Genomic DNA, 115,343 nt, shown 5'->3' with positions numbered 1-115,343 from the left:
ACGTCGTCGCGGAACTTGTCGTTCCATTCGCGGAAGGGGTGCGGGAAACCGCCGACTTGATAACCACCCTCGCCGATATCCCAAGGCTCGGCGATCAGCTTGACGCCCGACAGGATCGGATCCTGGCGGATGGCGCCGAAGAAGCCGCCCTGGCGGTCGAATTCCAGATCCTGCCTGCCGAGCGTGCTGGCAAGATCGAAGCGGAAGCCGTCGATATGCATGACGCCAACCCAGTAGCGCAGGCTGTCGAGCACCATGCGCATCACCATCGGATGGGCAACATTCAGTGTATTGCCGGTGCCCGTCGTATCGAAGGTGTGGCGGGGATCGTCGGGGGAGAGGATGTAATAGCTCGCATTGTCGAGCCCGCGGAAGGACAGCGTCGGGCCTTTCTCGCTGCCCTCTGCGGTGTGGTTATAGACCACATCCATGATGACCTCGATCCCGGCCGCATGGAACTTCCGCACCATGGTCTTGATCTCGGTGATCTTGTCTCCGGACATGTAGCGCGATTGCGGCGCGAAGAAGCCGAGCGTCTGGTAGCCCCAATAATTGTTCAGGTTCTTTTCCAGGAGGTAACGATCGTCGAGGAAATACTGGATTGGCAAGAGTTCGATCGCCGAGATCCCGAGCTTTACGAGATGTTCGATGATCGGGTCGCTGCACATGCCGAGAAAGGTGCCGCGCAGCCGGTCGGGCACCTTCGGATGCGTCATCGTCAGGCCGCGCACATGCGCCTCGTAGATGATGGTGTCGGGCCAGGGGCGGCGGATTGCCTGTTCACCCGCCCAATCGAAGTCCGGGTCCTGCACCACGCCCTTGACCGTGAACGGCGCGCTGTCGCGGTCGTCGAATGAAAGGTCGTCCTCGCCGATCTGGTAACCGAACAGCGCATCATGCCACTTCAGTTCACCCGTCACCTGTTTGGCATAGGGGTCGAGCAGCAGCTTGTTTGCGTTGAAGCGATGGCCGGCGGCGGGATCGTAAGGACCGTGGGCGCGATAGCCATAGACGGTTCCCGGTCCGACGCCGGCGATATAGCCCGACCAGATGTCGCCCTCGCGTTTTGGCAGCGGCAGCCGGGCGATTTCGTCTTTTCCGTCAGGTGAAAAGAGGCAGAGCTCTATCTGTTCCGCATGGGCTGAGAACACAGCGAAATGCGTCCCGGAACCCGTATACTCCGCCCCCAGCTCCGGCTTGAGGAAGTCGAGTTCCGAAAATGAAAAGCTCATGATGCCCCGCTTGATGAAAAGACCAAGCGGAAAACGTCACGGGGGTTCGAAAGTTCCCTCATCAGGGGGAAAAGGCAAAGCCCGCTCGCGCCGGCAAGCGGCTACGGCATCAGCTGGCCGCCATTGACCTCGATGATCTGGCCGGTGATGTAGCCCGATAGCGTCGGCGAGGCGAGGAAGAGATAGGCGCCAACGCAATCCTCCGATGTGCCGACGAAACCCATTGGGATCGACTTGCGCTGCAGCTCCATCTGCTCGTCGTCGGTATAGCGCTCGTGGAAGGGCGTTGCGATGACGCCAGGGGCCACTGCATTGACGCGGATCCTGTCGGCGACGAATTCCTTGGCGTGACCGCGGGTGATCGTCGAAACGAAGCCCTTGGATGCCGCATAGAGGATCGCACCATTGCCGCCGCCGTTGCGGGCGGCAATCGAGGTGGTGTTGATGATGAAGCCGCCCTGCTTCTTCAGCCAGGGATGGGCCGCACGCGTTGCCGCCAGCACCGAGCGGGCGTTGAGATCCATGACCGCGGCATAATGCGCATCGGTATATTCCGAGGTCGGCTTTCGCCCCAGCATGCCGCCGGCATTGTTGATGAGCCCGTCGAGATGGCCGAAAGTCTTCGCCGTCTCCTCGACGACACGCTCCGTCTCGCCTTCCCGCGACACGTCGCCCTGGATCAGATGCACCGCGCCGCCGGCAGCCCTTATCTCCTCGGCCAGCGCCTCCGCCGGCTCGCGGCTGGCATTGTAATGGACGCCGACCTTGGCGCCTTGGGCGGCAAAGGCGCGAGCGAGCGCCGCGCCGATGCCTGTGGAGGCGCCGGTGATCAGCACCGCCTTGCCGGCAAGATCCGGCAGTTTGATCGATGCGAGCGATTGAGCAAGTTCCGCCATAGCTAAGACAGCCTCCCGAAAACCAAGGACATAGGTGATGAAACAGACAGGGGAAGTCTATCAGCCGAAATCGGCGAAGGGCAATGCACGAAAGGGCGATTTCGGAATAACGACGTGCGTAGAAACAAAAGGGCTGAAACGCGTCGCATGAATCATGCGACGCGCTTTGGCAGGCAACCCCACAAATGCACGGCCGCAGGTCGAAAAATTCTAGTCGCAGGTTTCTGCAATTTTCTTCAGTTCGACAGCCGGCTCCAGAGTGACGGCGTCCTTCTTTCCGACGAAGCGGTAGGTCCCGCGCCACAGGCCGTCCGCAGCTTCCGAAATGCGCAGCCGATGATCGCCGTCCTTGCAGCTCGCATCATAAGCCAAGTCACCCATGTCGGTAAAATCCAGTTTGCATTTGGCCGCCTGCGCTTTGGGTAGCACCGGGTATGTGGCTCTTCACGGTCATAGCAAATCTGGAAGACCTGCTCATCGTTCTTCAGTTCGGGCGTCGGAACAGGCGTAAAGATCCTTACCTGCCAAAGTCCCGTCGGAAGGCCGGTCTGCTCGGCGAAAGCCGCGGCCGGAGTCAGGACGAATGCGGCGGCAAGAACACAGCGTATCATGGTTTTCGCTCTCCTCATTGGCACTCGCCGACCCGCTTGACCCGAACGTCGGTTGTCGGCTGCGGCATGTCGTCGCCGCCTTCATAGACCTCGTTATAGGAGATCTGGCCGGTGAAGCTTTCACCGCCATTCCCCGGCTGGAGATAGGGTCCCCATGAAGTCCCGATGCCGCCGTGGTCGCATTGCGCGCTCATCTGAACACCGCTGTCAGAGAAGTGGATCTTGTCGATCAACACGCATTTGACGCCCGAGGGTTTTGGCATCAGCGGCAGTGTGTCCGCGGTCATGTCGTTCTTGACGCAGATGTCGCGGCTGGCGTCCACCACCTTCATTTCCGCATCCGTACGCTGGAGGATCTTCCAGGTGAAGCGCCAGAGACCTCCCCATTCCGGTCGCTCCGTCGGCGTGTCAAGCCGTGCCGGAGCCTACGACATAGCTGTCGTTGGCGGCATTCTGGATCATTGCGATCGCGATCGGTGGAAAGATGAAGCTCCAGATCGCGAGCCAGGCAATGGAAACCAACGGTCTTTGGCCTGCATTGCGTGCGCGATGGTTGAGGAGATCGCCAAGGGTCATGACCAGAACGGCCAATCCGAGCGGCACAAGGATAGCAATCAGCATGGCCGCAAGCGGCGTCACCGGACGCTGAGACTGCGCCGCGCCCGCCAACTCCCCGTGGATACGATAGACCCAAAAGGCAAAATAGATAAAGGCGGCTACAGCAATGCCGAGGGCGAGAAGTGCTGGAAACAAGGTGATGGGGGAATAGGTAACGTCGAAACCATTCGCCTGAAGCAGATAGATGCCGAGCCCCACCAAAAAGCTGAGGATCGGCGGGATGCTGAGGATCAAAGCGACCAGGAGAGGTGATCGCCGGCGCGGCGTAAGCGGCCGGTGTCGCGGACGCGGAGGTTCATCGAAGGTCAGGTGCGCGGCCGGCAGCAGCAGTATGACAGCGAGGAGCAGGCAAGCCAGGAAACCCAAAACGACGGGCAGACCAGCTTGATCGAGTTCGGCCAACCACGAAGCACCGATCGGAGCGATGGCCGAGATCAGTATCGTCGTTGAGATGAGCGTGAGAGCGCAGCCGAAGTCGATCTTGCCCGGCCTGCCGCCCACCAGGAAGATGGCGATCGCGAGAGGAAAAACGGCCCGAACCGTGCCCAATGCCAAACCAAATAGAATTAGAAACGCCGGCGAGCCCCAAAGCGCGGGCGCGGGCAGAAAACTGATGGCGACCACGGCGCAGACGACAAGCGGGCAGATTAAAGCCGACCGCGCATGCCGGCTCGCGACGACAAACGCCAGGAAGGCCCCGACACCCCAGCCGAGAGTGGATCCGAAATAGAAGATCCCGATAGTCTGAGCGCTGCTGCCCGTCATTCGCGAAATCATGGGAAGGACTGTACTAAGACCTTGGCCACCGATCGCCAAAAGAAGCGAAGCCAAAAAGAGAGCCCAATAGCGATAGGTGCTCAGAAAATCGGCCAGCGTCCAATCGGCATTGCTGGAGTGGGCAGACGTGTTTTCCATAAGTGAAACTTGCTCTCATTCAGTTTGACACTGTTGATCGCTATTGCGCTTCCACCGCGCACAGCCCTGTACACTCTTTGCGCTCGAACGCTGATTTGAACGCAAGCGCATTCTCCCGCTCTGGCCCGGCCAGGACAGGCAGCACCGCCTCGATTTGCGCAATCATAGCCGCCCTGTCCGCTGGCGGCGTCGACGCCGACATGGTTGCGGCGATGTCAGCGAGGCTGTTCAACAGAATATTGCGGTTGGCCGTATGCAGCCCAGGCGAACGCAACATCAAGACGGCACCGGTGACCATCTCGTTAATGCCAAGCCGCATCTGCTGCAGTCCCGTCCGGCGTGGCTTCGTCATTTCAGCGGCCGGAATCGTTGTGACGAAATCTGCGATGGCCTCGAGCTCGGCGGCCTGCACCCGCAGCAGATAGGCGGCAGCTCGCGCGATCTCATCCTGGTATTTGGAGGTATTGGCGGACGTATCAGGCACCGCTGCGGATTGCGGCGTGAACAGGACATAAGTCTTGTAAAGGGCGCCTGCCCGATCGGCGGTAGCAAGAAGTGCCGGCAGATCGGCCGAGACATAGGGCGGCGTGCCCACCGTCGCCTGTACGTCCCAAAACTGTGCGAGAACTTCGGCGTGATCGGGATTCGACCAGCGCGGCAAATCCCCTTGCGTACGGGTCTGGCGCGCCAGGCCATCCACCGCTTGAAACCTTATCGCCGCTTCACTCTGGTTTGAAGGCGAGACACCAGCCTCGCCAAGCGACGCCGAAAGAACAAAGGAAACTGCGAACAAGAGCGTCAGGAGCGCGCGTCTCAACGGATTCTCCATCAAACGGACATGGCGATCCTCACCACTCTGAAACACATTTATGCAAGTAGCAACCGTACGATGTGTTTCCGTTCGGCGAATGCTTTCCCTGAATGTGACGTCATCGCGAAGACACCCCAAAGACCGGCTGCGGCTTCTGTCGCACGAGTGGCGGGAATGCCAGCGCGATCCCAGCCGCCCCAAGTCCAACCATCGCCGAGCCGATGAACAGCCAGGAATAATTGGCGAAGGTGTCGAATATCCAGCCGCCGATAAGAGGACCGAAGGCCATGCCGAGGCTGGAGAGCATCGTCGCCGCTCCCAAGACGGTCCCGATGATGCGCTGGCCGAAATACTCCCGCGCCAGCACCGCATAAAGCGGCATCACGCCGCCATAGGCGCTGCCGAAGACGATGGCGAGCGCATAGAATTGGGCCAACTCGCTGACCAAGAGATAAGTCGCAAGGGCTGCCGCCTGCACCAAGAGGCCGGCGACCAGCACCGGCTTCACCCCGATCCTGTCGGCGAGGGTGCCATACAGCAGCCGGCCACCGAGACCAGCCAGACCCTCGACGCTATAGATGCTGACGGCCGCCATCGGAGCGACGCCGCAGATCGTCGCATAGTTGACCATATGGAAGATCGGTCCGGAATGGGCCGCGCAGCAGGCAAAGAAGGTCAGGCCGAGCACGATGAACTGCGGCGACCGGAAGACTTTCGACAGTTGTGGCCGGGCGCCGCCAGCCGCGAAATCGGTGCCGATATCGGCAGCTTCGGCCGGCGGGCGCCGGACCAGGAAGGCGACCGGCACCAGAAGCACCCAGGTGGCAATGCCGATGATCAACATGGCGGGGCGCCATTCATAGGCCGAGATCAGCCAGCGCGCGAAAGGCGAGATGGTCATCGGCGCGACGCCCATGCCGGCCGAAACGAGCGACACGGCAAGACCGCGGCTTTCGTCGAACCAGGCCGTCGTCGCCGCGATCATCGGCGCGAAGAAGGCGCTGGCGGCGAGGCCAACGAGGATGCCGTAGGTCAGTTGGAACTGCAGCAGCGTTTCGGCCCGGCTCGCCAGAACCAGTGCCAGGCCGAGCAGCAGGGAGCCGATCAGCACGACGATGCGCGGGCCGAAGCGGTCGCTGGCCGCACCCCAGAAGAACCCGCCGAAGCCCATGACGATGAAATTCAGCGTCATCGCGCTGGCTATGCCGACATGCGACCAGCCGGTGGCGGTGGCGATCGGTTCCTGGAAAATTGCCAGCGAGAACATCGCACCGATTGCCACGCACGACATCAAAGCGCCGACAGCGACGATGACCCAACGATAGGAAACACTCATGCTTCATAACCTCCATGCCGACAGAGTGATCGCGACGCACACGGCTGCTCCGCCGCAATCCGCGCCTCGCGATCTAAAGACGTTCGAGCCGCTGTCATTTCGACAGGCTGCTTACATCTTTTTTCGGTGCACAGTCCTACAGCGTTCGAAACATCACCAATGCGTCGACATAACCCTCGGTGGGATGAAGGAAGACGCCGGGAAGACGGCCGACGATTTCGAAGCCGAGGGATTGCCAGAGCTCGACGGCGCGGCGGTTGCTGCTGACGACGAAATTGAACTGCATCGCCCGAAAGCCCTGGGCGCGGGCGTGCTGCATGGAATGTTCCTGCATGCGGCGGGCGACGGCGCGGCCGCTCGCGGCGGGATCGGTCATGTAGCCGCAATTGCAGACATGGCGGCCGCCACCGGCCTGATTGGCCTTGATGTAATAGGTGCCGAGGATCACGCCGTCCTCTTCCGCGACGAAGGTTTCGCGGTCCGCTCCTATCCAGTAGGTGAGCGCATCGGCTTCGGAGAGATTGCGGTCGAGCGCATAGGTCTCACCGGCGCGGATCGTCGGGCCAATGATCCTCTAGATGGCGTTTCGATCGTTGTTGTCTGCGGCTCGGATCAGCATGCCCGATTTCTATCGAAGCCGGGCACCTGGCGCAACGACGCGATCAAACCCGTTCGAGCGCGATCGCAATCCCCTGCCCGACGCCGATACACATCGTCGACAGCGAATATTTTCCGCCGGTCTCCAGAAGCTCGAGCGCCGCCGTGCCGGTGATGCGGGCGCCTGACATGCCAAGCGGATGGCCGAGCGCGATCGCGCCGCCGTTGCGGTTCACCCGTTGATCGTCATCGGCAATGCCGAGCGCCCGCAGCACCGCCAGCCCCTGGCTGGCAAAGGCCTCGTTGAGTTCGATCACGTCGAACTGCTCTTGAGTTATGTCGAGCCTGGCCATCAGCTTGCGCGAGGCCGGGATCGGCCCCACGCCCATCACCCGTGGGGGAACGGCGGCGGCCGCGCCGCCGAGGATGCGGGCGATCGGCGTCAGACCGTATTTTCGCGCCGCCGCTTCGGAGGCGACGATCAGCGCTGCCGCCCCGTCATTGACACCGGAGGCATTGCCTGCGGTCACCGTACCGCCTTCCTTCTTGAAAGGTGTGGAGAGTTTTGCCAGCGTCTCGATCGTCGTCGCACGCGGATGTTCGTCCTTGTCGACGATGATGGCATCGCCCTTGCGCTGCGGGATGCTCACCGAGGTGATCTCTTTCGCCAGCCGCCCGCTCACCTGCGCGGCCGCCGCCTTCGCCTGGCTTCGCACCGCGAAGGCATCCTGATCTGCGCGGCTGATCTGATAATCCTCGGCGACGTTCTCGCCGGTCTCCGGCATGGAATCGACGCCGTACTGCTTCTTCATCAGCGGATTGACGAAGCGCCAGCCGATCGTGGTGTCGTGGATTTCGGCCGCCCGCGAAAAGGCCGTCTCGGCTTTCGGCATGACGAAGGGCGCGCGCGACATGCTTTCGACGCCGCCGGCGACCATCAGTTCAGCCTCGCCGGCGCGGATGGCGCGCGCCGCCGTGATCACTGCATCCATGCCGGAGCCGCAGAGCCGGTTGATCGTCGTGCCCGGGACAGTGATCGGCAGACCGGCCAAGAGCGCCGACATGCGCGCGACATTGCGGTTGTCCTCGCCCGCCTGGTTGGCGCAGCCGAAGATCACGTCGTCGACGGCTTCCCAATCAACAGTGCCGTTGCGTTCCATCAGCGCCTTCAGCGGGATGGCGCCGAGATCATCGGCGCGAACCCCAGAGAGCGAGCCGGCGAAGCGGCCGATCGGCGTCCTGATATAGTCGCAGATAAAAGCTTCGGTCATGGCTGTTCCTTTAGAGTTTCGGGACGACGAGGTCGGCAACCGGCCCTGCAACATGCAGCGGCGCACCGGTCATCGCCTGCAATTCCGCCTGCGACATCGCGGTCAGCTTCTCGCGCAGGACGAAGCGCCCGTCGACGATGTCGATGACGGCATGGCTGGTGTAGACGCGGGTGATGCAGGCAACGCCGGTCAGCGGGAAGGTGCATTTCTCCACCAGCTTCGGCTCGCCTGTCTTGGTGACGTGTTCGGTGATGACGCAGACTTGCTTAGCGCCATGCACGAGGTCCATGGCACCGCCAACGGCCGGCACGCCCTTGCTGCCCACCCGCCAATTGGCGAGATCGCCATTCTCCGCGACCTGATAGGCGCCGAGGATCGCAACGTCGAGATGGCCGCCGCGCACCATGGCGAAGCTGTCGGCGTGATGGAAGAAAGCCGCACCCGGCTTCAGCGTCACCGCCTTCTTACCGGCGTTGATCAGATCCCAGTCCTCTTCGCCTTCGGCTGGCGGCTCGCCGAAATTCAGGATGCCGTTTTCTGTGTGGAAGATTGCCTGACGACCGGGCGGCTGATAACGGGCGACCATTTCCGGAAAGCCGATGCCGAGGTTCACATAGGCGCCGTCGGCGATATCCTGGGCGGCCCGCCAGGCGATCTGCGCATTGGAAAGTTTGATGTCATCCCTGATATCGATGGTCATACGTAGGCCACTCCGGCTCGAATGAGCTCTTCTTCCTGCTGAGGATTGGGAACAGTGACGACACGGTCGACGAATATGCCCGGCGTCACCACATGCTCCGGATCGATGCCGCCGGCCGGCACGATCGACGAGACCTGAACGATGGTCTTGGCAGCGGCCATGCACATCAGTGGATTGAAGTTGCGCCCGGCCTTGTTGTAGGTGAGGTTGCCCTGAATATCGCCGATCTCAGCCTTGACGATGGCGAAATCGGCCTTCAGCCAGCGTTCCTGCACATAATGGCGGCCATCGAATTCGGCGATGACCTTGCCCTCGGCCAATTCGGTGCCGTAGCCGGTCGGCGTGTAGAAAGCCGGAATGCCGGCGCCGCCGGCGCGGATGCGCTCGGCCAGCGTTCCCTGCGGCACCAGCTCGAGTTCGATTTCGCCGGCCAGGTATTTGTCGGTAAAGGCGCGCGGATCCGACGAACGCGGAAACGAGCAGATCATTTTCCGGACCAGGCCGGCGTCAATCATCGCGGCGATGCCGATGCGGCCGTTGCCGGCATTGTTGTTGATCACGGTCAGGTTCTTCGAGCCCTTGTCGATCAGGGCATGAATGAGCTCGATCGGCGCCCCGGAGCCACCGAAACCACCGATCATGACGGTCGCGCCATCACCGATCTCCGATACGGCCTCCGCCGTGCTCCCGACTGTCTTGTCCATGCGGGACTCTCCTTGGCTAGATCGAGAACTGCTCCTCCGTCCTCAAGGGTCAGGCATAAGGCGGGACGGTCCGCTCGGCAAGAAATTTGTGCGTTATTTGACATTTGTTCATATATCGCACAAATTCAGTCAATCGATTGGAGAACCGAACCATGCGCGAAACGGATTTTGTCAGCGGCTTTGCCCGCGGCCTGAAAGTCATCGAAGCATTTGGCGAGACGCGCCAGCGGCTATCGATTGCGGAAGCCGCCAAGCTGACGGAGCTCGACCGCGCCACCGTGCGCCGCTCGCTGCTGACGCTGGCCGAACTCGGTTATGCCGATTATGACGGCAAGTTCTTCACGCTGACGCCGAAGATCCTGCGGCTCGGCCATGCCTATCTCGCCGCCACACCGCTGCCGGCGTTGTTGCAGCCGCATCTCGATCTTCTCTCGCAGAGGGCCGGTCAGAGCGCCTCGGCCTCAGTGCTCGACGGCACCGAGATTGTCTACATCGCCCGCGCCGCCCAGCGCCGCGTCATGTCGATCAATCTCACCCCCGGCAGCCGCCTGCCCGCCTACTGTGCCTCGATGGGCCGCGTGCTGCTGGCCGCCCTTAGCGAAAACGAGGCGCGTGCCATCCTTGCCCGCAGCGAGCTGAAGCAGAACACGGTCAATACCAGGACGGACCCTGATGAGCTGATCGCCGAGTTCCGTCGTGTGCGGACAGAGGGTTACGCCATCATCGACCAGGAACTGGAGATCGGCCTCTGCTCGATCGCTGTACCGATCGACAACGATCGCGGCGAAACGGTTGCGGCGATCAATATCGGCGCGCCGGCCGCCCTCGTCCCGGCCGCGGAGATGAAAGAGCGGTACCTGCCGCTGCTGAAGGAAACGCAGGCCGCCTTGCGGCCGCTGCTGCGCCGGTAACGGTAAACATGGAGAGGGAGCGGCCCCTGTGGAAATCGGGGCCGCTCGCAAAACGTCAATGCGTCAGGTCGAGCGCGGCAGTGAGGTCACCCATCGGCGGGCGGCCGTTATCACCCAGCGCCTTGTCGCGGGCGACGATGCCGGGCAGCACCGGCAGATCGTAGCGCGCCGTGATCAGCCGGAGGATCGATGTCGTGTCGTACTGGCTGTGATCGACCGTGCCGCCCTTGGCGAAGGCGAGATGATGAAGGCCGGGATGCGGTTGCCCGGGCCCCAGCGGTCGGCCTTCGGCGGCGCGACGTGATCCCAGAAGCCGCCGTTTTCGTCATAGGTGACGATGACCAGCATATGGCCCCATTGTGGGCTCTTCTCGAGATGGGAGACGATATCGGCAAGATGCTGGTCGCCGCTCGAGACATCGGCATAACCGCCATGTTCGTTGAGATTGCCCTGCGGCTTGTAGAAGGAAACCGCCGGCAGTTTGCCCGCGTCGATATCCTTCAAGAAAGCCTCGCCGGCAAGGCCGCCGTCCTTCAGGTGTTCGGCGCGCGCCGGGGTGCCGGGCGCGAAATTGGCGAAATAATTGAACGGCTGGTGGTGGAACTGGAAGTTCGGCACCGGCGTGGCGTTCTTGCCGTCAAGGGCTGCCTGCCAGGCGCCGCTATACCAAGCCCAGCTGACGCCCTTCAGCGACAGGAGGTCGCCGATGGTGATCGCATGCTGCGGCGGCAGCGTCGTTGCGGCATTGGGATCGGCCAAGGCTGGATCACCATCCTTGGCCGGCGGATTGGCGCTCGGCTGGTAGGGCGGCTGCATGGTGTTGACGGCGTAAAAGTCCGGTGTCAGCGTGCCGTCGGAGACGAATTTCGGTGCGCCCTCCAGCGCCGACTTCGGGGCGTTTTCCGTGACCGTCAGCGACGTGCCGTCGGCATCGACCTTGGCGATCACAGGCTTGGCCGGGCTCTTGTCGGCATCGGGATAATAGGGCGCGCAGGCGCAGACCAGCGCGAAGTGATTGAGGAACGAACCGCCGAAGGCGCCCTGGAAGAAATTATCGGCAAGGACGTATTTCTTCGCCACCTGCCACATCGGCAGGATGGAGCCGTCATAATGGCCCATGACCAGGCTGCCGGAATCGGCCCAGGCGACGAACTTGTCGTTTTTGCCGCCGTCGATCTGCATCTGCTCCTGATAGAAGCGGTGCCAGAGATCGCGGGTGACGACCGATGGCGCCTGCGCAAAACCCTTCGGATCGTCGATCGCGAAGCTGGCATTGGCAAGATGGGCCGACTGCGCTTCGGTGATAGCGGGGGTCACGCCCTTGGCGGTCAGGCCACCCCAGGCCGGCGGCAGTTCGGCGAGCGGCTGGCCGTCGCGGTCGAGCTGGCGGACCTGATCGGCACCGACGTCGGCGAGGCCATTGGCGCCGGGAAAGCTGCCGTAGAGATTATCGAAGCTGCGGTTTTCGGCATAGATGACGACGATATTGTCGATCTTGTCGTAACCGGCGGGTGCGGCATGGGCAGCCGTCGCCATGGCGAGCGGCAGCATCGCCGACCCGGCGAGACAGATTGTGGCGAGGCGTTTCAGACTTTTCACAGGGGTACCTCATGGCTTTGGGCGTTGGCTAGAGGGAGCGAGACGCTTGGGGGCGACCTGACGCTATTCCCGCCATCTTTCAACTTTGTGACATGCGACGGTCACGAAGCGCCCGCGGGATAACCGTCATCAATTTGTTGCAGCGAGGTTCGATCATGAAGGAGACGAATGCCAAGTCATTGGGATCCTTATCATGATCACCGACACTATCCGGCTTGCGCGATCCGCCATGGTGGTCGGACTCGGTGCTGCAGCGTTCTGTCTGGTCATTCTGCCGCTGCGGCAAAGCAGCGCGGCGGCCGCCTCCGGCGTGCATCCCGGACCGATGTCGCGTGCCGAGGCCTTCGCCCGGGCCGAGACACTGGCCGCACTCGGCCGCAAGATATTCTCGGATACTTCGCTGTCGGCCTCCGGCCTGCAGGCCTGCGCCTCCTGCCATGATCCGGCCCACGCCTTCGGCCCGGCATCGGCGGGGCCGGTCGAAATCGGCGGCAAGGATATGAACCAGCCTGGCCTGCGCGCCGTTCCGACGCTGCGTTATCTGCAGGCGGTGCCGGCATTCACCGAGCATTATTACGATTCCGAGGACGAGGGCGACGAAAGCGTCGACAATGGCCCGACCGGCGGCCTGACCTGGGACGGCCGGGTCGATCACGGCGCCGACCAGGCGAAGATCCCGCTGCTCTCGCCCTTCGAGATGGGCAACAAGGATGCGGCCGAGGTCGCGGTCAAATTGCGCAAGGCGCCCTATGCCGCCGACATCAAGGCAGCCTTTGGCGAGAGGGTGTTCGACAATCCGCAAGACACCTTTGACGCCGCCGCCGAGGCGCTCGCCACCTTCGAGCAAAGCGGCCCGGATTTTTATCCCTATTCCAGCCGCTACGACGCCTTTCTCGCCGGCAAGGCGACGCTGACTGCGCAGGAATTGCACGGGCGGCAACTGTTCGAGGATCCGGAAAAAGGCAACTGCTCGAGCTGCCATCTGAGCGAACCGGCAAATGACGGCGAGCCGCCGCTCTTTTCCGATTTCGGCTTCCTCGGGCTCGCCGCCCCCCGCAACATGGCAATCCCGGCCAACGCCGATCCCGACTATCACGACCTCGGACTCTGCGGCCCGCTGCGTACCGATCTCGCCGGACACAACGAATATGCGGCCTGTTCCGCACGCCGACGCTGCGCAATGTGGCGCTGAAAAAGAACTTCTTCCACAACGGCTATTTCCACACGCTGCGCGACGTCGTCTCCTTCTATGCGACGCGCGACATCGATCCTGGCCGCTGGTATCCGAAAAATTCAGACGGCACGATCCGCAGATATGACGACCTGCCGCAAGCCTACTGGGACAATCTCAACCAGGACCCGCCCTTCGGCAGGAAGCCGGGCGATGCACCTGCCCTCACCGATCCGGAGATCGACGAGATCGTTGCCTTCCTGGGGACGCTGACCGATGCTGATCTGCAGCCTGAGGCAACCGGGCACTGAGCAATTTTTCGGCTCCGTGACGGAATGGGCCGAATTACAACAATCCCCGGCCGCTAATTCCACAGCCGATGCCTGCTGATGGGACTAGGCAGGACACCAGGATAAGGAAACTGGACGATGCGATCGACTATTAACCTCGATGACGCTCTCGTGGAAAGGGCCAGGTCCCTCACCGGGCACAAAGAAACCGGCGCACTCGTCCGCCAAGCGTTGAAGACGCTTGTCGGGTTGAGTCCGGAAAACGCCTCATCGCGCTTTATGCCGATCCGCAGCCGCGGGCGCCGAGACACTGACCAGGGTCGACCCATTCCCTGAAGCCTGCGGCCGGGGATCCACTTCGTCACCGTTGCTTCGGAGATGCGATCAGTGATTGATGCCAAATGGAGGCAATGATGGCCAACATAACGATACGCAACCTCGATGAGGGATTGAAGCAGCGGCTGCGCGTTCGCGCCGCCGCGCATGGCCGTTCGATGGAAGACGAAGCACGCGATATTCTGCGTGCGGCGCTTGCGACCACCGAGCCGACGGCGCGCAATCTTGCCGATGCTATTCGCGCTCGCTTGCAATCGGTCGGGGGAGTTGAACTGGAAATCTCACGGCAGCCCATCCGGGACGAGCTGGACCTTTGATGTGTGTACCATACAAAACGGTCGTGACCGGCCTAGTATTCCCCACTTGATGTATCATAATTTCCGATATACATCATTTCATCGGAAATAGTGGGGAAGTGATGGAACGTTCGTTTTTGACGATTGCCGCTGGTGAGAACCATGAGGCAGTTCGGGCGCTTTCGGCGCCGGCGCGGGTGGAGATGCTGAAGCTGCTCTGCGCCAAGGGGCCGCTGAATATCAACGACATCGCGCAGGCGCTTTCCCTCCCCCAATCCACCGTGGCGACCGGGATTCAGATTCTGGAAGATGCCGGGTTGGTCGATTCCCGGCTGGCGAAGGCGCGCAAGGGAAACCAGAAGATCTGCTCGGCGATCTACAGCGAAATCCTGATCAGCTTCGAGGAAAGTGCGGCGCAAAGGGCGAACAATGTCATCGAAGTCGAGATGCCGGTGGGGCTTTATACTAGTTGCGACGTGCATGCGCCCTGCGGTCTTTGCTCCACCGAGAGCGTCATCGGGCCGCTCGATGTACCCGACTATTTCCTGGATCCCCAGCGCATGCAGGCCGGGCTCGTCTGGTTCGGCCGGGGTTATGTCGAGTATAAATTCCCCAACAATGCCAAGGTGTTGAACAAGGATATTCGCGCCATCGAATTTTCGCTGGAGCTGTCGTCCGAGGTCCCCGGCACCAATCCGGACTGGCCCTCCGACATCACCCTCTGGGTCAATGGCATGGCGATCGGAACATGGACGTCGCCGGGCGATTACGGCGACAAGCGCGGCGCCTTCACGCCAGCCTGGTGGAAGCTCGAGGGCTCGCAATATGGGGCGATGAAGACCTGGCGCATCTCGACGCGCGGCACCTTCATCGACGGCATCGCCGCATCGAATGTGACGCTCACCGATCTGGCGCTGGCCCAGCACTCGTCCATCCGGCTCCGGGTCGGTATCGCGGAGAATGCCGGCCATACCGGCGGCGTCAATATTTTTGGCCGCGGCTTCGGAAATCACGGCCGCGATATCATCATGCGCCTGCACGTCTGATGAACTCAATATCGGAAATCGTGATTTTAATAGCGAACTTCTTTTCCACATTAGCGATGCATGAAATAAACTAAACACAATGTAATTAAATGATTTTCTGGAAATTTTCATTAGTATGATTAAATATGCAGCTCGGTTGACAGAACGACATTCCTGATATCAAGTTAGAGGCAAGAAAACAAAAATCTTGATACATAAACGGGAGGATCCGTTGAAGACGAATGTCGTTGCCCACCGCGATTTCCGAATCGCGACTATTGATGCCAGGCTCTACAGCTCGTTTCTCGAGCATCTCGGCAGAGCGATCTACGGCGGTATCTATGAGCCCGGACATCCGACAGCCGATGAGGACGGCTTCCGCCGCGACGTGCTCGATCTGGTGCGTGAACTCGATACGCCCTACTGCCGGTATCCCGGCGGCAACTTCGTCTCGGCCTATAATTGGGAAGACGGCGTCGGCCCGCGTTCGGAGCGCCCGGTACGCCTCGACCTTGCCTGGCGCACCCGTGAAGCCAACCAGATCGGCGTCAACGAGTTCGTCGACTGGTGCAAGAAGGCCAACACCAAGCCGATGCTTGCCGTCAATCTGGGATCGCGCGGCCTCGACGCCGCCCGCAATTTCCTCGAATATTGCAATCATCCGGGCGGCACATACTGGTCGGATCTGCGCCGCAAGCATGGCTGGTCCAATCCCCACGATGTCAAAATGTGGTGCCTCGGCAACGAGATGGATGGCCCCTGGCAGGTCGGCCACAAGTCGGCCTATGAATATGGCCGGCTGGCGGACGAGACGGCAAAAGCGATGCGCGGCTTCGACAAGTCGCTGGAACTCGTGGTCTGCGGCTCGTCCAATTCCGACATGAAGACCTATCCCGATTGGGAAGCTCAGGTGCTCGAGCAGTGCTATGACAGCGCCGACCATATCTCGCTGCATATGTATTTCGCCAACCGCGAGAAAAATACGCTCAACTATCTCGCCCGGGCGACGAAGCTCGACCGCTACATCACCACGATCGGCGGCGTGATCGACTACGTCAAGGCGAAGAAGCGCTCGAAGAAGACGATCGGCATTTCCTTCGACGAATGGAACGTCTGGTATCATTCCAACCAGCAGGACAAGGAGATCCTGGCGCGCGACGAATGGCCGGATGCGCCGCATCTCTTGGAAGACGTCTATAATTTCGAGGATGTGCTGCAGGTCGGCGGCATTTTGAACACCTTCATCCGCCGCTCCGACCGGGTGCGCATCGCCTGCATCGCCCAGCTCGTCAACGTCATTGCTCCGATCATGACCGACGACGGCGGTGCTGCCTGGCGCCAGACGATCTATTATCCCTTCTACTACGCCTCCCGTTATGGCCGTGGAACGGCGCTGCAGCTTGTTGTCGACGGTCCGACCTATGACAGCGACGAGGAAAACGACGTTCCCTATCTCGACGTGTCGGCGGTGCATTCCGAAGACGGCAGGACGCTGACCTTCTTTGCCGTCAACCGCCATCCGACCACGGCACTCGATCTCGATGTGCGACTGGAAGGGTTCGGATCTGCCAGGGTGATCGAGCAGGTGGAGATGACCCACGGCGATCTCGAAGCGGTCAACACGGCTGCGCGGCAAGAGACCGTCGCTCCGGTCAATGTCGAGACTGCGAAGGTCGAGGATGGACGGGTGCGGGCGGCGCTGAAACCGCTGTCCTACAACGTCATTCGGCTGTCGGTGTGACAGCCGCCGCCGGTAATCCCGACATGGGGCCCGGCTGAGAAATTTGGCTCGACTGCGAGGAGGCAGGCGGGCCGGACGGATGGTTCGCCAGAGCCCTGACTCGATTGCTCGGGTCCGATGTCAAAGCGAACCGACAACCGCGACGTACCCATGCGTGCCTTAGCGGCCGCCGCATCGTCGCTTTTTAGGGAGGAGTTCATGCAACAGTGGAAGAGGTTCGCATTCGGCGTCGCGCTGGCCACAATCGGCCTGGCGGCGACTGCCAAGGCCGATGACTATACCTCCTTGCCGCGCAAGGAGACGCTCATCGTCGAAAATCCGGAAGGGACGATCAAGAATCCCGGCTGGTTCAACATCTGGGTCAATGGCGGCGGCGGTGTCTCCACCGGCCTGCAGCAGCTGACCATGGATACGCTCTGGTATATCGACCCTGAACAGGGGCTTGGCGGCGCGTCCTGGGACAATTCGCTCGCCGCCGACAAGCCGCAATATAATGCCGATTTTACCGAAATGACCGTGAAACTGCGCAAGGGGCTGTTCTGGAGCGACGGCGTCGAGTTCACGGCCGACGACGTCGTCTATACCGTCAAGACGCAGATGGACCACCCCGGCATGGTCTGGAGTGCGGCCTTCTCGGTACAGGTGGCAAGCGTCGAGGCGACCGATCCCCAGACCGTGGTGTTCAAGCTGAAGAAGCCGAATTCGCGCTTCCACGCTATCTTCACCGTGCGCTGGAACGGCGCCTGGATCATGCCGAAGCACGTGTTCGAGAAAGTCGAAGATCCGCTTCGCTATGATTTCGCCAATCCCGTCTCGCTCGGCGCCTACAAGCTGAAGTCCTACGATCCGCAGGGCAAATGGTACACCTGGGAGAAGCGCGACGACTGGCAGCGGACCTCGCTTGCCCGCTTCGGCGAGCCCGCCCCGAAATATGTGACCTATACCGATCCCGGCCCACCGGATAAACGCACCATCGCCCAGCTCGAGCACAATCTCGATATCATCCACGACAATACGCCGGAGGGCATGTTCACCCTCAAGGAGAAATCGAAGACAATCGATACCTGGTTCCCGGGCTTCCCCTTTGCCCATCCGGATCCGACGCTGCCGGCGGTCATTTTCAACACCCAGGATGCGCCCTTCGACAATGCCGACGTGCGCTGGGCGCTGGCCCTGCTGATCGACATCAAGGCCGTCGATATGGCGAGCTACCGCGGGGCGGCGACGCTTTCGGCGCTCGGCGTGCCGCCGACGGCGGCCACGATGAAAGACTATCAGGCGCCGATGCAGGATTGGCTGAAGAATTTCGAGATCGATACCGGCAAGAGCAAGATCAAGCCTTATGACCCGACAGTCGGGCAACAGATCGCCGATATCCTGCGCAAGCAGCCGAAGTTCAAGGACCAGATTCCGACCGATCCTGAGGCGATCAGCGGTGCCTTCGGCTATGGCTGGTGGAAACCCGATCCGAAAGCCGCCGGCGAACTGCTTGAGAAGGCAGGCTTCAAGAAATCCGGCGGCAAATGGCTGACCCCTGATGGCCAGCCCTTCAAGATCCGGATGACGGTGGAAGGCGACACGCGCTCGGTCTTCACCCGCGCCGGAACCCTGATCGCACAGCAATGGGCGGCCTTCGGCATCGACGCCAAAGCCGTGCCGGCCGCGAAACTTTGGCAGACGGCGCTGCAGCCCGGCGATTTCCAGGTGGCGATCGCCTGGAGCGTCGAAACCTGGGGCGGCGATCCCGATCTCTCCTTCTTCCTCGACAGCTGGCACTCGCAGTTCGTGGCTAAGAAGGGTGAGGTTCAGCCGCCGCGCAACTGGCAGCGCTGGTCCAATCCGGAGCTCGACAAGATCATCGAGAGCATCCGCGGCATCAGCGCCGACGATCCCAAGGGCATGGAGCTCGGCAAGGATTATCTGAAACTGGTCGCCCGGGAAATGCCGACGATCCCGCTGATGTCCTATAACGTCTTCACCTCGATGGATACGACCTATTGGACCGGCTATCCGACGATCAAGGACCCCTATACGGATCCAGTGCCGAACTGGGCGAACTCCAGGCTGATGATGGTCAAGCTGAAGCCCGCCCAACCGAAATAATCCTCCCAACGCCGGCGCGCAGCCACGCGCCGGCCCCTTATCGGCGGGCTCTGCCCGCCGATCCTTTCCATCCGATGAAAGGGAACCAGAGAGGAACCACTGCCTTATGACGCCCTATCTGATCTTTGTGCTGAAGCGGTTCGGTCAGTTTCTGCTCGTCGTCTTTCTCGGCGTGACGATCACCTTCTTCGTCACCCACCTGACCCCGATCGATCCGGTCGAAGAAAGCATCGGCGCCATCACCCAGATGGGACAGTCCGACCCGAATGCGATCGAGCTGATGCGCCAGTCGCTGCGCGAGCTGTACGGCATGCAGGGCTCGATCTGGCAGCAATATCTGCACTTCTGGCTGCGGCTTGCCACAGGCGATCTCGGCCCCTCGCTTTCGGCTTTTCCCACGCCGGTCACCACCATCATCCTGCGCTCCCTGCCCTGGACGATCGGGCTGATGACGGTGTCGACGCTGATCACCTTCGTGCTCGGCAATGCGATCGGCGCACTCGCCGGCTATTACCGCAAGGATATGGTGCTGAAGGCCGTCAGCCTCGTCTTCATCGCCCTGCTGCCCATTCCCTATTATATTCTCGCCTTCGTGCTTCTCATCGTCTTCGGCTTTATCTGGCCGGTGCTGCCGATCAATGGCGGCTATGAGATGAACGCCAATCTGGACCTCTCCTTTGCTCTCGTCTTCGATATCCTCAAGCACTCCATCCTGCCCGCCCTATCGCTGATCCTTGTCGGCGCCGGCAGCTGGCTGATCGGCATGCGGGCATTGGTTTCCAACATCATCACCGACGACTATGTCGTCTTCGCCGAACTCGGAGGCGTTCCCAAGGGAAAGATCCTGCGCTCCTACATCGCCCGCAACGCCATGGTGCCGCAGTTTACCGGGCTTGCCATGTCGCTCGGCGCGATCTTCAACGGGACCGTCATCACCGAAATCGTCTTCGGCTATCCGGGCATCGGCAATCTGCTGATCGAAGCTGTGCATGCCGGCGACTACAGCCTGGTGCTCGGCCTCAGCGCCCTGTCGATTGTCGGCGTCGCCGCCGCCGTCTTCATCATCGACGTGCTGAGCCCGCTGATCGATCCGCGCATCAAGGTGGAATAGGCATGTTTACCATCATCCGCGACCTCGCCCGCCAGAATATGGAATTCCTCTGCGGCCTGCTGCTCTTTGCCGTCATCGTCGGCTTCGTCATCTTGTCGTATTTCTCGCCCTATGGCGCGACCGACATCTATCTCCTGCCGCCCGATATGCCGCCGGACGGCGAATATTGGCTGGGCACGACCTCACGCGGCCAGGACGTTTTCTGGCAGCTGACGACGGCGCTGCGCAACACGCTGTTCTTCGGCATCGGCGTCGCCTTTCTCTCGCGCATCATCTCGCTGGTCGTCGGGCTGGTCGCCGGTTATGCCGGCGGCGCGGTCGACCGGGTGCTGATGGCGATCAACGACAGCGTCATGGTGATACCGCAATTTCCGCTGCTGATCCTGTTCTATTTCGTGCTGAAGGACAACATGACCTGGACCGTGCTGATCGTCATCATGGCCTCGCTCGGCTGGTCCTATGATGCCCGGCTGATCCGCTCGGTGGCGCTCGGCCTGAAGAGCCGGCCGTTTACCACCCAGAGCGTCTATTCCGGCATGACGATGCGCAAGATCCTCGTCGAGGAGCACCTGCCCTATGTGCTGCCGATCGTCTTCGCCACGACGATGAACAACATGATCTGGTCGATCGGCATGGAGATCACGCTTTCGGTACTCGGCTTCACCGATATCGAGACGCCGACCATGGGCATGATGATCTACTGGGCCAATGCGCATTCGGCGCTGATCGCCGGAATATGGTGGTGGGTGGCGGCACCCGTCGCCGTCATCGTCATTCTGTTCCTCGCGCTCTTCCTGCTGTCGATGTCGATGAACGAATACAATGATCCGCGCAGCCGGCTGAACCGGATGGGAAGTTAGCATGGAGAATTTGGTCGAAATCGAGAACCTGAAAGCCTATTACCGCGCCTTCCTTTTTGGCGTCGATCGCGAAGTGCGCGCCGTCGACGATATCAGCCTGACGATCGGCCGCGGCGAGGTCTATGGCGTTGCCGGGGAATCGAGCAGCGGAAAGACGACCCTGATCAAAACCATCGCCGGCGCCATCCGGCCGCCGCTGCGGGTCGTATCGGGCAGCGTGAAATTCCATTTCGCCGGCGGCACCCAGGATATCTACGCGATGAAGCCGGAGGAGCGCATGGCGCTGCGCTGGCGCCATCTCTCCTATATCATGCAGGGGTCGATGAACGTGCTCAATCCGGTGCGCCGGATCCGCCATTCCTTCACCGATTTCGCCTTCCGTCATATGCAGGTGAGCAAACAGGTCTTCTTCGAAAAGGTCGCCACCCATCTGCAGCGGCTGAAGCTCGATCCGCATCTGCTCGACGCCTATCCGCACGAACTGTCAGGCGGCATGCGCCAGCGCATGACCATTGCTCTGGCCACCATCCTGACCCCGGAATTCATCATCGCCGACGAACCGACGACCGCGCTCGACGTGATCGTTCAGCGCGATGTGCTTAATATGATCCGCGAAATCCAACGCGAGATGGGTTCGTCCTTCCTGTTCGTCACCCATGACATGGGCGTGCACGCGACGGTCTCCGACCGCATCGGCATCGTCTATGCCGGGCGGCTGGTGGAGGAAGCGCCGACCGCCAAGCTCTTCAGCATGCCGCTCCATCCCTATACGCAGCACCTCGTCGGCAGCCTGCCGAGGATCGGCGATCCCACAACCAGGCCCTCGCTGGAGGGGAGGCCGCCGAACCTTGCCATGCCGCCGGAAGGCTGCCGGTTTCATCCGCGCTGTCCCAAACGGATGGAGATCTGCTCACAGAAGGTTCCGCCGCTCGTCACCGTCGAGCCTGGACGGCGAGTGGCGTGTTTTGCGGTTACGGGAGATCCGGTTTGAGTGCTCTGCTTCGCCTCTCGCATGTCACCAAGGTCTACCGCCAGGGCGGCCTGCTCGGCCGGCGGCTGATCACCGCGGTGAAGGATGTCAGCTTCGAACTCGGCGAGGAGCCGGAGATTCTTTCGATCGTCGGCGAATCCGGCTCGGGCAAATCGACGGTGGCGGCGATGATCCTCGGTCAGACCGAACCGACGGAAGGCGAGCTGCAATTTGCCGGCAAGACCGTCGCCATCCACAACAGAGCCGAACGCACCGCCTTCATGAAAGAGGTGCAGCCGGTTCTGCAGAACCCCTTCGAAGCCTTCAATCCACTGAAGCGGGTCGACCGCTATCTCTTCGAGACCGCCCGCAATTTCTCGGCCGGGGGAAAACGGCCGGACCGGCAGCAGGCGGAGAAGATGGCCGACGCCGCCCTCCATCACGTCGGCCTGACGCTGGAAGAGGTGAAGGGCCGCTTTCCCCACGAACTCTCCGGCGGCCAGTTGCAGCGCGTCGCCATCGCCCGCGCGCTGATCCCGCAACCTCGCCTGCTGGTCGCCGACGAACCGGTCTCGATGGTCGACGCCTCGCTGCGCATGGCGATCGTCAACCTCTTTGGCCGCCTGAAAAACGAGCTCGGCCTTTCGATCATCTACATCACCCATGATCTGGCGACGGCCTATTATGTCAGCGACAACATCATCATCATGCGCAAAGGTGAGATCGTTGAACGGGGGCGCGCACGGGCGGTGCTGGATGATCCGCAGCATGAGTATTCTCGGGCGCTGAAGGATGCGGTGCTGGCAGCTGATTTTAGCCCGGCGATCTAAACGCCGCGGGAACGTGGCACAAGCCGGCGTCTGCCATCCGGCGTCATCCAGGGCGCTATTTAGTCGTGCAACCGACCATCAGCGTCATGGATCGGATGGCGAGGGTGGGAAGTCGACCACATCACAGAAGGCGCGTCATCGGAACCGAATGCACGAGCATGCCGCGGATGGGAAGGATTTCTGCGGCATCAAGCAGCCGCAGTCCTGCGTCGCGGATTAAGCAGGGTTTTCACCTCCGTTATAAGGTTTTGGCAGAAACTTATAACGGCGGGAGTGGCCCGATAGGCGTAGGTTTCTAGCTAACACTTATGACGTGGCGGTTGATATGAGTGCCATGTCACGATGACGCGAGCAGGTACCGTCCGGGAGGCGGCGGAGGACATGACCCAGCGCGGGATCTCCTCCGTGGGGCCGTAGGAGACTACGGTGATGGCGCGCGCCAAGAAGTTTTTTCGCAGACATCGTTGCGATCTGACAGCGGTGAATGGCTAATTACCTTCCACGGCACCCGAAGCGGTCTTTGCCGGGTACGCCTCCGCTTGCAATAGCACTTTGTTTTCGCCCGCGTTGGCCGCACGCTTGTGCAGCGCGACCGCCCCCTCGGGTACAAGCCGGCTCGCCTCGGATCCTAAACTGCGGGGGGAAGCGCTTACGCGGCCGCACCAATTTTGCGCCGTATCTGACGAGCATCCCGCGCCGGCGGCGCGCCGAATTGCCGAAAATACTCCCGGCTGAATTGTGACGCGCTTTCATAGCCGACGGCGAACGCCACGTCGGAGGCGCTATGTTCGCCGGCAAGCAACAACTGGCGCGCCTCCTGCAACCGAAGTTGTTTTTGATATTGAAGGGGGCTGAGGCCGGTCATTGCCAGGAAGTGGCGATGCAGGCTGGCGCGGCTCATGCCGCTTGCATCGCATAAGGCCTCGATGCGCAGTCGGGTGTTGTAATTGTCCCTGATCCAGCCAGCGGCGCGCCGGATGCGACCCAGCGCGCCCTCGGGTTGGGCAATCTGACGCAACAGCCGTCCCTGCGGACCTTGCAGGAGACGATAGAGCAATTCCCGTTCGATCATCGGCGCGAGAACCGGGATATCGGCCGGCGTGTCGAGCAGCGACAACAGGCGAAGCAACGTGTCGCGCAGCGGAGCGGTCATCGGGTTGATCGCGATGCCGATACCCTTTGGATCGTTCTCGCGCACCGGGGGCATGGTCGCCGCCAGTTCGGCCAGTATGGCCGGGTCCAGCACGAGTGATACCGCGACATAGGGTTGCCCCGAAGGGGCATCCAGAATCTCACCGGTCAACGGCAGGTCGAGGGCGCTGATGAGATATTGGGCGCTATCGTAGCTCAGCAGATTGTCGTTGATTGCGACGCGCTTTGACCCCTGCAGGATGAAGCAGATCATCGAGCGGTACAGGCACGGTGCCTTGCCGCTGGAAGCTTGCCCAACGCCGATCTCCACGCGCGGAATCGACGTGACAGTCGACCCAGGTGGCGCGTGGCGCAAGGCAATGTCGAGATGCGGCGTAAGGTCATGGGTCATGATCCACTTATGCCACCGCTTCGCCGTCAGGCCAAGCGGTTGAGACAATCGGGCAAAAGATTGAGCCTATCGGGCGGGTTTGCGCACGCACCATCATCTATCTTGACGATATCAAGAGAGCGCCCGAAGGCGCGACAATCCCGCAAAGGCAGACAATGACCAACCAGATCGCACTCATTACCGGCGCCAGCCGCGGACTCGGCCGCAACATGGCCCTTCACCTCGCCAAGCGCGGTGTCCACATCATCGGCACGTACCGCAGCGGTGCTGCAGAGGCCGAGGCGCTGAAGCAGGAGCTCGAGGCACAGGGCGGAAAGGCTGCGATGCTGGCGCTCGACGTCACGGATAGCTCGAGCTTTCAGGCGTTTGCCGAGGCGCTGAGCGATACGCTGAGGACCGATTTCGGCCGTGAACGGTTCGACTTTCTCGTCAACAACGCCGGCAATGGCATCTTTTCAAACTTCGTCGACGCGACCGAGGAGCAGTTCGACTCGCTGGTGACGACGCATCTGCGCGGACCGATCTTCCTCACTCAAAAGCTTCTGCCGCTGATCGGTGACGGCGGCCGCATCCTCAACGTCTCGTCCGGCTTCGTGCGCTTCACCATGCCGGGATACAGCCTCTATGCAGCCATGAAGGCGGCGGTCGAGGTTCTGACGCGGTTCATGGCGGTCGAGCTTGGTGCGCGCAAGATCCGGGTGAACGCCATCGCCCCCGGCGCCATCGCGACCGATTTCGGTGGCGGGGCGGTGCGCGACAATGATGATGTCAATGCGTATGTCGCACAGGGCATCGCGCTCGGTCGCGTCGGGCTGCCGGACGATATCGGCGGCGCCGTTGCCGCGATCCTGTCCGACGACATGGGCTGGGCGAACGGCACGACCTTCGACATCTCAGGCGGGCAGATGCTCTAGGGCCGCGCGCAGCATCTCCTCGCAATACTCATCGGCTGACTGAATGGCGGGCTTGCCGGAGGCGACAGTTCTTAGCGCACTGCGAGAGCTGGCCGCCGGAGCTCTTCCAGTCGCTCCAGACATAAAGGACGCAACCATGCCCACGCCAATCGAGACCATTGCCGCCTTTTTTGCCGCGTATCCGGAAGATCACGGCAGAGTGGCCATCCCGCGGTGGTTCACATCCAAGACGATTTGGATCAATGAGGGCGTTTCCTCCACCACCGGCATCGAGGAAGCCATTGCCATGATCGAGGCGCTGGAGAAATCGACGCCCATTGCCACGGTCCATTTCGACATGCTTGCCATCGCTGCGGACGGGTCTCGCGTGCTGACCGAACGCCTGGACCGTTTTGTGCGCGCTGACGGCAGCGAGATCGCAGCGGCCAAGGTGATGGGCATTTTCGAGCTGGACGGCGATCGCATCGTCGCATGGCGTGATTACTTCGACGTCAGCATCGTCCAGAAAATCGCCAACGGTTGATCGTTATCGCCCCGCCTGCTCTCGAGGCCCGGACATGCGCCGAGCGACGTGAACAAGCGTGATCACGAGCTCAGGGCGCCATTGAGATCATGTAAACCGACCATCAGCATCATGGGATCGGATGGCGAGGGCGGGAAGCCGACCGCCTCATAGAAGGCGCTGGTGTCAGCGGAAATCGCAGGCACCAGCATTTCCCACCCAGCCGGTACGCCTATTTCCCGTCCGTCTTTCCCGGTTTCGTGGCTGCATTCAGGTCGCCGTCATGCAGACCCACCTCGTCTGCAAGAATGGCGGCGGCCTCATCGAGCAGGACGTCCTTTGCGTTCTTGCGGGCGTTTTCAAGCGCGATGTCGGCGCTCAGGCTGCGTTCGCCCGACTCCAGGCCATCATCTCCAGACGGATTGTCGCCATCACTTGCCTGCGCCCGATCCTTGAACCGCTTCTCGCGCGCCCCCGCTTCCTTGCGGCGTTCGGCTTCATTCAGGGAAACAATGCCTTTCTCGCGCTGCGCCTTCAGGTCGGCAATGTCCTTCACCAGACGCTGGAAATCCGGATCGCCCTTCACCCGCGCGTCATGGCGGCTTTGCAATGCTGGCAGCAACGCCGGGACATTGCCTTCGGGCGTATACTTCGCCGGCTTAATCTCCGCCCATGGCAGGGCATTGTCATAGCTGGTCTCGCCGAAGCTCTCCAGATCGGACAGTCCGGGCAGGTTGATGTCGGGGGTTACGCCGCGCAGCTGTGTCGTGCCGCCATTGACCCGGAAAAACTGGGCAATCGTCACTTTCAGCTCGCCATATTCGGGTTTGCTGTTGTGAACCATCTGATCGAGATCGACGACCGTCTGAACCGTGCCCTTGCCGAAGCTGGGTTCGCCGACGATCACGCCGCGGCCGTAATCCTGGATCGCTGCGGCAAAAATCTCCGAAGCCGAGGCAGAGCCGCGATTGATCAGCACACCCATCGGGCCTGCCCAGACAGGCTCTGCAAGATCCGAGCTTTTGACCTCGATCTTGCCGTCGCTGCGACGCTGCTGAACGACCGGGCCCTTGCCGATGAAGAGGCCGGTCAAATCGATCGCCTCGTCCAAGGAACCGCCGCCATTGTTGCGCAGGTCCATGAGAACGCTGTCGACGTTTTCCTGCTTCAGCTCGCCGAGGAGCTTGGCGACATCACGGCTGGCGCTTTTGTAATCATTGTCGCCTTTGCCCTTGGCTTCAAAATCCTCATAGAAGACCGGCAGGGTAATGATCCCGATCTTGCGCTCGGTGTCACCCGACTTGACCGACAGAACAGTCTTCCTGGCAGCCTGCTTTTCCAGACTGATCTTATCGCGCACCAGGCTGACGACGCGATGCGTGGCATCGGCGCCAGCATCGGCCGGCAGGATGTCGAGGCGCACGACGGAGCCTTTTTTCCCGCGGATCATCTGCACGACTTCATCAAGGCGCGTGCCTACCACTTCCTTGATCGGTCCGTTCTTGCCCTGACCGACGCCGGTAATGCGGTCTCCGACCGCAAGCTTGCCGGAGAGCTGCGCCGGCCCGCCGGGCACCAACTCACGGATCGTCGTATAATCGTCGCGCTCCTGCAGCACCGCACCGATGCCAAACAGCGAGAGCTTCATCGACACATCAAAATCGGCTGAGGCGGCGGCGCCGAAATAATCCGTGTGCGGATCGATCGCGTTTGAATAGGCGTCCATGAACGACTGGAAAACGTCGTCGCTCTTGAATTTGTAGGCGCGCTCCAGCGTGTTCTCATACCGTTTGTCGAGTGTTTCGCGAATAGCCGCATCGGCTTTGCCGCCGAGCTTCAACCGCAGCCAATCGCTCTTGACGCGCTTGCGCCACAGCTCATCGCTCTCGGCTTGCGACTGCGGCCAGGGCGCTTTGTCGCGCAGCACCGAGTAAGTTTCCTGCCCACTGAAATCGAAGTCCTGCTTCAGCAGGCTGCGCGCGTAGGTCATGCGGTCGACGACGCGCTGTTCATAGGCGTTGAAGATCGCAAACGGGATCTTCAAGTCCTTGCGCTCGATTGCATCGTCGATCTCGCTGCGCTCGGACGTGAACTTGTCGATATCGGCCTGCAGGAAAAGCATGCGGTCCGGATCAAGCGACTTGATGAACCCATCCATGACCCGCGCCGACAAAGCATCGTCGAGCGGAACGGGCTTGTAGCTGTAGCGCGAGAGAAATTGCGCGCTCAACTGAGCGGCTTCCGCCTGCCGCTCCAGCGGCGCCAAAACCGGCGGCGATGCGACTTCAGCAGAGGCGGACTGTACGATTGCAAGAAATGCACCGAGAAAAACGTAAGCTATGCGCATGCAGCGTTGATCCAATTCTTCATGCCGAGGGTGGATGTGTGATCTAAGTGAGGCAATTGTGGTTTTTTGGCAAGCAGGGAGGAAATTGGATGGTCTGCGGAGCGGCAGAAAAGGCTCCGGCGTCATTGGCTGGAGGAAAATGAAGCACATCGGAGCTTACAGCACATCGCCGCGCAAACGGGAAAAGCAGCAATTTCATCGCACGATTCTTCGGCGGATCTGCAAACCAACACTGCTTGCAGACGGCTGCCATAGTCTGGCGGAGGAAGATCTCAAAGATGCCTGGAAATCGGCCGCCTGGACCGGAACCGAACCTATGGCCCGTTCCGCGAAAGACGTTTCGAATCAAGGTTCCTGGCCATGCTGAACGGAAGCACGTTATCGGATTCAAGCCGAGCCGCCGGCGCGGGCCGTCCAATGTAATATCCCTGGATTTGGTTGATTCCGTACTGCTGCATCAGCAGCTGGTGTTCGATCGTCTCGACGCCTTCAACGAGGATCCTGACGCCGCGATTGCGCAGCAGGCTGATGATGTCGAGCAGCATCCTCTTGCCTCTCTCCGTATTGGTGTCATGGAGGAAGGATCGATCGATCTTGACGGTGTCGAATTCTATCAGCCGAAGCCACGAGAGGCCCGCGAACCCTGTGCCAAAGTCGTCGAGCCAGACTTGAGCGCCGAGCGCTCTCAGGTCGCTGATGCAGCGAACCACGTCCTGGTCGATTTCCAGCTCCACGCCTTCGGTAATTTCGAAAGCGAGCCGAGCGCCCGCCACATCGAATTCCGCCAGTGTTGTTGCGACATAGCTGGCGAAACCCGGCGTCTTAAGTTCAATCGGCGAAACGTTGACGCTGGCAACTTGCACCAGGTCGGTTGCCAACATGTCCCGGCAAACAGTGCGAACTGCCCACCGGCCGAGTTTAACGATCGAACCTGTTCTTTCCGCAACCGGGATAAATTTAACAGGCGATACGGCCGTTCCGTCCAACATCCTCAAACGCATCAAAGCTTCAACACCGTCCACGTTACCGGTCTGGACGTTGCGGATCGGCTGATAGACGAGGGAGACGAGGCCGTGTTCAAGCGCGATCTTCAGGGTCGCGGCGATATCCTCGCTGTCATCGCTGCTCTGCGGGTCGTCAGGATCGAAGACCACGACGGTGTTGCGACCCGTTGCCTTGGCGGCATAAAGCGCGCGATCCGCTTCATGAATGACCTTGTCAACCTGCTTTGTCTGGTCTCGCGTATAGGACAGACCGACACTGACGGTGATGACAGCGGTTCCGTCGCGCCTGTGCTCGTGTGGCCAGGCCAGCGCGCGGACGGCAGCACACATTGTTTCTGCGAGCGCGGCCGCTCTTTCCGTATTTTGCATGGGAGTGATGACGATGAATTCCTCGCCCCCATATCGCCCGATGATCGAGCCGTAGGACGAGGCCACGCTCTGGAGAAGCTGGGATACGGCGACAAGGCACCGGTCACCTTCCTGGTGGCCATAACAGTCATTATAGTGCTTGAAGTAATCGACATCGATAAGAAGGACGGCAAAGGGCGCTCTCTGGTCCCGCCAGCCTTGCCAATGATCACGCAGGCGTTGATCGATTGCCCGGCGATTTTCGAGGCCCGTCAACGAGTCCGTGTTCGAGAGGTGCAAAAGAGCCTCGCCCCTTTCGTCGGCGGCCGCCTGCTGCAAACTGGCTTCAAGAGCATTCAGGAAGACTTTATAGCGCTCTCGGTTGAGCTGAAGGTTCACGTAAGACGTAAAAATAAAGCAGGAAATACAGAACGCACCAAGGATCAGCTTGTGGAGAAGCAACATAGGCGCGAACAGATAGAGGGCGCCGACGAAGATGAGCACGTTCGTGACGGAGGCCGCAAGAGCAAGCGGAAACCGGAAACTGAAGAACAGGTTGACGCTCATCATGAAGATCGCGCCAAAAACCATATAGTATGAGAACGCGTCCCTGACCGTGGTCATCTGGGCGGTGAGAAGCCAGACAAGATAAGCTGCGAGCACGGACGCCGCCGCTGCCATGTCGACCGTATCGGCTTTTGCATTGCGGTAGAGCAAGAGTTCCAGCATGCCTAGCGCGCTGACGCTTACCGCCAATCGGCCAGCGACCGTGTAGCCGACGACATCGCTAATAAAAAGATAGTCCGCGAAAGCATAGGCAAGGTAAACTGCCACCGCGATCCAGAGGCCGCTGCGCGTGGCGCACTTTCGGCCGCTCTCGCTGTTCTGCTTATAAAGGCGACGCAACTGTTCTGGCGACGGCGTCGGCCCAATCGTGGCGACTGCGGTCTCGGCTAACATGTGCATCATGCCCGTGCCACCCAACATCTTGCAGCAGTTGCCCTACGCAGACCGCAAACTGAAGTTGGATAGCCCCACGCCAGCTCCACATCAACCGATAACAGTCAAATAGCGCCCAATCTGGCGGTGTATCTCTCGGCTTCACTAATATTTTCTAAAATTAAGTGGTGCAGCGGCGACCACTGCCACAGGCCTTGACTTGACGTTAAGAGAATGGTGAGGATTTTATCTTAACTCTTAAGTTGTTATTTACCAGTGAGGTTCCGTGGCACAGCCGCTCTTTTCCCTTGATGGCCAAAGCTTGATCACCCCGCAGTCCGTCAGCAATAATTTCCTCTCACCCAACCAGGATCACCAAACAGGCCTGCTGCGCACTGCGGAGGCCGAGTTTGCAATTGTCATCAGCCTTGCAATGCAGCGGTTCGCCGCCGGCAAGGACCTGCCTGAGGCCGTCAGGTGGCTGATTGGTCAGCTCCACGACGTCCGCCAAAAATGCGGCGCGGCCGTGTGGCAGAAGCTCATCCCGCTAATCCAGGCCCACCCCTCGGCAAAGATTCTGCAGCAATGCCCGTTCACGCGCTGGTCCTTTGAAAAACCGCGAGGCTATTCCGGTGATGCCAGTCTCATAGACTTTATTTACGGACATCCGGCGGTGGCCGAAGAAGTGGCCAGATCCACCCATCTCGGCCTCGATATCTTCGAATACACGATAAACGCTCCAGGCCCGGTCGCCGTCAGGGAACGTCGCGACATCCTGACCCGCTACGTCGATGAGACCGCTGCGCGAACGGGTGGGGATACCGAGGTCCTGGCCATCGCCGCCGGTCACCTTCGCGAAGCGGAGGCATCGACAGCACTGGCAGAAGGCCGCCTTAAACGCTGGGTTGCCCTGGATCAGGATCCCCAAAGCATCGGCTCGATCTCAAGCCAATTCCATGGGACGGCTGTCGAGCCTATCGATGGATCCGTGCGCGGCCTGCTCGGACGAAAGCATCAGCTCGGCACCTTCGATCTGATCTACGCAGCAGGACTGTACGATTACCTCACCGATAAAGTCGCAATCCGACTCACCCAGATCTGCATGGACATGCTGAAACCGGGCGGCGTCTTCCTATTTGCCAACTTCTCCGATGAGATGGCCGATGACGGATACATGGAATCCTATATGAACTGGGAGCTCCTCCAGCGGTCCGAGGCCGACATGTGGCGTATTGCCAGAAGCAGTGCGCCGGCAAATACGGTTGATTGCGCGGTCTGGTTCGGCGCCAACCGCAATATCATTTACAGCACCATCCGGAAGCTGTCGTAGGCCTTGACGGTCCGGGCGCTTCACAAATCCGTCCGGTCCAGCGATGCAGGCGCCCTGCGGCTACGCAAAAAGCCGCAGGTCCCTGAACGCGACCTCGCCTCGTTCGCGCCCGCCACCAGACTGCTGTACACCTGTGGCTGGTGAGCTGGGCGCAATGGCTGGCATTTGAAAAAGGCATTACCGCAATTGATCTCCTGTCGTATCGATGAGGCTGCGAGTGGCCAAACCAAACGACCTAACACCGAGGCGCCTCTGGCGATAGTCACGTTGCTATAACAACCTCCGTCGCTCACGCATGCGTCGCAGGCCGTTAGCCGAAGTCGGACCGATATCATTTAGGCCGATGTTAGCACCTATATTCAGGGACTTCCCCGCCCCGAAGCGGCAGGTACCATTTCAAAACCCTAGGTAGGAAATTGTGGCGGGGACGCTAGTCCTACTGCTGAGCCTCCACCTAAGGCTTTGACACGAGGATGTAACTCGTGCTTAGTGTCCTCAGTCCTAGGACAGAGGACAGGAAACATGAAGAGCCAAGACGTAGTCGTTCTGCTGAAGTTGATCAGCCTGCAGGATCAAGAACTCACGAAGGGTGCAGATGAGCTGCGTGCCGAATCCGTGGGTGGCGATCCCTACTCAGTGCGCAACCTGGAAGCCCTGCTCGGCATCAGCAAGACGGAGATCGCACAATCGATCAAAAGAAGCGTCGCATCCGGCATCGCACGCAAACACAACAGCAAGAGCGAAATCAGACCGCACCGCCGTAACCTGTTCGGTTTTATCACGAACGGACTGCGGTTTGTATTTCCCGCCCAGGTGGGCTCGATGCAGCGTGGCGTCCCGACGGCCTTCGCCGCGCCAATGCTTCAGGGGCTTCTCGTGAGCGGAACCTACAATTATGTCTGGCCCTTCGCCAGCGGTCGGGAGATGGGTCAGTCAGTCGATCCGCTTTTCAAAAGTGTTCCGGACGCTGCCTTGAAGGATGATCGGCTCTATGAATACCTGGCGTTGGTCGATGCGATCAGGCTTGGAAATCAGCGGGAGGTCGGTCTTGCAACCGACCATCTCAGGTCAAGGATCTTGAGCAAATGACTGCCATCAGCGCTCAACTACTCGAAATGTTGAAGGCTGTCGCATCTGCATTGGGCGAAGACCTCCGTGAGCGCCTGGTTTTCGTCGGCGGATGCACGACTGCATTGTTCATAACGGATCCCATAACGCTTGAGGACGTACGCGCCACCGACGACATCGATCTTATCGTCGATCTGACGGGACCTCCGCATGGGCTGTCCTTCAGGACGAGCTCCGCCAAAAGGGCTTTATGGAGGCGGCCGACGAGGAAGTGATCTGCCGTATGCGACTTGGCCAACTCAAGGTCGATTTCATGCCGGACGACCCATCGGTCCTCGGCTTCAGCAATCGCTGGTATGCGAAGGGTATTGAGACGGCGACCGCCTTCCAGCTCTCCGACGAGCTGACCATACTGGTCTTGACGCCGCCACTATTCCTCGCCACCAAACTGGAAGCCTTTGCCGGCCGGGGCAACGACGACCTGTTCATGAGCCGAGATGCAGAGGACGTCCTTCTGATCGTTGATGGGCGAGATAATCTTCCCGAGGAGGTAGCCGCCGCAAACGCCGATGTCCGTGCCTTCATTGCCGAGCGATTCGAGGCTCTCTTGGATCATCAAGATTTCGATGATTTCCTCGAAGGCAATATCCGCGGGCCCATCGGTCGTGTCGAGATCGTGAAGAGCCGCTTCATCGCGATCAGCCAGAGCGCGGATGGTATCACACATGAAAATTGAAGCTCGTTGGCTGAGCCGGCCGGGTACCCGCACCCGAGACAATCGGGACCATGCAGGATCAGGTGTACGGCCCGGCGAGTTTCTGGGAATTGTGGTTGACGGCTCGACGGCCAGAGCAACCAATGGAGACTACTTGTCGAGCTGACTCGATTGGTTCGTACAATCCTGCGATGAGTTGAATGCAGACCTCACCGCCTCAGATCATTCGCTGTGTGCTCAGGCGATGCAGAGGCTCGGCCAGATCAGCCCGAAATGAGACGTAAATCTCCAACCCCAACAGCTTCCTCTTTAGAATCTGAGCTGCCCTCGCCTAAAGTGATGCGCCGTGGGTTGAAATAGTCGTCATCAGATCCATCATTTTCTGCATGAAACGAATAGTTATCATTCCGTGCGTGGCGTTTCTCGCCGCCTGTTCGCACACCGAACCTCTCGAAGTGTCTTCTGCGCCCTCCGTTTCACCCGGGGCCGTCCCAGTCAGCGATCAAGCTGTTATTGCAGATGTGGTCGGCCGCGGAACTGTCGGAACGAAAGCTCTCGCCTGGGCAAATCCGTCGACCGGGAGCGCCGGAGTTATCGAACAGATTGACACTGACGACAGGCTTGATGGATGTCGCGGTTTCGTAACACGTCGCCAGTCACTGGAGGGTACTACGCGCTTTGACGGCGTAGCTTGTCCTTCTGGGAATTCTTGGAAGTTAGCAACGACGCACTAGCCTAACAACTGGCGACATTTGTTGGATTGGTCCTAGCGGCGTCCTGGGATAGTTGGCTTCATCAGCACGGCGGGATGAGGAACAGCTATCGCTGTCGAAGGCGCGGTCGGTAGACCGTTGCACGCGCCGATCGCCTCATTCTCCTAAGGTCTACCGGCTGCGATGGAATCATCGAAATCCTGGCCCTGGAAATAATAGACCGCCATATCCAAAACGTTTTGGCTTGACTCCCAAAACGTTTTGGAGAATCTTTTCCTCACTTCGGGAGGAAGATGTTGGCCAATCTCAAACAGCTCGCGCAATCGCTGGGACTGTCGATCACCACGGTGTCGCGTGCGCTCGACGGTTATGCCGATGTATCCGCCGCCACGCGCGAACGGGTTCGTGAGGCTGCCGACAAGGTCGGCTACCGGCCGAATGCGTCGGCTCGCCGCCTCCGCAGGCAGCGCGCCGAGCTCGTTGCGGTCACGCTGCCGAGCGATCCTGGCCATATCGGCCCCCCGCATTTCCTCGATATGTTGTCCGGATGTGCCGAACACCTTGCTGCTGCCGGCCTCAACTTGGTGATTGCGCCGGTGCCGCGCGGCGAGAGCGAACTCGACATCTGCCGCCGCTTCGTCGATGGCCGCCGCGTCGACGCCATGCTTCTCGTCCGCACCAAGCGGAAGGACGAGCGCGTCGAGTTTCTGCAGTCGCGCGGCATTCCCTTCGTCACGAACGGCCGCACGGAAAGCCTGCTGCCCCATCCTTATATCGACGGCGACGGCTTTGCCGGCTTCCGGGCCGCGACGCTGCGCTTCCATGCCGCCGGCCACCGCCGTATCGGCCATATCGCCGGGCCGCAGGAATATTACTTCGCACATGACCGCTGCCGTGGCTGGCGGGCGGCGATGGAGGAATGCGGCCTAGCGACCGACCTCTGTGCCGAAGGCGCGCCGTTGGAACAGGGCGGTTATCTCGCGGCGCTTGAACTTCTTCGCCAACCATCGCGTCCAACCGCACTCGTCTGTACCACGGACGAAATGGCGATCGGGGCGCTGAGGGCGCTACGCGAGGTCGATGGCGGCAACCAGATCAGCATTGTCGGCCATGATGACCTGCCAATGGGCGCCTTCACCAGCCCGCCGCTCTCGACCATGCGCATGACCGGTGAAAACCTCGGCGCGAGCTTCGCCTCGCTGCTGCTGCGCGCCATCGCCGGGGAGCCTGCCGCAGAACTCCAGGAGCTTCACGCGATCGAGTTCGTCGATCGCGACAGCCATCGCCGTCCCGCAAAGGCGGCATAGACAGAAGTGCAAACAAAGAACAATGAAGGAGGAGAAGATGAAACATATCATGTCATTTGGAATTCTGGCTTCCACCGTGCTGGCCTTCGCCTCGCCTGTGCTTGCCCAGACGGTTTTCGTGTCTACCCAGCTTCGTCCGATCGAAGAGGCGACCGTTGTCCGCGAGGAGCTGTTAAAGGATGTCGGCTCGGTTGATTACGTGGTCGAGGAGCCGCCGCAGTTTGCTGTCCGCATGGAGGCCGAACGTCAAGCCGGTAAGCGCACCGTCAGCCTCGTCGGTGCGCTGCATGGGGAGCTCTCGCCGCTTGCCGACAAGGACACGCTCGAGCCGCTCGACGATCTCGCCAAGAAGCTGGCAGCAAGCGGCATGCCGCAGTCGTTGCTCGACCTTGGCAAGCTCGGCAAGCCGACCCAGCAGTACATTCCCTGGATGCAGGCGACCTATGTGATGGCTGCCAAGAAGGACGCGCTGCAATACCTGCCGGCTGGCGCCGACGTGAACGCGCTGAACTACGATCAGTTGATCGAGTGGGGCAAGAATATGCAGGAGGCGACGGGTCAGCCGCAGATCGGTTTCCCGGCCGGCCCGAAGGGGCTGATGGCGCGTTATTTCCAGGGCTATTTCTATCCCTCCTTCACGGGCGGTGTCGTGCGCACCTTCCAGAGTGCCGATGCGGCCGCCGGCTGGGAGAAGTTGAAGACGCTGTGGGCCAATGTGACACCGAACTCCACCAGCTACGATTTCATGCAGGAGCCGCTCGCTGCCGGCGAAGTCATGGTGGCCTGGGACCACATCGCCCGGCTGAAGAATGCCATATCAGCCGCACCGGATGATTATGTGGTCTTCCCCGCTCCTGCCGGCCCCAAGGGTCGTGGCTACATGCCAGTCGTTGCTGGTCTCGCCATTCCGAAGGGCGCGCCCGACAAGGCCGGCGCAGAAAAGATCATCGAGCACCTTTCCATGCCGGACACGCAGCTCCTGACCGCCTCCAAGGTCGGCTTCTTCCCGACCCTGAACGTCAAGCTGCCGCCGGATCTCGACGCCGGCGTCGCCCTTCTCGCGGGTGCTGTCACCGCCACCCAGGCGTCCAAGGACGCTGTCATCTCGCTGCTTCCGGTCGGCCTCGGCGACAAGGGCGGTGAGTTTAACAAGGTCTACATGGACAGCTTCCAGCGCATCGTGCTGCAGAACGAACCTGTTGCAGACGTGCTGAAGACCCAGGGCGCCACGATGGCCAAGCTGATGACCGACACGAAAGCTGCCTGCTGGGCGCCTGATGCCAAGAGCGACGGCCCCTGCCCGGTCGAATAAATCCGCCCGGGACGCGTCCGGGCGAAATGCCCGGGCGCTCTTTCAACCCTCTGCTCGTCGAGGCGGAAGCCGATGACCAATAGCCGACCCTGGATTCCCTATCTGCTGATCCTGCCATCCGTCGCCTTTCTGGCGTTGCTGTTTGTCGTGCCGCTGGCGCAGACGATCTGGCTGGCGGTTTCGGACAATGGCGCGCCGTCGCTAGCGAATGCCGAGCGCATGGTAACCGACATCAATTTCACGCGCTCGGTGAAGAACACCTTCCTGCTGACGATTGCGGTCGTGCCGGTGCAGATCGCCCTTGCGCTTGCCATGGGTACAATGGTCGCCAAGGTCGGCCGCGGGCGCGAGACGATCCTGTGGATCTGGACAATCCCGCTCGGCATCTCCGATCTCGCCGCCGGTCTCGTCTGGCTGTCGATCCTGCAGAATACCGGCTATCTGAATTCGCTGCTCTTCGGCCTCGGTATCATCGGAAGGCAGGCAAGCTGGCTTTCCTACCAGACGCCGGTCGCGCTCTTCATCGCGATTGCGGTTGCCGAAATCTGGCGCGGCACGGCTATCGTCATGGTCATCATCGTCGCCGGTCTCAACCAGGTTCCGAAGGAATTCAAAGAAGCTGCCGAAATCTTCGGTGCAGGTCCGTGGACACGCTTCTGGCGCATCACCCTGCCGCTGATCCGCCCGGCGCTGCAATCGGCGCTGATCCTGCGCACCGTGCTCGCCTTCGAGGTCTTCGCGGTGGTCTATGCGCTCGGGGGACGCAATTTCCCGGTTCTCGTCGGCGAGGCCTACAATTGGCAGAACCAGAACCAGAACTACAGCGTCGCTGCCGCCTATGCGGTGCTGATCATGATCATTTCGCTTGCCGCCACCCTCATCTATCTGAAAGCCTTGAAGGTCGATCCGGAGCGCCTGCCATGACCACGGATACCATCAGCACGACCACGGACATCCCCAGCGCTGCCGGCTTCGTCTCCTCGCGCCGCTGGCTTCTCTGGAGCGGCATCGTCGCGCTCTGCGCCTGGGTTCTGGTGCCGATCTATCTGGTCGCGCTCGGCGCGCTCGGCGGTCGCCAGGGTGTCTATATCTGGCCGAAGACCGGCCTTCCCACGGGCATTTCGCTCGAGCCCTTCCTTCTCTTTTTGAAGACCGAAGGCGTCGTCCAGTCCTTCCTCAATTCGCTCGGTGCTGCAGGTATCACGGTCGCCTTGTCCATCCTGCTCGGCGCGCCTGCCGGTTATGCGCTCGCCCGCTACGAGTTTCGCGGCAAGGACAGCTACCGGCTCCTGGTGCTGCTGACCCGCGCCTTTCCGCTGGCGATCCTGGCATTGCCGCTGACAGTCTCCTTCATCCGGCTCGGCCTCTACGATACGATCCTCGGCGTCGGCCTCATCCATACGGTCCTGGCGCTGCCGTTTGCCGCACTCGTCACGCAGGGCATTTTCCTCGGCGTGCCGAAGGAGTTGGAGGAAGCCGCCTGGGTATTCGGCTGCACCCGCATCCAGGCCTTCTTCAAGGTGGTGGCGCCCTTGGCGCTTCCCGGCATTGTCGCAACCGCGGTCTTTGCCTTTGTCATCTCGTGGAACGAGGTCTTTGCCGCCTCGGTGCTGACAGTGCGCAACCGCACGCTGACCGCCTACCTGCTGACGGTGCTGTCGGAAAGCCCGATGCACTATCGCTTTGCCGGGGGTCTGATGCTCATCCTTCCCTCGGTTGTCTTCATCTTCGCGGTCAGACGTTACCTCTTCGCGATCTGGGGCATTTCCTCCAAATAACGGGACCAGAGATATGGCCAATATTGTCATCGACCGCATCCGCAAGAGCTTCGGAGCCTTCCAGGCGCTGAAAGAGGTCTCGCTGACGATCAACGACGGCGAATTCGTCTCGCTGCTCGGCCCGTCCGGCTGCGGCAAGACCACGCTGCTGCGCATCATCGCGGGCCTCGAGACTGCAACATCGGGAGATGTCGGTATCGGCGACAAGTCGGTGATCGGCTTGCCTCCCAAGGATCGCGGCCTTGCGATGGTCTTCCAGAACTACGCGGTCTTTCCGCATATGACCGTCTATGAGAATGTCGCCTTCGGGCTGCGGATGCAGAAGGCCGACGACACACGCGTGAAGGCGCAAGTCGAGAAGGCCGCCGGCCTGTTGCATATCGAGCAATATCTCGACCGCTACCCGAACAAGCTTTCCGGTGGCCAGCGCCAGCGCGTGGCAGTCGCCCGTGCCCTTGCCGTCGAACCGAAGGTTCTGTTGATGGACGAGCCGCTTTCAAACCTCGACGCGCTGCTTCGCCTCGAAATGCGCACGGAGCTCAAGACCGTGCTGCAAGCAGCAGGAACCACGACGATCTATGTCACCCACGACCAGACGGAAGCCATGGGTCTGTCCGACCGCATCGCCGTCATGCATGGCGGCATCGTCGAGCAGGTCGGCCATCCGGTCGAGATCTACAATCACCCGGCAACACGTTTTGTCGGCGGCTTCATCGGCAACCCGCCGATGAACTTCATCCAGGTCCCGGTTTCGAACGGTCAGGTGGCGGCAGGCGCCGAACAGCTTACCGCGCCACAGAAATCCGGCGATCAAATCATCCTTGGCCTGCGCGGCGAGGCCGTCGAACTCGCGCCGCTGCCACAGGGCCTCGAAATGAGGGTCCGCGTTGCCGAACCGATGGGATCGCACCTGCTTTTGACCGGCTCGATCCGCGACCAGCCGGTGCGCGTCATCCTGCCGGCCTCGGAAACCGTAAAGAGCGGCGACACGATCGGCCTGAAGCTCGACCAGAAGCGCATTACCTGGCTTTCGCCCGAAAGCGGCAAGTCCTTTCCGGCCGCTTTGGCCTAAGAACACCGGAGTATCCGAAATGAACGTGCATATCGACCAGGCGAAGCGCATCCTCGCCGCGAACGATCGCGGCGGCTATACCGTGCCGACCGACCGCCTCTACCCCTTCCAGTGGAACTGGGATTCGGCCTTCGTCGCCATGGGCTTTGCGCTCTACGATATAGACCGCGCCTATCGCGAGCTCGAGCGGCTGGTCGAGGGCCAGTGGGCGGACGGGATGATTCCGCATATCGTCTTCCACGCGCCAAGCGATACCTATTTCCCGGGGCCGTATGTCTGGCGCACGAAGCATCGGATCCCGACCTCCGGCATAACCCAGCCTCCAGTCTTTGCGATCGCACTGCGCAGGCTGCATGAAGCCGCAGGCAGGAATGCCGAGGCGCGCACCCTGCCCCTCTACCAGGCGGCGCTGAAATGGCATCGCTGGTGGTATTCCGCCCGCGATCCGGATGGCACCGGTCTCATCGCGCTGTTGCATCCCTGGGAAAGCGGCAGCGACAATTCTCCCGCCTGGGACATCGCGCTCGCCCGCGTACCGACCACCACCGATACGCCTGTCGAGCGCAAGGATACCGGCCATGTGGATGCCGACATGCGCCCGCGCGACGAGGATTACCGCCGCTTCATCCATCTCGTCGATACCTATGCCGCCTGCGGCTGGGATCCGGCGAAGCAATGGGAAAAGGCGCCATTCAAGGTCGCCGAGATCCAGACGACCGCGATCCTCCTCAAGGCCGGCGAAGACTTGGAAGCCCTTGCCCGCGCGTTTGGCCGGGTAGACGACGCGGCCGAGATCGCAGCGTTGAATGCGTTGACCCGGAAGGGGATTCTCGCCCAGTGGCGCCCTGCCCTGTCACGCTTCGTCTCGCGCGATCTCATTTCTGGCCAGGATATCGAGGCAGCAACACAAGCCGGCTTCATCCCGCTCCTCTCGGTCGACCTCGAAAAACCGGTCGCGGATGCATTGGTCGATGAGATGAAGACTTGGTCCAAAAGCCTCAAGGTCGCCTTTCCGACCACCAAGCCGGGTATTGCGAGCTGGGAGCCGAAGCGCTACTGGCGCGGACCCGCCTGGGCGATCATCAACTGGCTGCTGATCGATGGACTGAAGCGCAATGGCCACGCGGATAGCGCCGAAGAGCTGCGGAGATCGACGATTGCGGCGATCGAAGCGGAAGGTTTTGCCGAATATTTCGACCCCGTCACCGGCGAAGGCTGCGGCGGCCTCGGATTCTCCTGGACGGCCGCCGCGTATCTGTGGCTCGAGCGACGCGTCATCCCTGCCCACAAGAGTCGGATGCCACAACAGAAATAAAAGCCGCGATGATCTCCGAGCCGATCCAATGAACGATGACCTTGAGCCCAAATCTGTAATTTAGGCAATGTGACTGTCATGCCTTGATGAGAATCGAACGGCCGACCCGCAACTGCGCATCGAAGCTCCTGAAAGGATTTGAACCCATCGCGACATCGTCCAATGGATTAGATAAATTTAGATATAAATTCTGAGCGACTTCGACCACAGGGCCGAATCGATCAACTCGGCCGCATCTCGCAAAACTTTCAGTTATTGTCATTGCGACGCTTCAGCAGCGGCGCTCGAAAAAGAAATTTGCCCAAAACACATTTCACTGTGTGGAACTGTTGTCGCAGCGGCGCGTTTGGCGCGAGGATGCGCTTTGGTCCGCTCCCCAGCAGCTATGGCGCAGCCACCTTTCCGTCTGAACAAACTAGCCCCGCTAACCTGAACTGACCCCCGAAGTTGGGTGTCCAACTTTCGGGGGTCAGTTCAAACAAGCGGGGCTTTTTTTTATCTTCGATTCTGTTCTCGAAGAGTGATGGAAAGCCTGGCTGGTTCTACGGGGTAGCTCGCGTGGCGCGCTATTCGTTAAATGATCTCGCTGGGACGGGTGGGCTGCAAATCGCCGGGTGGGTGATTATGCGCTCCAGAGACAAGAGAGGGGCACAGCAGCAAGTCTGTCCCCGAACGGCAGAACCTTGTCGCCGTCATAGAGCACCCAGCCCGCTCTGAAGGCGACTCCGGTTGCGGCTGCGACTTTTCTCAGCCCCTTGAAGTCGGCCGGTGTCACGGTTGCCGACGCCTTGATTTCAAATCCCGCAATGCTGCCCATCTCGTCTTCGAGAATGACATCGACTTCGTCCTGATCCTTGTCGCGGTAGTGATGAATATTTGTTTGAACGGCGCTCCAAGTCGAGAGCCTGAAGATTTCGTTCACGGCGAAGGTCTCAAGTATCGGCCCGAAGAGCGAGCGCTCTCCTCTGACCCGATCTGCCGTGATCCCAATCAAAGCCGCCAAAAGCCCGCTATCGAGAAACAAGAGCTTCGGGGTCTTCACAAGGCGATTAAGAGGATTGCGGAACCAAGGCTCTATACGCCGGACGAGAAACAACTGCTCAAACAGGCCTATATAGCGGCGAGCGGTTTTGTCATCGAGACCAACTTGGCCAGCCAGTTGTGTGAAGTTGAGCAATTGTCCGGAATGATGGGCAAGCCCACGCATCAGTTGCGGCATCTGATCCAGGCGCTCGACATCAGCAATGTCGCGCACATCCCGTTCGACAATAGCGCGGATATAGTCTCGGGCCCAGGCGGAACGGCGCTTCGGGTCTGAGCGGGAAAGCATTTCAGGATAGCCGCCAAACAAGCAGAGCTCGATCAATGCATCTCCGGTCAACGGCTGTGATGGGGTGGTTGCCTGACCTGCGAATGCAGTATCTAGAAAATTTGTTGTGCCGTTTCGGATTTCCGCCTGGGCAAGTGGAAGCAAGGTAACGACTTCCATTCTGCCTGCAAGGCTGTCCGATACCGTGGGCAAAGCAAGGATATTCGCCGAGCCAGTTAATAGAAATCGACCCGGTCGGCGATCATCGTCGACTGCCAGTTTGATCGCTCGCAGGATCTCGGGAACCCGCTGAACTTCGTCGAGTATTGCGGTGTCAATCTGGCGAATAAATCCGACAGGATCTGTCCTGGCGGACAACAAGGTTGTCTCGTCGTCGAAGGTAAAGTACGGTCGATCTGACTGCAGCAGCGTTCGTGCCAAGGTCGTTTTTCCACATTGGCGCGGTCCGTTGATCAACACCACCGGGGTGTCCTTCAAGGCGATTCGGATCCTATCGGTTGCACCCCTGGGGTAGAGCATTCCGGCTTTTCCTCGAGTCATTAAATCATGCGGGCACGTGGGGCTCAAATGGTCACCCTCCCCGTCCGATTCGGAATTTATTCCCGTCTAATTCGGATTTCAAGCTCGTCCGTTTCGGATTTATGGACCGACTATCTCGGATTTAAGAGTCATGTTACGGCGAAGGATCCCGCGTCTCCGATAGTCGACACTGTGGCTGCGCGTTGCACCTCGTTGGTGGACAAGCCGACGAAAGTTATGATTGGGGCATGCGCGCTGCTATGAGACGCAGAAGTCGCGCGGTGGTGGCATGCCGATCCGGATTACACCCGAGCCATGTTTAAGTGCCGGGCCACAACTCGCGCCAATACTACCATGTTCCTCGGATTTGGACGCGCAGGACCATCGATATGATCGGGCAGTACCCGGCGGTTTTTGATGGTGCCGACGACCGATATGAAGAAGAAGCCGGCGACCATCAACTACGAGAGAATGTCTGATGATCCCTGCAATTCGGGGCGGTCGCCCGAGCCGATGTCCGTCGCGATCATCCTGCTTGCGGCCGGCAGAGCGAGCCGCATGGGTGTGGGCGGACCGCACAAGCTTCTGGCCGAATTCGCCGGCGTGCCCCTCGTGCGCCGATCAGCCGAACGCGCTCTTTTAGGTGGCGGGTTTGGTGCGAGGATGCGCTTTGGTCCGCTCCCCAGCAGCTATGGCGCAGCCACCTTTCCGTCTGAACAAACTAGCCCCGCCAACCTGAACTGACCCCGAAGTTGGGTGTCCAGCTTTCGGGGGTCATTTCAAACCAGCGGGGCTTTTTTGTTCGCGGTCGACTCGTGATCCGGGAACCTATTCAGGTAGTTATGGGTTTCGACGACGGACCGCGCGGCTTCAGTATCTTGTACTGCTGCACCCCTGTTCGCAGTGGCCGTGCGGTCCGCCGAGGCCGGCCACCCTCAAGGCGGCAAAGGGTGCGTAACTGTCCAGGAACCGCCGCCTCCCATTGTAGTTAACTACTCGGATCGTCAGATAGCGTTGCCCTGCGCTGTTTGCGATCTACCCCCTCCACGGGGTTCGGGCCGCGCAGAGGGCAATGGTCAACTCCTTCTCCTACCCCTTCTGCGCGGCCCCCGATGTGAGAGGGCCTCGATGCGGGTGCGGAGGTTCTGTTTTTTTGCAGATGCTGGACGAAGACAAATTCACCGTCCTTTTCACAAAACGGATTTGGGAGCTCTCGGCCGAGAAAGGCTTGCCGTTTGGCAAGGAACCCTCTGAATATGCGCGGACCGTTGCGCGAGCTTATTGGCTATCGCTCCATGCTGATGGCTTGAGCCCTGAAGAGTGTGCAGACGAGGACGCCTCCTATTGGCCCTGAAGCCCAATCACCGGCCATCATAGAATAGGGCGCCGATTTTCTAGCCTGACATCGCCGACGATATCGAAGGGCACGTAATTCTGTCCGAAAGCGTACAGGAACCAGACAGGTTTTCTGTTGTTATTTCGTAGGGACCGCGCGAGAGAGTCCTGCGCTCGCAAGCCTCTCAACATCGCCCGCCCCCCGCGCGGTCTCGTCCTTTCCTCTTTCGGTCAAATGCCTCGTTTCGGCGGGGCATTTTTGCTAGCACAGCAATCCTCAAAACAATTGCGTCACGATAGATTGTTGACTCCGCTCCTCATGTGAACATAATAAGAACATCGGCGAGCGGCCGGCGTCTGATAACAGCAAGTATGGAGCACGGATATGCGGGAGCAGCCGATCGGCGAAGCCGTGGACGATGAAATTGCGGAGGTGCTTGCTTATCACAAAGGCGATGTGCAAGCTGCGATAGCAACGCTGCTCGGTGACATTCGCTACCTTCGCTGGCAGCTAGTATTGACCGAAGGCGCCATGGGCCGTGGTATCACGCGGGGGTGGCGTCCGAGCTACGAGCGAGATTGATATGCTTGACCGTGATCAACTCAAAACCGTGGCCTTCGATGTGGCATTTAACGACTGGTGGCGGTCGCAACCAGGGTCTTTCCGCGACAGCGTTACCTCGTCGGCTGCGCGCGTTTGCTTTCGCGCAGGATATAGCGCCGGCAAGAACGCCACCGAGCGCCGCTTTGTTTTCAGAGCGGGCCGAATGCGCATAACCGTCTGGGCAAGTGGCCCGACGGCAGCAAAGGCGAAAGCCGAAATAGAAGCCGATTTCCGGGCAGCAAAGAAGGGGTGGCCCAAACCGAAGGCCGGTTGGCAACTCCAGGAGGAGGTAGCGACAGGCCGGCGCACGAAGACGCATGTTCAATCCAGCAATCATTGGGCGAACGACCAACTGAGCGATTGATGGCCGCCCAACGTACAGGAGACTATTTGCTTAGGGTTTAGCAAGTTATCGCTGAGCGGCCGAACTAACAATACCAAATATCAATGCAAATTATAGTTATATTATCCTCTGGATATCATTTTTTTGTGTCTTATTGACGAACCATACAGTCCTCTTTTTAGCCTTTCATAATATAGATGGAAAAACATGCGCTTGCAAAAGTAATATTTATTGAAACCATTTGTAAAGAGTGCATAATAGTATTTGCATCGCCGCGAGGCGTTATGCCTACAAAACACCCCTACTACTGATCCCCGCTCTCGCGGGGGTTTTTTTAACCGGTGGTCACCGTCCTGCCGGAGGTGTTTGATCGGCTGCGCGAAGAAGCTTAAAAAGCAATTCACCCTGGTTGATCATTCGGCCGGCTGGGCCGATGTTCCAGGACATGCCAACTCGATACCAACCCCTCTACCAATGGCGCGGCACCAAGATCGACGAGTCCAACCAGCCGACTGACTCGACTGGCTGGGCTATGACGGGGAGGTAATCATCGGGAGGATTCGGATGGAGATTTGGCGGCCCGAAGAGTGGCCAATGGCATTGGAGCGGCATTGGCCCGCAAGTCCGTCAACGGGTGATCCCACATCAAGGAATCGAAGTTGAACCGAGCGAGGCTATGCGTAGGGTCGAGCAATATTACCACCGGTTGATGCGGCACAACGGAGGTCGAGGAAGCAAGGATGATCGCTGAACTCAAGGGACAGCGCCCAGTGGTGTGCGAGGACACCATACCCCGGCTGGGACGGTGCAGCTGCGGCGGCTTGGGGAGAGTGCTCTATGAGCCTGCGCCGGAAGTCGCGTGCCTGAAATGCGAGGAGAAAGTCATTCTGGAGTCTCGGCCATTTTTCCGCAGCCCCGCCAGCCAGCGCGAGCACGAGGCGTGGCGGGCGGTGATCGCCTGGAATGATTTGAAGGGTTGCTAGACGATCGCCAGCGCCACCCGAGACCGGAAACCATCCCGGCGATGACTTGGTGCGCAGCATTTTCCTATTGGAACAAAAACAAGGGGTGGAGTGGTCCAAGATGATCGCCGGGCTGGTTGTGCACCCCGGAGCAGAAAGACGTTCTCAGGACGCTCTCGTTCGGTCACTGACCACATGTGCGTTTTGGGGAGGGGTCGCGCTGGGCGGGGCAAGGCGCTGGGTCAATTCCGGGAGAAGACATTCCTCAGTGTGTTTGGATTGGACCAGATCGACCGCAACCGTGAGAGCTCTACGTCCATCGCTGCTATCAATGTCGCGATGATGCAAACGGCACCACTCGCGAACCGCGGAAGTAACGAGTTCGATTTCGAAATCTGTAAGGGATATAAGGGCAAGCAACATCTCGGTGCTCCTCCGAAAATGCACTCCCAAGCGACCACTACCATCAGTTAATGCGACCGATGGAGGGCAGTATACTCCCCATTCAAGTCATCGCCATTCAATTTTACATAGTGACAAAACTGGATGAACCGCCATTTTCAGCGCTGCGACCGTGCTGCTCGCATGCTTTCCAGACCATCGCCAGCGTCAGGCCGAGACCGGAAACCATGCCGGCGATGAACAGCGCTATCGTGAATTCGGCGGCCTTTCCAACGGCTTTGCGATCGGCTCCACAACGCTTTAAACCCCTGTTTGTTGGAGCGGAAGCGGCGGCTGGAATCGCCCATTTCTGTCAATCGGAGCTAGTTCGTGGATTCCAGAAAGCTGCCGCTTATCACAATAGAGCGATGCCAGCTTCGCGCTACCGGCGCTGTTCCGGGCCCGATAGCCCCAGCGGCGAGACAGGTTTTCCGCTTATGGGGCTTATGCCGCACTTGGCCTTGGCAGCTTGCCCGGCGCGTTGGAAGAAACGGATTTCCGTGGCGATGCTTTCGCGGAACGGATCGGTTTGGTTGAAGTAGTCGCGGTCCAGACCGAGCTTTGCACCGTCTGCATCGCCCTCGTAATAGGTGCCGAACAAATGATCCCAGATCGGGAAATAATTGGCGAAATTCTTGTCGTGATGTTCCCGCACTCGGGAGTGATGGATGAAGTGGTCGCGTGGTGACTGGATCACGTATTTGCCAAACCAGCCATGCCAGGGGATGGCACTGTGCTTGACCAGACCAATGGCGCCAAAGGTGATGGTCACGACGGCGAATTCGGCCGTTGGCAGGCCGATAAGCAGCGCCGGAACGACCATAATGGCCATGTTTATGGCCTTCTCCAGCGGATGCTCCCGCGACGAAGTTAGCGCGTTGAACTCTTCGGCTGCGTGGTGAAATTCGTGCAGCCGCCATAGTACGGGCAGCCGGTGCATGAACCGATGCTGCCAGTAGCTCAAGAAGTCTGACAGCACCAGGAACAAGAGAACATGTGCCCAGCCTGGCAGCCTCCGGGCAAGGTCCAGGTGGGGGGCATCCTGAGCCGCGTGGGTGATGGCATATGACAGACCAAATGATGCGAGCGCCGCGAATAGCGTAATCATTCCCGTCGCCTGAAGGACGAAATAGACGATGTCGGTGATTGTGGATTTGCTGCGTTCGAAGAAAACCCGACGGAACCCGGAATTGCCGAACCCCACATAGCTGAGCTCCACCGCGAAAACCGTCAGAACCAGGCCAATGGAAATGGCGAAACTGAGCGCCATTGCTCTACCATTCAGATAGTAAGTGCCGTAAAAAAAGCTTCCAAGCTTGTGCAGGCAGTATTCGACCAGCTCCATGCCACTGCTCCAAACACGAACCCGTAAAAGCTTAGTTCTGACGATGTGCGTTTGCCAGATTGCTCAAAGGACGATCGGGGCGTCCTTTTGACGTATTGAAAGATCCTCGATGCGCCCGGGGGTGGGAAAATCATTCAATGATAGCAGGGCTCATTGTCTGCGCCACGCTGACCGTCGCCGACGGCGACACGGTAAAATGCGATGGGCAAAACATGCGACTGATGGGGAAAGGTGTTCCGTTCGTCTCTGGGATCGACACGCCGGAGATCGGTTCACACGCGAGGTGCATCAAGGAACGGAAGTTAGCGCTCATTGCCAAAGGGCGGCTGAAAGAGCTTTTGGCTGAAAAGGGCTTGCGGGTGATGTTCAGCGGCACGGTGGACAAGACACAAGCGCACCGGCCGCTGGTCAACGTCTATCGAACGAATGGTGAAGAAATCGGCAAGAAGCTGCTGGGAGAAGGGTTTGCGCGGACCTGGGCGCCAGGGCAGCGGAACGACTGGTGCGACTAGCTGGCGAGCCTACCCTGGCGCTCGCGGACAGGCGGGCTCCAGCAGGTTTGAATGTTGAGATAAGCATTTTGGATAAATATTCGCCGTGCTCTAACGCGGTTACAATCTTCCTTCCAGAAGAAGGAGTGAACCATGAAAGCGATCACGGTTTCTCGCCTCATTATCCTATCGGCGCATGCGGGTACTCTCTTGATCGCCGCACCACGCCCTCCGGTTGAGAAAATGCCTGGTAGCGATTCAACTGTTGAACAGCCCATACCCGTGAACTAGCCCGAGAACCGTGAACTGGACGCGGTTGAAAAATGCGCATCTTCTTCAGATTTCGTGGGAAGCCCCTCTGCTCTTTTCGACCGCATTGATCAGCCGATGCAGTTTAACGGCGCTTTCGAACGTCGGCCCGTGGCGTGTACCCGACAACAGATCGGAGGCAAAGAGTTCGTATAGTTTCTTGACGTTCCCGGTCAGAACATTGTCATCTGGCCCAAAGTCGCTTGGGACGGGGATGGGATGGAGGTTCTCGCCAACTTGCGCACCGGAGAGGTTGAACCCGCCGATGCCCACATAGCCCACCGGGCTGGTCAGCAGCAGGTCTCCCTTGCTTCCGTTGATCTCCAGATGGAAATTTGTCGCGCGCGACAGCCCGCCACGAAAGTGACTGATCACCAGCGCGCCGGATGCAAGTCTGCCAGTAAAGGCGATCTGGTCCGCGACGGCGAGCGGAACAGCCTCCTGGCTTTCGACTATCCTTATCGTCGCGCGACGAGTGACCAGCGTCGCCGAGGCGCTGATGAATTCATCGTCCAATGCGAATGCAAGGGCATCCATCGTATGCGCGAACGGCACGTGCACCATGCTCGCGCCTTTGGAGGGATCCAGCGTATACCGGAAGGCATCCTCGAGTTCCTCTCCCCATGTGATCCCGGAGCCGATCACGGTGGCGGAGAGTACCTCACCGACATAGCCTTCAGCGACAAGCTTCCTAATGTGCCTGATGGTCGGGTTTGCCCGGGTCTGAAGGCCGATCATCGTGCGAACGCCCTTGGAGGCGGCAAGCCTGTTCATGGCTTCCGCGTCCCGGAGGTTCATGCCGAGGGGCCATTCGGAGAACACCGACTTCCCGGCCTCGAGGGCGGAGGTCACAAGCTGGAGGTGCTCCGGCACCCTGACTGTAACGACGACCAGGTCGACATCGGGATGGCTCACGAGTTCCTCGGTCGATGAGACAGCGTGATCGAACCCGAACTTCTGGGCCGCTGCCTGTGCGACTTCGATCCGGTTGTGACTTAACGCCGAAAGTCGAAACTGCGGTAGGTCCCGAAGCGCGGGAACATGGGCAGTCGATGCCCAGCCACGGTCGGGGTGTACCCCGATGATGCCAACTCCGATCGGTGTTTGTGTCATTGGACGCCCTCCTTTGGCGTGATTTCCAGAATGGAACGACGGTGTACGAGCTTCGCGATCCGCCACTGTCGGCCGTCAGCTCCTACCCACGTAGTTTTGTCCGTAGCCACAAGACCGGAATGGCTCGGACATCGCATTCAAGAAGGTGTTCAAGCGCGTAACCGGACACGCTAGCCTCGTTCGAGCCGACGAAAGGCATACTTCGAGTCTCTGAGTGCCCGGTGCTGACTAGCGCCCTGGCTCGAGAAGACGGAGCGACACGTCCCAAAGCCTTTCAGCGTTGGCACGGTCGAGCGCATACCCGGCCACGCCCTCCAACCGCGACTCCGGGCGGCTTTCGACCACCGGAGCTTCGGCGCAGTTTTCGAAATATCGCCCGCCCGTTCCCTCCACCAGAGGCGAAGCGGCCAGGAGCACCGTAGTCGCCGCGCCTTCCTCGGGCGTCTTGCGGAGATGCTCGGGTGTACGGAGGCCGCCAGTATGGCGTTGCAGATTGGTCGCGATAGCTCCGGGGTTGAGCGCGTTCGAACTTATCCCGTCGTCGTCCCATCGTTCAGTGATGCCAACGGATAGGAGGGTGCAGGCGGTCTTCGACTGCGCATAGGCCAGCAGCGGATCGTAAGGCATGAAGCGAAAGTGCGGGTCGTCCCAGAAGACCGGGCCGAAAAGGTTGCCGCTCGAACTCACGGACACGACGCGCGCGCCGTTGGCCAGGGCAAGGGATCGCCGGAGGCCCAACGCCAGGGCGAAGTGCCCTAGGAAGTTCGTTGCAAACTGCATCTCCCATCCTTCGGACGTGCGTTGCAGTTCCGGCAGCGCCATGATGCCGGCGTTGTTGACGAGCGTGTGTAGCGGGCCTTCCCAGTCATCCAGGAAACGCGTCACTGATCCGAGATCGGACAGATCGAGAGGCCGCACTTGGATGTTGGGGTTCGCGGTCCTGGCCCTGAGGTTGCGAGCTACCGCCTCGGCCGCGTCCGTACGGCGGGCGGCGATGACAACGGACGCCCCTGCGGTGGCCAGCGCCGCCGTCGTCTCGGTCCCTATTCCGCTCGCGCCTCCGGTCACGATCATCGTTTTTCCATGCAGGTCGATCCCTTTCAATACGTCCGAAGCCGTTGAATGAAATCCGAATGGGAGTTGAGGCATGGCACTCTCCTTTGGGCTTTGTGTCCTGGCCGGATGGGCTAAAGGTCACTCGGTGATCTTAACGAAGCCCTGCTGCACGAGCTGTATGGTTCGCGCCATGGCATCGAGATTGACCTTGATGCCGGGCAGAAGATTCGCGTTGCCCCAGCCGTTGACCCTTGCGGTCGCGCCGCAAAGCTCGACCTTGACGCCAATATCCATGAGGTCAGCGACGAGTTTCTTGTACGGGTTGCCTGTGGCGATGTTGCGCGACGAATTATAGGCCTCATCGTCGAGCGTGACGTGACCCGCGTTGGTGTGGAACACCACGACCACTTCAGACGATGCTTTCCAGTTCGCGATGTCCGTCGTGATCAACTGAAGATGAAACAGAGCCGCGGGCAAGTCGCCTTCGAACTCCAAACCGCCGATGCTGTGAACCGACTTCACCTCTCGCAGTTCAACCGGAATATCGATGAACAGCGCGCTTTTCGTTTCCGACATAGTCGTCTCCTTCGGGTGGATTGAGTCTGCGGATAAATCCGGGATGCCGCTGGAAGCGTCCCGCACGCGCCCCATAGGGACTGGGGAGGAGCGCGGGGACGTCTTGGGTGAAATCTGTCGAAGCTAGACGCCGGCGTAGACAAGCCTCGTGAAGAACGCTGGATCGATCACGAACTGACCCCACTTCGCATCGAACGCCGACGTGGGCTTTGCCTCGACCACCTCGTCGAGCGAGCGCCCCTGGCGTTTGAGCTTTGCCACGTTCTCGCGGATAGCGACCAGCATGTCGCGGAAGTCACGCAACTCGGTTCGGTTGCTCACCGGATTTCCATGACCCGGAATGATGATGGTCTTGTCGGTGGAGGCGGCGAGATTCGCCTCCGATGCCGCGATCATTCCGTCGATGCTGCCCCCCGTCGAGTGATCAATGAACGGATAAATGCCGTTCCAGTACGTGTCGCCGACGTGAAGGACGTCCGCCTCGCGGAACATGACTGAGATGTCGCCATCGGTATGGGCCGCACCATAGTATTTGAGGAGCGCGGTTTCGCCGTTCAGCTCGAGCGTGTGCTCCTTGGAGAAGACATGCTGCGGCTCTCCGCTTTTCGCGACCGGGAGGAAATTGTAGTCCCAGTCTTCCACCCGCTGGACCTTCGACAGATACTTGCGGGTGTTTTCATGCGCTATGATCTTGGCTCCTCCGGACCCGATCCAGGCGTTCCCGTCTGCATGGTCGAAATGCCAGTGCGTATTGATCAGGTAGGTGACGGGGGCTGGCGAGATTTCCGCGAGCGCCTTGGTCATTTGCTTGCGCGAAACGCTGATGCCCGCGTCCACCATGACGAGGCCATCCTTGCCGCTCAGCACCGCGACGTTGCCGCCGGAACCTTCGAGAATGGTAATGCCGTTTCTCAGCTTGTGGGTGGAGATGACGGACTTGGCGGCGCTGTCCTTTATGATGCTGACCAGACCCCGTGCCTCGGCGTAGGCGTCGCGGGGGCTCAACCACCCTCCGGTGGCGGCAAATCCCGCCGCCCCGATACAGCAAAGGCAAAATCCACGGCGCGAGAGCATGTGTTGGGATGTCATGGCATACCTTTCCGCAGCCGGTCTCGAGCGAGCCGACGGCTTCGAACTGGAGTTGGCGGTAGAGGCGGGCCTCGCGGCCCGCCCAGCGGTCAGGCCTTGATGAAGGCCAAGAGGTCCGCGTTGATCACGTCGGCGTGCGTTGTGAACATCCCGTGCGGGTAGCCGTCATAGACCTTGAGCTTCCCGTTCTTGAGCAACTTCACCGACAGCTCTGCGGAGCCGGCGATAGGAACCACCTGGTCGTCGCTGCCGTGCATTACGAGGACCGGGACGTCGATGACCTTCAGGTCTTCCGTGAAGTCAGTCTCGGAGAAGACCTTGATGCATTCGTAGTGCGCATTTGCGCCGCCCATCATACCCTGACGCCACCAATTGCGGATTGTCCCTTCGGAGACGGCCGCGCCGGGGCGGTTGAAGCCATAGAACGGCCCACTCGCGATATCGAGGTAGAGCTGCGCGCGGTTGGCGGCCAACGCCGCGCGGTAGCCGTCGAAGACCTCGATCGGAAGTCCGCCTGGGTTCTTGTCGGACTTGACCATGACCGGAGGAATGGCGGAGATGAGGACTGCTTTTGCGACCCGGCCCTTGCCATGTTTGGCCACATACCTGGTGACTTCACCGCCGCCCGTCGAATGGCCGATGTGAACGGCGTCGCGGAGATCGAGAGCCTCGGCGAGGGCCGCCACGTCGGCTGCATACGTGTCCATGTCGTTGCCACCGGACGTCTGGCTCGAGCGGCCATGGCCCCTGCGGTCATGCGCAATGACCCGGAACCCCTTACCCAGGAAAAACAGCATCTGGTTGTCCCAGTCGTCAGCGCTGAGAGGCCAGCCGTGGTGGAAGACGATCGGCTGACCGGAACCCCAGTCCTTGTAGAAAATCTGCGCACCGTCTTTCGTCGTGATGCTGCTCATGATCTCACTCCCGGTTTCGATGTTTGCATTGGTTGGATTTGAAGACGCCGTGGCCGCAAGTGCCTGCAGCGGCAGGGCGGCGAGTGCGGTGGCGGCGGTCCCTATTAGAACCTCGCGTCTTGTCGCGTCGGGTATCGGAAAATGTTCTCTGGAAGTCATGGTCCTGTCCCTTTTTCGGCGAGGTGGCTCGGCGAGGGCGAATCCGGCCTTCTGTGTTCGCCCCGGCTCAGGGCGATCAGCCAACGACTGGCGCAGCCGCGGCCCACTCTTTGCGCGTGGTCGGATTGCCGTCGATCGTCTCGACGATGTCTTTCGATTTCGAAAGAGTAGTCATCAAGGACTTCGGCCCCTCGAACGGCCTGCCGCCGATGTGCCAGCCATCCGTGTGCAGTTCCTCGATCAGTACCCAGACGACCTCGCGGAAGGCCTCCGAGCCTTCGAACTTGACCATGACGTCGGTCAGCGCCTTGGCCATGGCGTGTTTTTCCTCTGGCGTGAAGACGCCGTCGACGAGCTTTACGTTTACGAATGGCATAGCTTTTTCCTTGGCTGGGGGAGACGCCCACCTAGTCGGCGACGTCGATGACGATCTTTCCGTTGGCAGTGCGATTTTCGACTTCGGCATAGGCTGCAGAAACGGTCTCGAAGCTGAAGCGGCGCGGGTCGAGGAGAGGAGTGATCTTTCCGGCTTCGGCAAGGTGTTTTGCCTCGCGCAGGATTGTGCCGTGGTGGGCGCGGCCTTCTCCGGTCAGGATCGGCAGGAGCGTGAACACGCCCGAGTAGCTTGCGGCCCGGAAGGAGAGCGGTCCGAGTGAATGTGTGCCCCATCCGAGACAACTGACGACGTGGCCGAACCTGCTCACGGCGTTGAACGCGGCATCAATCCCCGCCCCGCCGACGGTATCATAGACGACGTCGAAGCCGCGTCCGCCCGTGTGGTCCTTCACGTACTCCTCGACGGTTGTCTGATGGCGGTCGATCGCAGTCGCGCGCAGCTCTTCGATCTGCCTCTGCTTCGAGGCCTTGTCTACAGCGAAGACCTCGGCTCCAAAGGCGCGTGCGATCTGGATTGCCACATGACCGACCCCGCCCGCACCGATTACGAGTACCTTTTGTCGTGCCTGCACCACTGCGCGATCAACCAGCCCTTCCCAGGCGGTGATGAAGACCAGCGGCAGTGCCGCGGCCTCGCGCATGGTAAGGTTGGTTGGCTTGAGTGCCAGCAGATCGGCATCGACGGAGACGAAAGTCGCCAATGAACCCTGCAGGCCGCCAACCCCGCCAGTCAGGCCGAAAACCTCGTCCTGCGGCTTGAATGCCGTGACGCCAGAACCCACTGCCTCGACGACCCCGGCTAGGTCCATTCCGAGGACGGCGGGCAATGGATGGCGGGCGTGCGGAGCCTGTCCGCTCTTGATTTTGAGATCGAGCGGGTTGACGCTGCTGGCCTTGACGCGGACGAGAACCTCTCCCGCCGCAGGAGCCGGGCAGGCCATGCGGGTCCGGACAAAGTCCGAGTTCGTTTCGGAGAGGACGAGCGCGTCCATTTCGGTGGGAGTGGTGGTCATCATCGGTATGCCCTTCATGCTGCGCTGCCGACAATTCGGCGACGGGCAGAAGATGGCAGACCAGCACGGTCACCAGCCAGTGAATCGTAGTGAATTCTTGTGACGGGCTGTGCGGATATGACAGGTCGTGATCAGGAATATTCGGTCAGCATCGCCTTCGCCGTCCTCAAGTCAGCGGTATCGAAACCTTCGCTGAAACGGTCGTAGACCGTGGCCAGAAGCTCCCGGGCGCCAATCCTATCGCCGCGCCCGCTGGACGAGCGAGCCAGGCTTATGGCTCCTCTCAGCTCCAGCGAAAGCGCGTCCTGCCGTCGCGCCAGCTCCACGGAATGGAGATAGCACCGCTCGGCGAGGTCGCCGTCTCCGCGGTGAAAAAGGATGTCGCCCTTCAGACGATAGAGCTCAGTGATGTACCAGAGTTCGTCCTTCTCTTCGCTTGCAGCAATGGCCGCATCCACGAGCGAGCGCGCTTCGGCGTGCCCGCCAAGCGAGGCGAGACCCTCGGCCAGGGAGCAGACAAATCTGACATTGTAGAGGTTGAAGAGCTTGACCTGACGCAGTTCCGTCAGTCCACTGCGGAGAAGCGGAACGCCTCTTTCGGGAAGTCCCCGCTGGATCAGCAGAGCCGCTTTCCAGCAGCGGCCGAACACCTCCCATGGACCAAGCCCATTTAGTTTCGCCAGGTCGAGTAGTTCCGTGATCGCGGAATCAGCCGCCGCAAGGTCCCCGACATGAACGAGGATCGGGCACGACCACCTGGCCAAAGATTCGCAGAGGGAGATCGCGTGACCGGAGGTTCGCGCCGCCTCGACGGCGGTTTCGGCGGCTCGCACGGCTTGATCCGGAAAGCCCTGCATCCACAAGAGCTGAGCAGGCTGTATTCGCGCGGAAACGGACTGACCGAACCTGAACCTTACCGAACCACCGGGTGGAATGTCCGTGGAGACGTCGTGCGCCAGCATGAGATCGGCGTGGCGACGTGCACCTCGGAAGTCTCCCATGCAGAAGAGCGTCATGCTCAGCATGCGGTCGCCGATGAACCTGTCGAGGCCATTTTGAGCAAGCCTCACGAACCGATCCGCGTTATCGCGCGACGCTCGATATTCACCCATGCCTACTTGTGCGACCCATAAGCCCCAAAGGGCTTCTGCCTGAGCGTCGACGTCTCCCAGGTCTTCGGCAATTTCCAGCGCCTTGGCGAAGGCCGCCGGAGCCTGTGGCGCGAATCCGACTTTGAAGGCCTGTGCCAGACCAAGCGCTCTATAAAGCTGCATGACCTGACGGGCGCGCCCGTCCCGCCTTTCCCCCGGATCGACGCCGAGCAGCGCACGTTGCACACATGCCAGGCACTCGTCTACCAGAGACAATTGATACCACAGCGGAACTGCGGCAACCGTCACCGCGATGCCCACCTCCGTGTCGCCGTCATCCGAATATGCCCAATCCAGGACATAGCGGACGTTGTTGATATGCGTACCGTACTTGTAAAGCCATTCCTCGCTCGACAGCGTTTCGACTTCTTCGTGCGAATGATCGAGAACCTCGCACAGGTATTTCGCAAGGCGTTGTACGACTGGTCCGACCTCCCCTTCCTCCTGCAACTTGCTCAGTGCGAAAGCACGTGTCGTATCGAGCAAACGGTATCGTGCTGCCTTGCCGTGCGTGTCGACAGCCAGAAGGGATTTTGCCACGAGTTGCGCAAGTTGGCCGAGTACATCGCGTTCGCTTACGACGGGATCGAAAGCAACGGCGGCGGCAGCCTCGCGACCGAATTCACCAGCGAATACCCCCAGGGCGCGCAGCACCGTTTGCTCGTCCGTGGAGAGCGCCCCATAGCTCCAGTCGATCATGGCGGCCAACGTCTGGTGGCGTGGAAGAGCGGTGCGCCTTCCACCCGTCAGCAATCGTAGACGATCATTGAGGAGCTCCGCTATTCCGCGCGTACCGAAAGCCTCAACGCGACCAGCGGCAAGCTCGATTGCGAGGGCAATGCCGTCAAGCTGACGACATATATGGGTGACGATCGGAGCTTCATCGTCATCGAACGCGTACTCGCTTGCTGATGAAGTCGCTCGCTCCACAAAAAGGCGAATGGCTGGAAATGCCAATGCATCGGCCGCAGTGAGGCCCGCGCCGAGCGGCGGCATATCGAGGGGCGGAAGCCTGTAGACGCTCTCGCCCTCCACCCGCAAGGCCTCGCGACTGGTAGCCAGAACGGTGATGCCGGGGGCCTCCCGAAGCAAGGTCTCCGCCAGTCGCGCGGCGGCGTCGAGAACGAGCTCGCAACTATCAAACACCAGAAGCATATGCTTGTCACGGAGGTGCGCGCTCACGAGGGAAATCGGATCGCCAGTTATCTCCGGGAGCCGAAGCTGTGACGCCAGCACCGACGGAAGTGACGAAGGATGCGACAGTGGCGCCAAGTCCATGAAGCACACGCCGTGTTGATACGATGATGAGAGTTCCTCCGCCACGCGAATGCCGACCGTTGTCTTTCCAATGCCGCCCGGACCGACAACTGTGACCAGGCGAAACCGTTGAACGCGACCTTCAAGGATTCCGATTGCCTCCTCCCGTCCGATCGGTCGCGTCAGTTGCTTTGGAAGGTTGTTTGGCGCGGCCTCCTCGACAGCGCGGATCTTGACCTCGGAGCGGGAGAGCGGAGCGATGAACCGGTAGCCACGCGCTGGGACGGCGGCAATGTATCGCGCAGCGGATTGGTCTTCGCCCAGTGCCTTACGAAGCACGGCGATCTGCGCTCTTAGGTTTGACTCTTCGACTATCGTGTTCGGCCACGCACGTGAAATCAGTTCGTCCTTCGTCACGAGCTCGCCCGGCCGCTCGGTCAGCGCGATGAGAATTTCGAGCGCCCGCGAGCCGACGGCTACCGACTCCTGATCTTTGACAAGGAGGTGACGCCCCGGGTACAGCCGGAATTCGCCGAAGGATGTCGCTACATCCGATGGATCGGTTGCGTTAAGTAGTGCCTGCCATTCCATTCTGATTTGCCCTGATAACTGAGCGGCGCCAGCTTGAATACCGAGTAACGCCGCGCATTCTAGTCGGACCTGTCAGGTTCGAGGCTGACAGCACAATATAAACCTGATTGATAAGTGTATGGTATGGGCGTAGCGGGACGTCCGTCTTCCCTTAGAGAAATCAGTACATGCCGAGCCGCCGTCGATCACTGAAAGGTACCGCGAGATAGAACACTGTGCTTCAGGTTATTACAATATCTAAACCCGTCAACACCGCGCTCATTTGCCACAAGCTTTCGGCCCTCGCCGGGTCGATCGCATACGGCCGCACCCCGAAGGGGTTGTCGGTCTGAACGGACGCGATATCGCAGTTCTCGCAGTAGACCCCGCCTGATGAACTCAGCGCCGGGGACGTTGCGCACCAGACCGTCGTTGCCGCCCCTTGCTGAGGGGTTTTCTTATCCATCGTGGGATCGATTACGGGGGTCCCGTCTGCTTCGAGAGCGCCGACGGCGTCGAACTCGGATCGGGATAGGTGGCGAATGCCGGGGGTGACAATCATTCCGGGATGAACAGAAAAGGCACGAACGCCATGCCCACGGCCGCGCCTGTCGAGCGATACAGCGAAGAGGGCATTCGCTGTCTTGGATTGCGCGTAAGCCATCCACTTATCATAGGGACGACGCGCGAAATCGATATCCTCGAGATCGACATCGGACATCTGATGGCCCCGGGACGACAGGATGACCACCCTGGATTTCCCGGCGGCGAGCAATGCTGGCCATAGCAGCACGGCGAGCTCATAGTGTCCAAGGTAGTTGATGGAAAAATGGCCCTCCCTGCCACGTTTGTCGCGGAAGAGCGGCTGCGCCATTATCCCTGCATTGAGAACCAGAATGTCGAGCCGTGGCTGGTGCTCGAGGAAGGCTTTCGCAAAGGCTTTAACCGACCCTTGATCCGCGAGGTCGATCGGCCAGACCGCAATCCCGTGGATGCCGTTCAATGCCGCGCGGGCGGCGACGGGGTCAGGAGCGGTAACATGCACGCTTGCCCCCGACATTCCAAGCGCGCGGGCTGTCTCCAGCCCAACACCAGACGAACCGCCTGTTACCAACGCAACCCGCCCCATGAGGTCCACACCGCGAGCTACCTCGGCAGCCGACATGGCGGCCCCGAAACCGGTCAGCAGTGGTTGTTGAACTCCTCCCATCCCGCCCCCACGAGTTTAATCGCGACCCACGATCGGCGCTGGCGCACCGTACCTCGTTTCCTGCTTCCTGTCGCTACGCTCCCTCCGGTGAGCCAAACGCAACACGGCAACCGCTGTTCGGCCGTATCGGCTCCTGACCTCGGCTCAATTACCCCTTCGAATAATCTACAAGCCACTACCGTCGTGAGGATCTCGGCTCGGCCCAGGGCACAAACGTAAGAATAACAAAAAAGGCCGGGACGAAATCGGCCAGCCACTAACGAAAATGTGGAATCGAGGGGCTAGCCTTCCAGGTCACGGGGTGACATCGCCAGCAGCTGCTTGGTTGACGCCCGTGCTTGGCTTTTCAATGATGCTGGTCGCGTGTGGTAGTGAGATGAGAGGCCGAAAGATGGTCAGCCGCATCAGATGCTTCCATGACCGGGCTCGGGGGCCGGCAATGCTAAAGGAAATTATTCAACCCAATTTAATGGGTTAATAACCTTTAAAAAACGCTTTAATTGATCCACTAAAGGGGTCAGTCAATGCGATTAACAATTCAAACCCATTTTTGACGGCAAGTGGCATCCCGCCGGCACGCTTGAATTCAAGGATGGCGCGGCAGGCTTTCAGGGCGCGTCGATCGTCGACTACGATCTCGACTATTTCGTCACTGTGGCATTGGCGGAGTTTGCGGCCGCAAAGACTGTCCGCGACCATCGGGCCTTGTCAGTCCGTTATTCCGTTGATCTCGAAAATCGATCTAGCCTCAGCTGGCCGCCCTACCTTTTGGATCTCGTGCCCCAGGGACATGCGAGGCGAAAACTTGCCGAGCACCTCGGCCTTGCTGAAGGTTCGCGCACTTCCGATCTCCCGTTGCTTCTGCTTTCGGCGACGGGCGGCATTGGGAATATGCGGATCAAGGAAGCACCCGAGGCCGAAGCGGAACGACTTCGCGGTGTTGAGCGACAAGGCGTCTGCGACCTCGCTGAACACCTGGAGCAGGCGCCGACCATGGCGAAACATTTGGGGGCATCTTCGGACATTCTGGAACGTGCGATGGGGACGCTGCATGGAAATCGCGGATAGCGTTTTGGCAACGTGCCTGTGATGCAGGGGGACAACTAGATGGCGCGCTGGAAGAAACCCACGAAAGAAGAGATTCTTGAAAACCGACGAACACTGGCTGAGCGTGCTCGAACCGGCGATCTAAGGCTACCTGATGCTGTGGCAGAGATCCGAAAGGGTATCGGCATGACCCAGGAAGAGTTTGCTAGAACGCTTGCGCTAACGCGGCGACAAGTTGCTGAAATGGAAGCTGGGACGGCGAACCCGACGCTTGAAACATTGGACAAGATAGGGCGGTTATTCGGTTTTCGAGTTGGTTTTGTACCCAAAGGCGGGGTGAACTAAGCAACCCCATCTAAGCACGCGAGAGACGCACTCCCGGCAAATCCACACTTAAAACTCTCGCGCCATAGGAGATCTTCATCGTCGCCGGCGCTCTTTACCTGTTTCTCACCCTCCTGATCACGTAAGCGTTCCAGATCCTTGAGACACACTGGGCAGAACCAAGCAAGCGTCAACACTGGCGGGCTTGTGCCCGCCGACTTTCGTCGCTTTCCTAGCGATCGACGTCTGTCTGTTCTTCCATCTCTTCGTCGACAATCGAACTGACGAGGGCAACCACGCGACTGCGCACACGCGGCGAAAGCAGTAATACGTCTTCGATCAGACGGCGCCCTTCCGCCGTGGAAATATAGGCAATCCTATCATCGACTTCGGCTGTGAGTTGCTGGTCCTGCAAAGTTTCGGGATCTGGAAGGCCTTCGAAAAACTTTGAAACGGGCACCTTAAGGCAATTGGCAAGCTCATAAAGCATGGAAGCGCTGACGCGGTTTTTGCCGCTTTCATATTTCTGAACCTGCTGCAAACTGACGCCGATACCGGCGCCAAGATCGCCGAGAGATACATCTGACTGTATCCGGCGAATACGGATCTGCTGTCCGACATGCAGGTCGACCGGATGCACCGAATCGCGTGCAATACTCGACTGTGCCGCTTGCGCTCGCCTCGACGATCGGATTTGGACAGCTGGTACATGGCGATTCATGGTCGACACCCCCAATGGAGAGTTTCATGCGGTGCGCCCCCGCTGAACTCGCTCAACCCACTGATCGGGGAGTTGGAAACCGTACAAGACGGTCCTGTGGCCTTTAGTTCCGAGGAACCTGGACATACGCCACAGGCTCCTCGACCTAAGGTCAAGGAGTGTGATGCCGAATCGGCCGGCACCAACCGCTTGTAGGGGTTTCCACACCCCAAGGCAGCGCGTACTGCCTCGCCAAAAAGATAGTTGAAATCCGCTTGCTGTGCAACCGAATTCGTTACAAGATTCAATGGCTTCGGCTTATGGACGCGCTTTCGCCCGAAGAGCGGAACGTTTCCCGGGAGGCCTAGCCGGAGGAGTGAAACCCGATAGCTGTGGCCTAATACGGAATTCGTATTGCCTCCGCTGCAACATCCGGCAGACCGATGTCGGGCTGCCTTTGGCTGAGAAAGAGACGGCTTACGCCGCCTCCTCCTCGTTGAGGTCCGGCTGCAAATCATGCAGGTAATCGACGGCCCGCTGCGCATGAGCTGCCGCTGAAAAGATGGCGCGCTTGTCGTTGCCCAGAACTTCGAGCCAGCCATCGAGGTAGCTTGCGTGATCGGGGCGTGGTTCGAGCTCCGGAACGATGCCAAGATCGGCGCAGAGAAAGCAACTGCCGAGTTCGGCAATCAGTTCTTCCCGGGCGCGTTCGCTCTGGTCTTTCGCGTAGCGGCTGAGATCACGATCAAGCCTCCGGGGTGCCGCGGTCCAGTGCGTCATCTCGTGGCTCAGGATGGCAACAAAAGAGGCGTCGTCGCGGAAGGCATCCAGGTGTGGCATCTGGATGTAATCACGGGCAGCAGCATAATAGGCCGCTGATCCTCCGTGCCGGATCATGGCACCGGTATTGGCAAAGAAGCGGCCGGCATTGCCGATGCGGCTCATCGGGTCCTCCACAGGTGCGATGCAATGAGTGGGTCGATCGAGACCGGTGATCTGATCGGTATTGAACACCGTGTAGGTCTTGAGGAATGGAATATCCCGTTCGATCTCCGCGCCTGTTTCCGTCGTCTCGGCACGGATGAAAGAACTGGCGAAGACAACGGTGGTGCCGGTTTCGCCCTTGCGGACGGCAGCGCCGAGTTCCTTTGCCTGGCGAAAGGTCATCCAGGTCGATGACGCAAAGCCGCGGGCGATGGCTTCCGACCAGAGGAGCAGAATATTGATCCCGGTGTAGGCTTGGCCGTTGTGGCGCAGTGGCCGGCTGACCTCGGCTGTCGCATCTTTCGTCGTCCAGGGTCTGGTCCATGGCCGTACGCCCTGTTCGAGATCGGCGATGATCTTGGTGGTGATGCGGCTGTAAATATCGGATCGTTGATTGGATTGCTGCGTGCTCATGTCTGAACCTCCGTTTGGAGGTCGCGGCCATCGCGACCTGCTACGGCGGTCTGAAAGCCAGGCAGCAAGCACCGCCTGCACCCGCAGGGCCGCAACGAAGTGGAGGACGGCAAAGCCGTTGCCGGCGGCGCGAGCCTGGCAGGACCAAAAGCCGGGGCAGGACGCGATGATAGCACCACCAAGGCAGGGTGGTGAAGGAGGCACAGTAGCAAATCCAAGCTGCATGACGTCGCTCACATCGCACATGAACCCATGAACCGCATCGGGGATCGTTTACCTGCGCGGCCTCCCGACCGGGGCGGGCGCGGCGATGCACCCAGTCCTCTCAAGGCATGCCCGCCGTGAATCTGGCCAACGCGCGAAGACCGGTCGATGCCGGTGCATAGGGTCATGTCTCATCCCCAGCGCTTTCCGGCCATGGTCCGTTACACCCGCGCCGTGCGAGCGGTTGTGCGGCGACGTCGAGAACCCGGCAAGATATTCGCCATAGATTTCCGGAGTGACTGTGAACAGGGTCCGGTCGAGCAGCAGTTCCTCAGCGCGGTCCGCGGAACCCCAGGACCGAATCCGGGCCGTCGACCTGCCAAGCCATGCGGTGGCCCGACCGATCAATTGCGGGCCGCAGCCTCGATGCCCACTCCGCAGCGACACGCTTGCGTCCGGACCTTGTTCCTGTGCCAGGAGGACATAGGGATCTGGGAACTCCTTACTAGCCCCGAGAATGCGGCAGCGTCCGACACACGGCGCGATGGCATGGAGGGACGACGAGAAAACCCGGCTGGTATGCTCGCGTTGCTGACGGCGCCGGTTGACAAGCAGCAAGGCTATACGCAACGAATGGTCTCGCGTCGGTAATTTGCGTGACGCGCGCGAGATAGGTCGCCACGCGAAATCAGGTATGCCGGCCGTCGCTGTTCAGGCGGATCGTAAGGCCATTTGCAGTTGTGGTTTGAGGCAACCCGTGTAGAATTCGCGCTGAGTTTTCAAAGTCATTTTAAGCCGCCTCGCGATCATTGCTCTCCATGATGAAAACATCCCTCAACCATATGCCACTCCGCAAACAGCGTGAGATTGGCCGCGTTCTGGAAATCCTTCACGAGGAATTCGAAGACGCGTTGAAAGACGGAACGGCGGAATTCAAGAAGCGTGGCCGGATCCTCAAGATCATCCTGTTTGGTTCCTACGCCAAGGGCGGCTGGGTGGATGAGCCCTTCACGATGAAGGGCTACCGCTCGGACTTCGATCTGCTGATCATCGTCAACAACCGCAAGCTCTGCGACTTCGCCGAATACTGGCACAAAGCTGCCGACCGGCTGATCCACGACAAATCGATCGAAACGCCGGTGAGTTTCATCGTCCACTCCAGGCGAGAGGTGAATTCGTACCTCAAAGAAGGCCAATACTTCTTCTCCGACATCCGCAAGGAAGGCATCGTTCTGTACGAACTCGATGATGAACCACTTGCGGAACCGAAGGCCCTCTCTTCGGCAGAGCTTTTCAAAGTCGCGAGCGAACACTTCGACCAGAGGTTTCAGGCCGCCACGCGCTTTCTGCAGATGGCAACGTTAGCAATTGAGCGTCATTACATAGAAAATGCAGCCTTCGAACTCCATCAGACGATTGAGCAGGCCTATTCCTGTGTCTTGCTGACGCTCACCAATTACGGTCCGCCATCTCACAACATCAAATTCCTCCGCTCGCTCGCCGAGGAACAGGATCGGCGCCTGGCTGAAGCTTTTCCTCGCGATCAGCATCGCGAGCGTGCTTGGTTCAACACGTTGAACGAGGCTTATGTTAAAGCACGGTATTCCAAACATTTCGAAATCAGCGAGGAGGCGCTCAGCTGGCTTGCAGAGCAAACCTCGTTGTTGCTTGTGTGGGTCAAAACAATCAGCACCGAGCACCTTGAGATTCTTCGGCGAAATGGTGGTGACGGTGGGTGGCCGGCTGTTCGTTCCCGATAGAAGCGGAACCTCAGACTCTGTGATTTGACAATTGGTGCGGTTTGATGGGAATCAACCGTAGGTTAAGTCACTTCCGGCAATCATGCTTGAATCTGGTTTCAAAGCCTAAAGGTTCGAATCCAGGTTCCCCAGCCAATTCTCCCTAAATCCCCTTAATTCCTTGATTTTCCAGTCGTGCCGGATATCGTTTTGGCATCATTGGCGACCTGATGCCCAGAACTGTAGCCCACAGGTGATGCCCACGCGGAAACTGCGTGGGACGTCGCAGGTGGCAGGCAGGGGGCAACTACCCATGGCGGTCCGCCACGACGTCGAGAACCTTATTCGCCGCGGCAATATCTTCTACTGGCGCGCTCGTGTTCCCAGTTCTTTCGCGCGGTGCCAGCCGGGCAGCCGGCTTTCACTGAGCCTTCATTGTTCCGATCATAAAAAGGCCCAGGCAATCGGCAGAAAGCTCAACACGCTGATGGCCGAACTGAGGATGAAATCGAAGGAACCAATGTCCAGGGCGCAGCTTCAAAAGCTTTGCGAACACGAACGGGACGTGATGCTCTTGCATCTCGAAGACGTCTCGATCGCCGCGAGACGCTATGGTCGCCCGGCTGACATCGAAGAGCTGGAACTCGATCTGGAGAATGGCTGGGCTTATAAGCTGCTCGCTATGTTTGGCATCCGCCAACGCCTGACGCTGAAAGAACGCTGCATCGGATCCAAGTACCTTCTCGACAACGGGATACCGGCGTCTCATATCTCTGCGATCAGATCGAACTATCTCGAACTACTCCATGAAGCGAACACCCGTGGCTTCCAGGATGGAATTCGAATGCTGATGCATCAGTTCGATATCAGCCAAAATCCCCTCAACCACGAAAAGGCAATGAAGGCCTATTTCAATGGCCGAGCGGAAGCGCTGTTCGACGTTGCAGAGAGGCATCCTCTCGCAGACCGAAATCTCAGTGAACTCACTGGTGGGTCAAGGCCGAATCCGCAGCCTGTTGCCAACGAACAGGCAACTGAGGTCACCATGCCACCGGTGCATCTGATCGCGATTCCGGTCGATGTTGCTCCGACACCAAAGTCTCCCGAGCCCTCCCCAATCGTCACGCTCGATCTTTCTCCATCACCGCAATACGTTGCCATCGAGAAAGACGACGGCCTGAAAGCGCGGCCGGTTGTTCAGGTCGCGGATTTCGAGGCCGAGTGCGAACAGCTCGTCCAGAACATGAAGGACGCTTGGGACGACAGTACGGCGCGTGATGCCCGCGCTTTGGTTCGTATGTTCAAGAGCGTGCTTGAAGAATACGGCATCGAGCACACCGGTCAGATCAGCCAATACCACCTCGGCAAGCTGCGCCAGCACTTCAATAACATTCCGATACGTTGGGGACAGAGCGCCAAAATGAGGGCGATGTCGGCACCCGAGCTACGGGCCGAAGCTCAGAGGCTGCGCGAGCAGGCCGAGACGGAGGGCAAGGAGGCGGCCGTCGGCTTGAGCGCCGCGACCATCCGCAAGCACTTCGGAAACCTGAACCACTTCCTCAAGCATGTGCGCGGGCACGGCTTTGAGCTCGACGATTGGAGCTTCGAGGGGCTGAGACCGAAAAAGCCCAAGGCCGGTTCTATCCGCAGGCAACAACACAAGCCGACGCCGGACGAGATCCGGCCGCTTTTCTCCTGCCCAGTCTATACCGGCTCCCTGAACCACGATCGCGGCCGCGGTAAGCCAGGTCCATATGTCTTCCATGACGCGGCCTACTTCCTGCCGATCATGTTCACCTATCTTGGCGCCCGCAGAAGAGAGTTCGCTGGTCTTTCATTGAACGATATCGAGGAAGATGACGATGGTCTGGTGATCGTCCTTCGGACGAACGAGTTTCGGCGACTCAAGACCGAGCAATCCGAGCGAGTAGTGCCTATTCCCGACGAACTGATCGGTTTGGGCTTCATGGACTACTGCGTTGCTCTACAGACGCTGGGATACAAAGCCGTATTCCCGGACCTTATTTCCCACAAGACAACGAATGATCCGGGCGACCGTTTCTACGACGTTTTCATCCCGATGATGCAGCGGTCGTTGGGGGACAAAATGTGGAAGCGCGCTTTCCACGCGCTCCGTCACGGTATGGCAGACACGTTGAAACAGGCAGGCGTTTCTACGGAGGTCATTGACGATATTTCCGGGCGTCTCTCTGATGGAAGCGAAACCAACAGTCGTTATACGAACCCCGCCGGTCTCCCATTGATGCGCGACGCCCTCGGCAAGTATCCGATCATCACGTCAGGGATCGAGGCGAAGCCGATCAAGCTACTGCCGTGGATCGAACAACGGGTGCCGCCGCCTTGGGCGCGCGAGGCCAAAACCGAGGCGAGACGCCGGAAATAATTTCCGACGTCTCGTTGAAAGTTATGCGGCCTCCCAGACCTGATTGAGAATACGGGCGGCGAGCGCTGCCTTATCTTGGGGAAGGAAGCGCCCGTAATGCTTGGCGACCATGTCGGCGGTGTCCTGGATCGCGTAACTCGCCTGCTCGTAGGAGCCGGTCTGCTTCAGGATGTGGGTCGCCAGCACGTCGCGGACATTATGCGGTCCGTGCGGCAAAAGACCCTTGATCGCCCCGCGCCCTGTGTACGGGTTGTAGATCCCGTAGCGCTGGATCGTCAAACGCCAGGCCTCGTAGAAGCTGGTGATGTCATAGGCGGCATCCGTGCTGGTCGTCTTGACAGTCTTGACGAAGAAAGTACCGGGATCGGCGGCCGAGCGCAGCAGTACCGCGCGATGTTGCTCGACATAGGCGTCGATATATTTGTACAGATCCAGAAGATCCGGCAGCACAAGACGAAACGGCTTGTCGCCGAAGAAAGATGAGTGAGCATTCTTGAACGCGACCGCCGGGATGAATACTTCCCAGCCGCCCTCGCGGTCGCTCCAGCGGATTTCGCCGCGCTTCATCTTCTCGAGAACGCGCTCCGAACGTGGCATGTAACCTTTGGGGCAGAGCATGAGTTGCCGAAGGTTTTTCTGCCGCAGTCCGAGATGCAAACCCAACCTCAACATCAAAAACGCGCGAACGGCTTCGGCAGCGGGCCGAGGATAACGATGTTCATCCGGCGTCAGGCGGATGATCTCCTCGGTGATCTTGCGGTACTCGCCGACAGGGCTTGCTGCCTCGAGGACCGGCATGATCGGCTCGAACGGATCGCGGTGGACACGGGCGATCCGCTGGATTTCCTTCACACGATGAGCAGCATGTTTGTGGAAGTCGTCGCAGGCTCCATGCCAATCCGCATGGGCATAGTCGATCTCATTTTGCGAAACGAGGCCAGCGATCGGCTGGACTCGCGATAGAAGTTCAGGATGTTGCCGAAGCCATCCGGTGCCCTCCTTAGTGATCGCCAAGGCGATCCGTAGCATGTCGACTTCCCAGGCGGTGTAGAAGCCGCGCCGGGTTTCCCGCCATTGGAGGTACCAGTCCCAGACGCCGGGAAAGAGCAACAGGCCGAAGGTCAGTTGACGCGGCGGCACGCCATAGCCCCTGACCTCCCCATCCTTAGCTGCGGCAAGGGCGCCGAACATGAGCCCGAGATGCTCGATCTTTTGAGACGCCGTCTCCTCCCCCCAGACACCGTTTCGCTGGAAACCAACCGACGTGAGAGCCGACGTCTTGAAGCGCACCAGGTCGGCCATTTCCATGGCCAGCGCCGGTGGCGCCTCGATGACACCAGACAGCAGGTCGGGATCTTCTATCCAGGTTTCCTCATAGTTGGCGGGAACGATAATCTTGCCATCCCGCGGCGCCCGACCGCCATAGGACACGCCTGGAAAGCGGATCGCATATCGCTGCTTGGCGGCCGCCGCCTGAAACTTTCTGTAGTCGGTCGACCCGCTGATGATAACGCGCCGAACCCATTCAACGATCTCTTCGCGCTTCTGGAACGGCGTGAGCGTCCGGTGATCGGATTTTGGTTAGGTGCGGGATTGGCGCAAGTTACGACACAGATGATTCATTTGTGACGTAACAGGGTATGAATGGCCAAGGTTGAGATTCTGACGGGTGCCGAGCGACAACGTCGCTGGTCGACGGAACTGAAGCTTTCGATATTGCAAGAAGCGTTCAGCGCGGATGGCACCGTTTCGGATGTCGCGCGCCGGCACGACGTTCTTCCACAGCAGATTTACGCCTGGCGAAAGAAGCTCTTGCCAGCCGAATCTCCCCAGACGTTCATCCCGGTATCGCTTATCGGAGCGTCGGAGAGCGTTAGTGACGGTTCCAAGAGGAGCAGTGCTCGGTCGAGATGCAAAGACGTTGAGATCGTCCTGAGGAATGGCCGCTTACTGAGAATTGCAGCGGACATGGATCTCGAAGTGCTATCGTCACTGGTCGCTTGTGTGGAGGCGGCATGATCGGGCCTTCGGGGAATGTGCGGGTTTATCTGGCCTGCGGGGTGACCGACATGCGGCGTGGCATTGATGGACTGTCGGCGCTTGTCGAGACGGCTATCAAGGAGGTGCCGGGCTCCGGCGCAATCTTCGGCTTCCGCGGAAAACGCGCTGATCGGATCAAACTTTTATGGTGGGATGGCCAAGGGTTTTGCCTGTTTTACAAAATTTTGGAACGCGGATACTTTCCCTGGCCGACGGCGAAAGATGGGGTTGCGCATCTGACGCAAGCTCAGTTGTCGATGCTTGTTGAGGGGATCGACTGGCGCCGACCTGCGTGGACTTCTGCTCCCGGACGAACGGGTTAAAAGCTATATTTTGCAAGGACATCCGGGGCAAAATGCTGGCACTTCCGGCGCAAATCGGCTATGTATGCGGGTATGGAAACAACGCCGCTGAACAGTCAGGACGAGCTAGCTGTTTTGCGTGCACTCGTCGCGGAACAGGCGGCGAAACTTGAGAGCCAGGAAGCCGAAGTCATCAAGCGCGACTCCATTATCGGGCTTCTGCGCGCGCAACTGGAACTGCTCCGCCATCGGCAGCATGGCGCTTCTTCGGAAAAGATCGACCGGAAGATCGAGCAATTCGAACTGATGCTGGAGGAGATCGAGGCCTCTCGTGCCGAGGCTGAGATGCGCTCCGGGAAAGCTCCTTTGCCGGAGTTGAACGACACCCCGGACAAGCCGAAGCGCAAACCGTTGCCCGATGGTCTTCCCACCGAAGAGCTGGTCTATGCCGCGCCCTGCAATTGTCCGACGTGCGGAGGCACATCATTCCTGAAGGCAGCAGACAAGGTGGTCCAGGTGATGGAGCACGTGCCGGCGTCCATCAAGATTGTCCGTCATGTCGAAAAGCGCATGATTTGCAGGGAGTGCGACACGACGGTAGCGGGTGAGATGCCGACCCTGCCCATCGAACGCGGCAAGCCCGGACCGGGATTGCTCGCCCATATCATGGTCGCCAAATTCGACGATCATATCCCTCTCTACCGCCTATCCGAGATGTACGACCGGCTGGGGATAGACATCTCTCGCTCTGTCATGGCGGACTGGGTTGGCCGCGTGTCGTTTTTGCTTGCGCCGCTCGTCTTGGCTATCAGGGCGCACATCGCCGCGCTTGACCGAATACATACAGACGATACCCCGGTCGATGTTCTCGACCCTGGGCGAGGAAAGACAAAAACTGGCAGGGTTTGGGTCTATGTCTTCGATGGCAGCGGTTATCAAGATCCCACTCCCGGAGCAATCGCCTATTACTATAGCCCCGACCGAAAGGGCGTGCATCCGGCTGACCATCTCGCAAACTTCAGCGGCGTGATGCATGCTGATGGCTATGGAGGTTACAAGAAGCTCTACGGCAACCAGATCGTCGAGGCCGCCTGCATGGCGCATGTGCGCCGCAAGTTCCACGATGTGATCAAGCTGAAGCCATCTCCGATCGCCGACGAGGCACTGTCGCGCATCGGTGCGCTCTACGATATCGAGGATCGCATCCGCGGCATGTCGGCTGAGGAGCGACGCAAACTGCGCCAACAACATGCCAAGCCCATACTGGGAGAGCTGAAGGTCTGGATCGAGGCTACGCTTTCGACGCTGCCACAGAAGCAGAAGCTGGCGGAAGCGATGCGATATGCCCTCTCGCGGTGGGCAGCGTTGAGCGTTTACATCGACGATGGCCGTGTTGAGGTCGACAACAATATAGCCGAGCGCGCCATGAGACCGCTTGGAATCGGAAGAAAAAACTGGCTCTTCGCCGGGTCAGACAAGGGCGGTGAGCGCATCGCCAACATCCTGACCATCATCGAGACTGCCAAGCTCCATGGTCACAATCCGGAGGTCTATCTGACAGACGTCCTGACTCGGATCCAGAGCCATCCCAAGGATCGGCTCCAGGAATTGCTACCGTGGCAGTGGGTGCCGGCGAAAGACCGATGCGAGGCTGCGTGATGGCACGCTCGAGGTTCATCTACACGCTCAAAGAAGTCGCCAGCATGATCGGCGAGAACCTTGAACTACTCGAGGAAGTCACCGCCAACTCGGACAATATCGCCGAGGGCGAATTGGTATATGTCCGCGATGGCAGTGAAGATGGCACAAAAGGCCTGACCGAAAATGGAATTGACGACCTTCGAGATCTCCTGGCCGACATAAGGACGTGGGATGGTGGAATCCGCCAGTTCCTCGTCGATGAACAATGCGATCCCGAGATGATCGAGCGCGTCATGGCAGATGAGCTAAGCCGCAAGTCCTAAACCGCGCCTCGTAGACGCAAAAAATGCATTCGCCGGACGCTCACGGAACGGCAGCAAGTTGAAGTCCTCCGGCAGGTGCCACGCGAGCCGCCGCCGCTCCGCGGGTTTGATCCCGGACAGGTTGAAACCCGAAGCGGATCGTGACGGGTGCGAGAGCTTTGCCTTAAAATAGCCCTCCGGAAGCCGATAGCGCCGCTCGATGCGGGATAGCACGTGGAAACTCTCGGTGCTGCGCGGCACCCTCCTGCCTTCGATCCAGCTCAACAGCGTATTCTTGTCCGTCAGATCGTCAGGGCCGATGATGCCGCGATAAAGCGTCCAGTAGGTTTCTCCGTGGCGCCGAAGATGCAGTTGCAGTGCCTCCGCGAAGTCCGTCGGATCTTCCCAGACCTTGAACAGGGCTTCTGGAAACTCGACGGCGACGCGGGCAGACGCCACGCCGGCAGGCTTCGACTTTACTGGCGGCTCCTGCACTTGTGGCGCCGCTCGGGCGACCGCTGGCGGCGCCGCCTTGGTCCTCGACGTCTTCGCTGGTTTACGCACGTCAGGTTTCTCGGCACCGGCGGCGAGGCGAGTATCGCGGATCCACCGAGCAATCGCATCCAGGGCAGGATCGATCTGACGCGCATTCGCAGCGAGTTCCTTGGCATCAATGCCGGACGCCGCTGCAACGACGTCCCAGTCGGTCTTCCCGTTCGTTCGAGGCGCTGACCGCCTCGCTTTGATGAGGGAGTACAGATAATCCCTCAGCCGACGTAGCTCATCGACCCTCAGCAAAGGCGAGAGGCGGAGCTGGCAGAAGGCGTCGATCTTGCGTTGAAAAGTTTTCGCAGAAAATTCGTTCATTTCCATTCACATAGCTGTTGTTGCGTTTCCCGCGGATGCGGGGCACGCGGGCTATGTGATGGCGATTAAACTCTGGTAACTGACCGGCCATGAAGGCGGTGGACTCTGAAAAAATGCGAGGCGCAGGGTTGGCAGCATGAGTGTCTGGTAGTCAGGAACCGACATCAGGGGCCTCGTTGCTTGAAATAGGGCTCGCACCAGGCAGGCGCAACTTGCGATATGCCTCGGATGAAAGCCATCCAAGCACGACCTTCTGAAACGACTTGTCGTTCATAAATCGAGCGAAAATCTCCTCGTTCTGGTCCATGCGTTCAACGAAAAGCGCTTCAAGCAAGTTCTTGAATACAAGCTCGAACTTTTCGCCAGGGTTGACGGACGCGGCCTGCTTCAGCGCCACGTCGGAAACAGCAGCCTCTACGATCTGATCAAAAAACAGTTGATCTGCCTGATTGAAATCAGTGCCGAACCGGTCGTTAACGACATCGATGAGCCGGGACAGTGCAAGCGGTTGCTCGCGAAGCGTACCGGATCCTAACTCGGAGGGGCCATCAAGCCGATTGGCCTCTCCATTGCTCAGGCTGATCGAGCCTTCGCTGATCTTCTGCAGGCGATAATACTCAAGCCGCACCTCGTCATCGAACTGGTAAGACGGCCCAGCGCCGCGCTTCGGCAGCTTGGTCGCGAGGTGCCGCAGGAAAACATACAGGCGCTCAAGGTCCGTATCCTGATAGGGAATGATCTGGCTGAGGAACCCATAGAGGCTACAGAAAGCCATCAGCTTGCCCCGCCACAGCTCGGCCTCGTCTGGCTTTTCCTGTTGAACTTCCTTGAAGCGGGTCACACACGGATCAAGTGCCGCATTCATCAACTGATGATCGTTCGGGCTCTGGCGTTGGCGCGGCTTGAAATAGACGGCGCTAAAGCGTTCAACGTCTTCGCCGATATAGACTCCGTCGGCGTCGAGTTCGCTCTTTATCTCATACATTCGGGCTGGGTCGACGTCCTCGCCCACCTCGGCGCCCTCGAAATAGGTCTTGAATGCCTCGCGGATTTCATCTCGTTCGTTTACGAAATCGAGGACGAAGGTGTCTTCTTTCAGCGGATGGATACGGTTCAGGCGCGATAGTGTTTGAACTGCCTGAATACCAGCAAGCCGCCTGTCGACATACATTGTGTGCAACAAGGGTTGGTCGAAGCCCGTTTGGTACTTCTCGGCGACGAGCAGCACCTGATACTCCTGGGTGGCGAAGACCTCTGGCAGTTCCTTCTCACGGACGCCGAGATTCATCCCCTCTTCGGTGTAGGCGACATCCTTCAGCTTGTCGTCCGTGACAATGCCGGAGAAGGCCACCAGCGACTTGATGGCATAGCCCTTATCCTTGATATAGCGGTCAAAGCTCTGCTTGTAGCGGACCGCTTCGAGACGCGAACCTGTGATTACCATTGCCTTGGCCCGGCCACCGATCTTGTGCTGGGTCGCGGCGTGGAAATGCTCGATCATCACCTCCGTCTTCTGGGCGATGTTGTGAGGATGCAGCTTGAGAAAACGGGCAAGCGCGCGAGCAGCCTTCTTCCGCTCGACGTTCGGATCGTCTTCGCTCGCCCTCAGGAGCCGGAAATAGGTGGCGTAGGTCGTGTAGTGCTTCAGCACGTCGAGGATGAACCCTTCCTCAATTGCCTGTCGCATCGTGTAGCGATGGGCGGGCTTGTCATCGCGTCCGAACACCTTGAAGGTCTTGTGCTTCGGCGTTGCGGTGAAGGCAAAGAAGCTCAAGTTTGCCTGCCGCCCGCGCTTCGCCATCGAGCGGTAGAGTTCCTCCACATCCTCTTCGTCGTTCTCGGCCCCGTATTTCGCGGCTTCCTCGCGAAGGCCCTGACCGCCCAGAACCTCCTTCAGATCGGTCGCCGTTTCGCCGCCCTGCGAGCTGTGCGCTTCGTCGATGATAACGGCGCAGTGCCGTGACCTTAGCGTGCCGCCATTCGCTTCCCCGCGCTCCTCCGCCATCTTCGCGAGCTGACGCGAGACGAAGGGGAACTTCTGTAAGGTAGTGATGATGATCGGCACGGCGCTTTCGAGCGCTTCCGCAAGCTGGCGCGAACTCTCGTCGATTTTCTGCACGACGCCGTGCTTGTGCTCGAACTGATAGATGGTGTCCTGCAACTGCTTATCCAGCACCACGCGATCGGTGATCACGATCACGCTGTCGAACACGCGTGCGTTCTTGTCGTCATGCAGTGACGCCAGCCGGTGTGTGAGCCAGCCGATGGTGTTGCTCTTGCCGCTGCCGGCGGAATGCTCGATCAGGTAGTTGTTGCCTACGCCTTCGCGCTGCGCCTGATCCACCAGCGAGCGAACCGCTTCGAGCTGGTGGTAACGCGGAAAGATCATCGTCTCCCTTTTTACCTTCCGGCCCTGATCGTCGCGCTTTTCCTCAACCTGCAGGTGGATAAAGCGCGCCAACAGATCGAGTAGGCTGTCACGCTGCAACACCTCTTCCCAGAGATAGGCCGTGCGGTAACTGCGACCCTTGGGGTCGGGCGCATTACCAGCGCCACCGTTGTTGCCCTTGTTCAAGGGCAGAAAATGGGTGGCTGCTCCCGCGAGCCGCGTGGTCATGAACACCGTGTCGGTGTCGGCTGCGAAGTGGACGAGCATACGCCGCTTGAACTCGAAGATCGGCTCGCGCGGATCGCGGTCGTGGCGGTACTGGTGCAAGGCGTGCTCGACCGTCTGCCCGGTCATCGGGTTCTTGAGTTCGACCGACGCGACTGGAATGCCGTTTACGCTCAGCGCAACGTCTAAGGACTTTTCAGAGTTTTTTGAGAAATGGAGTTGCCGCGTGATCCCGATGCGGTTGGCGGCGTATCGGGCTTCCAATTCGGGGTTCAGCCCATGCGCCGCCTTGAAGAAGGCCACACGCAGAGTCTTGCCGTAGCACTTGAACCCATGCCGCAAGGTGGACAGTGAGCCCTCCCGATCCATCCACTTGGTGAGATCGGCAAGGACTTGGGCGCCGGTCTTTTCCCCGTGTAGTGCCTCCAGAGCCTTCCATTCCTTCGGCTGTGTGTCGCGGATGAAGGAGAGGATTGTCTCAGGGAATATGGCGCGAGCGCGGTCGAACCTCGACGGAGGTTCCAGCACGGCACCGTTCGCCAGCATAGTGGCCTCGATGACGGTTTCGAACGCACCTTCTGAATGCCTAGCGTAGTTCATGCCGTTCTACCTCACAGCTTCTGCCGAAGAAACCAGACTGCGACTGGACTAAACGGCTGATACTCCGCCGCGTTGATGCGGTAACTGATCTGTTGTTGGACCTTTTGTCGAGCATCTGGTGTGGAACGCCACCATTGGAGTACGGAATCCAGCACGGCCTTCCGACTGCTCTTCAAGTAACTGAAATTCAAACCTAAAGTGCCATTCAACTGTGTGTTGAAGTCTTCGTCCGGGCTTGAAATTGTCCCGTCGGCGAGATACTTCAGCCTTGTTTCAATGGCATGAGCGGTATCTGCCGGATTCCAATTAAGATCGCGATTGGCCTTTTTGGTGTCGCAGTGCTGAGCGGTCGGCGATCTCCCTTCCCCGCCAAGGCACGCGCCGAGCAGATTTGCGTAGACAAGTTGCTGCTGGGGATAGTTCGCCTGGCTTTGCCAGTGTTCAATCTTCATCGCGGTCGATTCCGCCCGAACACGCCCGGTGCAGTAACAGCACAGGCCCTTTTGCTCGCCGACCAGAGCTGCGCGTAGGTCGTCTTTCTGAGCGTAGTTATCGTAGTCGCTATGCGCCTGAGCCCGGTGGTACGTGAGACTGTTCGGTTCGGCGCCTTTAGTGATCATCCTCACGCATCCCCCTCCATGAAATCGAGAAGGGTCATTGCGCGCGTAATCTCCGGGTCATCCTCACCGATATCTGCAGAAAGCTTTTTTATTTCAGCCCTTGCAGCGTCTACTTTTCCATCGCCTATGAGCTTCGCAATTTTCGCTATCTTGGCTTCCACGCCTGCATTCCGCGATTTGGTGTCCATTACCTCTTCGAGGACACGGCTTGAATCGATCCCGAATGAGCGCGCTGGCGAATAGACATGGCCGTCCTTGATGAGCAGGATCCTGTCGTGAGCCACTTCTCCAATCACCTGCGGCGAATGAGTGGTGGCAATAAACTGGCAGCCACGGAACGTCTCCGTCAGAAGAGGCACGATCTGGCGCTGCCAAAGCGGGTGCATGTGCATATCAATTTCATCGATCAGAACGACTCCGACGCCGTCTCTGACTGGGTCGTCTAAGACTGGATTGGATTGCGAGAGGCGGCGAGCAAGGTCGAGAGCCAGCGCAAGCACGCCTCGCTCTCCCTCAGAGAGATACCGCACGTCGAGTTCAACGCCGTCCTTTGAGATCAACAGCCGTGGCTTGTCCGCGCCGTTGGTCGCCCGCAGCCCTGTGCAAGTCGGCAAGAAACGGGCTGCGGCGGATTTCAGGGCCTCAAGATGGAGTCTTGCACGCGGCAGTTCTTCCGCCAACGCCTCTTGCGCCAGCATCCACGACGCCATGTCTCGTAGATGAAGGGGCCGGACATCGGAAAGCGCATCGGCAAATGCCGCAGCCTGACCTCCGCGGCTTCGACCAATCTTGATTTGCTCATCGGTGGGATGCGATCTGCGCGTTCCGAAGTAGATTGCAATGGGTTGATTGCCTGACGGATCGACCTTCGGCCAGTGTGGGGGTGACAGCTCTTCCCTTTCAGGCGTGTCTAACGTCGCGTTCCGAACAGACCCCTCTTCATCCGGAATAAACTGTTCTCTCGGCTTGTGCAGCAGTAGGTTCCGTTGCCCTTCGGGGAAGTCGAGATCCAGATCGACGGTCAGCGAGGCGCTTACCTGCCGGATATCCTGGGCGGCGAATGCCAGAGGCGTCGAGCGGCTCGCCGTGAACTTAGGCAAAACCCGAGACAGTGAGACCCGCAGAGCCTCGAGGACGCTGCTCTTGCCGACGCCATTGACACCCACCAGTAACGTGAAGTGCGGATCGAATTCGAACGTCGCATGGTCGAAGCCGCGAAGGCCGGCAACGCTGAGCCGTCTGATCTTCATGCCGCCTCCGGGATTTCGATTTGGCCGGTCACGGCCGCTGCTATCAGGGCTGCCCGGCGCTCCCTCAACAATGCGATGGAGTTCTCGGTCGAGGCGCGCAGGCGGTCGATCTTGGCGGTTTCTGCCGTGATGTGGTCGACGAGCTGTTGCTGTTCATGCAGCGGCGGGACCGGCATGAAGATGTCTCGAAACCCATCCCAGTAGAGGCGCAGTCTGTCCCAGGTAATGCCTTGAGAGTTGCGCCCGCACTCCGCGCTGAACGACGCTGTGCGGAAGAGTTGGCCAGCGTACTCGGGAAGAAGCTCCGCCTTCGCGGTCGCGACGGTGTAATCGGGGCTAACGAGACCATCAACTGGTGCAACACCCACGGCACCCTGCCACATGCGCATCTTGTTGAAAGCTATGTCGCCACGGCAAGCGATCTTGTAGGTGTTAAAGTCTGCTGCCGTCCCTTCAATCTTGTCGCTCGAGAATTCACGAACTGCAACGCCCGAGTTGATGGAGACCTCCAGCAACGGCAGATCGGGTTCGTTTCGCTCATCACGTTGGGAAAACATGGTTGCGACCCGGCGAACCTTCCAATGCGCAGGGATATCGCCAAGCCAGTCGATGCCGGATGGACGCAGCGGGGCTGAAGGTTCGAGGCCACGCATGACAGCCTCGGCCACGATAGCGCGTCGCTTCTCGGCCATCAGTTCAAGCAGCCGCTGCTTGGCGCCGATCAGGGTGTCGATCTCGGCGGTTTCCGTTTCCACGTAGTCAGCGATCATCTTCTGCGCAGAGATTGGCGGCAGCGGGATTGCAATGTCACCTATCTCAGAAGCATTGATCGCCGGGTAACTGATGCCCGTAGATCGCATCTCCACTTCCGCCAGAAAAGTCGGTTCGCGAAGGACATATCGGCAGAATTTCGGGTCCATCATGTCAGGACGAGGCCTGATCACTGCAAAGCCAGTTGAGACGATAAGGTTCTCGGGCGGAGCTGTAATTGGCGCAATAGCCTGAAGGTAAGTCCGGACAGTAGAGATGATGACATCACCGTCACGAACAATTCTACGCGCCCGACTCGGCGCAGCTTCGAAGCGATAGCTCGCGACCTGATCAACGGTCCCTGACGAATTCACGTTTCCGATATCGATGTACTGAATCTCAAAATCAGGATCTACATCTTCGGTCAGCGTTTCATCGTTGATCGTTGCTGCAAACTTCAGTCGGTGCCGCGGGAATTGGTTTTGGGCCATCATTCCGTCACCTCCCGCAGGAGGCGCAGGATTTCCTCTTCCGCCTTTTTCAGGTCCGCGTCGATGTCGACAAGCTTGCGAGGCGGCGTGAACTGATAGAAGTGGCGGTTGAAGTTGATCTCGTAGCCGACCTTGTCTTTGCTACGGTCCATCCAGGCATCGGGCACGTGTGGCAGCACCTCACGTGCGAAGTAAGCGTCGATATCCTCTTTCAGCGGGATGTTCTCGAAATCGCGCAGGTCGGGGTCCGCCTCGAAGCTTTTCCCAGACTTCACTTGCTTGGCCTCGGTATCCTTCACGGTGAACACGTTGCGGAAAAGCTTGACCTCGGGCGCACGCCAGCGCGACTGCCGCTTCTCCAACAGCTTCTCGATGCTGCCCCAGACCTTGTTCCAGTCCAGTTCCGGTTCGCGCCCCAGCGCCTGGTCGATTGCCTGGATGTCGTCGAGCAGATGCGCCGCGGCGTCGAGGAAGCGGGCCTTATCCTCGACCGACATCCGGTAGCGCAGCCGAAGGGGACGTTCGATGGTGACGCGGGTGTAGCCGAAGTCGTCGTTGTCGAAGATCTTTGACTTCGCATTCGGCGCGAACGCCCCATAAAGGCGCACGATCTCGGCGATCTGATCGGGCTCATCCGGGCGGTCGTCGCCTTCGGGTGCCTTGCCCGCTCCGATCTTGCGACGCTTGTCACCCTGACTGCGGCCCATCGGCATATGTATGTCGCGCGCATCGACTAGCTGGATAGTGCCCCTGCGATGCGCGGGCTTGTTGTTTGTGACGATCCAGATGTAGGTGCCGATCCCGGTGTTGTAGAACATCTGCTCCGGCAGGGCGACGATGGCCTCGAGCATGTCGCGCTCGATGATCCACTTGCGGATATTGCTTTCGCCGCCGCCCGCGCCGCCGGTGAACAGGGGTGAGCCCGAAAATACGATGGCCGCCCGCGAGCCATACTTCTGCGCCTTGGGATCGACGACTTCGAACTTCGAGATCATGTGCTGCAGGAACAGCAACGAGCCATCGTTTACGCGCGGCAGGCCTGCGCTCCACGGGCTGCCCTGCGGTGCCTTCTCGTGCCGCCGGACGATTTCCTTCTGCTGCCTCTTCCAGTCCACGCCGAAGGGCGGATTGGCGATGAAATAGTCGAAGGTCTGGCCCTCGAACTTATCATCGGTGAAGCTGTCGCCGAACTGGACGTTCTCGCCTCCACCGTTGTGGTCGACCTGCTTCATCAGCATGTCGGATGCGGCCGTCGCGAAAGCGCGCTTGTTGTAGTCCTGGCCGTAGACGTAGAGCTTCGCGTCCTTGTGGTGATCGCGCATGTATCTTTGCGCTTCGGCGAGCATGCCTCCCGTGCCACATGCCGGGTCGAGCATGCGCATCACCGTGCCTGGCTTGCTTAGGACGTCGTCGGCATCCATGAAGAGTAGATCGACCATGAGGTGGATCACCTCACGCGGCGTGAAATGGTCGCCCGCTGTTTCGTTGGCCAGTTCGTTGAAGCGTCGGATGAGGTTTTCGAATACGAGGCCCATCTGATCGTTCTTCACCCGGTCGGGATGAAGGTCGACCTTCAAGAACTCCTTGAGCACTAGATAAAGAATGTTCGCTTCATTCATCTTCTCAATTTCGTTGGTGAATTCGAAATACTCGAAGATCCGGCGAACATTCGCCGAGAAGCCGCTGATGTAGGATTGGAGATGCCCCACGAGATCTGAGGTGTCGCCGATCATCGTTTCGAACGTCATTGACGAACGGTTGTGGAAGCGGTGCCCAGAAGCTTTGTTCAGCATCCGATCAAGGGCATCATCTTCCAGCTTGCCACCCTTGCGTCGCGCATATTCCGCCAGAACTGGGCCCTTGGTGTCGGCCAGTACGCAATCAAAGCGGCGCAGAACGACAAGCGGCAGCATGACGCGCTCATACTGCGGCGGGCGATAGGGCCCACGGAGGAGGTCAGCGATCTGCCAGATTAAGTTGGCCAGGTCCGAGTGGCTTGCCATGCTATTCCACCTTGCCATTAAGAAGCTTGTTCATTCATTCATTCCACGTTCTGCCCAATCGCCTGCATTTGGCGACGAACTAGATACGAAAGCTTGCTTCAAGCTGAGACAAACTCCCTTTCGACATCGATGGTATGAGTACCGACGTCACCACCGGCACGCAATGGGAGCGCTTGTGATCACCATGGCGGAGCGCGAGGACAAACGGGGCGAAATGTGACTGGGGACCGTTTTCGGCAGCAATCGATCGGTGGCGGCGTCGCGCCGAAAGCGGCTGTCAGTATAAGGAATGACCGCATATTTCTTCGCTAGAACGAACACCCTTAGAAAGGCTCCGTTACATGATGAACGACGCCTATGACGGCGGCAGAACAATGCCGCACAATACGCTCGGTAGTGCCGTAACATCCTCGGCAGAGCGTCTTTCCTCACAACACGCGGCACTCTCGCAGCAGGTTTAACGCGGTTTCCAAACGGTCGGGGGTGGCCTCTGGCGGGTTCCCGAGCGTGGTACCCGGCGTTTGGGTCCAACCTCCTTCATCCATGACAATCCGAAGTCGCAGGATCGTTTTGCCGCGTCCGCGTGCGTCGGCCAGTCCTCGATTAACACACCAGTACGTGTGCTGAGCCATTACCCATGTCTCGATGACCCGGACCAAGAAATCCCGCGGAGTAAAATCTCGCCATTGCTCGGCTTCTTTGCGAGCCCGAGCGAGCGGCAGGCGATCAAACGTCTCGAACTCCAACGCCTCGTCTGGCGCTTCTCGCAAGCTGTGGCGCAATCCGGCGAGAACCGCCACGGCAATCCGATCCCGCGATCGCAAAGCGGCCTTGATCAGCTCTAGGACTTTAACCGGGCTCCTGTTCGCCCGCGACGAAAACAGCCAGGTGGAGGCCGTTTCGGGCATCTGCGTCTTGTCTAGCTGCGCAATGAATTCATCGGCCAGTGCCTGGCTATGAAGCGGCCCGTCACCGAGCGTTTCAACGGTCCAGAAGAAAAGTCCTTCCAATGCGAGACGGAAAACTTGGCGCACTTGGACGGCACGCCAATCGGATGCGATGGCCGGGCGCGTGTCAGAGGCATCCCACGCTTGCGGCGGGTCCGACATGCGCGCCCTGATCTCGTTGACGTCATAATCTTCGATGCCCAGATCTTCAGAGCCTGCGCGGATAAGTTCGATCCCGTTTCGACGAGCAGCAGGCGCCTTCGATCCTCCAAGCCGTTCGTAAAATGCATCACGTTCTAACTTCAGAGGCTTCTCCATTGACCACATCTTACCCCATCGTTCAGCGTCCTCGCGCTTTACCCTTACCCGACCAAATTGACTAAACGCACGATGATCGAGTTGGCCTTCAAATTTCCGCTCGAAGGCGTCAAGAACAGGATCGAGCTCCGGCGGGGTACCGAAGACACCTACTCCTTCATCTGCTCTTTTGATCCAGCCCATTGTTTGCAGGCTGGGCCCATAGTTCAGCGGAGAAATGAGACCCGTCGAATAGCGACGCATGTCCCGCCGGCGCTTCCACTCCTCCCCGCCGAAAACATAACTTTCAGCATCAAGCAATTCCCGCATTGCGACTGCCCCTGGGAGGTCTGCGTTTGGGTCGACCAAAAACTGTGACCAGGCGTAGATTGCTTCAATTCGATCTACGAAGTCGCGCATCTCGAAGTCGGTAGCACCCTTTTTCTTGTCGTTCTCGAGAATACGGCGAACTCGCCGCCATGCCCACGCCATGATGACGTAAGGTCGGATATGCCGGGCGACGTTGTTAAGATCCGGAAACACTCGGTCCATCAGCCCAAAATTGATCTGGCGGAGTCCTAGAGGATCGACGCCGCCGGGACTTATGCCAATTTTGCTCGCAATCTGCGGCTCCTCTCTGGAAGCCGCTTCCTCAAGAAGTTCGGTAACCGACATCGGCATCAGATTTCCTCGCATAGAATAATACGACCGCAACATTCAGTGACGCCGAGCTGACGGAGGTCGGCGGAGCGTGCCAACGGCAAATTCATGCGACAACGCGGGCAGCCGGAGGGCCGCTTCTTGAAGACCGAGAACTTGCTGAAAAGGTCTCGATCGGTCAGGGCCTTCTTAAGCTTTTCCCATTGGTCCGACTTCGACAAGAGCACGGATCCTTCAAAAGGCATCCCTAAGGTGGCCGCAAGCAGATAGGCACAAACTTCCTCGCCACCGGTCTTGGAGCGGACGATGCATTCGATGAACTCCGCAGGATTGAAATCCTGCGTAAGCAACTCCATAAAGACCGGTATGGTCTCGAAGATGCCGGGGGTCAGCGTGCTTGGATCAACGCCGCGAAGTAGCAGGGCACGCCTCGCCCTTCCAGCGCCATTTGGCGCGACATCCGTCCCGTAGTATACTAAGAAGGCCGCCAACGCCTGATCAGCGGCCGAGCCGGTGAACGACGTTATTGCGGGCAGCAACTGACTAATCCACGATCGTACCTTTGCAGACGGCGGTCGTATTCGATCAGCGACGAAATGCGTCAGCGTGAGGGCAAGAAAGGGATCTGCTGCAGGACTTTCCGAGTCGAGCATCTTAGGAAGCAGGGCCTCGAAATGCTCGATCGACTTTGCATTCTGCTGATCATTTTCCCGAGTGCGCTTCGCGTTTGTTTTCTTACCGTCGTCGGTGGCGTCGTCATCTCTTTCGGAGTCCCAAGGCCCGCGCGGTGTCGAGAATGCCGACCGCAGCAATGCCATCGCGTTCTTCCAAGCGGCGGAGCCGTTCGCGCTGTCTCCGCCGCGAATATCTTCAATCGAACCCTCGAGGCTTCCAAGGTTCACGAATGTCGCAGTCTCGCTTTCGTGGCCCCCCGCAGAAGCCGCTGATTCCTTCGCAACGCGAGGCAATCTCTTAGGATCCTCACGAAACCATGCCAACACAGCTGCAACGTCTGCTGGGGTTTCATTGCCTGCAAGGACTGCGAACAGACGGGTCGCCATTGGACCCACCCTTCGCACCAGCTCTGTTGCGGCAGTGATGGCAACGAACCCTTCGACCACTGTCTCTTGCTGCTCTAGCCGAAGAACAAGACGCCCAATTTCCCAAGCGTCCTGTTCGAGGCCATACGCCTCAATGCTCAGGCGGCCGGTAGCATCGATGTTAGCATAGCCAAGCTCGCGAGTTTTCCGAACTGTTCGCACGCAGACTTTCACTCGCCCACGGACTTTAGGGGTGATGACGGTGGCTTTGATCGCGCCGCTATCAAGCGAAGCCCGGAGAATACCGACACTGCCTGTGATCTCCTCGCCTTCGTCTGCCGCCTTGGTGCCTGGCCGTTGCGGGACGTCTGCGGAAGACGTCTTCCATCCTATGAATGTTTGTCGTTGGATACGAAGGACCGACGCCTCGACGTTTGCCCCGAACAGCCCAGCATGTGTGCTGTTGGCGCTGCCGGCTACCAACAGCCTCCCCCGTTGGCACAGGATCTCGATCGACTTTGCGTGAAGAAGACGGCCATCAGCCTTGAACGGTAGCGAGACTTCGACTGCGTCGCGTTTGCGTTTTCCCTCGAACGGCCACGAGACCGCTCCGATACCGCGAACGTTGCCATCTTCGTGAACGTGTAGCCGAACATCGTCGCACGACAACAAGTCGGAAAAAGCGTCGACTCCGCGTCCGTCAAGGTCGTGGTATGGGGATACGAAAGTGATCCTTCGGGCACCGCCGAGTTCATCAGCGAACCGCGCGATCTCCGAGCCGATGGAGCCGCCGACGCTGTGGATGACTCGTACCGCGCCAGTCCTTGGTCCGGTACGGTTCGCAGCGCGAAGAGTCTCTGCCAATCGAATGAAAGCAGGGCCTGCCTCCGTCTGAATGCGTTCAGACATGGCGAGAAGCTCGAACATGTCTGCCGCGTCGGCCATGGCGTCTGAAGCGAAACTTGGATGGAGGTGTTCTACAACCTCCAGATTGCCTCCCCAGCCGCCAAACGTGAGGTTACCCGAACCGACGAGAACATGGGCGTCGTGCGCAGACGCGAAGACACTTATCTTTGGATGAAAGACGCCCGTTGTGCAGCCGACTGGCTCGATGTCGTAGTCGCGACCCGCACGTCGAGCGCCTTCCTCGCTCAGTCCCGATCGCACCCCTTCGGGATCGGCGAGGATTAGAGCCGACCGACTGCCGCCTCGGACTAGACGATCAAGGACAACTGCCTCGAAAAACGACAGACTCAACGCATAGGTCGTAAACGCGACGCGTTCCCACGGCGCTGCCGATACCAAGTCTAACGGATTCAAGAATTCTCCCTCTAAGCCAACTCGAAAGTCTGCCACTGCAATACGATCGAGCGAATACTGTAATCGCTATGATTGTTTATATTTACCCGCAACGCAACTCGATTTGAGAGGATCCACCCACGACGATGCTTCACGTCCGTTGTGGCGGGGACGCCTTGTTCCTGCAGGATGGAGACGCTGAAGGTGAACGGTGGAATACGTGTACAAATCTCGCCTAGCTACTTGGTGGCGAGCTGTTAGAAGCCTATATTTTAGTCTCTGCAGACGAATATTAAATATGAGGTCTGAGTTGGCTGTCACCGCTTTCATTTCATACTCGCATGCCGACACGAAGCATCTGGAAAGACTTCATAAGCATATGGCTCAACTGCTCAGGGACGGTGTCTTCGAGACGTGGACTGACCACGCGATTGTACCGGGATCAAACCTCGACAACGAAGTATTCACGGCATTGCGTGCTAGCCGAGTCTTTATCGCCTTGGTCAGCCCTGATTACCTCGCTTCGAATTATTGCTACGAAAAGGAATTCGAGGCCGCGCAAAAGCTTGAAGCCGAGGGCCTCCTTCACATCGTGCCGGTGATCGTAGAAGCCTGCGACTGGCTCTCGTCGCCTCTAAAGAGTCGGATGGCGCTGCCGAAGGACGGCAAGCCGATCCCGGAGTGGACGAACGAGAATGTTGCATACCTAAATGTCATCCAAGGCCTCCGTGCAGTAGCGACATCCATGCACAAGAAGACTTCAGGTCCGACTGGCGAACGGGACGCACAGGAAGTGGGTGGTCGCCGCCTGAAGGTCAAGCAAGAGTTCGACACCATCCAACGGCGAGATTTCGCAGACGAGGCCTTCCGTGTCATCCAGGATTATTTCAAGACCTCATGCGAGGAACTGAATCAGGCCGAGGACCTTCGGGCCCGCTTTGAAAAAATGAGTGACAATTCATTCACGTGCACTGTCGTGAACCGTGGCTACAAAGGCGGCCGTGACGCGCACATCACGGTCCACAACAGCAAGGGCGGCCGTCATCACTTCGGCGACATCAATTACTCATGGCAGTCCCATGGCGAGTCAAACACGTCAAACGGTCATGTCCAAGTCGACGCCGACGAGTACAACATGTTCCTCTCGCTGAACGATTTCATGAGCAGCGAGAAGAAACGTTACGACGCGAAACAGGTCGCCGATGTCCTCTGGCTCGAATTCACCAACCAGGCAGGGATCGAATATGCCTGAGGTGAAGCGCTTCCAATGCCTGAACTGCGGTCATCGCTTCGAGATTGACGTATTGGCGCCGGATGAGAAGAAGGAGGCAAAGAGGAAGGACGAGTCGGTCTACCCGGTGGCCTGCCCGAAGTGCCGCCGGACCGACGTAAGGGACGGCTGGGGCTATGGGGCCGTAAGCGGACCGGCGTCTTTCACGTCAGAAATGAGTTAAGCAGCCGTTTGGTGCCCAATTTTTTCAGCCGCGCCCGTTAGAAGGTGTGCAGTTTGGTGATCTTTGAGAGGTTGCCGACATGGAGGATCAGCGGATCGGTCGCGGTCGTGCCAACGGTCACTTCGCCACCATCCTTTTCGAAGGCGCATTCGACATTCTCGACCGCAAACGCGCCCTTTCGGCCCATAACGATCCGATGTTCCTTCTGCCATGCCCAGCCCTCCGGCTTGATGAAAGCAACCCGCTCCGGGAGCGCCCAGTCGGCGTTGGGCGCCGCCGTCAGTTTCTGGTAGTCGACCTCACGACTATATACGCCCCTGCGGTCAAGTTTTGAACGCAGCCGAACATGCATCGATATTCGGCCAAGCAGGCGGTTCGGCTCTTTGACCTCGACACAGAATGGGCATTCGAACTTCGCAGCGATCTCGGGCGACAGCTCAGTGCTCAGGCAATAGACAAAAATGTCGTCAACCCGGACCGAAGCGTGGAACCGCCAGCCGGGCGGCATCTCAACGACATCGCCATTTTCCTTCGTGAGCACTAGGCCCTCTTCAGGCTCGTAGCGTAGCTTGCCGTCGTCCGGGTCGCCGCGCACCAAGTCGTCTTCGTAGGCGCGGAAGTAGCCCAGGGGGCGCGCGAAAATCTGGCCCTTGTCGATCAGCGCGCGGGCGTAAGCTTCCTCGGCAAGATACTTATAGAGAGACATCGTAGCTTCGCTGCAATTTCACGCCACTTTGGGCGGTCGGCCAGCCGTCGATCGCAAGCGCTAGAACAAAGCTCATAATTTGATGAACCGCGGAGCGAGCCGTGCAACCAACCCAGCGCCGCACTCGGAAAAACCGAACAGGCTGAGTACCGGACAGGAAAGCTGGGCGACCACCTCGTGCCAATTAGCGGCAAGGACCGGCACGTCCCAAGTACCGATGGTGGTGCGTTGATCGGCGCGCGCATGCCGACCGGCTGACCAATAGGTATCCCCGAAGTCGTCGATCTCGCGCCCGGCCAAGCCGCGCCAAGTGCATCGAAAGACGACGCGGCTGCCGCCGTATCGCTCGGCCACGATCCGCGCGTGCGTCACTAACTCCGCTGTTTCGCGAATCACGGTTTCAGGGCTGAGCCAAGTACCGGCCGGACGCCCCTTCGCCTCGAAGGTCCGTTGCCGATCTTCGCGATATGGGCGGATAATAGTTGCTCGGCCATCGACGGCGTAGCGCCAATAGTCGGGTAGGCTCGTATCGAAGTCTCCGTCGCCAACGAGATTGCTTTCCAGCACGTCGACACCGCTACCATCGTCGAACTCGGGGTGCAGCGCGGCCGCAATCTCCGGCCGCGTGAAGGGGTAGAACATGCTCCATCCGGTCCAGACGGTCTTGCGGACGTCGCGGTTCACCTGTTCGAGAACAGGCTGCAATTCGTTCGCCGGTATCGCAATACCGGTATCGGACAGGATTAAATAGCTCAACTGGCAATGATTAGCACCGATATCGACCAGCCAGCGCAACGCGGCCGCCTTCTCGAGGGTCGTTCGCCAGCGCGCGTCACTCTCATCATGCCAGTTCTTCAGCCGATCTGCTATCGCGGGCGGTGGTGGTTCGGAGATGGGCTGGACGGCACGGGCAATATCCGCCAGCAGATTGTCTCGATCGGAGAGAACGCAACGCCGGATCAACGATTGCCAGTCCTCGATGCCTATAGCCGCTTCGCTTTTCGGTCCGGGTTTACGGACATAGTAGGTGCCGGCCCGGATCCCCTGTGGCTGGCCCTTCTGATCGTGTGGACCATCGGCCTTGGAACCGATCGGTGTCGATCCGTGCGAGGGCACGCGCACGACCGGATAAATGAGGCCGGCGCTCGACTGAACGAGTCGGACATCGCACTGGAAAGCGGGCGCAAGATATCGGGTGACGATCCGACCGAATGTGTCCCGGCTATATCCTGAAAGGTCCGTCGGTCGGTTAGGCGCGACGCTTTCGTCATCGCGAAAGCCGAAAACAAGATAGCCGCCCCCATGGTTGGCGAGCGCGGCGATATGCCGTGCGAGCTTGGCCTGCGCGACCTTGTCACCAAGATCGATCCAGTCCTTGAGTTCAATATCGAGCGTCTCGCGCGGGTAGTCGATCAGGTCCGTTAGATCACTGCGCTCAAACGTGGTCTTTGCCATCGCTCTCCATCCGCACTACTAAAATCAGGCTAGTGCCATCGTTCCTCAACGTCATACATTTTTGGAGAATTTCGCTCTAGTGGCAGCTTCTGGAAAATGTTGCCCGATCTTAGAATGACCAAGTTGAAGGCGCAAAGCGGTCATCCACGCGGTAGCGGCCAGATGGCGCGTTCGGTCCCGTAAGCGGAAATTATTGCCGCTCGCCTGTCCTGTTGACTGATGCCCAAAGCCAGGGCACAAAGGTGGCATCCACGGTCGCTCGCGATGGGAAAACACAGGGGATTTCAAGGCAATCTCGCTAAGCCTTTGAAATCACGTGAGAATCCAAGGTCACCAGGCAAGCGATTTTTGAATATATTTTCGCTGTTTAGAAGCTGCCATTCCCCACTGAAAAAATGACGTCTACAGCTACTTGGTACAATTTTCAGTCAGAAACTATGTGACGTTCTCCAGATCCCGAGAACGTCCAGAGCTCAGTAAAAGACGGCTGGGGACCGTATTCGGCTGCCGCAAAAAAGGGCCGCGCCCAACGACGGTGTTGGGGCCGAAATCAGGCTGACGCTCCCAATGTTACAGAGCGGAAAGCAGACGTTGAGTCTGTAACCGCAAAGGTCTCAAACGGGCTCGAAGCTGATCTTTTGTCATTGTCCACGCTGTGCGATGACACCACATCGCACAGTCAAAATACTGACGTTCGTGACGAGCAAGCTATCAGCCGAACACAAGCTCTGGCACAACCACTTCCCAAACATCTCGGTTAAGGTGCACCCGGAACTCTTCCTGACTGTCGGCCTTGCGCCAGCGCACGATGGCGCCGACCTCGCCGCGGAGGAAGTTTAGTCCTTCGGGAGGTGACCAGCTTTTGGCCATGCGTCCGAGAATTTGCCCCCGAGCATCCTGCATTATCCAAGTGAGGCCATCGCGCACGATCTGAAGTGGGGCTCCCGCCTTTGCCGCCGAGATTGCGACAAGCGAGGGATGATCCGGCCCGAGACGCCCGGCCCACGACAGGTCCACGGTCTTGAGGTTCGGCACTTGGTATAGCACAGCCGGAGAACCGGCGGCATCAGAGATGTCTGGCGCGGTGCGGCGCAGCGCATACTCTTCGCCGTGCGGGACGAACGAATGCTGTCCTTCGGCAATGATGGCAAGGCTACGTCGCGCTCTGGTCATGGCGACATAAAAGAGGCGGCGCGGCGCATCGGGATCCTCGCCCTTAGAGGGCCGGTCCCAACCGCCATTCAGGATGACGACGTCCTCGAACTCCAAGCCTTTCGATCGATGCGCCGTCAGCAGCAGCAGTGCGCGCTGATCGCTGCGCGCATCATGGGCCCACTCAGCGAACCACTCGACGAGGTCAGGCACGGGCATGGTTTTGTTCGCAAGCTCTTTCGCCAGAGCGGCGACGCCTTCGGCGATCAGGTCGGTCCAGCGGTTGGACGGTATCGCGTTCAGCATGCCCACCAAATCACGGACGCCCAACAAACGTCTAGGATCGCTGCGCAGGAGGTCGATGAACTGCTGCATTTCGCGCAGACGCCAGATGCTGGGCAGGCTCTCATTTGCCATCTCCACCGGAATGCCCAGCGTTTCGGCATAAGCGCGCACCGGAGCCAACCGCCGCCAGTCACGAGCTATGACCGCCGCACGCGACCAACTCCACTCCGGATCAAGGCGCGATAGGCGGACGAGTTCATCAACTGCGGTCATCGCCTGCACCACATCGCCGGATGGGCAGTCCAGCACTTGCACCCGCCCACGGGCCACAGGATCGAGCGCCGCCATCTCTCCGCCTGGCGGCACCGCGCTGCGTTTGCGATCGATGTCAATGTCGTGACCGGCTTTCATACGGGCCGAGGCTGGCGCAATGACCGCGTTGGCGGCCGCGATGATATGCCCAGTCGAGCGATAGTTCTCGATCAGGAACACCGGTCGTGCATTATAGTCGGCCTCGAACTGGCGGATGAAGCGGATGGATGCCCCAGCGAAGGCGTAGATGTTCTGATCGTCGTCGCCCACCGCAAACAGGCTGAGCCGAAGCTCCTTATCGTCCAGTGAGCGGCCTGCAACGGCGGAGATCAACGCATATTCCTCAGGGCCAATGTCCTGATACTCGTCCACCAGGATCCAGCGATAGCCCTGAATTAGCGTATCGCGTTGTGCCTCGGCCTCGGTTTTGCTGAGTCCCTCGCCGTTCAACTGGCGCACTGCTTCCAAGACGATCCCGTCGAAGTCGTGTGACGTCTCGTTCGAAGTTCCGGCAAAGCTCGCGCCCACCAATCGCATCGCGAGGGCGTGGCAAGTGGAGATGGTCACGGCAGTCGCGTCATCGCCAATCAGATGCCGCAGCCGGATACGTATCTCGGCGGCGGCATGCCGGTTGTAGGTCAGCACCAGGATGCCGCGGGGGTCTTCGCGGCGGACACGGATCAGGTAAGCGATGCGGTGCACCAGAACACGCGTCTTGCCCGAACCCGGTCCCGCCAGCACAAGGACGTTTGTCTGTTCGCGGTCGTCAGCGACGATTTCTTGCTGAACTGGATTCTTCAGCGCCTCAACGATCGCTTTCCAGGAGCTGCCAGTGGTTTGACGCCGGATCTCACCGCCCTTGCCGGGCATCCAGCGACGCAGAAAGGCATCGCGTTCCAGCACGAAGTAATCCTCGGACAGCCGATGCGCCTGATCCATCGCAGCAAGGCCCCTTTCGGCATAGGTCGCCATCACATGGGTCTGGATCGTCTGCTCAACGTAGTGTTCCTCCAGGGGTGTAAAATCCTTCACGGTGAACTGGCCGCCCGAGGTGTTCAAATGGACCGTCATTGCCTGCCGGAAAATCGTTAGCCCTTTGCCCAGCGTTACCACCTCCTGCTCGTGCAGCCACAGAAGTGCGCGCTCCATCAGTTTTGTCATGTCCTGAATGCCGCTGCCGCGTAGCAGCGCGTCTCCTGTCAGGGTGGCGAGCAGATCACCCACCGTGGTTTCGACCTGGATATCCTTGCCGCGGCTGCCCTTTGGCAACCTTCCCAGAAGGTGTGCTAGCAACAGTTCGCCACCCTGCCGCCGCAGGTTTGCCGTCTGTTCCAATGCCTGCCAGGACCGTTGCAGCGTGACCATCAACGTGTTGCGCGAAGCCTTGCGCAGCCGCAAATTGCCCTTACCACCATCCTGATCGCGCCCGTCGCGGCCCATGCTGCGCAGCAGCTTTTCCACGATGTCGGGCCGCACAGCGCTGTGCCCCTGATTTCGGAGCGCCTGACAGGTTTCGGCCAGATGCAGGGGAATGCCTTCGGCACCTTCGGCATCGGGGGCTGCCTCACGCATCAGGGCAATCAGCGCCGTTTCAAGCCGCGCGGCCTGCGCCAGACGCTGCTGGGAATGACCGTCGACTGCAACGTGGACAAAGATCGTGACGACGACGTCGTTGCGGGCGATCCCGAGCGCCTCGAGATCGGCCAACGCCTTGTTCAGCATGCCCCCTGTTAATCCGCTGATCCCGGCCAGCTCGTCGGTGGAAATGCCCTGATTGGGCGGCGCGTTCATCAAGTGGCGCGTAATATCCAGAAGCTGCTTGCGGCGGGTGCCGGTGATCGCGGCCTTAGCCAGGATGGCCTCGACTTCCTCCAGGTTGCGGATCCTGAGGGATGAGGGAAAGACCTGAACCTTGTTCTCCTCTCGGCTCAGCAGCGTGGCTTCCTCCAGCCAGGACACCGCGGTCTTCACCCTGGTGTCGTCGGTGTTGATGTCGCGCTCAAACTCCTGATCGCGTTCAGCTCGGACAACTTCGCCTGAGGTGGCCACCACGGTGCCGGTCTTCTTCGTCCGCTCGTCAAGTCGCCGCAGGGCCTTCAGGATCGCGCCGATTTCGTGCCGGGCCAGACGCGAGCGAGCCGAAAGCGAGAACTGGCGCTCGACGTCCTCTTCGGCAAAGAGCAGCACGCAATTGGCATGAGCGCGGTCGCGGCCGGCCCGCCCGGCTTCCTGCAAGTAGTTTTCCAGTGATCCGGGAATGTCGCCATGGACCACCAGTCGGATGTCGGGTTTGTCGATCCCCATGCCGAAGGCGTTCGTCGCAGCGATAATTCGCAGTTCGCCGATGCGAAATCGTTCCTGAATGTCACGCTTCTCCTCGGACGTCAGCCCGGCGTGGAACCGTTCCGCAGACAGACCCTGCTGCTTGAGGAACTCGGCAACGCGCTGCGTCTCGCTACGCGTGGCGCAATAGACCACTGCACCCGAAGCACCCTCCTGTGGTAGCTTGGTCTCGATCACATCGAGGATGTCGGCCAGCTTGGTGCCCCGCTGCGTCGGCCGGACCTCGAAACTGAGATTGGTGCGCACTGCGCCACCGTCCAGCAGCAAAAGTTCGCATCCAAGCCGTGACTTGAAATGCTCTCGGATGTCACGCACCACTTCGGGTTTGGCGGTGGCGGTCAAGCAGAGCACTTGCGCGGGCGCTTCATCCCCCGAGGATTCCTTGATGAAGCGGCTGACATAGCGGTAGTCCGGCCGGAAATCGTGGCCCCATTTCGACACGCAATGCGCCTCGTCCAGCACCCACAGCCCGATCGCGCGCTGCGCGAGAACCGATCGGACGGAGTTGCTGCGCAGTTGCTCGGGCGAGATCAGCGCCATTGCCGCCTCTCCCATGCGCACCCGGTCCAGCGCATCCTGCCGCTCAGGCATCGAAAGCATTCCGTTGATGGTTACGGCAGAGGAGATTCCTGCCCGCGCCATGCCCTGCACCTGATCGGCCATCAACGCGACCAGCGGCGAGATCACCACCGTCAGCGCTCCGGTCTTATCGAACTTCGACAGGGCGGGGATCTGATAGCAGACCGATTTGCCAGTGCCGGTCGGCAGAATACCGAGGACGCTCGACCCGCGCATCGTCTCATCGACGATCCGCTCCTGCAGGGGGCGGCCCATATCATCCACCGGCTCAGCGCGGAAGGCATCGAACCCGAACCAGCGCGACAACGCGCGGACCGGGTCGTTCTTCTCGCTACACCAGGTGCAATCCGGGCTTTTGCAATTGGCGTCGCGTAGGTGCCCCACGATCAGTGCAGCCTCGCGGAACTGCGCCCGTATCCAAGGTGGCATGACGGAATCCCCGCCCGCGACCAAGATCCAGGACAAAGCATAGGCCATCGGCCAACCAAGCTGCGGGTTCGATAGGCGGTTCAGCGTCTGCTCGACCCGCCTCTCGCAGGCGCGCCCCGCCAGAAGCCGTGAGATCGCTTCTCTTGCCACAAGAGGGTCGGGCGCAGGAGCACCGCGAACCTCCCGAAACACCGCGTCGAACCCGTCTGGGTTCTCTATTCTTGTAGCAAGGAAATGAAAGGCTGCGACGGCATCGGGTTGGTCGGCGTTCTGCTGGGTCAGAGCCGCGAGTTGATTGCGCAGTACCTGAAACACCAGTCGCGCATCCAATTCAGGGTCATTGATATGGCCCGCTTGCAGGCGCCCGTCATGGTAGTGCTTGACCAGGTGGTGGTAGGGATTACGCGGAAATGCGAGCGGATTGAGCCATAGAGTGTCTATCGGTGATCTAAGAATATTCGCCAGCCTGGGCCGCACCGCGAAAAGATGAGGCAAGTCATGCCGAAGTATGTTGTGGCCGAGCAGATGCACGCCGCCAGTTGCTTCTGCTTCCAGGCGATCTAGGGCTGCCAGGAGATCGCGCTTTTTTGCCAGTATTGCGGGCCGAGCATCATCGCGCACCGCCGCAAAAGCGAAGATGCCGGCGGTTGCAGGATCAACTTCTAGGTCGATCGAAACGCAACGCTGTAGGAAGAGTTCTAAAGGTTCAGTCATATGCAACAAGCTTTATTCACGTGATGAAACGACTAGCAATCATGGTCGCGCGTTTGGCGAAAGGTCAACGTTCAACTTGTGCTACACAAGAACTTTGCCGGATGGCCACCTATCTAGCTCAGTTTTATAACGCGATCCTGTACCGTGGCCACTGTCGCGACCGCCCCTGATATACATCACAGAGGGCATGTGCGCCGGAGTTCTTGGCGCGGTGGTAACCAGTCGCAAAGCAATATCCGCCCAATGCAGCATCTCTCCCCCATAGTACACAGTACTTCGATGCCAAAAGATAACGCGACGGGCTGGGGACTCTAAAGGCGGGCTTGCAACCGGAGGGTTGAGTGGACATCCGCTTTCGATCCGGCAGGCACCATGTGCTCAAGATCTGCGTTGAGGGCGCGAAGCTGCCGGGCGCTATGGCCGCCTGACCGCAAACTTGAGGTCCGCACGCGGAAATTATTACCGCTCCACCGTCCTGTTGACTGATGCCCAAAGCCAGGGCACAAATGTGACATCCACGGTCGCTCGCGATGAGAAAAGAGAGGGGATTTCAAGGCTTTTCCGCTAAGCCTTTGAAATCATGTGAGAATCCAAGGTCCCAGGCAGACTATTTTGGGACCTTCATATCCCACCTTTTGATCGCTAATTTTCCTGACAAAGATCATAGTTTTTACAGCTAGTTACCTACAATTCGTGGCAAATCGTTGTGTGATTTCCCAAGATCGAAAACGCTATCCGCCGCCGCACGAAAGCTGGCTGGGACCAGACCGTGCACTCTTGGCCACAAAGCGTAGGATAGCGGCCGTTCGGTCAAGTAGGGAATGCGGCGGCTCCCGCCCCTGCAGAAACGGGAGGGTTCTGTAGTCGGATCAAGAAACGCCTTTCGCCAAGCGGTTTGGCGGATGACGCAGGTCTGACGAAGACTCTCCAGATTTCCGTTCCGTCGAGCTGTTGTTTTACGAAAGAGACCAGAGATGTTCCCCATTTTTGGGAACAATCATTTTCTTTAAGCGTGCTGCGATATCGTCGTCAGTGCCGAGTGCCACATCGATGCTCACAGTTTCAAGTGTCGTCGCCTGTCCGGAAATCCAGAACTGCCCTTGGATGCCATCGCCCCCCAAAAGCCCGGTGTGGTGGGGGTAAAGCAGCGTCAAGCGAGGTGCCTTATAGAGATGGGCGTAGGCCATCATCTGGTAAATATCGGATTGGGAAACGCCCTGTTTGGGATCATCGATCCGGCAAGATATCCGCTTCCACTTGGTGTCGATCACCTGAACAACCTGATCGCCGCGGCGGATCAGGATGTCAGGTTTGGTCTGAAAAACCTGACGGCCACTATCTTGCGCCGTGAGGCAGTACTCTCGACCACCTTGCAGACTAACACGGTACTCTGTCCCGGCCATCGCGCGCGCGACCAGTCGCCCGACGTACTCTTCGAAAAGCGTGTTCATTTCGAAAAGAAGCGCAGTTCCTTGTCCGGCACCGGAGTTCGTCGTCTGGAATTGGTTGCGTAGGAACATCCGCGCCATCTCGAACAGATCCTGCCAACCGCGATTGGTCCGTTCGATCACGACCTCGCCCCAACGCAGAGCGGGCACCGGAACAGTCGAAATGTCGGCGTAGACAAATCCCAGTTCCCGAATTCGTTGAAGGTTACCGATGCTACGCGACAGCCTGGAAAGATGTGCAAGTGCGGCCTTCATGATGCGGTTCAAGGCGATGTCGGTCGACAGCTCTTCAAATCGGCATGCAAGGCGGCCGGGGTTCACCGCATGGCGGGTGAACTGGCGAGGCACGTCGAGCGTGCCACGCAGTGCGGGCAAGTCGTCCTCGTGGCCAATATATCGCCGAGGCATGCCGCGACGCACGGCTTCTGTCAGCTTGTCACAAAATATCCGGATCAGGATTTCGAGAAGCGTTTCGTGCTGCCACTCCAGATCCGACAAGAGCCCAATCTCGATCTTCATGTCCAGCGCGACGGCGAGCATGTGGACAAGACGCTTGCGGATTTCGCTCCGCTCTTCGATCGAGCCGTCTGCGGCGGGCACGTCGATCTTTGGAAGGATCTCCAGGCTGCAATCTTCAGCGGCGACGACACCCACAACGCCGCGGGCCCGCAATTCATCCCGACGGTCCTCCAGCACGCCACGTTCGCCCCGTCCGGCAAAGGTCGACGCCTTGGCGACCGCGGCCAAACGATCCGCCATCAAGTCCGGGATGCAACCGGGCCCGTCACCGCGTGGGAGCGACCGGTATTCCAGCACGCTGAAGGCGGCCATCAGACTTCGAACTTTGTGAAATCAAAGCCGCCATTCTTGTCACCTTGGACCTCTGACCGGACGCGCCATCGATACCGCGCGCCGGAGAACGTGTCGGTGTCCAGCCCGGCTGGAGCAGTGATGACTTCTCGCACCAGGAACCGTGGACTGTCTTGCGCCGCATCGCCCAGAACTGCGGCAACCTTCGACCAGTCCTCGTAAAAGTACTCGGCCAGCAAGGGGATCACCTTGTATCGCATCACCGACGCGATCTTGGCGCGAGTGTCGCAGCCGGTGAAATAGGCATGCCCGATTTGGTGTTCGCGATCGAACAGATACTCGATCCGTTCATTGATCGTGCGCAAAAGCTTCCGCAGGTCGATCCCTTCTACGTCAGCCCGCAGCACATCGGGATCCGGCATCAGCTCGCGGAAGGTGAACCGGCGGCGGAGTGCGGTGTCCAGAAGCGCGATCGACCTGTCGGCCGTGTTCATCGTGGCGATGATGTGAAGGTTGGACGGAACACCGAAGCGCTTCTTTGAATAGGGCAAGGTCAGCCGGATTTCATTCGCCGTGCCAAGCCGTTTGTCGGGCTCCAGAAGCGTGATCAGTTCCCCGAATACCTTCGAAATGTTGGCCCGGTTCACCTCGTCGATGATGAGGACGTGGGGACGTGGATTGGCCGGCGCCTCGGAGCCGAGGACTTGGGACTCCAGAGCCGGCCAGTCGATCAGGTCCCGCTCGAGCGGATAGATCGGATGAAACGAGGTAAAGGGTGTCTCGTAGAACGTGGATCGATCGATCCCTGCTGGATGGGTCCATATCCATTCCACCGGCCGCGCGTGCCTCGCCGCCGCACCCTCCGACGATGGTGTGAACTTGTAGTCGCCGGCGAAGCGTCCGAATGCAACCACCCTGTTTCGACCAACCGTGAGAATGACATAGGCCCCATCTGCCGCGCCCGATCGCACCAGCCACGTTCCATAGACCGTAGCATGATTGCCCTTGACCGAAGCATCATCGACCTTCCGGCGTTGCTTGATCGCCTCCCAATCCTCGTATTCCGGGGCGGACCAATCCGTATCGCCCCCGAAGCCCCAAGCAATTTCCTTCTCGTCGATGGCCCGCTGCAGATCCGCCCGCCAATCCTCGCCGGTGAGGCCGATGCGATAGATCCGGCGCGTCCGGTCTAGCCCACCAGCCCCGGCGTCGCCGCGATCGTCTGCGGCTCGTTCGCTTATGCGTTTGAAAATGCCGGCCTGTGGCTCCAGCCGGAACCCCGAGGAAACTTCTTCTTCCAGCGGCGCCTCGGGATCAGGCGATCGACCCGTCGTTGGTCTCAGGCCCTCGACGAATTCCTCATAGGACATCGACTGATGGAACGTGACGAACTCGATGCGTCCGCTGTCCACGAGGCGGCGGTACTCGGCCATCAGCGCGTCGCGTTTGTCATTGCCTAGGAAGGGTTTTGCTTCCGTGTCGCCCAAGCAAAGCCGGACAGCCTCCCAGGCTGTTTGGTACGTCTTACCCGTACCAGGCGGGCCGTAAAGGATGAGATTGGTAGCGGGCGTCTGGGCGGAGTAATCAGGGCTCATGCTGGACTGCCCTTTCGAGGGGGTGAGTTGATAGGTCAGTATGGTCGCCGAACTTTCATCGACCCCGGTCTGTGTTGGCTTGGGGACTCTCGCCAGTTCCTGAAACGCCTCGCTACGCAAGGCGGACCAAACATTGCGATAGTGATGGGTAGGGAATAGTTTTTCCGACACATCTCCAACGCGCACAGCCACTTTCGCATCGCCCCTCTCACGGGCGGGCTCAATGAAATAGTTCAATGCGACAAGCCGTGCGCGATCTGCACCTTTTATGAGATAATCCTTGTCTGGTGGAACAACAGGCTTGTCGTCTTGATCAACGATGATGAAGCCTGAGTTGTGGAGCGCCGCTGCCGAGTAGGTGGGACCACCCCATCCGCCTGAACTGCCTTTGGTTCCGTTCGCGCAGAAATGAACCGGTTTTGACGGATAAACTCGGTTAGGCCGCAGTCTGGTTGACCTTACCCAATAGTCCCGCGGCTCACCGAAAGCCTCGAATACGTCCGCATTCGCCCCGCTGCTTCGATAGGAGTCATAAGCATCCATTGCAGCTTCAATCGCGTCGCGCCCCATGGGTTCAGGTTCTAAAGCTTCCTCTTTTCTGACAACCTCGTACCCCAGTCGCTCAAGCGTGCTGAAAGCCTGTGTTTCACCGAAACCATGGAAGAACTCCTTAGCCGATAGCGCACGGCCATTGGGCAAATGCGCAAGAGATCCCGCGACAGTTGCCTTGGCGGGATAGGTCTGCTCCCCGACGCTTCCTTTGACCCAAACTTGCGGACGGACGAATCCAGCTCTCGAAAGGAAGCCATTCAGGCCCAATCGGTCGCAATCGAGCATCGCTGCATCGATTTCCTTCCTGGTCAGGAGGTCGAGTAATGCCTGTTGCGATTCAGAACCAGCAGTCACTGCGCCGTCCAAGCCGTCGTTCTTCCAATGGCTGCCGTTGCTGTTGCCGTCGATGACGACCCCAGCAGCGGCGCTTTTGCTGGAAAAGACATGGTCCTTGGCAAATCGAAAGAGTGCCGGATTGTCATCAGGCACCAAGATGCCTGAAGCAACCAGCCGATCACGCTCAGGGCGATTGCGCTTCTCCTTGGGCGTACCCTCACGCATGGTGGTCGATCCGACACGAACCAGAAACTGCGTGCTGGAAAGCTCCTTGCCGTATGCCAAGGCCTGCTCCTTCCTGATAACCAGCCAGCCATCATTGTCAATCATGCACTTCCCTCTCCGAAAGGTATCATCTGCAACGCGCACAGCGTATTCACCAGCCGCATCTGCTCGACGGTATCGCACTTCGCCTCGCGCAGACGCGGCGCGCCAAAGACCAGCGTCAATCCTTTCGCGCGGGACACGGCCACGTTGATCCGGTTCAACGAAAATAGAAACTCCGTCCCACGCGCAGTTTCGTCGGCCGACGATGCAGTCATAGAGACAAGGCAGACCGGCGCCTCCTGTCCCTGGAACTTGTCTACCGTGCCGACACGGATAGCTTCCGGCAGCGCGTCACGCAACGCGTTGACCTGCGTGTTATAGGGAGCGACGACGATGATGTCGCTTGCGCGCATCGGGCGCGTGGTGCCGTCCTTGCCGGTCCATGTGCCCTTCAGCAGATCGGTCGTGGCAGCGGAGATGGCCGCGACCTCCTCGGACGCAATCTGCGCGTTCCCTTCGTGGGGCACCGGCACCCAGAACGCGCCGGCCGCGGGGAAGCTTGTGCCTCGAACGGCCTGGAGTGCGGTGTCGGGATGGCTTTCCAGTCTCCCCTCGTAGACCTGATCCGAGACGAAGCGGCAGACATCCGGGTGCATCCGGCGTGAGACGGGCAGGAAGATGCCCCGGTCCGACGGCACGGTAGCGTGGTCGCCCAACATCCAGTCGAGGCAGGAGAGGTTCGCGGGTTCCGGGTGCGCGCCTTGAATAACCTGCGGCAGTTGACGTGGGTCACCCACCAGCACGATGTTGCGCGCCGCCCGGCCCATCGCTGCCATGTTCGCGAGACCGACCTGTCCGGCCTCGTCCACGAAGAGGCAGTCGAAAGCCTGCACGTTCTCGTCGCGGGCAAAAAACCAAGCGGTGGCACCGACCACATGTCTGCCAGCAGCAGCATCTCCATTACTGTTAGTGCGACGAACGAGGCAATTGTCGGGGTAGCTATCCTCCTCGGCTGAGGTCTTGTGGACGAGATCTAGCGTGATCGGCAGATCCTCGTCTTCCAGGGCGCTGAGACAGCCCATCAGCACGTTGCGGATCGCCTCATGGCTGTTCGAGGTGACGCCAACGCGCGCGCCCTTTTTCACCAGCGACAGGATCGCTCGGGCGGTGACATAGGTTTTGCCGGTCCCTGGTGGTCCTTGGATCGGCAGCACGGTGCCGTCCATCGCGCCCACAGCGGCGATGATGCCCGCAACCGGATCGGCAACGGGCTGCAACGGGCCGGTGGTGAGGCGGGGAACCGCACGGGACAGCAGGTCATCGACAGCACGATAGGCGCGCGGGCCGCACTGATCGGCGATCACGTCGCGCAAAGCCGTGGCGATCACCTTGGTGTCCACTGGCCAATCAGGATGCAACGTCAGCCGGTCAGTCAGAAGATGATCCTTGCCCGGCCCGGCCTTAACCGTGATTTGCCTCGTCCTGCGATCTATCTCCTCAATACTGACCGAGACGGGCGGGCCGTCGACGACCGGCACGGTGGCGCTCTTTCCGCCGCGCAACTTGGTCTCCTGCGGCGGAAAGCGGTAGCTCCGCGCGAAGGAACGCTTGACAGGCGTCACTGGGCCGATCGTCACAAGCCCCGCAAGCGCGTCGAGGTCGTCGATCAGATCTTCCTCATCTTTGGTCGCTGAATCGAACACCGCCCATTGCGCGGGCTTGGCCTCGCGCCTGTGGAACAGGCCGAGGTTGAATAGCATCGCCTGCCGATCCTCGGGCAAACCCGCTGTCGCAAGAGTGGCGCGCAACTCTTGCGTCTCAGCGTCCTCCTCGGTCTCTTTCGGTCCTGCGTCCTGGCCAGGCTGCGGCCAAGGGCCCGGCGGCCGGATGCTCACCAACCAGTCGCGCAATTCTTCGGTCGAGATACAGTCGATGCGGTTGTAATCCTCGATCTCATTCAGGATGTGCTGGTCGCTCGTCTCGCGCCAATTCTCGTAAGCGACAACCGACCCGCCCGCCGTCTTGACCTCGCCCTCACGCTTGCGGTCGTAAAACGCCTCCATCGACTTGATGGAATAGTTCTGCTCTGATCCGATAAGTCCGCCCCGCACCACGGCGAATAGGTTAACAAAGCGCCGCTCGCGCAGCAGGCGATCGAGGAGGGCCTCGCCGATCCCGTATTTCGCAGTCAGTCGCCGAAGCGCGGTAATCTCATAAGCAGCGTAGTGGTAGATTCGGGCCTGCGGGTATTCCTCCAACCGCGCGCGGAAGAAGGTCAGAAGATCCTCCAGCGCCCGTGCCTCAGCGGCGTGATCATGCGCCCAAAAGGCCCGAAACTGCCCGTCGTGCCAGATACCGTGCAGATACTCGAGCCCACCGTCAAAATGCGGGTCGCCCTCTATGTCATAGAAAAGATCGCCTGACTGCGGCTCAGGCAGCAAGTCAAAGCCCTTGCCCGGCTCCGGGGCGCGCAATTCGAAGGTTGGTCCGCCCGACTTTCTGGCCTGCTGCAACCGGGCTTGCGTCACTAGACGAAGGCGGGTTCCTTCGGCCATGCCTCGCACGGGTTGGTCGAGTCCAGCCAGTGCCTCCATTGTCGCAGTGCCCGCAGCCTCCAGCTTCTTCACCTGCCCACGGTTGATGTTGGCGACATTGAACAGGCTGTCCTCGGCCTGCCAAACGCTTTCACAATGACCCGCCCAACGACAAAGGCCGCAATCGGCGCAAGGGATGGGCCGTGTCGGTTGCGGGTCAGCCACGAACCTCTCAAGCCGCGCCCGTGCGGCCCGTGCGTAATGGGCGTAGTCAGTGAGCCGCAGCATGGCGCGTTCGCCGCTGCCCAATTCGACATATGCGAATTCTGGCGCCACACCCTGAATCTCGATCAACAGGTCAGAATAGAGGACGAGTTGCAGCACATGCTTTGGATGCGGTCGACGTTTCAGCTTGGTGTCTGCCACCTCGTAGCTAAAAGGACCAAGCGTCGAAGGGCGATCCACCCGCATCAGGAAATCCGACCATCCGCCCCAGTTGCCTGACAGGAACGCTCCCTGGAACAAGACCTCGGCCCCTTGCGCCAACGCATCTCGAGTGGCATCGGCATCCGCGGCCAGATCACCACGCGGGATCTCGACCACCGCCCGGCCCGAGACTTTAAGCCTTTCCAAGTGCGCTGCTTCGTGTGCATCGCCCTGTTTTTGCAGCAGGGCCGCATCTTCGCTGTCTTCACCAGGTTCCGGCCCCTCGCCGCGCAGCCGCATCAGGTCGAGTGTAGTCGCATGAGCGCAACCCATGAACCGCATCAGGTCGGTCGCCGAAAAAAAGATAGTGCCGCCAATGTCTCTCATGGTCGCCCTACAATCTCGAATAAGAGCAACCCGAAGAAGAATCGTCTCGCCAGATCGCAGCTTCTTAAATAAACGCCATGGGTGTCAATTCGCGTCAGACACCGCAATTGATTGAATTGATGCGCAGTGCCCGAAAAAGCTTTCTCTTGTCAGCCGGCGGGCGCCCGCACGATCCGCAGGCTTTTCGCCGCGATCAGCGATCCAGGTTTGCCTTTCGAGCTCATGCGAAGAGCAAAGCCACGCTCGATTAGCACCGCCGCCTCCTCCAGCGTCTTCACATAGGTCGCATTGTCGGCATGATGCCGGTGCTTGCCATGCGCCGGGTCGGCGAGCTGATAGCCTTTTGAAGTGACGGACGGTTCCTCCACCGCGCCGCTGCGAGAGGAAATCCGTTCGATCCTAATGACACTTCCGCGCATTGCTTTTCCTTTCAGTGCTCTCGTACGCCTGCCGCGCCACTTGTCATGTAACTCATCTGGCAATCGGCTCGACAGGACGCAGAAACATTTCTAGCTTACGGGGGTGACAAATTCTGGCAGGCTGACGGTGCGCATGTCTTCTTTTTCAAAGGCACAGGATCTAATACGCCTCGCGCAGATGGCAGCGGCGCGGCGGGGCGGCATCGGCCTCGAAGATATCTGTGCGGAGTTTGGTGTGTCCCATCGCACAGCCCAGCGCATGACCGAAGCACTTGAGGGAACCTTCGGCAACGTGGAGGCAGAGGATGGGCCAGACCGTAAACGGCGCTGGCGGCTAGTCGATCCCGGCCTCGCCCGGCTTCAACTGCGGTATGAAACTGGCATTGAAGCGTTGGAGATCGCTGCTCGCACTGCCGAGGCTGAGGGTCGACTACGCCACTCCCGCGCGCTGGACGACCTGCGTGAGGGAATGTTAGCGCGGGTTCCGGCGCGAGCACGGGTCGAAGCCGACGCCGAGGCGGTTCTAACGGCCATGGGCCAGGTAATGCGACCTGGCCCACGAGTTCGCTTGGCCCCAGACATCCTCGATGCGATCATTGAAGCTCTTCGCGGCCCCTTCCGCCTGCGGGTGCGCTACAATCAGGATGGCGCGACACGTATCCTGGAACCACATGGGGTGCTGCTGGGCCACCGGACCTACCTTGCTGCTCGCGATCCGGCCAAAGCGGACGAGGTGCGCAACTTCCGCATCGACCTCATTCACGAGGCACAAACCCTGAACGAAAGCTTCACGCTGCAAGAAGGGTTCACTATCGGAGACTACGCCGCGCAGGCCTTTGGTGTCTGGCAGGATCCAGAACAATTCGGAGAGGTCATCTGGCGATTTGCACCGGAGGCTGCTGAGCGCGCTGCCGGCTTCCGTTTCCACCCCCGGCAGGTGCTGGATCGCCAGGATGACGGGAGCCTTTTGGTCCGGTTCAAGGCATCGGGATGGCTCGAGATGACGTGGCATCTCTATCAATGGGGCGACAAGGTTGAGGTGATCGCGCCCAAGGGACTGAAGACCCTAGTTAATGGCTATCAAAGGTCGGATTTCAAAGCCTTGCCATGATCGGGTTCCGAGCAGGGACCTCAAAGCAGAATATTTCAGGCCGCATTTCCAATGCCCCGTTCGCGGTTGCCGTCGCGCGCCGCGAAGCTGGAAGGTCGCGTGGATGGTCGCACACAGAGACAACGTCTGTTTCTCGAGATGAAACATCGCATGGCAACGACAGATATGGGACGCAAGGGGACAAACGCGCGGTGATCGTTAGAGGGAAAGTTGGGACCTCAAAAGCGGAAATAATTGCCGCTCCTCCCCTCCGGTTGGGCACAAGGGTGGCATCCACGGTCGCTCGCGACGGAAAAACAGAGGGAATTTCAGGGTTTTTTCGCTAAGCTGTTGAAATCATGTGAGAATCCAAGGTCCCCAGGCAAGCCATTTTTTGGACCTATTCCCTCTTTCAGTAGTTTCCATTCCCCACCAGAAAAAGGTGGCAATTATTGCCGCTCGCCCGATCCTGTTGACTGATGCCCAAACCCAGGGCACAAAGGTGGCATCCACGGTCGCTCGCGACGGAAAAGCAGAGGGAATTTCAAGGCTATCTTGTTAAGCCATTGAAATCATGTGAGAATCCAGGTTCCCCAGGCAGGCACAATTTACGCCTGTACCGCCTCATTCTGATCTTATGATCGTCTCCAGAAATCCTGCAGGTTTTACAGCTACATGTTACCTTTTCCGCGCCGCTAGCCGCAGCTTCGCGCTACTCCGATTTCGCAATCTACGATCGCACTAGAATTAGCTGGGGACCCGGTTCCCTAAAACACGATCTTCCGCTTCGCGCCAAGAACTGTCATCCGCAAGCCGGTCGACGCAGGCTCGTTTCGACCCACGACTGCCATTCACGAATGACTATCGCAATTTCCGGTGATGGCGCGCAACCAGACGTTCTCCCCGGAGAACGATTGGTGCGCTCCACCTCGGTCGCCGGCACGGCTTCAGCGATCGGACGGTATCGTTCACTCGCTCTCGGCGCGCGTCGCACGGTCGCACTGTGATCTTGCGGGCGCGCGGATTAGGTGTATCGAGCCTTTCAAGCCAGGGTCATGCCGCCGTCGGCATGAAGTTCGATCCCGTTGACAAAGCTGCCCGCCTCGGAGGCGAGAAAGAGCGCGGCCCGCGCCAGCTCCTCCGGCCGCCCCATCCGCCCTGCCGGGATGAGCGATGCCATGTGATCCTCAAATGCGGGGCGTTCGGCCTCCGACACGCCGAGCTTGCCAAGAATTTCCGTCTCGATCGGCCCCGGACTAAGTATGTTGACGCGGATGCGGCGTGCCTTGAATTCGATCGCCCAATTCTTAGCGAAGGCGGCGACGGCGGCCTTCGAGCCGGCGTAAACCGCGTGGTCCGGCAGGACCTTTGTTGCCGCCAGCGAGCTCGTGACGATGACGCTGCCGCCATCGCGGATCAGCGGTGCGATCGTCTGCACACCGAAAAACACACCGCGCGTGTTGATGGCGAAATGGCGATCATAGTCTTCCGGTGTCACATTGCGGGACGCAGTGAGATTGATGACGCCGGCATTGGCAATATAGATATCGAGGCCACCAAAATGGTTCTCTACCATGTCCACCACCTTGTGGTGATGTTCGAGGTCGGCGACGTCGCCCACGATACCAATGGCATGACGCCCGATGTCGCGCACCGCTTGGTCGACGACATCCTGCCGCCGGCCGGTGATGATGACCCTCGCGCCTTCTTCGGCGAAAAGCTTGGCAGTCGCCCTGCCGATACCGCTATTGCCGCCGGTAATAACGGCGACCTTGTCTTTGAGGTGCTGCATTGGTTATCTCCTTTCAACTGTGGTTGAGATAAACGATGGGCACCCTCAGCCGTTAGATCATGAACGGGCACATGATTTGTGCCGCGGAGTCGCGAATGCCGAATCTACTGAACGAGACGTCTGGATTGATGGCCTTCGTGCGGACGGTACAGGCCGGCTCCTTCAGCGCCGCGGCGCGCGCGCTCGACACCACGCCATCGGCAGTGTCGAAGAGTGTGGCGAGGCTTGAAAAGAAGGTCGGTGCGCGCCTCTTCCTGCGCTCCACCCGCGCACTGACGTTAACGCAGGATGGTCAGATTTTCTTCGAGCGCGTCGCACCGCTCCTGCAGGATCTGGATTCCAGCGACGAGGTGATCGGGTCCGATGCCGCGCTCTCCGGCCGCCTGCGCGTCAGCATGCCGAGCGAATTGGCGCCCCTGCTGCTACCGCGGCTGTTTACGGGCTTTGCCGCGGACAATCCGGACCTGCATCTCGATATTGGCCTTACGGACCGATTCGTTGACCTGATCCGCGAGGACTACGACGTCGTGCTGCGCGCCGGCAATCCGACGCAGGGCGATCTCATGGTCCGCCATCTGGCCGACCTGCCGCTGGCAATCGTCGCATCTCCGGCTTTTCTTGAGACCTCGGGCAATCCCCCGCTGCCTGTCGAACATCTGGCAACCGTGCCTTTTGCCCGCTACGCGCTCGGCGGTTTAGTCCAGCCTATACGCCTGGCGGACGGCAGCAGCTTTGTTCCCACGGGTCGCGTCTATTGCGATTCAGGCGCCGCGCTCATCCAGGCGGCGCTCGCAGGGGTGGGTGCCGCCTATCTGCTGCGGTGCCTAGTGGCGAAGGAGTTACAAGCTGGTGCGCTTGTAAGTCTTGCATCGGAGATCGCGCTTCCAAGCCTGCCGTTCAATGCACTGCATGCCTTCGGCCGCACCGTGCCATTGCGCGTCAAACTGTTCTGCGACTTCATCGCAGGCGAGGCAAAGGCCATCGAGATGATGTGAGCACAACGCATTCCCCGGCCGGATCTATCCCGTCAGAACGAGGCGCCACCGGCCTCGCGCGTTGCGATGGGCAGCGTCTCCCAGGCCCTGATCAACTCGCCGATCGACCCGGCCTCCATCTTGCGCATGACATTGGCGCGGTGCAGCTTGACCGTGACCTCGCTTATCCCGAGGTCGAAGGCGATCTGCTTGTTGAGCCGCCCCCGCGCCACTTCGCGCAGGATCTCGCGCTCGCGGTGCGTCAGCGTCTCCAGGCGCTCGATGTTGCGCCTGACGATCAAAGCGTTGGCGCGTCGCGCCGCGTCGAGCGCGATGCCGGCTATCACAGCGTCGAGCAGCGTCTGGTCGCGCACCGGCTTGGTAAGAAAATCGACGGCGCCCGCCTTCATCGCCTGCACGGTCATCGGAATGTCGCCATGTCCAGTCAGGAAGATGATCGGCTTCGCATTGCCGCTCTCCGCCAGATGATGCTGCAGGTGAAGGCCGCTCGCCCCCGGCATGCGCACGTCGAGGATCAGGCAGCCGGGGCGGTCCAGTATGTCGGCGTCGAGCACTTCACGGATCGAGGCGAAGCTCATGGGCCGCAGGCCCGCTGAGAGGATCAGCTCCGACAAGGCCTCGCGAACGGCCGCATCGTCATCGACGATGACGACGATTGGCTCACTTGTGTCATTCTCATGCTGCCGCGACCGCGGTGCCGATCTGCGGAGCGGCTGGTCAATTCTCATGTCACCCTCCATTTCTCGATGTCTGCAAAGCTTCCCCTATCGCAATGAGCAAGGCAGGCGCATCGAAAGGCTTGCGGAAAAAGCCGCTGATGCCCCGCGCGCGGCCCTGGTCGGCGATCTCGTGGCGGCCGGTGACCAGGAATACCGGTAGTTCCGGACGCGCCTTGTTGACGATGTCACGAAGCTCAAAGCCGTTCGTGCCCGGCATGCCAATATCGGTGATCAACAGGTCCAGGTTCGACAGGCCGTGGGTCAGCAGATGCTCAGCCGAGCGGAAACAGCAAGCTGCATAGCCGGCGGATTCCAACAGCTCCTCCAGCGACTCGAGCAGCCGCGGGTCGTCATCGACTATCGCGACGATCGGTCTTGTCTTCTCCATGCTCAATTTCCTCCCGCCCGGCGTGAATGAGTGATCGGTATTCCCAATCGTTCCGCTATGCGCACGAGGTCGGCGAGCGATGCCGCCGCCATTTTTTGCATCACATTCCTCCGATGGATTTGCAGCGTCACTTCGCTGATTCCGAGTTCCGATGCCGCCTGCTTGTTGAGCAGGCCGCTGACCACGAGCGGCAGCACGTCGCGTTCGCGTGGCGTCAGTTCGAGATAGCGCTGTTTCAACAGGCTCAGCTCAGCCCGTTCCGATCGCCTTTTCCGATCCTCGGAAATCGCCGTATGCACCGCGGCTATAAGATCCGTGTCGCTGAACGGTTTGGTGAGAAAATCCACGGCACCGTGCTTGATCGCCCGCACCGAGGAGGGGATGTCGCCGTGGCCCGTTATGAAGACGATCGGCGGATGATCGCCCTCGGCGATCTGCCGCTGCAGTTCGAGGCCGTTGATATCGGGCAATCCAACGTCGAGTATCAGGCAGGCAGGTAGATCCGGCTTCTCGGTGTCCACATAGTCGCCCGCCGAACCGAACGCGATGGCACGCATGCCGTGGGTCTCCAGGAGCCCGCCGAGCGCCTCCCTGATGCGTTCGTCATCGTCGACGATAAAAACAACATGGTCATCCGTTGTCATGGCGCCGCTTTCCCCACGGGCGGTAAGGTGAAAATGAACCGCGCGCCATGCGGTTCATTTTTCTCGGCCCATAAACGCCCGCCATGCGCCTCGACGATCGAACGGCAGATGGCGAGACCCATGCCCATTCCGTTCTCTTTCGTCGTGAAGAAAGGTTCGAAGATCTGATCCGGGAACTCGATGCCGTTTCCCCGGTCACCTATTTCGGTCTGTACTTCACTGCCCACCCGGCGGGCGCGCACGTCGATAGCTTTTTCCCCTGCGACAGCGTCCATTGCCTCCATACCATTGCGGATGAGATTGACCAGAACCTGCTGGATCTGGACGCGGTCGACCGCGATAGGCGGAAGCTTGCCTTCCACGTCGATGTCGATCCGGATGCGACGGCGCAAAGCCTCTCCTGCCACCAGATTACACGCCTCGGCGATAACGCCGGAGAGCGACAGGCTGATCCTGTTCTCCACGGATTGCTTGAACAGCGCCCGGATACGGCTAACGACTTCCGCCGCCGAATTGGCATCGCGGATGACCCGTTCGGTCGTGATCTTGGCGCGCTCGAAATTGACGGGCTCAGCCGATAGCCAGCGGTAGCACGCGTGCGAATTGGCGACGATCGCCGCAAGAGGCTGGTTCACCTCATGTGCGATAGACGCGGAAAGCTCCGCAAGGCTCGCCGCCTGGCTGGCGCGCGCCAGCCTCTCGTGCGCCAGGCGCAGCTCTTCCTGCATCTGCACCTCGCCATCGATATCCAGGCAGATGACGTTCCACTGCACGATGGTGCCGTCGTTGTCGCGCATCGGGGCTGCTCGCGTCTCGACCCAGCGATATTCGCCATCGAAACGGCGCAAGCGGTGCCTGCGTGCGTAGGGCTCGCCGCTCGAGAGGCAACGAGCGTACTGTTCCTTGACCCCCGCAAGATCCTCTGGGTGGACTCCGGCGTCGAGGGTGCCATTCAGCCGTGATTTCTTCGCGCCGTCCAAGTCTTCCAGTTCGTAGCCAAGGAATTCCCGGAGTTGCTGGCTGCGATAGACCGGCTCGCCGTTCGGCGCGGCGCAATCGATCATTGCCGGCAGCGTCTCCACCAATTGCCAAAGAAAGCGTTCTCTTTCTCGTAACGCCTCCTGCGCGAGCATCTCATCTTCGATATCGATCGAGATCATATACCATTGTACGATCGCACCATCGGTATCGAGCAGAGGCTGCGCGCGAGCTTCAATCCACCGATAGGTTCCGTCCTTGGTGCGCCGACGAAATCGGTTTACGAAAGGCTGGCCGGTCGCAAAGCCATTAATTGCTCTCTGAAACATGGTCGGAAAGTCTTCCGGGTGAGCCAAATCTCGCGCCAGCGCATCGAAATTCTCGATGTCGGGTGTCGGCAAACCGACATTGTCCAGATATCGTCTGCTCGCATAGGTCATCTTGCGCGATGGAGCAAAGCTCAGGATATTGATCGGCAGGGTGTCGATCATCTGCTCCAATTGCCGCTTGCTGCTCTTCAGCGCTTCCTCGGCCTTCTTGCGTTCGGTGATGTCGATGAAGCCGACTAGGCTCTTGTCTGCGATGGCGCCAGGGCGGGCGGTTGCGAAAACGACGTCCATGACGCTGCCGTCCATTCGCGCCACCTTGGTTTCCTCTTGAAAGACCTCCTCGCCGCGATAACGCGACTCTATGGAACGGCGGATGGTGGCGAGGCCTGGCTGCCAATAGCGAGTGATAGGACCCCGCATCTCCTCCTGGTCATTAGCCCCAAACATTTCCGTCAAGTGGCGGTTGGCCTCTTCGATTTCGAGGGTCTCAAGGGCGCGCGCCAGAAAGTCGGGATGCTTATCGATATAGACTTCGAGGTCCGTGACACCCTCGGCCCGCAACTCCTTGAACAACGGAACCAGTTTTCCGGCATCCACCTGGGCGAGCCCGATGGGCATATAGTGAAACACATCGCGATAGCGGCGCTCGCTTTGTTGCAAAGCCTCTTGCGCGATCACGAGATCGTGGATATCGACGCTGACGCCGTACCACTGCAGGATGGCGCCGGTATCGTCCCGCAACGGCTCTGCGCGCGTCTCGGTCCAACGATAGGTGCCGTCGGTCCGGTGCTGACGATATCTTTGGATGTAAGGATCGCCTGTGCGGAACGAATGCTGGATGGCCTGCCGGGCCGCGTCGGCATCCTCCGGATGAATGACACTGAGCGATGGCGACCCATCAGGCGCTGTAATATCCGCCAGGCTGGCCCCTGTTACATCTCTGAACCGTTTGTTGATGTAGGATGGCATTCCATCCGAGGTTGTCGCCCAAATTAGAGCGGGCACCGCGTCGATGAGCTGCTGGAGCTTTCGTTCGCTCTGTTGCAGTGCTTCCAGCGCCTGCACCTCGTCATCGATGTCGATCGAGATCGCAAACCATTGTACGATCTTCCCGCATTCGTCTCGCAATGGTTCCCCCCGGCCATCAACCCAGCGATAGACGCCGTCCGCGCGGCGCATGCGATACTTCATCGAGTATGGTTCGCCTGTCGAGACAGCATGGCGCACCGCCTGCAGTAGACCGGACGCATCATCTGGGTGAACCAGGGTCTCAATGTTTGCCGCCAACTGGCTTGTGCCTGGCCTCTTCAACTGTTGCAGGTCAAACCCGAAAAAATCCACCAGGCGCTTGTTGAAGAAGGTAGGCTCGCCTTCGGGCGTCAGCCGTCTGATGTGGACTGGGACCATGTTCACGATCTGCGAGAGCTCTCGCTCGCGGTCGCGCAGGGCCTCCACGCTCTGGCGTAATGTCAGCAACGCGAGCTGGTGCTGCCGGGATATGGCGGCCACGACCAGGGCCGAAAATGCCGAGATCGCCAGGAAGAGTTGCAACATAATCTGGTTGTGGCGCTGGCTCTCGGCATTTCCGGCGAACTGGCTGGCGCCGGATATCGTGAAGATCGCAGTTATCAGCGCGAGGAGGGCAAGAGTAACGGCAGCCCCCTTGAATTCGAAGCGCACCGCGGCCCAAAGCAGCGGCGGCATGATAATATAGGCGAAGGGCAGGTAGCCGCCGAGCGAAAGGGCAGCGACGCCGAGAAGGATAAGTCCTACGACGCACGCTTCAATCCATCGCGCAGCCGATAGCTCGGCCTTGCTGTTCCAGTTCTGGATCACGACCAACGCGAGCGGCCCGACGATCAGGACGCCAGTGGCATCCCCGATCCACCAGAGCGGCCAGGCCCCTGAGAAGGTTTGTGAAAATATGCCGAACCAAACAAGCGTCGCACTTCCGATCGTCGCGCTCACCACCGGGGCAACTCCGGCACCCAACGCGATGAATACCAGAACTTCCCGCAGGGTTTCCAGCCGAACCGGCCGACCCAAAACCCGGTTTACGAGCCACGCGCCGACCATGGCTTCGAGCGCGTTGCCGGCATAAATCAGGACGGCGGCGGGCAGCGGGCTGTGGAACCACAGGACATTGCCGAACAGCTCGCCGAGGCAGCCGACCAGCACCCACCACGGCCAGCTCTGCTTGGGTGCGAGCATAAGGGTTGCAATGAAAAGCCCGCTCGGAGGCCATATGGAAATGCCTGTTCCGGGTACGATTGCAAGTGCCTGTGCGAAGCCACAACCCAGGACATAGGCCGCAAAAAACAGACCAAGGCGCATGAGTTGGGGGCGGTACGACCAGACGCGCGTCATCGGCGGCTCCTGCAGGGACATAAAGCTTGGGGGGCGCCAGCATATCGAGTGGCTAGTCTCGATAGCAGCAGCAGCGATCCAGTGTCGTACCCTATTCGCGCCACTGCGCGGCCGCAACTTATGGAAATCCATGTATTTGCGGCGCTGCCGTCGCCGCCCTGGTGGAAAACCGTCAAGCCTCAATAGTATCCGACATCCGATTGGATGATTCCTGTTTCAGTCCAAAAGCCGCAGGGGCATGGCATCCTCGTCAAAGTCCGTCGACCGGCTGACCTCGTTCCACTGGAGCGCGGCCGTCGATCGGACCACATCATTCTGGGCAATTCGTGCCAGCGCGTCGCTTCCGAGGACGAGCTGTTCCGGCAAATCGTCGCGGCGTGAAAGATTGAAGATGACGGCGGCCACCCTGTCGGGATCGCCGGGCTCGGTGCCGGCATAGCCCTCCGTCATCTTCATGACCGCGCCGATGGTCGGTTCGTATTCCGGCAGCAGCGGGGGGACATGGCCACGGGCGACCCGTGTCCAATTCGTGCGGATGCTGCCCGGCTCAATGGCGACGGCCTTGACGCCGAACGGCTTGACTTCCTTGGCAAGCGAAGCAGTGAAGCCGCTCACCGCCCATTTCGCCGCGCTATAAGCCGTGGAACCGGGACTGCCGAAGCGCGCCGAGCTGGATGAGATGTTGATGATATGTCCCGATTTCTGCTGGCGCATTACGGGGAGCGCTGCGCGCGTCAGATTGACCACACCGTAGAAGTTGGTGTCGATCTCAGCCTTGAAATCATCTTCCGAGATCTGCTCGAAGGGGCTGAGATGCGCATTGCCGGCATTGTTGAGCAGTACGTCGAGGCGGCCGAACCGTTCCATTGCCGCTGCGACTGCGCCTTTCGATGCGGACGCGTCTGTCACATCGAGTTCGATGAGTTCCACGTGCTCTTCGTAGCGGCGCGCAAGGTCGAGAAGGCGGTCGACATTGCGGGCCGTTGCGATGAGGTTGTCGCCGCGTGTGAGCACGAGTTCGGCCGCGCTACGGCCGATCCCGCCGGCACTGCCGGTTATGAGCCAAGTCTTCGGCATGTTGGCTGACCTCTGAAACGTGATGATGGAATAAGGATCGAGGAACTGGCGCGGCAAGGCCGCGCCAGTTCAGGACGGCTCGCGGAGCCCGGCGGCTTGCTCCACGAGCCGTGGCCAGCTCAAGCCTTGAGGAAGGCGAGCAGGTCGGCGTTCACCTGGTCCTGATGCGTGGCGGTGATGCCGTGCGGCGCGCCCGGATAGTAAATCTCCTTAGCACCCTTGATCAGCCGCGCAGACTTGACGGCGGAATCCTTGATCGGAACGATCTGGTCGTCTTCGCCATGCAGGACGAGTGTCGGCACGTCGAACTTCCGCAGGTCTTCCGTGAAGTCGGTTTCGGAGAATGCCTTGACGCATTCATAGGCGTTGAGCAGGCCGGCCTGCATGCTCAAGCGCCAGAACTGGTCGAGGGTGCCTTGGGAGACACTCGAGCCCGATCGATTGGCGCCGTAGAATGGCAGGGCGAAGTCTCGGTAGAACTGTGAACGATCCTTGACGAGGCCGGCGCGGATCGCGTCGAACACCTCGATCGGCAGGCCTTCCGGATTGGCCGCCGATTTGACCATGACCGGCGGCACGGCGCCGATGAGGACGGCCTTGGCGACACGCTTCGTGCCATGCCGGCCGATATAGCGGGCAACCTCGCCGCCGCCGGTGGAGTGGCCGACCAGTGTTGCGTCCCTGATGTCCAGCGCCTCGATAACCGCGGCCAGATCGTCGGCGTATCCGTTCATGTCGTTGCCCGACGTCGGTTGGCTGGAGCGTCCATGGCCGCGGCGATCGTGCGCCACGACGCGGAAGCCGTGCTGGGCGAGGAAGAGCATCTGGCCGTCCCAGGCATCGGAATTCAGCGGCCAGCCGTGCGAGAAGGTGACGACCGGGCCGGTCCCCCAGTCCTTGTAATAGATTTCTGTGCCGTCCTTGGTGGTGATCGTGCTCATGGCTTGCTTTCCGTGATTGATGGTGGCGGGGAGAGGCTGCTTCGGAGTCTTTGCGGTGGCGATCGCGGGCAAGCTCGCTACGATGCCGGTGGCGAGGCCGCCGAGCAGAGCGTCGCGGCGTGAGACGCTGACAACCGATGGGTTTGAAATGTCGCGCATATTGTTATCCTTCACGATGATTGAAGTGCGAATGAGGGCGGTGACCGCCGACCCGGAAAACTGTTGGTGGAAAGCGTCTGCGGACTGTGGGATCGTGGCGTTGGGCGGGCGATCCCATTCTCGGTCGGTAATGGTTGCGGCAGTCCTGAAAACCGACGCCGGCCAGCGGGGTCAGGAACCGTGCATGCAATTTCGTTTGAGGAGAGACCTCCAGACCGACAATGCTGCCATTCACTTGGCGGACGCCACCTCTTCGATGAGGGCGGCGACTTCGCCGGGATGCGAGACCATGAGTGCGTGCGAGGCTCCGTCGACCACGACAGTCTTCACGGCGTGTGCCCGCTCGGCCATGAACTGCATGACCGCTGGCGGAATGTTGCGGTCGGAGGATCCGTAGATCATGTAGGAAGGCAGCTTCCTCCACGACGCGGCGCCGGAGGGCTCAGCGAGCGCGGCCTTAGTGACGGGTCGCTGCGTCGAAGCCATCAGCGCCGCCTTGTCATCTGAAACGTCGGCGGCGAACTGGAGATGAAATTTGGACGGCTGGATGTAGAGATCCTGCGTGCCATCCGGCAGCGTCACGGGCGCGAGCGCACCGGCAAGCGTGCTGCCGGGGAATTTGCCCGACAGGGTGAGGCTGGATTCGCCGGTATCCGGCATGAAACCCGCAACATAGACCAGGGCTTTCACGTTCGGATTGCCGTTCGCGGCTTCAGTGATGACCGGTCCGCCATAGGAATGGCCCACCAGGATCACTGGTCCGCTGATGGCACGGACGACGGATGCGACGGATGCGGC

General features: G+C 59.7%; 87 protein-coding genes and 6 pseudogenes (2 of these 93 only partly in view). 38 read left to right on the top strand and 55 right to left on the bottom strand.

Annotation, left to right across the window (positions count from 1 at the left end):
- The 11 genes from glgX to RLEG4DRAFT_RS00925 form a co-directional block, all read right to left on the bottom strand.
- Positions 1-1,232 carry the 5' portion of a glycogen debranching protein GlgX gene (glgX, locus tag RLEG4DRAFT_RS00975; RefSeq protein WP_003574651.1) on the bottom strand. 925 nt of this gene lie to the left of the window's left edge, so 1,232 of the gene's 2,157 nt are visible here — the first part of the coding sequence; the start codon lies at positions 1,230-1,232; its stop codon lies off the left edge, out of view.
- A 101-nt stretch (positions 1,233-1,333) separates the two neighbouring features.
- Positions 1,334-2,128, bottom strand: coding sequence for an SDR family NAD(P)-dependent oxidoreductase (locus RLEG4DRAFT_RS00970; RefSeq protein ID WP_003574649.1), 795 nt, complete (start codon positions 2,126-2,128; stop codon positions 1,334-1,336).
- A gap of 210 nt (positions 2,129-2,338) precedes the next feature.
- Positions 2,339-2,509 carry a hypothetical protein gene (locus RLEG4DRAFT_RS40625; protein WP_003574646.1) on the bottom strand — a complete coding sequence of 57 codons (171 nt, stop codon included), beginning with the start codon at positions 2,507-2,509 and terminating at the stop codon, positions 2,339-2,341.
- A gap of 244 nt (positions 2,510-2,753) precedes the next feature.
- On the bottom strand, positions 2,754-3,071 hold the full coding sequence (locus RLEG4DRAFT_RS00960) for a hypothetical protein (RefSeq protein WP_003574644.1): 318 nt from the start codon (positions 3,069-3,071) through the stop codon (positions 2,754-2,756).
- A gap of 76 nt (positions 3,072-3,147) precedes the next feature.
- Complete coding sequence (locus RLEG4DRAFT_RS00955; RefSeq protein WP_003574642.1) at positions 3,148-4,272, bottom strand: hypothetical protein; 1,125 nt, start codon at positions 4,270-4,272, stop codon at positions 3,148-3,150.
- Between the two features lie 40 nt (positions 4,273-4,312).
- Positions 4,313-5,089, bottom strand: a complete 777-nt coding sequence (locus RLEG4DRAFT_RS00950; protein ID WP_003574641.1) for a hypothetical protein — start codon at positions 5,087-5,089, stop codon at positions 4,313-4,315.
- A 112-nt stretch (positions 5,090-5,201) separates the two neighbouring features.
- Entirely contained in the window at positions 5,202-6,419 is a 1,218-nt protein-coding gene (locus RLEG4DRAFT_RS00945) for an MFS transporter (protein WP_003574639.1), read from the bottom strand.
- A gap of 136 nt (positions 6,420-6,555) precedes the next feature.
- Positions 6,556-6,990, bottom strand: coding sequence for a GNAT family N-acetyltransferase (locus RLEG4DRAFT_RS00940; RefSeq protein ID WP_245277926.1), 435 nt, complete (start codon positions 6,988-6,990; stop codon positions 6,556-6,558).
- A gap of 91 nt (positions 6,991-7,081) precedes the next feature.
- Positions 7,082-8,287, bottom strand: a complete 1,206-nt coding sequence (gene pcaF / locus RLEG4DRAFT_RS00935) for a 3-oxoadipyl-CoA thiolase (RefSeq protein ID WP_003574637.1) — start codon at positions 8,285-8,287, stop codon at positions 7,082-7,084.
- Positions 8,288-8,297: 10 nt separating this feature from the next.
- Entirely contained in the window at positions 8,298-8,987 is a 690-nt protein-coding gene (locus tag RLEG4DRAFT_RS00930) for a CoA transferase subunit B (protein WP_003574635.1), read from the bottom strand.
- A complete protein-coding gene (locus tag RLEG4DRAFT_RS00925; RefSeq protein ID WP_003574633.1) occupies positions 8,984-9,691 on the bottom strand; it encodes a 3-oxoacid CoA-transferase subunit A in 708 nt (235 codons plus the stop codon). The genes RLEG4DRAFT_RS00930 and RLEG4DRAFT_RS00925 overlap by 4 nt, the downstream gene beginning before the upstream one ends.
- A 152-nt stretch (positions 9,692-9,843) precedes the next feature.
- Here RLEG4DRAFT_RS00925 and RLEG4DRAFT_RS00920 point away from each other — a divergent pair, with 152 nt between their 5' ends.
- Complete coding sequence (locus RLEG4DRAFT_RS00920; protein ID WP_003574631.1) at positions 9,844-10,602, top strand: IclR family transcriptional regulator domain-containing protein; 759 nt, start codon at positions 9,844-9,846, stop codon at positions 10,600-10,602.
- Between the two features lie 55 nt (positions 10,603-10,657).
- On the opposite strand, the pseudogene RLEG4DRAFT_RS00915 reads toward RLEG4DRAFT_RS00920, so the two are convergent.
- A pseudogene (locus tag RLEG4DRAFT_RS00915) lies at positions 10,658-12,201 on the bottom strand (acid phosphatase).
- A gap of 193 nt (positions 12,202-12,394) precedes the next feature.
- Between RLEG4DRAFT_RS00915 and RLEG4DRAFT_RS00910 the strand changes: the two are divergent.
- From RLEG4DRAFT_RS00910 to RLEG4DRAFT_RS00865, 10 genes and pseudogenes are all read left to right on the top strand, one after another.
- Positions 12,395-13,683, top strand: a pseudogene (locus RLEG4DRAFT_RS00910) (cytochrome-c peroxidase).
- 117 nt (positions 13,684-13,800) lie between these two features.
- Positions 13,801-13,976, top strand: a pseudogene (locus RLEG4DRAFT_RS00905) (type II toxin-antitoxin system VapB family antitoxin).
- A gap of 99 nt (positions 13,977-14,075) precedes the next feature.
- Positions 14,076-14,315: a FitA-like ribbon-helix-helix domain-containing protein gene (locus RLEG4DRAFT_RS00900; RefSeq protein WP_003574622.1), complete on the top strand. Its 240-nt coding sequence runs from the start codon at positions 14,076-14,078 to the stop codon at positions 14,313-14,315.
- Between the two features lie 101 nt (positions 14,316-14,416).
- A complete protein-coding gene (locus tag RLEG4DRAFT_RS00895) occupies positions 14,417-15,340 on the top strand; it encodes an ArsR/SmtB family transcription factor (protein WP_003574620.1) in 924 nt (307 codons plus the stop codon).
- Between the two features lie 211 nt (positions 15,341-15,551).
- Positions 15,552-17,060 (top strand): alpha-N-arabinofuranosidase, encoded by a 1,509-nt coding sequence (locus tag RLEG4DRAFT_RS00890; RefSeq protein ID WP_003574617.1) that lies wholly within the window; start codon positions 15,552-15,554, stop codon positions 17,058-17,060.
- A gap of 198 nt (positions 17,061-17,258) precedes the next feature.
- The gene (locus RLEG4DRAFT_RS00885; RefSeq protein WP_003574616.1) at positions 17,259-19,163 is read left to right on the top strand and encodes an ABC transporter substrate-binding protein; all 1,905 of its coding nucleotides are present in this window, start codon (positions 17,259-17,261) and stop codon (positions 19,161-19,163) included.
- 106 nt (positions 19,164-19,269) lie between these two features.
- The gene (locus RLEG4DRAFT_RS00880) at positions 19,270-20,274 is read left to right on the top strand and encodes an ABC transporter permease (RefSeq protein ID WP_003574615.1); all 1,005 of its coding nucleotides are present in this window, start codon (positions 19,270-19,272) and stop codon (positions 20,272-20,274) included.
- Positions 20,275-20,276: 2 nt separating this feature from the next.
- Entirely contained in the window at positions 20,277-21,134 is an 858-nt protein-coding gene (locus RLEG4DRAFT_RS00875) for an ABC transporter permease (protein ID WP_003574614.1), read from the top strand.
- A gap of 1 nt (position 21,135) precedes the next feature.
- A complete protein-coding gene (locus RLEG4DRAFT_RS00870) occupies positions 21,136-22,125 on the top strand; it encodes an ABC transporter ATP-binding protein (protein ID WP_003574613.1) in 990 nt (329 codons plus the stop codon).
- Positions 22,122-22,934, top strand: a complete 813-nt coding sequence (locus RLEG4DRAFT_RS00865) for an ABC transporter ATP-binding protein (protein ID WP_003574612.1) — start codon at positions 22,122-22,124, stop codon at positions 22,932-22,934. Before RLEG4DRAFT_RS00870 ends, RLEG4DRAFT_RS00865 begins: the two co-directional genes overlap by 4 nt.
- Before the next feature lie 649 nt (positions 22,935-23,583).
- On the opposite strand, the gene RLEG4DRAFT_RS00860 is transcribed toward RLEG4DRAFT_RS00865, so the two are convergent.
- Positions 23,584-24,477, bottom strand: a complete 894-nt coding sequence (locus RLEG4DRAFT_RS00860; protein WP_003574611.1) for an AraC family transcriptional regulator — start codon at positions 24,475-24,477, stop codon at positions 23,584-23,586.
- Positions 24,478-24,632: 155 nt separating this feature from the next.
- Between RLEG4DRAFT_RS00860 and RLEG4DRAFT_RS00855 the strand changes: the two genes are divergently transcribed.
- Positions 24,633-25,391 carry an SDR family NAD(P)-dependent oxidoreductase gene (locus RLEG4DRAFT_RS00855; RefSeq protein WP_003574610.1) on the top strand — a complete coding sequence of 253 codons (759 nt, stop codon included), beginning with the start codon at positions 24,633-24,635 and terminating at the stop codon, positions 25,389-25,391.
- A gap of 43 nt (positions 25,392-25,434) precedes the next feature.
- A complete protein-coding gene (locus RLEG4DRAFT_RS00850) occupies positions 25,435-25,914 on the top strand; it encodes a limonene-1,2-epoxide hydrolase family protein (RefSeq protein ID WP_245277923.1) in 480 nt (159 codons plus the stop codon).
- A 62-nt stretch (positions 25,915-25,976) separates the two neighbouring features.
- Here the strand turns inward: RLEG4DRAFT_RS00850 and RLEG4DRAFT_RS47370 are convergent, their stop codons facing one another.
- The 3 genes from RLEG4DRAFT_RS47370 to RLEG4DRAFT_RS00835 form a co-directional block, all read right to left on the bottom strand.
- A complete protein-coding gene (locus tag RLEG4DRAFT_RS47370) occupies positions 25,977-26,099 on the bottom strand; it encodes a hypothetical protein (RefSeq protein ID WP_280803005.1) in 123 nt (40 codons plus the stop codon).
- Positions 26,100-26,125: 26 nt separating this feature from the next.
- A complete protein-coding gene (locus RLEG4DRAFT_RS00840; protein ID WP_003574608.1) occupies positions 26,126-28,240 on the bottom strand; it encodes a carboxy terminal-processing peptidase in 2,115 nt (704 codons plus the stop codon).
- A 314-nt stretch (positions 28,241-28,554) separates the two neighbouring features.
- Positions 28,555-30,558 carry a putative bifunctional diguanylate cyclase/phosphodiesterase gene (locus RLEG4DRAFT_RS00835; RefSeq protein ID WP_051040874.1) on the bottom strand — a complete coding sequence of 668 codons (2,004 nt, stop codon included), beginning with the start codon at positions 30,556-30,558 and terminating at the stop codon, positions 28,555-28,557.
- 259 nt (positions 30,559-30,817) lie between these two features.
- Here RLEG4DRAFT_RS00835 and RLEG4DRAFT_RS00830 point away from each other — a divergent pair, with 259 nt between their 5' ends.
- From RLEG4DRAFT_RS00830 to RLEG4DRAFT_RS00790, 10 genes are all read left to right on the top strand, one after another.
- Entirely contained in the window at positions 30,818-31,861 is a 1,044-nt protein-coding gene (locus RLEG4DRAFT_RS00830; protein ID WP_003574605.1) for a class I SAM-dependent methyltransferase, read from the top strand.
- A 522-nt stretch (positions 31,862-32,383) separates the two neighbouring features.
- Positions 32,384-32,950, top strand: a complete 567-nt coding sequence (locus RLEG4DRAFT_RS00825) for a hypothetical protein (RefSeq protein WP_003574603.1) — start codon at positions 32,384-32,386, stop codon at positions 32,948-32,950.
- 229 nt (positions 32,951-33,179) lie between these two features.
- Complete coding sequence (locus tag RLEG4DRAFT_RS00820; protein WP_348529928.1) at positions 33,180-33,665, top strand: hypothetical protein; 486 nt, start codon at positions 33,180-33,182, stop codon at positions 33,663-33,665.
- Positions 33,666-34,030: 365 nt separating this feature from the next.
- Positions 34,031-34,378 (top strand): RT0821/Lpp0805 family surface protein, encoded by a 348-nt coding sequence (locus RLEG4DRAFT_RS38255; RefSeq protein WP_085061865.1) that lies wholly within the window; start codon positions 34,031-34,033, stop codon positions 34,376-34,378.
- 275 nt (positions 34,379-34,653) lie between these two features.
- The gene (locus RLEG4DRAFT_RS00815) at positions 34,654-35,664 is read left to right on the top strand and encodes a LacI family DNA-binding transcriptional regulator (RefSeq protein ID WP_037093132.1); all 1,011 of its coding nucleotides are present in this window, start codon (positions 34,654-34,656) and stop codon (positions 35,662-35,664) included.
- Between the two features lie 37 nt (positions 35,665-35,701).
- Positions 35,702-36,976, top strand: a complete 1,275-nt coding sequence (locus tag RLEG4DRAFT_RS00810) for an ABC transporter substrate-binding protein (RefSeq protein WP_003574598.1) — start codon at positions 35,702-35,704, stop codon at positions 36,974-36,976.
- A 72-nt stretch (positions 36,977-37,048) separates the two neighbouring features.
- Positions 37,049-37,900, top strand: a complete 852-nt coding sequence (locus tag RLEG4DRAFT_RS00805) for a carbohydrate ABC transporter permease (protein ID WP_003574595.1) — start codon at positions 37,049-37,051, stop codon at positions 37,898-37,900.
- Entirely contained in the window at positions 37,897-38,754 is an 858-nt protein-coding gene (locus tag RLEG4DRAFT_RS00800) for a carbohydrate ABC transporter permease (protein ID WP_003574593.1), read from the top strand. The genes RLEG4DRAFT_RS00805 and RLEG4DRAFT_RS00800 overlap by 4 nt, the downstream gene beginning before the upstream one ends.
- A 13-nt stretch (positions 38,755-38,767) precedes the next feature.
- Positions 38,768-39,826, top strand: coding sequence for an ABC transporter ATP-binding protein (locus tag RLEG4DRAFT_RS00795; RefSeq protein WP_003574591.1), 1,059 nt, complete (start codon positions 38,768-38,770; stop codon positions 39,824-39,826).
- Positions 39,827-39,845: 19 nt separating this feature from the next.
- Positions 39,846-41,141 (top strand): MGH1-like glycoside hydrolase domain-containing protein, encoded by a 1,296-nt coding sequence (locus RLEG4DRAFT_RS00790; protein ID WP_003574589.1) that lies wholly within the window; start codon positions 39,846-39,848, stop codon positions 41,139-41,141.
- 622 nt (positions 41,142-41,763) lie between these two features.
- On the opposite strand, the gene RLEG4DRAFT_RS00785 is transcribed toward RLEG4DRAFT_RS00790, so the two are convergent.
- Positions 41,764-42,990, bottom strand: a complete 1,227-nt coding sequence (locus tag RLEG4DRAFT_RS00785) for an ATP-binding protein (RefSeq protein ID WP_003574587.1) — start codon at positions 42,988-42,990, stop codon at positions 41,764-41,766.
- 513 nt (positions 42,991-43,503) lie between these two features.
- On the opposite strand from RLEG4DRAFT_RS00785, the pseudogene RLEG4DRAFT_RS53030 reads away from it, so the two are divergent.
- The 4 genes and pseudogenes from RLEG4DRAFT_RS53030 to RLEG4DRAFT_RS00760 all read left to right on the top strand — a co-directional run.
- Positions 43,504-43,629, top strand: a pseudogene (locus RLEG4DRAFT_RS53030) (NTP transferase domain-containing protein); the annotation flags it as partial.
- A gap of 1,081 nt (positions 43,630-44,710) precedes the next feature.
- Positions 44,711-44,908, top strand: coding sequence for a CUE domain-containing protein (locus tag RLEG4DRAFT_RS00770; RefSeq protein ID WP_003574583.1), 198 nt, complete (start codon positions 44,711-44,713; stop codon positions 44,906-44,908).
- 1 nt (position 44,909) lies between these two features.
- Positions 44,910-45,218 (top strand): annotated as a pseudogene (locus tag RLEG4DRAFT_RS00765) (hypothetical protein); the annotation flags it as partial.
- 794 nt (positions 45,219-46,012) lie between these two features.
- Positions 46,013-46,255, top strand: a complete 243-nt coding sequence (locus RLEG4DRAFT_RS00760) for a hypothetical protein (RefSeq protein WP_003574580.1) — start codon at positions 46,013-46,015, stop codon at positions 46,253-46,255.
- Positions 46,256-47,057: 802 nt separating this feature from the next.
- Here RLEG4DRAFT_RS00760 and RLEG4DRAFT_RS00750 read toward each other — a convergent pair.
- Entirely contained in the window at positions 47,058-48,020 is a 963-nt protein-coding gene (locus RLEG4DRAFT_RS00750; RefSeq protein ID WP_003574576.1) for a sterol desaturase family protein, read from the bottom strand.
- 137 nt (positions 48,021-48,157) lie between these two features.
- Here RLEG4DRAFT_RS00750 and RLEG4DRAFT_RS00745 point away from each other — a divergent pair, with 137 nt between their 5' ends.
- A complete protein-coding gene (locus RLEG4DRAFT_RS00745; RefSeq protein ID WP_003574574.1) occupies positions 48,158-48,532 on the top strand; it encodes a thermonuclease family protein in 375 nt (124 codons plus the stop codon).
- Between the two features lie 315 nt (positions 48,533-48,847).
- On the opposite strand, the gene RLEG4DRAFT_RS00740 is transcribed toward RLEG4DRAFT_RS00745, so the two are convergent.
- The 11 genes from RLEG4DRAFT_RS00740 to RLEG4DRAFT_RS40615 all read right to left on the bottom strand — a co-directional run bounded on the left by RLEG4DRAFT_RS00740 (position 48,848) and on the right by RLEG4DRAFT_RS40615 (position 60,275).
- Positions 48,848-49,933, bottom strand: a complete 1,086-nt coding sequence (locus tag RLEG4DRAFT_RS00740; RefSeq protein ID WP_003574572.1) for a Gfo/Idh/MocA family protein — start codon at positions 49,931-49,933, stop codon at positions 48,848-48,850.
- A 228-nt stretch (positions 49,934-50,161) separates the two neighbouring features.
- Entirely contained in the window at positions 50,162-51,007 is an 846-nt protein-coding gene (locus RLEG4DRAFT_RS00735) for an SDR family NAD(P)-dependent oxidoreductase (RefSeq protein ID WP_037093098.1), read from the bottom strand.
- Positions 51,008-51,127: 120 nt separating this feature from the next.
- Positions 51,128-51,565 carry a DsrE family protein gene (locus RLEG4DRAFT_RS00730; RefSeq protein ID WP_003574567.1) on the bottom strand — a complete coding sequence of 146 codons (438 nt, stop codon included), beginning with the start codon at positions 51,563-51,565 and terminating at the stop codon, positions 51,128-51,130.
- A gap of 123 nt (positions 51,566-51,688) precedes the next feature.
- The gene (locus tag RLEG4DRAFT_RS00725) at positions 51,689-52,654 is read right to left on the bottom strand and encodes an MBL fold metallo-hydrolase (RefSeq protein ID WP_003574566.1); all 966 of its coding nucleotides are present in this window, start codon (positions 52,652-52,654) and stop codon (positions 51,689-51,691) included.
- An 89-nt stretch (positions 52,655-52,743) separates the two neighbouring features.
- Positions 52,744-53,568 carry an alpha/beta fold hydrolase gene (locus RLEG4DRAFT_RS00720; RefSeq protein ID WP_037093120.1) on the bottom strand — a complete coding sequence of 275 codons (825 nt, stop codon included), beginning with the start codon at positions 53,566-53,568 and terminating at the stop codon, positions 52,744-52,746.
- Between the two features lie 235 nt (positions 53,569-53,803).
- Complete coding sequence (locus RLEG4DRAFT_RS00715) at positions 53,804-54,103, bottom strand: tautomerase family protein (protein ID WP_003574564.1); 300 nt, start codon at positions 54,101-54,103, stop codon at positions 53,804-53,806.
- Between the two features lie 31 nt (positions 54,104-54,134).
- Entirely contained in the window at positions 54,135-55,139 is a 1,005-nt protein-coding gene (locus RLEG4DRAFT_RS00710; RefSeq protein ID WP_003574563.1) for a zinc-dependent alcohol dehydrogenase family protein, read from the bottom strand.
- Between the two features lie 128 nt (positions 55,140-55,267).
- The gene (locus RLEG4DRAFT_RS00705) at positions 55,268-58,135 is read right to left on the bottom strand and encodes an ATP-binding protein (RefSeq protein WP_003574562.1); all 2,868 of its coding nucleotides are present in this window, start codon (positions 58,133-58,135) and stop codon (positions 55,268-55,270) included.
- Positions 58,136-58,355: 220 nt separating this feature from the next.
- Positions 58,356-59,324, bottom strand: a complete 969-nt coding sequence (locus RLEG4DRAFT_RS00700) for an SDR family NAD(P)-dependent oxidoreductase (RefSeq protein ID WP_003574561.1) — start codon at positions 59,322-59,324, stop codon at positions 58,356-58,358.
- 474 nt (positions 59,325-59,798) lie between these two features.
- Entirely contained in the window at positions 59,799-60,023 is a 225-nt protein-coding gene (locus RLEG4DRAFT_RS40620) for a hypothetical protein (protein WP_037093050.1), read from the bottom strand.
- A gap of 9 nt (positions 60,024-60,032) precedes the next feature.
- A complete protein-coding gene (locus RLEG4DRAFT_RS40615) occupies positions 60,033-60,275 on the bottom strand; it encodes a hypothetical protein (protein ID WP_171898163.1) in 243 nt (80 codons plus the stop codon).
- Positions 60,276-60,431: 156 nt separating this feature from the next.
- Here RLEG4DRAFT_RS40615 and RLEG4DRAFT_RS38235 point away from each other — a divergent pair, with 156 nt between their 5' ends.
- The gene (locus RLEG4DRAFT_RS38235) at positions 60,432-60,716 is read left to right on the top strand and encodes a helix-turn-helix domain-containing protein (RefSeq protein ID WP_003574560.1); all 285 of its coding nucleotides are present in this window, start codon (positions 60,432-60,434) and stop codon (positions 60,714-60,716) included.
- Positions 60,717-60,927: 211 nt separating this feature from the next.
- On the opposite strand, the gene RLEG4DRAFT_RS00685 is transcribed toward RLEG4DRAFT_RS38235, so the two are convergent.
- A complete protein-coding gene (locus RLEG4DRAFT_RS00685; RefSeq protein ID WP_003574559.1) occupies positions 60,928-61,416 on the bottom strand; it encodes a helix-turn-helix domain-containing protein in 489 nt (162 codons plus the stop codon).
- A 456-nt stretch (positions 61,417-61,872) separates the two neighbouring features.
- Positions 61,873-62,793 carry an ArdC family protein gene (locus tag RLEG4DRAFT_RS00680; RefSeq protein WP_003574558.1) on the bottom strand — a complete coding sequence of 307 codons (921 nt, stop codon included), beginning with the start codon at positions 62,791-62,793 and terminating at the stop codon, positions 61,873-61,875.
- Between the two features lie 1,022 nt (positions 62,794-63,815).
- On the opposite strand from RLEG4DRAFT_RS00680, the gene RLEG4DRAFT_RS00675 reads away from it, so the two are divergent.
- Both RLEG4DRAFT_RS00675 and RLEG4DRAFT_RS00670 read left to right on the top strand, forming a co-directional pair.
- Positions 63,816-64,757: a nucleotidyltransferase and HEPN domain-containing protein gene (locus RLEG4DRAFT_RS00675; protein ID WP_003574557.1), complete on the top strand. Its 942-nt coding sequence runs from the start codon at positions 63,816-63,818 to the stop codon at positions 64,755-64,757.
- Between the two features lie 292 nt (positions 64,758-65,049).
- Positions 65,050-67,140 carry a DUF6538 domain-containing protein gene (locus tag RLEG4DRAFT_RS00670; protein ID WP_003574556.1) on the top strand — a complete coding sequence of 697 codons (2,091 nt, stop codon included), beginning with the start codon at positions 65,050-65,052 and terminating at the stop codon, positions 67,138-67,140.
- 21 nt (positions 67,141-67,161) lie between these two features.
- On the opposite strand, the pseudogene RLEG4DRAFT_RS00665 reads toward RLEG4DRAFT_RS00670, so the two are convergent.
- Positions 67,162-68,694 (bottom strand): annotated as a pseudogene (locus RLEG4DRAFT_RS00665) (hypothetical protein); the annotation flags it as partial.
- Between the two features lie 90 nt (positions 68,695-68,784).
- Between RLEG4DRAFT_RS00665 and tnpA the strand changes: the two are divergent.
- From tnpA to RLEG4DRAFT_RS53025, 4 genes are all read left to right on the top strand, one after another.
- Positions 68,785-69,159 (top strand): IS66-like element accessory protein TnpA, encoded by a 375-nt coding sequence (gene tnpA / locus RLEG4DRAFT_RS00660; RefSeq protein WP_003574552.1) that lies wholly within the window; start codon positions 68,785-68,787, stop codon positions 69,157-69,159.
- Positions 69,156-69,503: an IS66 family insertion sequence element accessory protein TnpB gene (tnpB, locus tag RLEG4DRAFT_RS00655; protein WP_003574550.1), complete on the top strand. Its 348-nt coding sequence runs from the start codon at positions 69,156-69,158 to the stop codon at positions 69,501-69,503. The genes tnpA and tnpB overlap by 4 nt, the downstream gene beginning before the upstream one ends.
- 72 nt (positions 69,504-69,575) lie before the next feature.
- Positions 69,576-71,141 (top strand): IS66 family transposase, encoded by a 1,566-nt coding sequence (gene tnpC / locus RLEG4DRAFT_RS00650; RefSeq protein WP_037093118.1) that lies wholly within the window; start codon positions 69,576-69,578, stop codon positions 71,139-71,141.
- Positions 71,141-71,446 carry a hypothetical protein gene (locus RLEG4DRAFT_RS53025; RefSeq protein WP_003574546.1) on the top strand — a complete coding sequence of 102 codons (306 nt, stop codon included), beginning with the start codon at positions 71,141-71,143 and terminating at the stop codon, positions 71,444-71,446. The genes tnpC and RLEG4DRAFT_RS53025 overlap by 1 nt, the downstream gene beginning before the upstream one ends.
- Here the strand turns inward: RLEG4DRAFT_RS53025 and RLEG4DRAFT_RS00640 are convergent.
- The 8 genes from RLEG4DRAFT_RS00640 to RLEG4DRAFT_RS00605 all read right to left on the bottom strand — a co-directional run bounded on the left by RLEG4DRAFT_RS00640 (position 71,429) and on the right by RLEG4DRAFT_RS00605 (position 84,884).
- A complete protein-coding gene (locus tag RLEG4DRAFT_RS00640) occupies positions 71,429-72,298 on the bottom strand; it encodes a hypothetical protein (protein ID WP_003574544.1) in 870 nt (289 codons plus the stop codon). The genes RLEG4DRAFT_RS53025 and RLEG4DRAFT_RS00640 overlap by 18 nt on opposite strands.
- 145 nt (positions 72,299-72,443) lie before the next feature.
- Positions 72,444-75,506, bottom strand: a complete 3,063-nt coding sequence (locus RLEG4DRAFT_RS00635; protein ID WP_003574539.1) for a type I restriction endonuclease subunit R — start codon at positions 75,504-75,506, stop codon at positions 72,444-72,446.
- An 11-nt stretch (positions 75,507-75,517) separates the two neighbouring features.
- Positions 75,518-76,126: a retron system putative HNH endonuclease gene (locus RLEG4DRAFT_RS00630; protein ID WP_003574537.1), complete on the bottom strand. Its 609-nt coding sequence runs from the start codon at positions 76,124-76,126 to the stop codon at positions 75,518-75,520.
- Between the two features lie 2 nt (positions 76,127-76,128).
- Positions 76,129-77,376 carry an AAA family ATPase gene (locus RLEG4DRAFT_RS00625; RefSeq protein WP_003574535.1) on the bottom strand — a complete coding sequence of 416 codons (1,248 nt, stop codon included), beginning with the start codon at positions 77,374-77,376 and terminating at the stop codon, positions 76,129-76,131.
- Positions 77,373-78,620: a restriction endonuclease subunit S gene (locus RLEG4DRAFT_RS00620; protein WP_003574533.1), complete on the bottom strand. Its 1,248-nt coding sequence runs from the start codon at positions 78,618-78,620 to the stop codon at positions 77,373-77,375. The genes RLEG4DRAFT_RS00625 and RLEG4DRAFT_RS00620 overlap by 4 nt, the downstream gene beginning before the upstream one ends.
- Positions 78,617-80,620 carry a type I restriction-modification system subunit M gene (locus RLEG4DRAFT_RS00615; protein ID WP_003574531.1) on the bottom strand — a complete coding sequence of 668 codons (2,004 nt, stop codon included), beginning with the start codon at positions 80,618-80,620 and terminating at the stop codon, positions 78,617-78,619. Before RLEG4DRAFT_RS00615 ends, RLEG4DRAFT_RS00620 begins: the two co-directional genes overlap by 4 nt.
- Before the next feature lie 428 nt (positions 80,621-81,048).
- A complete protein-coding gene (locus RLEG4DRAFT_RS00610) occupies positions 81,049-82,539 on the bottom strand; it encodes a septum formation inhibitor-activating ATPase (protein WP_210161320.1) in 1,491 nt (496 codons plus the stop codon).
- A 5-nt stretch (positions 82,540-82,544) separates the two neighbouring features.
- Positions 82,545-84,884 (bottom strand): hypothetical protein, encoded by a 2,340-nt coding sequence (locus tag RLEG4DRAFT_RS00605; protein ID WP_003574527.1) that lies wholly within the window; start codon positions 84,882-84,884, stop codon positions 82,545-82,547.
- Positions 84,885-85,173: 289 nt separating this feature from the next.
- On the opposite strand from RLEG4DRAFT_RS00605, the gene RLEG4DRAFT_RS00600 reads away from it, so the two are divergent.
- On the top strand, positions 85,174-86,115 hold the full coding sequence (locus tag RLEG4DRAFT_RS00600; protein ID WP_003574524.1) for a toll/interleukin-1 receptor domain-containing protein: 942 nt from the start codon (positions 85,174-85,176) through the stop codon (positions 86,113-86,115).
- Positions 86,116-86,354: 239 nt separating this feature from the next.
- Here RLEG4DRAFT_RS00600 and RLEG4DRAFT_RS00590 read toward each other — a convergent pair whose 3' ends face one another.
- From RLEG4DRAFT_RS00590 to RLEG4DRAFT_RS00560, 7 genes are all read right to left on the bottom strand, one after another.
- On the bottom strand, positions 86,355-87,023 hold the full coding sequence (locus tag RLEG4DRAFT_RS00590; protein WP_003574519.1) for a hypothetical protein: 669 nt from the start codon (positions 87,021-87,023) through the stop codon (positions 86,355-86,357).
- A 72-nt stretch (positions 87,024-87,095) separates the two neighbouring features.
- The gene (locus RLEG4DRAFT_RS00585) at positions 87,096-88,478 is read right to left on the bottom strand and encodes an AlbA family DNA-binding domain-containing protein (RefSeq protein ID WP_003574517.1); all 1,383 of its coding nucleotides are present in this window, start codon (positions 88,476-88,478) and stop codon (positions 87,096-87,098) included.
- A gap of 711 nt (positions 88,479-89,189) precedes the next feature.
- Positions 89,190-94,292: a RecQ family ATP-dependent DNA helicase gene (locus RLEG4DRAFT_RS00580; RefSeq protein WP_003574515.1), complete on the bottom strand. Its 5,103-nt coding sequence runs from the start codon at positions 94,290-94,292 to the stop codon at positions 89,190-89,192.
- A 956-nt stretch (positions 94,293-95,248) separates the two neighbouring features.
- Complete coding sequence (locus RLEG4DRAFT_RS00575) at positions 95,249-96,571, bottom strand: McrC family protein (RefSeq protein WP_003574513.1); 1,323 nt, start codon at positions 96,569-96,571, stop codon at positions 95,249-95,251.
- Positions 96,571-99,363 carry an AAA family ATPase gene (locus RLEG4DRAFT_RS00570; protein WP_003574511.1) on the bottom strand — a complete coding sequence of 931 codons (2,793 nt, stop codon included), beginning with the start codon at positions 99,361-99,363 and terminating at the stop codon, positions 96,571-96,573. The genes RLEG4DRAFT_RS00575 and RLEG4DRAFT_RS00570 overlap by 1 nt, the downstream gene beginning before the upstream one ends.
- On the bottom strand, positions 99,360-102,647 hold the full coding sequence (locus RLEG4DRAFT_RS00565) for a TM0106 family RecB-like putative nuclease (RefSeq protein WP_003574509.1): 3,288 nt from the start codon (positions 102,645-102,647) through the stop codon (positions 99,360-99,362). Before RLEG4DRAFT_RS00565 ends, RLEG4DRAFT_RS00570 begins: the two co-directional genes overlap by 4 nt.
- A 149-nt stretch (positions 102,648-102,796) precedes the next feature.
- The gene (locus RLEG4DRAFT_RS00560; RefSeq protein ID WP_003574508.1) at positions 102,797-103,066 is read right to left on the bottom strand and encodes a hypothetical protein; all 270 of its coding nucleotides are present in this window, start codon (positions 103,064-103,066) and stop codon (positions 102,797-102,799) included.
- A gap of 133 nt (positions 103,067-103,199) precedes the next feature.
- Here RLEG4DRAFT_RS00560 and RLEG4DRAFT_RS00555 point away from each other — a divergent pair, with 133 nt between their 5' ends.
- Positions 103,200-104,177 (top strand): helix-turn-helix transcriptional regulator, encoded by a 978-nt coding sequence (locus tag RLEG4DRAFT_RS00555; RefSeq protein WP_003574506.1) that lies wholly within the window; start codon positions 103,200-103,202, stop codon positions 104,175-104,177.
- A 1,021-nt stretch (positions 104,178-105,198) separates the two neighbouring features.
- Here RLEG4DRAFT_RS00555 and RLEG4DRAFT_RS00550 read toward each other — a convergent pair.
- On the bottom strand, positions 105,199-105,948 hold the full coding sequence (locus RLEG4DRAFT_RS00550) for an SDR family NAD(P)-dependent oxidoreductase (protein WP_003574504.1): 750 nt from the start codon (positions 105,946-105,948) through the stop codon (positions 105,199-105,201).
- A gap of 59 nt (positions 105,949-106,007) precedes the next feature.
- Between RLEG4DRAFT_RS00550 and RLEG4DRAFT_RS00545 the strand changes: the two genes are divergently transcribed.
- Positions 106,008-106,943 carry a LysR family transcriptional regulator gene (locus RLEG4DRAFT_RS00545; protein ID WP_171898162.1) on the top strand — a complete coding sequence of 312 codons (936 nt, stop codon included), beginning with the start codon at positions 106,008-106,010 and terminating at the stop codon, positions 106,941-106,943.
- A 32-nt stretch (positions 106,944-106,975) separates the two neighbouring features.
- Here the strand turns inward: RLEG4DRAFT_RS00545 and RLEG4DRAFT_RS00540 are convergent, their stop codons facing one another.
- The 7 genes from RLEG4DRAFT_RS00540 to RLEG4DRAFT_RS00510 form a co-directional block, all read right to left on the bottom strand.
- On the bottom strand, positions 106,976-107,671 hold the full coding sequence (locus tag RLEG4DRAFT_RS00540; protein WP_003574501.1) for a response regulator transcription factor: 696 nt from the start codon (positions 107,669-107,671) through the stop codon (positions 106,976-106,978).
- 1 nt (position 107,672) lies between these two features.
- Positions 107,673-108,050, bottom strand: coding sequence for a response regulator (locus RLEG4DRAFT_RS00535; RefSeq protein WP_003574499.1), 378 nt, complete (start codon positions 108,048-108,050; stop codon positions 107,673-107,675).
- A gap of 2 nt (positions 108,051-108,052) precedes the next feature.
- Positions 108,053-108,694, bottom strand: coding sequence for a response regulator transcription factor (locus RLEG4DRAFT_RS00530; RefSeq protein ID WP_003574497.1), 642 nt, complete (start codon positions 108,692-108,694; stop codon positions 108,053-108,055).
- Positions 108,691-112,368 carry a PAS domain-containing protein gene (locus RLEG4DRAFT_RS00525; protein WP_003574495.1) on the bottom strand — a complete coding sequence of 1,226 codons (3,678 nt, stop codon included), beginning with the start codon at positions 112,366-112,368 and terminating at the stop codon, positions 108,691-108,693. The genes RLEG4DRAFT_RS00530 and RLEG4DRAFT_RS00525 overlap by 4 nt, the downstream gene beginning before the upstream one ends.
- A 216-nt stretch (positions 112,369-112,584) precedes the next feature.
- Entirely contained in the window at positions 112,585-113,445 is an 861-nt protein-coding gene (locus tag RLEG4DRAFT_RS00520) for an SDR family oxidoreductase (RefSeq protein WP_003574493.1), read from the bottom strand.
- Positions 113,446-113,564: 119 nt separating this feature from the next.
- Complete coding sequence (locus tag RLEG4DRAFT_RS00515; protein WP_003574491.1) at positions 113,565-114,545, bottom strand: alpha/beta fold hydrolase; 981 nt, start codon at positions 114,543-114,545, stop codon at positions 113,565-113,567.
- A gap of 231 nt (positions 114,546-114,776) precedes the next feature.
- Positions 114,777-115,343: the 3' portion of an alpha/beta fold hydrolase gene (locus tag RLEG4DRAFT_RS00510; RefSeq protein ID WP_003574490.1), read on the bottom strand. Its footprint extends 219 nt past the window's final position; 567 of the gene's 786 nt are visible here — the last part of the coding sequence; its start codon lies beyond the right edge, outside the window; the stop codon is at positions 114,777-114,779.

This window comes from Rhizobium leguminosarum bv. trifolii WSM2297 (assembly GCF_000271845.1).
This window is presented reverse-complemented; position numbering and strand designations above follow the sequence as displayed.

Coding starts and splice junctions, on each gene's coding strand:
- RLEG4DRAFT_RS00820 (WP_348529928.1), top strand. CDS start 33,180: ATGGAGGCGGCCGACGAGGAAGTGATCTGCCGTATGCGACTTGGCCAA.
- RLEG4DRAFT_RS00895 (WP_003574620.1), top strand. CDS start 14,417: ATGGAACGTTCGTTTTTGACGATTGCCGCTGGTGAGAACCATGAGGCA.
- RLEG4DRAFT_RS00795 (WP_003574591.1), top strand. CDS start 38,768: ATGGCCAATATTGTCATCGACCGCATCCGCAAGAGCTTCGGAGCCTTC.
- RLEG4DRAFT_RS00705 (WP_003574562.1), bottom strand. CDS start 58,135: ATGGAATGGCAGGCACTACTTAACGCAACCGATCCATCGGATGTAGCG.
- RLEG4DRAFT_RS00670 (WP_003574556.1), top strand. CDS start 65,050: ATGGCGGTCCGCCACGACGTCGAGAACCTTATTCGCCGCGGCAATATC.
- RLEG4DRAFT_RS40620 (WP_037093050.1), bottom strand. CDS start 60,023: ATGGTCGCGGACAGTCTTTGCGGCCGCAAACTCCGCCAATGCCACAGT.
- RLEG4DRAFT_RS00835 (WP_051040874.1), bottom strand. CDS start 30,558: ATGCACATGTTAGCCGAGACCGCAGTCGCCACGATTGGGCCGACGCCG.
- RLEG4DRAFT_RS00875 (WP_003574614.1), top strand. CDS start 20,277: ATGTTTACCATCATCCGCGACCTCGCCCGCCAGAATATGGAATTCCTC.
- RLEG4DRAFT_RS00620 (WP_003574533.1), bottom strand. CDS start 78,620: ATGATGGCCCAAAACCAATTCCCGCGGCACCGACTGAAGTTTGCAGCA.
- RLEG4DRAFT_RS53025 (WP_003574546.1), top strand. CDS start 71,141: ATGGCACGCTCGAGGTTCATCTACACGCTCAAAGAAGTCGCCAGCATG.
- RLEG4DRAFT_RS00635 (WP_003574539.1), bottom strand. CDS start 75,506: ATGAACTACGCTAGGCATTCAGAAGGTGCGTTCGAAACCGTCATCGAG.
- RLEG4DRAFT_RS00885 (WP_003574616.1), top strand. CDS start 17,259: ATGCAACAGTGGAAGAGGTTCGCATTCGGCGTCGCGCTGGCCACAATC.
- tnpA (WP_003574552.1), top strand. CDS start 68,785: ATGGCCAAGGTTGAGATTCTGACGGGTGCCGAGCGACAACGTCGCTGG.
- RLEG4DRAFT_RS00515 (WP_003574491.1), bottom strand. CDS start 114,545: ATGCGCGACATTTCAAACCCATCGGTTGTCAGCGTCTCACGCCGCGAC.
- RLEG4DRAFT_RS00880 (WP_003574615.1), top strand. CDS start 19,270: ATGACGCCCTATCTGATCTTTGTGCTGAAGCGGTTCGGTCAGTTTCTG.
- RLEG4DRAFT_RS00785 (WP_003574587.1), bottom strand. CDS start 42,990: ATGCTCTACCCCAGGGGTGCAACCGATAGGATCCGAATCGCCTTGAAG.
- RLEG4DRAFT_RS00855 (WP_003574610.1), top strand. CDS start 24,633: ATGACCAACCAGATCGCACTCATTACCGGCGCCAGCCGCGGACTCGGC.
- RLEG4DRAFT_RS00710 (WP_003574563.1), bottom strand. CDS start 55,139: ATGATGACCACCACTCCCACCGAAATGGACGCGCTCGTCCTCTCCGAA.
- RLEG4DRAFT_RS00535 (WP_003574499.1), bottom strand. CDS start 108,050: ATGGAGAAGACAAGACCGATCGTCGCGATAGTCGATGACGACCCGCGG.
- RLEG4DRAFT_RS00550 (WP_003574504.1), bottom strand. CDS start 105,948: ATGCAGCACCTCAAAGACAAGGTCGCCGTTATTACCGGCGGCAATAGC.
- RLEG4DRAFT_RS00715 (WP_003574564.1), bottom strand. CDS start 54,103: ATGCCATTCGTAAACGTAAAGCTCGTCGACGGCGTCTTCACGCCAGAG.
- RLEG4DRAFT_RS00970 (WP_003574649.1), bottom strand. CDS start 2,128: ATGGCGGAACTTGCTCAATCGCTCGCATCGATCAAACTGCCGGATCTT.
- RLEG4DRAFT_RS00740 (WP_003574572.1), bottom strand. CDS start 49,933: ATGACACAAACACCGATCGGAGTTGGCATCATCGGGGTACACCCCGAC.
- RLEG4DRAFT_RS00520 (WP_003574493.1), bottom strand. CDS start 113,445: ATGCCGAAGACTTGGCTCATAACCGGCAGTGCCGGCGGGATCGGCCGT.
- RLEG4DRAFT_RS00920 (WP_003574631.1), top strand. CDS start 9,844: ATGCGCGAAACGGATTTTGTCAGCGGCTTTGCCCGCGGCCTGAAAGTC.
- RLEG4DRAFT_RS00585 (WP_003574517.1), bottom strand. CDS start 88,478: ATGGCAAAGACCACGTTTGAGCGCAGTGATCTAACGGACCTGATCGAC.
- RLEG4DRAFT_RS00575 (WP_003574513.1), bottom strand. CDS start 96,571: ATGGCCGCCTTCAGCGTGCTGGAATACCGGTCGCTCCCACGCGGTGAC.
- RLEG4DRAFT_RS38235 (WP_003574560.1), top strand. CDS start 60,432: ATGGCGCGCTGGAAGAAACCCACGAAAGAAGAGATTCTTGAAAACCGA.
- RLEG4DRAFT_RS00800 (WP_003574593.1), top strand. CDS start 37,897: ATGACCACGGATACCATCAGCACGACCACGGACATCCCCAGCGCTGCC.
- tnpB (WP_003574550.1), top strand. CDS start 69,156: ATGATCGGGCCTTCGGGGAATGTGCGGGTTTATCTGGCCTGCGGGGTG.
- RLEG4DRAFT_RS00760 (WP_003574580.1), top strand. CDS start 46,013: ATGATCGCTGAACTCAAGGGACAGCGCCCAGTGGTGTGCGAGGACACC.
- RLEG4DRAFT_RS00805 (WP_003574595.1), top strand. CDS start 37,049: ATGACCAATAGCCGACCCTGGATTCCCTATCTGCTGATCCTGCCATCC.
- RLEG4DRAFT_RS00525 (WP_003574495.1), bottom strand. CDS start 112,368: ATGACGCGCGTCTGGTCGTACCGCCCCCAACTCATGCGCCTTGGTCTG.
- RLEG4DRAFT_RS00930 (WP_003574635.1), bottom strand. CDS start 8,987: ATGACCATCGATATCAGGGATGACATCAAACTTTCCAATGCGCAGATC.
- RLEG4DRAFT_RS00955 (WP_003574642.1), bottom strand. CDS start 4,272: ATGGAAAACACGTCTGCCCACTCCAGCAATGCCGATTGGACGCTGGCC.
- RLEG4DRAFT_RS00850 (WP_245277923.1), top strand. CDS start 25,435: ATGGCGGGCTTGCCGGAGGCGACAGTTCTTAGCGCACTGCGAGAGCTG.
- RLEG4DRAFT_RS00625 (WP_003574535.1), bottom strand. CDS start 77,376: ATGAAGATCAGACGGCTCAGCGTTGCCGGCCTTCGCGGCTTCGACCAT.
- RLEG4DRAFT_RS00545 (WP_171898162.1), top strand. CDS start 106,008: ATGAACGGGCACATGATTTGTGCCGCGGAGTCGCGAATGCCGAATCTA.
- RLEG4DRAFT_RS00810 (WP_003574598.1), top strand. CDS start 35,702: ATGAAACATATCATGTCATTTGGAATTCTGGCTTCCACCGTGCTGGCC.
- RLEG4DRAFT_RS00720 (WP_037093120.1), bottom strand. CDS start 53,568: ATGAGCAGCATCACGACGAAAGACGGTGCGCAGATTTTCTACAAGGAC.
- RLEG4DRAFT_RS00860 (WP_003574611.1), bottom strand. CDS start 24,477: ATGACCCATGACCTTACGCCGCATCTCGACATTGCCTTGCGCCACGCG.
- RLEG4DRAFT_RS00570 (WP_003574511.1), bottom strand. CDS start 99,363: ATGATTGACAATGATGGCTGGCTGGTTATCAGGAAGGAGCAGGCCTTG.
- RLEG4DRAFT_RS00580 (WP_003574515.1), bottom strand. CDS start 94,292: ATGACTGAACCTTTAGAACTCTTCCTACAGCGTTGCGTTTCGATCGAC.
- RLEG4DRAFT_RS00680 (WP_003574558.1), bottom strand. CDS start 62,793: ATGAGCACGCAGCAATCCAATCAACGATCCGATATTTACAGCCGCATC.
- RLEG4DRAFT_RS00675 (WP_003574557.1), top strand. CDS start 63,816: ATGATGAAAACATCCCTCAACCATATGCCACTCCGCAAACAGCGTGAG.
- tnpC (WP_037093118.1), top strand. CDS start 69,576: ATGGAAACAACGCCGCTGAACAGTCAGGACGAGCTAGCTGTTTTGCGT.
- RLEG4DRAFT_RS00825 (WP_003574603.1), top strand. CDS start 32,384: ATGAAGAGCCAAGACGTAGTCGTTCTGCTGAAGTTGATCAGCCTGCAG.
- RLEG4DRAFT_RS00615 (WP_003574531.1), bottom strand. CDS start 80,620: ATGGCAAGCCACTCGGACCTGGCCAACTTAATCTGGCAGATCGCTGAC.
- RLEG4DRAFT_RS00750 (WP_003574576.1), bottom strand. CDS start 48,020: ATGGAGCTGGTCGAATACTGCCTGCACAAGCTTGGAAGCTTTTTTTAC.
- RLEG4DRAFT_RS00610 (WP_210161320.1), bottom strand. CDS start 82,539: ATGTCGGTTACCGAACTTCTTGAGGAAGCGGCTTCCAGAGAGGAGCCG.
- RLEG4DRAFT_RS00700 (WP_003574561.1), bottom strand. CDS start 59,324: ATGGGAGGAGTTCAACAACCACTGCTGACCGGTTTCGGGGCCGCCATG.
- RLEG4DRAFT_RS00900 (WP_003574622.1), top strand. CDS start 14,076: ATGGCCAACATAACGATACGCAACCTCGATGAGGGATTGAAGCAGCGG.
- RLEG4DRAFT_RS00630 (WP_003574537.1), bottom strand. CDS start 76,126: ATGATCACTAAAGGCGCCGAACCGAACAGTCTCACGTACCACCGGGCT.
- RLEG4DRAFT_RS00530 (WP_003574497.1), bottom strand. CDS start 108,694: ATGACAACGGATGACCATGTTGTTTTTATCGTCGACGATGACGAACGC.
- RLEG4DRAFT_RS00685 (WP_003574559.1), bottom strand. CDS start 61,416: ATGAATCGCCATGTACCAGCTGTCCAAATCCGATCGTCGAGGCGAGCG.
- RLEG4DRAFT_RS00925 (WP_003574633.1), bottom strand. CDS start 9,691: ATGGACAAGACAGTCGGGAGCACGGCGGAGGCCGTATCGGAGATCGGT.
- RLEG4DRAFT_RS00735 (WP_037093098.1), bottom strand. CDS start 51,007: ATGATCGTGACCGGAGGCGCGAGCGGAATAGGGACCGAGACGACGGCG.
- RLEG4DRAFT_RS00840 (WP_003574608.1), bottom strand. CDS start 28,240: ATGCGCATAGCTTACGTTTTTCTCGGTGCATTTCTTGCAATCGTACAG.
- RLEG4DRAFT_RS00725 (WP_003574566.1), bottom strand. CDS start 52,654: ATGACATCCCAACACATGCTCTCGCGCCGTGGATTTTGCCTTTGCTGT.
- RLEG4DRAFT_RS40625 (WP_003574646.1), bottom strand. CDS start 2,509: ATGGGTGACTTGGCTTATGATGCGAGCTGCAAGGACGGCGATCATCGG.
- RLEG4DRAFT_RS00745 (WP_003574574.1), top strand. CDS start 48,158: ATGATAGCAGGGCTCATTGTCTGCGCCACGCTGACCGTCGCCGACGGC.
- pcaF (WP_003574637.1), bottom strand. CDS start 8,287: ATGACCGAAGCTTTTATCTGCGACTATATCAGGACGCCGATCGGCCGC.
- RLEG4DRAFT_RS00945 (WP_003574639.1), bottom strand. CDS start 6,419: ATGAGTGTTTCCTATCGTTGGGTCATCGTCGCTGTCGGCGCTTTGATG.
- RLEG4DRAFT_RS00560 (WP_003574508.1), bottom strand. CDS start 103,066: ATGCGCGGAAGTGTCATTAGGATCGAACGGATTTCCTCTCGCAGCGGC.
- RLEG4DRAFT_RS00640 (WP_003574544.1), bottom strand. CDS start 72,298: ATGGAAATGAACGAATTTTCTGCGAAAACTTTTCAACGCAAGATCGAC.
- RLEG4DRAFT_RS00770 (WP_003574583.1), top strand. CDS start 44,711: ATGCGGGAGCAGCCGATCGGCGAAGCCGTGGACGATGAAATTGCGGAG.
- RLEG4DRAFT_RS00565 (WP_003574509.1), bottom strand. CDS start 102,647: ATGAGAGACATTGGCGGCACTATCTTTTTTTCGGCGACCGACCTGATG.
- RLEG4DRAFT_RS00790 (WP_003574589.1), top strand. CDS start 39,846: ATGAACGTGCATATCGACCAGGCGAAGCGCATCCTCGCCGCGAACGAT.
- RLEG4DRAFT_RS00540 (WP_003574501.1), bottom strand. CDS start 107,671: ATGAGAATTGACCAGCCGCTCCGCAGATCGGCACCGCGGTCGCGGCAG.
- RLEG4DRAFT_RS00960 (WP_003574644.1), bottom strand. CDS start 3,071: ATGAAGGTGGTGGACGCCAGCCGCGACATCTGCGTCAAGAACGACATG.
- RLEG4DRAFT_RS00730 (WP_003574567.1), bottom strand. CDS start 51,565: ATGTCGGAAACGAAAAGCGCGCTGTTCATCGATATTCCGGTTGAACTG.
- RLEG4DRAFT_RS00590 (WP_003574519.1), bottom strand. CDS start 87,023: ATGTCTCTCTATAAGTATCTTGCCGAGGAAGCTTACGCCCGCGCGCTG.
- RLEG4DRAFT_RS00555 (WP_003574506.1), top strand. CDS start 103,200: ATGTCTTCTTTTTCAAAGGCACAGGATCTAATACGCCTCGCGCAGATG.
- RLEG4DRAFT_RS00870 (WP_003574613.1), top strand. CDS start 21,136: ATGGAGAATTTGGTCGAAATCGAGAACCTGAAAGCCTATTACCGCGCC.
- RLEG4DRAFT_RS38255 (WP_085061865.1), top strand. CDS start 34,031: ATGAAACGAATAGTTATCATTCCGTGCGTGGCGTTTCTCGCCGCCTGT.